This is a genomic window from Paenibacillus thermotolerans, from assembly GCF_028745515.1.
GTDB classification, from domain to species: Bacteria; Bacillota; Bacilli; order Paenibacillales; family YIM-B00363; genus Paenibacillus_AE; species Paenibacillus_AE thermotolerans.
This window is the reverse complement of the sequence record NZ_JAQZSG010000004.1, coordinates 57,672-171,963: the sequence shown is the minus strand read 5'-3', so window position 1 is coordinate 171,963 and position 114,292 is coordinate 57,672. Positions and strand designations below refer to the sequence as shown.

The window sequence follows — 114,292 nt, the reverse complement described above, 5'->3', positions numbered from 1 at the left end:
CATGTGGTCGGCGTCCAGGAAGTCGCACAGCCGGAACATCGCGCCCAGCATCGCCATATTGACGCGGTTTTTCTCCTCGAGCGCAATACCTGTAGCATCGATGACGGCGATCGTTCCGCCGATGAGCTTCAACTTTTCCTTCAACTGTTCCGGGGTACGCGCGGAGTTGACTAATACAGTGCTGTCGGCATAGATGCCGCTGACAACGTTCACGGTCTTCGAAAGATTTTCATGAAAAATGCTTACGATATGAGGCCTTTCGACAGGCGTCGTATCGCGGATTTCCGCGTTCGTATCGCAGAAGCGAATATGCGCCTTAACCGGAGAGCCTTTCTTCTCCGAACCGTAGGACGAAAAGCTCACTCCGTTGAAACCACTTCCAACGACGCCCGATTCTGCCAGCATTTTCCCGGCCAAGTTGGCGCCCAGCCCACCGATCGATTCCAAGCGGATTTCAAAAAAACCGAGCTCGTTCACTTTTGGCAGAACTGCCATAATTCCCTCTCCCTCCTGAAGTCCAAGTGACGCAACGAAATGTAACAGCAATTTGAAAATAGTATAACAGGAAACGATATGGTTGCACACTACTTTTTTCCTTTTTGGGAAAAGAAAAAGCCGAAACGGGCGGCCCGTTAACGGCTTTATCGTAAACAGTCTTTAAAATTAGGTTAATACAGCTTACATGAACAGCCGGATGAGGCCGAGTCCGAGCCCGATCGCAAAGCCGCAAATCGCCCCGTTCACCCGAATCCATTGGATATCCTTGCCGATATGCTCCTCCATCATGTCGATCAGCTCCTCGTTGCTGAGCTTGTCCGCGTTCTCCTTCACGAGCCGCCCGATCGCTCCGTGATTGCGTTCGACCAGCAAGCCGATCTGCTGCTGTATCCATGCGTTCAGCTTATCCATCGTACCGGGAGAAGCCGACAGCTTCTCGAGCGACCGCTCCAGGAAAGGCAGCAGCTTCTCCTCCCTGAAGGAAGGGTCGGACAGCCGCTCGGCCGCCCAAGCCTGCACACGGGTCAAAGCCCCGGCTAGCGCCCGTTCCAGCTCCTCGCTCTCGGCGATCCTTAGCTTGAAAGCCTCGATCTCCTCCATAGCCTTCGGATTATTAGGCAGGTTCTCCATCGTACCCCGAATGGAACGAAGCACATCTTGACGGTACGGATTCGCGTCGAATCTCATGTCTTGAATGGTCGACAGCAAAAACTCCTGAATGATGCCGCCCAGCCGGTCCGGATTCATATACCCGGCAAAAGCGTTGACAGCAAACCCCATGAACCCGCCGAGCTGCACGTTCTCAAGCGCCTTCGCCGCCATAGCCCCCATTCGAATCCGTGTGTCCTCGCGTACGGCAAACCGCTCCGCCTGCGTCAGCACGTAATCGAACGCCGTCTCATCGAGCTTCCTCGACAGTGCGGCCTCGGCCGCCTTGCCGACCAGCGGCGCCGCGTCCAGCTCTCTCACGATGCTCCGCACGGCCGGCGCAAGCGCCCTGGCCGCCGCCTCCGTATCGATTTGCCGAACATACGACTCCGCTGCGGAAACGATCCGCAATACGGTTTCTTCATTCTTTAGCTGTCCGCGAACCGCCTGAACGATCTTTTCCGCGATGCTTACACCCTTCAATTTTTCTATAATACTTTCTTTATTTAGTAGGTTCGTCTGGATTGCGTTCACTAACGCGTTCGTCACTTTTTCCCGATTTTTCGGGAGCAGCGCGGTATGCGGGATCGGCAGCCCGAGCGGATGGCGGAACAAAGCGGTGACGGCGAACCAATCTGCCAGACCGCCGGCCAGACCCGCCTCAAAGCCGCTTTGCAGCAAAATGCCGTAAGGGGTATCCGCGATCGGAAACGTCGCCAAAAATCCGGCGCCCATGACTCCCAATGATATTGTTGCCGTATGTTTAACGCTGCGTTTAGCCATAACAGGTTCCTACTTTCTCGTTCGTTGCGTATGTCCGTATGCTTGCAGTATACAAGACGAAATCAAACGATTTCAAATGTCCCTCACCGGTTCAGTCTTCCCGACGCCCGCGCCCAGGCGGTTTGCAGCCTTCTTCGTTTCATGCCGAGCGTTACGCAAAGCTCTTCGGCGGTCGTTTCCCCCTTGAAATACAGCTCCGCGTCCCATGCCAGCATCATGATCGTATTGTCGATCAAGGCAAGCTCGAAATCGTGCAGCACATCGGCTCGCCCGGCGGGGTATCCTTGAGCCAAAAGCTCGTCCGTATAAACAAGAAGCGCATCTTCGGCAAGCGCATCGTCGCGCACATCCTGCAGCAGAATGGCGATATCTCTCGGGGGCGTCGCCGCATTCGCCCATTCCCAATCGATAAACACGAATCGATTCTCGTCCCCCACAATATTGCGCATATGCGGATCTCCGTGTGTAAGCGCAGGCGGACAACGCAAGCTTTTTTTATACAACGGGTAAAACGATTCCGACATAAACAGTACGTCCCGCCGAAGCCCCCCAATATCGTAAGGCACGCCGCTTTTCTCCAGCGCAAGCAGCCGTTCGGACGTCAAGGCAGGCCACTCCATGCTGAACGGATACGGCTCGACAAAGCCTTCGCTTACCCATCGGGACACATGCGGGGAGGAAGCGGCATGCAGCGCGGCGAGACGGCAGACGATCCGGCGGAGCCACAACCGCCGTCCCTCCGGTTGCGAAGCCAAATAGCTTTCCATTACCGGCTCGCCGGCATACTCCGTCAGCATCGCTTGCGGCTCGTCCTCAAACATCGCGACCGTCACCGGCCCCCACGGCTTCAAAAAATCGCCCAAACGCTTCAGAAGCGGAATTTCGTTCCGGCGGCCTTCCGCCGGCTGCTTATAAATCAAACGCGCAGGACCGGCTCCTCCGTCCGGCGCGACCGTCAGCACATCGGCGGCGAACGGCCCCCTCAATACGGAAATTGCAAAGCCGTCCATTCCGAGCATTCGCAGGCGCGCCGCACAGTGCTCAAGCTGCTCCTTCACCGGCATCCTCACCTTCGATCAAATAAGTCTTATTATAATCCTCCTTCTCGGTTATGGTAAAATGTACGCAAGAATCTGCGGAAAGCCGGCCGGTTCTTTCGATCAAGTTGAGAGGCGTGGCATTTCAGTTGAGCAAAATTTCGTTTGCAAGCTCCCCTTTTAAAATCATTACTGCCGGGTACATATCGTTAAGCTTGTTCTTTGCTTTTCTTTACTGCATTCCCGTATTCCATACCGGAAATCTCACATTTCTCGACGCTTGGTTTTTATCCTCCAGCGCTTTAAGCACGACCGGACTAACGACCGTCACGGTTTCTGACGCGCTGACCGCGGCCGGGAGCTGGATTTTAGTGCTGGAGATGCAAATCGGCGGCATCGGCGTAATGGGCACCATCGGCTTTTATATTTTTCTGATGCAGCGGGAAGCGTCCTTGCCGCAGCTTACGCTCATGGGTTTGGAGCAAAATCAGCGGAGCCTGCGGAACGTAAGGCGTCTTGTCATTTTTATTACGTTGTTCTTCCTCGTATCCGAAACAATAGGAGTTTGTCTGCTGCTGCCCGACATACTCGCTCAAGAGCCTTCCGTTTCCGAGGCGCTCCGGAAGACGATCTTTACTTCGGTTTCCTCGTTTACGCACAGCGGCTTCGATTTATACGGCGGCTCGGTGATACGGTTTGCGGCGAGCCCGCTGTTTTTATCGGCGGTCTCCCTCCTTGTCCTGCTCGGCGGAATCGGTTTTCCGACCGTATGGGAGCTGCTGTTTCTTCGGAAAAAGAAAAAAAGCTTATACACGAAGGTGAATCTGCTCGTTCACGGCGCATTGCTGCTGCTGGGCATCCTTGTATTCGCTCCGCTGGAGTGGGCGAATCCGAACACGCTCGGTCCGCTTTCCGCGACGGACAAGCTCGTTAACAGCCTGTTTCTGTCCGTCGGAGCGCGCAATGCGGGAATTACAAACACCGATATCGCGGCAATGGCGCCCGCGAGCGTCATGATTATGCTGTTTCTCATGTTTATCGGCGGCTCCTCGAGCAGCGCATCCGGAGGCATTCGCACAACAACGTTTGCGATTTTGATTTCCAAAGGCATAAGCGCATTCTCCGGAGGCAAGGACGTCGTCATATTTCGCAAATCGCTGTATGAGGAAGACGTGCAGAAGGCGTATCTCGTATTTTGTTTGATGCTCGGCTTGTTTTTGTCGGCTTGCTTCTTCCTGCTGATCGCAGAGCCTTCGCTGGACCCGATGGCCGTCACGTTTGAAGCGATGTCCGCGCTGACGAACACCGGTTACTCCTTCGGAATCACGGCTGATTTGTCGCCGCATTCAAAGGTGTTTATCGCGCTGCTCATGATCGTCGGCCGCATCGGAATCATTTCGATTATTTACAGTATGGTAAAGCCGCGCAAACGGGCGCTCAATTATTTGAAGGAATCAATCATTGTCGGATAAGGGGGAAACTTGCGTATGATGCGAAAGCAATATTTAGTGATCGGGCTGGGGAAATTCGGGAGCACCGTACTGCAGGAGCTTTACAGCTTGGGACACAACGTCGTCGGCTGCGACCGAAACCCGGCGCTGCTTGAGCCGGTGGAGAAATACGCCCAATATGTCGTCCAAGGGGATGCGACGGACGATGCGGTGCTGGACGAGCTCAATGTGGAAATGTTCGACGCGGTCGTTGTCGCCATGGCGACCAACTTCGAAGCCTCCCTATTTATTACGGCGAAGCTGAAAAAGCGGGGCTGCCGCCATGTCATCGTGAAATCGAACGACCGGTTCCGCGGGGACATTTTATCCGAAATCGTCGGCGCGGACGGCGTCGTCTATCCGGAGGAAGAATCCGGCAGAAGGACGGCCAGACAGCTGGTCATGCCCGGTTTGATGGAGTTCGTGGAGCTTTCGCCGCATTGCAGCGGAATCGAAATTAAAGCGCCGGCCGCCTTCCATCACCGTTCCTTGCAAGAGCTCGATTTGCGAAAAAAGTACGGCGTGACCGTGCTCATCATCAACCGCGAACATCTGCACTACCCGATCGTTTCCCCGATGCCCGCCGAAAAGTTTCAACCCGGCGACTCGTTGTTCATCGTCGGAAAGCCCGACGATCTGGGGAAGTTTCAGTCGCAATACTTCTAATACAAAAAGACCTCGCTTGAGGTCTTTTCTCGTTAAATCGTATTCAGACCGCCGTAATGGGCGGCGTAAGTCAACAAATCTTTCGCGATCGGCAGGACGAACTCGGTCGCCCCCATGTCGAAAATGCCGCTTCGGCTGTGCATGACCGCTTTTTTGGCGTAAATCCGGTAATGATGCTGTCCGATGTCCATGCTCGCAATTTCATTGCCGGAGCTGCGGCTCGACACGAACCGAACCGGCTTTCCGACCGTTTCGTACGGGATGATGCTCACGATATCTTCAAGTTTTATATAGTAATTGACGTGCGGCTTCTGATAAACGAGCTCCTTCGTTGAGACCGAGATGCCGAAATCCTTTTTCTTGTGGGACATTTTCAATTCGCCCTCGAGCGATTTCAGCTGCAGAAAGTCATTGTACAACCGGAAGACTCCTCCCTTCGGGCGGAAACGCGCGCCCTTCCTTAAGAAAGCCATGCACCGAGTGTACCATACATCGCAGCGGCGCTCTACCCGCAGGAGGAAATCGGCGAAACGGAAATTATACCCAATATTGCTTCAGCTGACGTTTTAACGATTCCTTCGACACCAACGGTTTTTGGAACAAATGGGAAGGCACGGAATTGTTGTACTTCGAAATTTTTTTGTTGACCTCCGCCAGTTCGCCGTCCATGCCCGCAGCGATTCCGGAATCGATCAGCTTCTCGAGCTGGATGAGCCGGTCGCGAATTTCATGCTGCAGCTGCAGCCATTGCGGCAGCACGTTCGCGTTCTTGAGCACTCCGTACAACGCATCTCCCGTCTGGATTTCCAGCGGCTTGCCCTTCCCCTTGATGTCGTCCAGCCCGCCGTTCTTCTCGCACTCCGCGAACGCTTCGTCCATCCAATGGTTCAGCTGACGTTCGGTAACAATCGTTCTTGCCGCATCTTCCGCAACGTTTTTGGGAACCTCGGGTCCTCGTCCGTGCCGCATTTCTTTTTCAAATTTTTTTGCATTCGCGAACCGTTCCATTTGTTCTTTCGCCTGCTCGAGCCGCTCCGTCTTATTTTCCATTGAAGAAACACCCCGTTCTTCCGGATTTGTTCTCCCCGCGCACTCCCATATTTTTCTTTATTTATCATATCCAACCGAAGCGATTTCCGGTTGTGACAAACCGGTGAACATTATGGCGATTCGGTGACGACGAACGGGGTAAGACGGCCGTTATAAAACAGATGAAGGCGATGCAGCGCGCGCGTGCAGACGGTATAGAACAGCTTCCGCTCCTCCTCGCGTCCGTACCGATGCTCGCCGGCGTTCCAGACGATGACCGCGTCGAACTCAAGGCCCTTCGCCAAATAAGACGGCAGCGCCACGACGCCCGACTCGAAGCTCTGCGAATCTTTCGTGAGCCGTTTGATCTTGAGCTGAGACGGCAATGCCTGCATCGCTTCGTCGCATTCTGCGGCCGTCTTCGTGATGACGGCGATCGAGCTCATACCTTCCTGCCGGAGCGCTTCGATGAGCTCGGCCGTACGCTGCGCCGTTACTTCCGCACTCTCGGTCCTCTCCCATGCCGGCGCCTCTCCGCTCCGCTCGAACGGCTCGATCTCTCCTCCCCCGGGAATCATGCCTCGGGTAAAGTCTACGATTTCCTTCGTGGAGCGATAGCTTCGAAGCAGGCGGATCGTCGCGGTTTCCTCCGCCGGGAACAACGTTTCGCTCTCCAGATGCCCGCGCTCGACGCCCGAGCCTTGAATTGCCTGGTTGATGTCGCCGAGCGCCGTAAAGCCGGCGTTCGGAAACAGCCTGCGCAAATAAGACCATTGAAGCGGCGAGTAATCCTGCGCTTCGTCGACGACGACGTGGCGAATCCTGTTTCTGCGGGACGCCCCGTGAAACGCCTCCAGCAAATATAACAGCGGTACGGCGTCCTCGTACGGCAGCTTCTCGCCGTCCAGCCTGCGAGGCGTATCCGCGGCGGCGTCCGGCCAATCGGCGGACGGGGTCAGCTTCAGCTCCGCGCATAGCTTTTCGTACGTCCCTTCCCGCTCGAACAGCTGCAGGTACGTGCCTGCAATATCGACGAACCGGAACTGCTTCACGTCTTCGCGAACCGGCTCGTACGCCTTTCTCGCCTTCCGGAGGCTTAACCGCTTCAGCTCGTCTTCGGTGCCCAAATATTGAGGCGCCTTCAGCATTTTGCGGTAAAGCGTCACAGCGGACTTCTTCTCTAGCTCGCCGAGCTCCTCGAGCAGCTTCTCCTGCATGCTCGCCAGCCGAATCGGAATGCGCTTGTTCGCATACTCCTCATAAAACATGCGCGTTAGCCGCTCCGCCCCGATGAGCGTCTTTTCCTTCCGCTTGATCGAAAGAAACCGTACCCCGTCCGTATCCAACGATGCCGCATACCGGTCGAGCACGTCTGCGAAATGCTTCGAAGCTTTCAGACGGATGCCGGCCATCCGCTGCGCGTAATCGTCGTGTTTCTCCGGCGAGTATACGAATTCCAATTGATCGTACGGATGCTCCGGCGGACGAATGCCGCGGAGCCGGCTCCATACGTAATCGAAGAACGTCGTTTGCGGGATCGGCTCTTCCCCGAGCTCCGGGAGCACGCCGGATACGTAATCGTTAAACACGTCGTTCGGCGAAAACAGCACCACCTGCTCCGGCGACCAGTTGTTGCGGTGCCGGTAGAGCAAATAGGCGATTCGCTGGAGAGCCGCCGACGTTTTTCCGCTCCCCGCGGCGCCCTGCACGAACAAATACCGGTGCTGCGTATTACGGATGATTTGGTTTTGCTCCCGCTGAATCGTCGTAACGATCGATTTCATTCTCGGCTCGGTGTTTCGGCCGAGCATCTGCTTCAGCATGTCGTCGCCGATCGTCACGCCGGTGTCGAAGACGGACAGCAGCTTTCCGCCGCGAATGACATATTGCCGCTTCAGCGTAATTTCGCCCTTGATCGTTGCCGCCGGGGCTTCATATTCCGCAGGACCCGGCCCGTAATCGTAGTACATGCTTGCGACAGGGGTACGCCAATCGTACACGACCACTTCGTTCGTATCGTCGTCGATCAGCGACATCGTGCCTATGTAAATGCGAAGCAGTTCCTCCTCTCCGGATTCCCTAAAGTCGAGCCGGCCGAAATACGGCGACGACTTGACCAGCTCCAATCGTTCGGCGCGGCCTTTTGCAAGCCGGTAGCTCGTAGCTTGCTGGGACAATTCCTGAGCTTGCTGGGTTAACTGGGCCGCCGCCTCGAACCAATCGTCCGTATCGTATACGACTTCTTCCCAAAGCTCCTTTTTGCCCGTAACGAGCTGCTCTTTTCTCCCTCCGGCAATTTGCGCGGCTTCTTCGATTTCCTCGTCGATCATCCGAAGCACGTTCCGGAGCTGCTCTTCCTCCTGCTGTCGTTCTTTCGCTTCCAAGCTCACTAGCGCCCGCCTCCCCGTAAAAATGCTTATAGATAAATGCGCTCGTACCGTGTTATATTCTTCCAAAGTTTCGGCTAAACCATTATAATACGAGAAAAAAACTTTCGTGGAGAGGTGCCCTGTTTCATGGCAAACAAATTTTTTCTGATATTGCTCTCAGCCGGCCTGCCGCTGTCGATCGCCGGCAGCTTGCTGCACTGGTCGGAAACGTTGATGTTCCTGATTTACTGTCTTACCATCATAGCATTGGCTTCTTACATGGGGCGCGCGACGGAAAGCTTGGCGATCGTAGCCGGACCGCGGATCGGCGGACTGCTCAACGCCACCTTCGGCAACGCCGTAGAACTGATCATCTCGATCTTTTCTTTGAAAGCAGGATTAGTAGGTGTCGTCCTTGCTTCGTTGACCGGTTCCGTGCTCGGAAACCTTTTGCTTGTGGCGGGACTTTCTTTCTTTATAGGGGGACTAAAGTACAAGCGTCAAGAATTTAATGTGTATGACGCCCGCCATAACTCGGCGCTGCTCATGTTTGCGGTCATCGTCGCCTTCGTCATCCCCGAAGTGTTTTCGTTCAATATGCCGGAGCAGGATACGTTCACCTTAAGCTTAGGCGTTTCCGGCGTACTCATTTTGCTTTATTTAGCCGCACTGTTTTTCAAGCTTGTCACGCACCGGGGCGTCTATGCAACCTCCGATGAGAATGGAAATCACGGCCACGATGAGCAGCCGGAATGGGGACGCGGCTTGTCCATCGCCGTCTTGGCGGCGGCAACGATCGCGGTCGCTTACGTTTCCGAGAATCTGGTGCATACGTTCCACGGCGTAGCCGAACGGTTCGGCTGGAGCGAGCTGTTCATCGGGGTCATCATCGTCGCCATCGTCGGCAACGCGGCGGAGCACGCTTCCGCTATTATTTTCGCGTTTAAAAACAAAATGAACATCGCCGTGGAAATTGCGGTCGGTTCGACCCTGCAAGTCGCGATGTTCGTGGCGCCCGTTCTCGTATTCGTTTCGATGTTTTTCGATACGCGGATGCCGCTCGTCTTCTCGCTGCCGGAGCTCATTGCCATGGCCGCCTCCGTGCTGCTTACGGTTGCGATTTCCAACGACGGGGATACGAACTGGTTCGAGGGCTTGACCCTGCTTGCCGCCTATCTCATTATGGGCATCGGCTTTTATTTGCTGTAGGTTTGAATTTCCTTCGCAAGCTCGCGGTATATGTCCGCCATCTCCTCCAGCTTGAGCCTCACAAGGCCGCTGGAGGAGGGGCCGACAAACTCCCTCACGCCGGGCACATGCTCATCCGGCTGGAACCCCCACCCGCGTCCTTTGTTTCCGGAAAACTGCTCGTACACCCCTTTGCCGATAAAGCATACGATCGCCGGACGATACGTTTCCAGCTTTCGGAGCAGCACCTGACGGCCTGCGCATATTCTTCCCTCGTAATTTCATCCGCCGCGCGGGTCGGCCTCGGAACGATATTGGTAAAGCCGAAGCCTAGCTTCAATAGCTCTGCGCCCTCGTGTGAGGCGTATAGTCTCGGCATGACGCCGGAAAGATGCATCATTTTCCAGAACCGGTTGCTCGGATTGGCGTAATGGTGTCCGGTTTGACTGGAGCGGATGCTCGGATTGTAGCCGACAAACAGCACGGCAAGCCGTTCCCGGATATGATCCGGAATCGGCTGCAGCTCCGCTTCGGTCTCCGATCCTTTTTCCCGTTCGCTCATGCTTCGTCCTCCCGTTTCACGTTCGTACGCTTCCGGCTCCTCAGTTCCTCCATTATCCGCTTGCCGGTCGGCGTCGTAGCAAGACCGCCTTTCGCCGTCTCCCGGTGTTTGTCCGGCATCGCGCTGCCCACCTCGTACATGACCCCGATCACCTCGTCGGACGGAATGACGCTCCGCACGCCGGCGAGCGCCATGTCGGCCGCTGCCAATGCGTTTACCGCCCCCAGTCCGTTGCGCACGATGCACGGAATTTCCACCAAGCCGCCGACCGGATCGCAGATGAGTCCCAGCGTATTTTTCAGCGCCAGCCCGACCGCATGCACCGCCTGCGCCGGAGTGCCGCCGCGCAGCTCCGTCAGCGCTCCGGCCGCCATCCCGATCGCCGAACCGACCTCGGCCTGACAGCCGCCTTCCGCACCGGAAATAAACGAATTGTTGGCAATGACAAAGCCGATGGCGCCTGCGGCAAACAAGCCGTCGGCGAGCCGTTCGTCGTCCCAGCCGAACCGCTCCTGCGAGCTGACGAACACGCCGGGAATAATGCCGCAGCTGCCGGCGGTCGGCGTCGCGACTACCCGTCCCATCGACGCGTTCACCTCGGATACGGCGAGCGCGTACGCCATCGCCTTCGACGCCCAATCGCCGGACGACGGCTCCCCGCGCTTCGCCCACTCCATGACGCGCTGCGCGTCGCCGCCGGTATAGCCGCTTCGGGACGTCGTATCTTCGGTTAATCCCCGGCGAACCGCTTCTTTCATCACGCGATAATACTCCAGCATCGTTGCGCGTTCGGCTTCCGGTGTTTTGCCGGACTCCGCCGACTGTTCCCGCAGCATCAGCTCCGCTATGCTCAAGCCTTCCTTGGCGCACAGCTCCGAAAGCTCCTTCAGCGTCCGAAATCTCATGCTTCTTCCCCCTCTTTGAGCCGGGTCCGGGTCGGGTTCGGGCCTGCCCATTCCTGCTCCCACCGAACCACTCGTACATCGCGAATCCATTTTGCCCCGCACAGCTCATATTCCGCTTCAACGGGGATATCACCGTCAATTTCCAGTACGGTCATCGCTTCCCCGCTCCTGCTCTTGCGGTCGACATCCATATATCCGATATTAATCCCGTGCTTGCTCAATATTCTTGTCACATTCGCCAGAACGCCCGGTCTGTCCTCATGCGTCAGCACGATGACGGGCAGCTCCGAGCCGAATTCGACTTCGAAGCCGTTGACGGATACGATCCGTATATTTCCACCGCCGATGGATGCGCCTATAACCTCCACACCGCCGCTCGCGCCTTTAGCTTCGATTTTCGCCGTGTTGGGATGCTGCGCGGCGCCTTTGCCGATGCGGAATTCAATATCGATGCCGCTGCTTTCGGCTAACGAAAGTGCGTCTTTTATTTTCTCGTCATCCGTCTGCAGCCCCAGCAGACCCCCGGCCAGCGCAAGATCGGTTCCGTGCCCTTCATACGTCTCCGCGAACGAGCCGTATAGCGTTATGACTGCATGCTGCGGCTGCTCCGCAAGCAAAGCCCGCACCGCGTAGCCGATTCTCGCCGCGCCGGCCGTATGCGAGCTCGACGGGCCGAGCATCACCGGGCCGATGATCGAAAACACATTTTTAAACCGCATCGGATCCACCTCGAATGGTTTCAGAGAAGTAAGCGCTTTATAGCCAATATCATCATATATCCGATTAGGCCATCGGTGTCAATGTGCGGAATATTTTCATAGTGTGGATTAGTGGAAAGCATTTTAACAAAAACTCGTTGCATCAATCTTGACAGTTCCAGCATTTGGCGGATAATAGGAGTGTGTAAAAATTTCATACTTGCGGATGATGGTATAGGGAGAGATTGCCGTTTCTTCAGCTTTGCGGACGGCGGCGCCGAAGGAGTAAGCCCTCGAATCGGGTGAATCTCTCAGGCAAAAGGACCTTTATCGGACGCGGCTCTGGAGAGCATTCGCATGTTCGAACAGGGCGGGTCGCCAAAGGAGAAACTTGCGGCAGCTTTCAGTCGGCCGTCGCGAGGTAACTCTCAGGTAAAAGGGACAGAGCTAAGGGGATGTATTGGTAAGCAATACGTGTCTTTAGCTGTGTCCTTTTTTGTGTTCAAATAACGACCACCATTTGTATTTCAGGAAGGAGTACGTAATCGATGCCGGAACTGAAGCGAACCCCCCTCTTCCCGATTTACGCCGAGCATGGCGCCAAGACGATCGATTTCGGCGGCTGGGAGCTGCCGGTGCAGTTCGAAGGGATCATGAAGGAGCATGAAGCGGTGCGGGAGCGCGCCGGATTGTTCGACGTTTCGCATATGGGAGAAGTGCTGATTGAAGGCGAGGATGCCAAAAGGTTCCTGCAACGACTCACTACGAACGATGTGGAGCGGCTTGTGCCGGGTATGGCGCAATATTCGATCATGTGCTACCCGAACGGCGGGACGGTGGACGATCTGCTCGTTTATATGCTTGGCGAAAACCGCTATATGACCGTCATTAACGCAAACAATATCGGCAAAGACCTCGAATGGATGCGAAAGCATGCCGAAGGCTTCGCCGTTACCGTTGCGGATGTGTCGGATGAAACCGCGCTCCTGGCGCTGCAGGGGCCGCATGCCGAGGAGATTTTGCAGTCCGCGACGGAAGTTGATTTGTCCGGGCTGCAGCCGTTTCGGTTTGTCGAAGGCGCGAAGGTGGCGGGTGTCGCGGCGCTGATTTCCCGAACCGGTTATACCGGAGAAGACGGCTTCGAGCTGTACGTTGCCGCCGACAATGCGGCGCCGCTATGGCGGGCGCTGCTGGAAGCCGGTCGGGAGCTCGGACTGTCGCCGGCGGGGCTGGGAGCGCGCGACACGCTCCGTTTCGAGGCGCGTTTGTCGCTCTATGGGCAAGAGCTGTCTCCCGATATCTCCCCGCTTGAGGCGGGCTTGGGTTTTTTCGTGAAGCTGGACAAAGAGGATTTTATCGGCCGCGATGCATTGGCGAAGCAGAAGGAGCAAGGCGTGCCGCGCAAGCTGGTCGGCATCGAAATGATCGACCGCGGCATCCCGCGTTCGCATTACCGGGTTTACGCGGCGGACGGCGACTTGATCGGGGAAGTGACGACGGGCACGCAGTCGCCGACGCTCAAGCTGAATCTCGGGCTCGCGTTAATCGACAGCCGACGTTCGGAGCTTGGCGGCGAGGTGCTCGTCGACGTCCGAGGAAAGCTGCTCCGGGCTAAAATCGTGAAAGCCCCGTTTTACAAGAAGGGACGGAATCACGAAACACGACAGGAGGAACGCAAAGATGGGTAGTACGAGTACGAGCAAAAAACACCGTTACATTCCGATGACGGAGCAGGACGAGAAGGAAATGCTGCAAACTGTCGGAGCCGCGTCCGTCGAGGAGCTGTTCGCCGACATTCCTTCGGAGGTGCGCTTTCGTGGAAGGCTGGAAGTGTCCGAAGCGTTGGACGAAGCGGCGCTGCAGCGCCACATGCGCAGCCTAGCTGCCAAGAACGCCGATGCGGATACTTATGCGAGCTTTCTCGGCGCAGGCTTATACGATCACCAAGTGCCTGTCGTAATCAACCATATTGTCTCGCGCTCCGAGTTTTACACCGCCTATACGCCGTATCAGCCGGAAATTTCGCAGGGCGAGCTGCAAGCCGTCTTCGAATTTCAGTCGTACATTTGCGAGCTGACCGGCATGAAGGTGGCGAACGCGAGCATGTACGACGGAGCAACCGCCTTGGCGGAAGCGGGCGCTTTGGCTGCGGGTGCGACGAAGCGCAGCCGCCTCGTCGTTTCGCGGGCGGTGCATCCCGAAGCGCGGCAAGTGCTCGCCGTCACCGCTCGCGGCCTCGGGCTTACGATCGCCGAGGCTGAAGTAGTCGACGGCGCTACGGATCTGGCGGCGCTTAGCGCGCTGATCGATGAAGGTACCGCCGCCGTCATGGTGCAATATCCGAACTTCTTCGGATGCGTGGAGGACTTGGCGGCGCTTGCTGCTATGGCTCACAGCGCAGGCGCGCTGTTTGTAGTAAGCGCCAATCCGCTGGCGCTCGGGCTGCTTGAGGCGCCGGGCAAGCTCGGCGCGGACATCGTCGTCGGCGACGCGCAGCCGCTGGGCATCTCCCCCGCGTTCGGCGGTCCGACGTGCGGCTTCTTCGCCGTAAGCGAAGCGCACATGCGGCGCATTCCCGGCCGCCTCGTCGGCCAGACGGTCGACCGCGAAGGCAAGCGCGGCTTCGTGCTGACGCTGCAGGCGCGCGAGCAGCATATCCGCCGCGAGAAGGCGACGTCCAACATTTGCTCGAACCAAGCGCTGCTTGCGCTCTGCGCTTCGGTCTACTTGTCGGTTATGGGGCGGCAAGGGTTGAAAGAGGTCGCCAATTTGAACCTGCAGAAAGCCCACTACGCGGCTCGCCGGCTTTCGCAGGTTCCCGGATTGTCGATTGCGTTCCGCTCCCCTTTCTTTAACGAGTTTGCCGTGAAGCTTCCGCAGCGATTGAGCGATGTGGGCGCGGTCAATTCCGAGCTTCTGAAGCGCGGCTTCATCGGCGGATATGACCTCGGCCGCGATTACCCCGAGCTCGCCGGGCACATGCTCGTTGCGGTTACGGAGCGGCGCACGAAGGAAGACATCGACGCATTCGCGTCCGGATTGGAGGCTTTGCTGGCATGAGCGATTCGAATATGATTTTTACGGCCGGCGTTGATGTTGGCCATACCCGTTCCCGCGAGCACGAGCAGGCGCTCATCTTCGAGCTTCATCGTCCCGGACGGGCCGCCTATTCCCTGCCGGAATGCGACGTGCCTGAGGTTGATGCATCGGAGCTGCTTCCGGCTGCCGCACTCCGCAAAGAGGATGCGGCGCTGCCCGAAGTGTACGAGGTGGACGTCATTCGCCATTATACGTCGCTTTCCCGCCGTAACTTCGGCGTCGATAACGGCTTCTATCCGCTCGGCTCCTGTACGATGAAATACAATCCGAAAATTAACGAGGACGTTGCGCGCTACCCGGGCTTCGCCAAGATCCATCCGTACCAAAGCGAGGAATCGATCCAAGGTGCGCTGGAGCTGCTTTATACGCTGCAGAACGATCTTGCGGCCGTCACGGGCATGGATCAGGTGACGCTTCAGCCTGCCGCCGGCGCGCACGGTGAATTTACCGGGCTGATGATTATTCGCGCCTACCACGAAAGCCGCGGCGAGCGGCGCACGAAGGTGATCGTGCCCGATTCCTCGCACGGCACGAACCCGGCAAGCTCGACTGCTGCGGGGTACGTGACGGTTACGATTCCGTCGAACGAGCGCGGCCTGGTGGACCTCGAAGCGCTTCGGGCGGCGGTCGGCCCGGACACGGCGGCGCTCATGCTGACGAATCCGAATACGCTCGGCTTGTTCGAAGAGCAGATCGTAGAGATGGCTCGCATTGTGCACGAGGCCGGCGGCTTGCTCTATTATGACGGCGCCAACTCGAACGCGATCATGGGCATCGCGCGGCCGGGCGACATGGGCTTCGACGTCGTGCATTTGAACCTTCACAAAACGATGAGCACTCCGCACGGCGGCGGCGGCCCCGGTGCCGGACCGGTCGGCGTTAAGTCGAAGCTCATTCCGTTCCTGCCGAAGCCGCTTGTTCGAAAGCGCGAGGACGGCAGCGGCGGCGGGAGTGATAGTGACAGTGACGGTTTGTATTATCTTGACTACGATAATCCGACCTCCATCGGCCGCGTTAAAGCGTTCTACGGCAACTTCGGCATTCTCGTCCGCGCCTATGCGTATATTCGCACCTTAGGCCCCGACGGCTTGCGGCGGGTGTCCGAGTGCGCCGTGCTGAACGCCAATTATATGCTTCGCCGGCTGGCGCCGCACTTCGACGTGCCGTTCGACCGGTTCTGCAAGCACGAATTCGTGCTGTCGGGCAAAAACCTGAAGCCGTACGGCGTGCGTACGCTCGATATGGCGAAGCGGCTGCTCGATTTCGGCTACCATCCGCCGACGATCTACTTTCCGCTCAACGTCGAGGAGTGCATCATGATCGAGCCGACGGAGACGGAGAGCAAGGAAACGCTCGATCAATTCATCGATACGCTCATCCATATCGTAGATGAAGCGAAGACGAATCCGGAGCTTGTGAAGAACGCACCGTATACGACGGTCGTCCGCCGCCTCGACGAAGCGACGGCCGCCCGCAAGCCGGTGCTCAACTGCGCTTGCAGCGTGTAAATGGGAAAACGGTCCGGCTGCCTTTCATTCGTGTAAGGCAATCGGACCGTTATTTACGTTAGCACCAACTTTTGGTGCTAATGCCGGAGCGTCCCTGTCATTCGGTTTGCGATGCCGGAAATAACGGAACAACGTGTCCGCTAAAAACCGCCTTACCCCTAAAAGCTGCGAATTAACGGAACAAGTTGTCCGCTAATCGCCCGAAAACCGCCAATTACCGGCGATTCAAGCGAATTAGCGGACATTCGGTTCCGCTAACGAGCCCTTTTACCCGGTTTCGACAAAATTAGCGGACAACCGGTTCCGTTAGCGCCAAAGCGATTCGCGTCAGTTCCGGAAATGGTAACTGGCGATACCGGCAGCATCAGCAATACCGGAAGCACCGGAAGCGTCGGCGATACCGGAAGCATCAGCAATACCAGAAACATCAGCAGTACCGGAAGCGCCGGAAGCACCGACAGTACAGCCAAAAATCGGTTCGACCTTTGACCTGCCATTCCCATCATCGTAGAAGATCCGTCTTTAAAACATACTTTACAGTTTCATACCTGGTGTGTCTGCATGGACATGAGAGTTTTTGGTCCTTAGTCGGTCGCGCGGCGGTAAAGTGGCAGAGTTAGCAACAAATTTTGGTACTAAGTCGGTCGCGCGGCGGTTACCCCGCGATAACACCAACTATTGGTGCCAATCACTGTTCTTGCGGGTAAGTCTTCTGCAGATACGCTACGGATTGCTTAATTAACGCTTGCAAAACATCGACGTTAATATCTTCAACTTTATTGATGTATACGCATCCTTTTCCTGCCGTGTGTTTCCCGAAATCCTTCAACAAAGCATCGCGCTCCGTGTCGCCAGGCGCAAAATAAAGACTGATTTTCGCCTTTCTGGGCGAAAATCCGACTAACGGCGCATCGCCTTCATGACCGGAATTGTATTTATAATGGTAGGCTCCGAATCCGATAATGCTCGGTCCCCACATCTTAGCTTGATACCCCGTCGCCTCCGTGAAAACATCCAGCAGTTTGTACGCGTCCTCCCGCTTTTTCGGGCTGTCTGCATTTTCAATAAATTCAATAACGCTGCTGTCGGTTTCTTTTGTTTTCAGCTCATACATACGAAAAAACGCCCCTACAACCTAATATTTTCCATCCCCCGATTACGAAAGCCCTTACTCTGATCCGGTCGGAGCCGTCGGAGCCGTCGCTTCCTCCAGCTTCGCCAAGTACGCAAACGCGTGCTCGTTCGTCGGTCCGCACATTTCCGGCGATGCCGCCAAGCTGCTGCAAACAACCGGCCGCTCGGGCTTGCCGAACAGCTTGCACTGATTACTCTCCGTAAGCTGTACGCACCGAACGCCCGCGGGCTTCCCCTCCGGCATACCGGGAATCGGAGACGAAATCGAAACTGCGATGCAGCATGCGGCGCAACCGATTCTACATTCCATTCCGCCGCTCAACGGTCACTAGCATCGGCATCGGTTCCGGAAGTCCAGCCGTTCGACTGCAGCCACCGGGCGCACAAGGCGGTCCATTGGCCGACGCTTGCATCGTCCTCCGCAAGACCGAGTCCGTGCCTGCCCTTCTCAAAGATGTGCAGCTCGAACGGTATGCCGCTTCTGCTCAGCGCTGCCGCAAACATCATGCTGTTCTCCACCGGCACGCCGCTGTCGTCCGCCGTATGCCAAAGAAAAGCCGGCGGCGTATCCTTGTCCACTTGGAGCTCGCACGACAGCAAGTCTCGAAGCGCCTCATCCGGCTGTTCGCCCAGCTGCGCGATCATCGAGCCTTCGTGCAAATAAGGCTCCTGGAACGTTATAACCGGATAGCAAAGTACGGCCAAATTCGGCTTGCTGCCGTGCGCATCGATTGCATCGCCCCCGTCCCCCGCTTGAACGGCCGGCAGCACGGCGGAGCATGCGGCCAGATGCCCGCCTGCGGAAAATCCGAGCACGCCGACACGATCGGGATCGATATTCCACTCGTTCGCCCTCGCCCGGATCGTGCGAATCGCGCGCTGCGCGTCTAATATAGCGTTCGGGTACCCGTAAGGCTTCACCCGATAACGCAGCACGAACGCGGAAATCCCGAGCGAATTGAGCCACTGCGCGATCGGCCTGCCCTCATGCTCCGCGCGGACCCAATATCCGCCGCCCGGGCATACAAGCACGCATGGCGCCGCTCCTTCAGAAGACGAAACCAAATAAGCTTCGATCGCAGGCTGATCCTCCGCCTCCGTCCCCATCGCGTTCGGGGCGCCTTCCGGCCATAGCAAATCGTTCATGTGCAACACCTCTTCCCACAAAAGTTCGCTCTGCATTTAATAGTAAACTTTTTATGGACAGATGTGTAACTTTTTTCCTTGGTCACTAATGTACGGTAAAAGGATACATATTTCCATGAATGCTGAACGAAGCTTGTCCCGTCTCTTCCGAGACGACAATGACCAGCGCGTCGCATCGTTCCGTTAACCCCAATGCCGCTCGGTGTCTTGTTCCCAGCTTTTTCTGACCCGTTACTCTTTGGGACAGCGGCAGTACATTGGTGGCGGACGTAATGATGTTCTGTTGAATCAAAACCGCTCCGTCATGCAGCGGGCTGCCCGGAACAAAGATCGACTCGAGCAGCGAGTGCGTTAGTGAGGCATTAACCGGTATGCCGGGCGTCACGAACGGGTCCAAAGGCTCCGACCTTTGCACCGCTAAGAGCGCCCCATGCCTTCGTTCGGACAAGTTGCGCACGGAGGCCGCAATTTCCGCATATTTTTCCGTAAAGGAAGAAAGGTAACATTTTAAATAGAAAGTAGAAGCCAGCGATTCTACCTCGCCGCATTTTCGCTTTAATTGTTCGAAATCGTTCAAAAGACACGTTTCTTCACGGTCCAGAACGTTCGCAATATGATCAACTTCCTCGCCCAAGCTTTTCAGCTTCTCTTTCAGTTCCTCCTTCAAAGGAGAGAAATCGCAATCGTTCGTTTCCACCTCGTCACGCTCCTGCGTTCGTTATCCTTTCTCCACTGCCAATAATATGCCTCCGAAATTCTCAAACATTCCCTCGAATAGCAGGCGCCGTATGCATGAATAACCGATGTGTCCGCTTCGCATTTTAATACTGTAACCTATTTACGGACTTGGAGGAATTTACATTGCGGAAAAAACTGATCGTCGCTGCCGCGGCGTTTATTTTCCTATTTTTGATCCCATTGACGGCAAAAGCCCAAGTGATTCATGAGGTAGCGCCAGGGGATACATTGACGAACATTGCCAAGCAATACCGCACTTCCGTCGGGAATCTGGCAAAGCTGAACGGACTTAAGCCTGACGCACGGCTGGTTGTCGGCCAAGCCATTGTGATCCAAGGCTCGACCTACATCGTTCAACCGGGAGAATCCGTTTGGGAAATTTCCAACCGCCACTCGCTTACCGAGGAACAAGTCATAAAAGCCAACCGATTGCAAAATGCCGTACTGAGACCGGGACAAAAGCTGACCATTCCGACTCCTCCGAAAAAGGAGGTTTGGACAGGAACAAACTACCTCCCGAAGGATGAAGCCGGAAACCGATGGATGATCAGCAATTACTATAAAACGTTGTCCAGCCTATTTATTTTCGAATACCGCCCTCAATTTGACGGCAGCATTATAGAGCCTGCAGAGAACGAGGCTCATATCATCGCATGGAAAAAAAATCTTGCGCCCTACGCTACAATTACCAATATTGATGAAAAAGGCGGCTTTAATCCCGAACTGGCTCATCGAATCATGTCTAACGGGAACATTCGCGAACAGTTTATCAATAATCTATACCGGATCCTGCACGAGCACGATTACAAAGGCGTGGTCATCGATTTCGAGCAGGTGCGCCCATCCGACCGCAAGCATTTAAACATGTTCTTAAAGCAATTAAGCGAACGTCTGCATCTTCACGGGATGCGGGTCATGATTGCCGTTCCCCCGAAAAGCGGAGACAAGGACCCGTCTTACGCAGCCGGTTATGATTATAAAACAATCGGCAAATATGTCGACCGCATGTTTTTAATGACCTACGATTGGCACTGGCCCGGAGGGCCCTCAGGCCCGATCGCTCCGATTGACCGCGTGCGGGAGACGCTGGATTATGCCGTATCCGTTGTGCCCCGCTCCAAATTGATGCTCGGCATTCCGCAGTACGCTTATGATTGGACCCTTTCAGGCGAGAAAAGGACAGGCACGGCATACTCGACACAGCGGGCTATCGATTTGTATATCAAGCACGAAAGTCCGATCCGGTACGACGAAATCGCCGCGTCCCCTACTTTCCGTTATGTAGACGATAAAGGCTTGCTGCATGAAGTTTGGTTCGAGGATCCCCGCAGCTTGCTCGCCAAATTTCGACTTGTAAAGACATACGGGCTAGTCGGGATGGGCTGTTGGCACCTGGGATTGACGATGCCTCAAACGGAAGAAATGCTGATGGAGGAATTCAAAGTATTTTAGGCTTACCCACGTAACGCAGTCAAACTCCCATGCTTCCGCCGGGAACATGGGAGTTTGTTTTATCTATCGCAGAGACTTCCTATAAAATCCTCCGCCTCACGCAAAAAATACTCCTCCGCTTCCGGCGTATAAGGGGTCGTATTCATTTCATAACCGCCCAGCCCGTCGAGGAACGCTTTTCGCGTAGGAATATACCCGGAATACCCGTTCGAAACTCCGCTGAATAGATTGAAGGCAAACGGCGATATCGAATCCAGCTTTGAAATATAATCGTTAAACATTTCACCCGATACGGATAAAATCAGAGCCGGCCCCAGCGCAATCCCCACCAGCGTAACTTTGCAATGTTCGATATAAAATCCTTCTCTTGCAGGCAAACGGATCGTTCGCATATCGGCACGAAGGCCAGAAACTTCAACCGGCGTTCGTGTGCTCAGCGTTCGAAGGATGTCGCCGGCAAGCACGAGGCTCCCCGTTTTCACTTCGCTGTAAGTATCGTGAGCAGGGCCGTTATCCCCATACAGCGGACATATATCCCCCGAAAATCCTTGAAGAAACAGACAGACGAAATCTTCGCCAACATGCTCCTCCACTTGCGATACGGCCAGCCCGACGATATCCCCGCTGATCCGGCTGACCGGATTGCGAACCGCCGTCGGATGTACGGCATAGTTCGCTACGGCGCCCGCCAATTTCCCGTCCGACGTCTCAAAGATGAGCATCCGCAAGCTTTGATTTACCGGGACGGACCGATCGGCTTTCAGCGCCGGTCTGCGGAAAGCGGATATGCCGCTCTCACCGGCCGCAGCGCTAAGCGTAACGGGAGCCAGCCTCTCCGTTGTCTCCCGGATTGCCTCTTCGATCCGCCTCGTATCCTTCTCGCCGAAACATGCAGGCGCCGTATGCGTATGCGTCGCATTGACCGTTATCGCGTTCGGAGCGGTCCCGCCGGCACGCGCCCACGCTTCCCTTGTCCCCGGGGGGAAGGTAGGAATAAATTCGCGATTCGGTCCGTTGCCGCCTGTCGGATCAGGCACCTGTACGGCCTCTTCGTTCGTAAGGCAGCAATCAATGCTTAAGATCACGCTTCTTGAATGTCCGTCGTCGACGATCAGAATTCTTGCGTATAAATCATCCAACGTATCGGTCGCCGGATCCGCGCTGAACATTTCCGGATCGTACCCTTGCAGGGGCGACCGTTCCTCCGGTGTAATGATTACTTTACCGAAAGCAGCCCTCATGTATCGTCCCTCATTCCATGTGGCTTGCTACTTTTTTAATGGCGTTGATCACATCGTCGCAATCCTCGTCCGTCATATTTTGGTGCAGCGAAACCGCAAGCGCCCGGCTTAACAGCTCCAGGGTGTTCGGACACATATTTTTGGAATATTGGACATTGCCTTTATAGCTTTGGCAGTTCCACGGATTATCCTTGTCGGACGTTCCCCGCTTCTCCAATATATAATCCCAATTGACGTAAATATGGCGGTCCGCAAACCCGTTATTGCGAATGGAGCCGTTCGGTATTCCTTCCGCCGACAGGCGGTCCGAGAACGCTAGCGCGGTTTCGTGATCGGCAACGTAAAACACGAAGCTGTACGAAACGTCCCCCTCGGGATCCGGAATCCGCTGCAGCTGTATGTTGTCCACGGACGAAAGCCCTTCGACAATGCGCCGCTTTATTTTTCTCAGCTTGCCCACCACCTCATCGAGCCGGGTCGATTGCGCCAAGCCGAGAGCCGCTTGAAGCTCGCTCATCCGGTAATTTTCGCCGGGGAACGAATCGATCTTTACGGAGCTTTCCACTCCCCAAAAGCTGACGGCACAATCATGATAGACGCTCGCTCTTGCCTGCAAGTAAGCATTATCCGTAACGACCATTCCGCCTTCGCCGGAGGTGATTACCTTGTATTGCTGGAAGCTGAAGCAGCCCGCCTCTCCGATCGATCCGAGCGGCCTCCCTTTATACGAGCCCCCGTTTGCTTGCGCCACGTCTTCGATGACGATCAGGTTATGCTTTTCGGCAATCGCCATGATTTCATCCATTTGGCAGGGCACGCCTCTCATATGAACCGGGATCACGCATTTCGTGTACGGCGTAATGGCAGCCTCGAAAGCGTGCGGATCCATCGTTAACGTATCGTCAACCTCGACGATGACAGGTACGGCACGGGCGATCAGAACCGCCGCGGCGGTAGCGATGTAAGTGTACGCGGGAATGATGACCTCGTCGCCCGGACCGATCCCGGCCCCGATCAATGCGCAAACGAGGGCGGATGTGCCCGAATTGACGGCCAGCGCATGTTTTGTGCCGGTACGCCCGCGGTAAAGCGCTTCCAATTTTGACGCTTCCGAATCCTCTAATCCGTGCTGATAAAACCGAAACACCCGTTTCTTGTTCAACACATTCAACACGTATTGCTTTTCCAAATCGTCGAACTCCTCCGAACTGATAAACGGCGGTGTCCAAGGCTTTTGACGAACAGGGGTGCCTCCATCTACGGCTAACATATCGTTCACCTCTCCAATCGAATCGGTTTTAAGCAACACAGCGACCAATCAATAAAAAAGAGAGCGCATTACGAATGCCCTCCCCAAGATGTCCGACACAACCATTCTGCGCCTACTTATACATTATATAACGGCACGATTTTCCCGATTACTCGCGAATGACGCCTTTTTTCAAAATGACGTTCGCATACAGCGCCTTCTCGCTGGTAGCTACAATAGCGTACGCCTTACGCGCCCGCTCATAAAAATCAAACCGTTCGATCGTTTCGATCGGATCCGTAATCTCGCTATGTACGCTCAAGATGCGCTTAAAATCCTCCCAAATGACCGGTATCGTCGGGTCGCCGGGAACGACGCTCATTAATGCAACCGGTTTGTCCACATATTGATCGAGCGGGAAAAATCGGAGAACGGCGTCCAGCAGCGGCGGAACGTCGTGGCCGTCGCAGCGGATCAGCCGCTGTGCGTGGCTCGCAGCCGGAAAATTGCCGTCGACGATGACGATCTCGTCTCCGTGCCCCATTTCCATCATCGTTTTGAATAGATCGGGAGACAGAATGGCTGGAATGTGCTTTAGCATCAATACTACACCTCGCCTAGAGAATATATGCTTTGTTCTTACTTCATTGTAAGGCTTTTCTTTTCCTGCAACCATTGAAAATTTTGTTTTTCTTCAACCTACAATTCTCGTCTCTGCATTTTCCGTTTTGAATCGAAACTGTCGCTTTAAACAAATCGCCGTCGATCTCGATATCTACACTTCCTTCGTGCATGTCGATAATCGTTACGGCGGCGCGATTTTCGGTCAATGATTTCAATAAAAGCATTCCAGTCCTCTTCCGACAGCTCCTTGTTTTACTTATTTCCTTATCGTCATCGACGACCAACACACGGTACTGATACATTTCGATTCGCCCCCTTCAGCCATTGTTGTATACTTCCTCTACTAATTCAATTGTTAAAAATAGATTTTTGGGGTTCATCTGCATAAAAGAAAAAAACCACGCGAGTTTACCACGTGATCCATAAGGTGTACGCGCATATTTTTTTTCATCACCTGAATATTACGGCCGGCTGTTTCTGATCACCCGATTGGTAGTTGTCGATCCTCTCACACGATGGCGATGCCCATCTGTAATTTGGGTAAGAACATTGAATCTGTGAAAATGATTCGGACCTCCTCCGAACGGTCCGCTGCCGTTAATCGAAAGCCCTGTCCTGCCAAAATAAATATGTCGGTGTCCGTCGGCTGTCGTTGTGATGGCGCGGAAAATATGAAAATGTGACCTGGCACTAGGCACACGCACAACAATGTCTGACACATTACTGAATAAATGCCGATGTCCTCGTACTAAGGAGGTTACTCCCTCCATGCGATGTCTGATGCGATTGACCATGATGTTAATCCCTCTTTTCGTAATGATTACAGCAGATCGACTATCCGTTTTTACTGACGTTCAAACCCATAGTATGTACTTTCCTTAATACATGCATGGACTAAAAAACTAATTCACGGAAGTGGCAAAGTGATAGCCGACGGTGAGACGGTTGTACGTAATATAAAAAGCCTCGATCGATACGGATCGAGGCATGCCCATTGGCCATTTCCTTCCAATTGCGCTTTTGATTTCTTTAATATTCTCCTTTAATGACAAAAAACGAACCCCGAATTGTTCCAGCCAGCTTAGACTTCTGCCTTGCAAACTTAAACTTCTCAGCTAGCTCCTTCGGTACCTCCATCCCCTCGGAAAGCTTAAAACCGACGGCCCGCTTCTTAGGGTCATCAACCGTGTACAAAACGTTGACCGAAAGACCATCCTCGTAAAAGACGTAGGTCCAATCGATATTTTCCACTTGGAAACGCGACGTTTCTAAAGGTTTGGCAGCAAACTCAATACCGCGTTCTTCTTTCAAAATTCGGTTCACATAATCCAATGTCTCCCGGCTTTCGCTAGCCGGTACGACCGTAAATTCATGCTTGTATTTGGTCATAAAGTAGCGGGCTTCATTCGCACGTAAACCGGCAAGCGCTTCTGCTACAGGTGAAGATTCTAAACCGGTCGTGGACACATTTTTGAAATCAACGACATAGGACATTTCCGTCTCTCCTCGTATGCTTTTATTTTGAAGTGTTGTTTTTTTGCCGAATGCGGTTACTGTTCCAACACCTTTTCAAGCTCGCCGCACCATTTCCCCCACCCGTACTTAGCTCCGTTGAGCGCTTGGGCGTTTGAGATTCCGGTTTGTTCGAGATGAAGGTTCACCTTCCCGTCTCCTAAATCCTGCAGCGTCCAGGTGATCGTGTGCTGCTCTCCGCTGGCCCAAGTATAGGACAACCGGTTGGGTTCTTCTACGACAAGCACCTCGCCTTCGATAATCCCGTTCCAATATTCGGTCGGTTGCGTGCGAAACTGAAAACGATGTCCTACGACGGGCTTAAAATTGTTTTCCATCCCCTCGCCGGTATGAATATTGGCGACCCACTTGGCAAGCTTGCTTGAATCGGTTAGGGCGGACCAAAGCTTCTCAATCGATGTCGTGTACTGAAAATCCAAGGATAATGTTAAACTCATTCTTCTTCCTCCTCTAATAGTTGGTTCAAGCGCAACATATTCGTACTCCAGAACTTGCTGTAGAAAGCCACCCAATCTTGAATTTCTCTGAGCGGAGAGGCGTTTAGTCTATATCGCGTTTCTCTGCCGACTTTTCGGTCAAGGACAAGTCCAGCCTCTTTGAGGATTGTCAAATGCTTGGAAACCGCTGTACGGCCCATTGAAAACTTCGCCGTTAACTCATGAAGCGGCAGCTCCTCTGCCTCTGCCAATAAATGAATCAGTCGGCGCCTGGTCGGGTCTGCAATCGCGTCAAACACATCACGCAACTTGTCGTTCTCGCTCATAGCACCCCCTCCAATACTGTATCTTTCTGAAGCAGAAATCTATTGATGTCATGTATGGCCAGCCTTTACCCTCCCCCTCTTAAAGTCTTCGGCTCTTTGGACGAAGCGCCCACGAGGCAATATTTAACGCGGCATAGAAAAGCGGAAGGATTAGATTAAACCCAGAGTCGCCATAGTCATTAGCAAACGCATGAGAAATAGCTGCACCGGTCATTAGAAAAAAAATACCGGCATGAACCCATTCTTTAAGCCGAGGTAAACCCGGCATGACGAGAGCGACGGCTCCGAGCACTTTCCAAACTCCGAGAATGGTCAGAACGTAAAGCGGATAGCCAAGCTTTGTCACTAACTCGACGTTTCCCCCATACTGCATCAGTTGCCCGATCCCGCTTAACGTAATAGCCGCTGCGAGTAGAAACGTGACGGACCAATAAGCAATCATGATTCCTCGAGGCTTGATTCCTGCTTGCGCGGTGGTTTCCGTACCAATCAATTGACTCAATCATTACTCCCCCCATCATTGTTTCCAAACTTTCCAAATAAGTAATCGTTGATTGGACACCATTTGGTGACACTTTGATTATAGGACACCATTTGGTGTCATGTCAACAACATATTTTAATGTCAATGCTAATTACAGTACTCGTATAATACGGCGAAAAACCGGGGACTTAGGAGTCCCCGGTTTTATTTGTTTGTAGCCGAATATCTCACTTCATTTATTTAGCACATCCCGTAAGCCTGGCCAATGCATCCATAGATCCGTAAGCGGAGCTTTCCAATTGTTTCGGATTTCTGAGTGATAGACACGATAATAACAGGAATAACGTATGAATGGCGACGTATTCGGTCCACCGGCGTGAATCATTTGGTAATGTGATATGACAATGTCTCCTGCCTGCCCGGTGATTTGCACCGGCTCCGGCAGCTGCATATTTATCGGTCGATGCTTCGTTTGAAACGTCTCCTCCTCCAGCAGAATGTCAGGTCCATTCTCCCGGAAATATTGTTCGCAAAGCCGGTGTGAGCCGGGATAAACAATGAAATTACCCATATTCGGTTCCGGTTGATCGCTTAGGAGAATACCGACAAGAGCAGTAAAATTTTCTACAATTCCCTCTTTCAATTTCAGCATGCCGTCGAGATGGGCGCCTGCATAAGGATTCGGCGGGTCTTGGTAGTCCGGAAAGCGAAGAGCAATTTGAGCGCCGTTTATTGGGTAGAAGTTGTTCTCTCCGATTAAAGTGTCGATCAGTGTTTTTGCAGGAGTTTTGTTGAAAAGGTTTGTTATCGCCGGGTGCTTCTCAAGCTCTTGGCAATAGTTCGCTCCTTTATGGCCTTCCGGAATTCCTTTTCCTAGCGAATGATTTACGGCTTTCAACGCTTCTTTGATCATCAACGTCGGTACTACACCGGGTATAACAACGTAACCGCTTTCAAACAGCTGCATCTTTTGATTGTAAGATAACTGCACACCCATTCTCCTCCCCAGTCGATCGATATTCCCAGTATATATCGGGGTTCGACAGATTTCCCTTGCTCTTTTTCTTGCACCAACTACCACTCTCCTTATTATTCAATCAATTCACTAAAAGCTATTTATTACATAAACGTATTTGGAGATTGAAAGTTCCGCTAAATGGGAAATGAAGAAAATGAAACTCCATTAACGCTAATCTACCCGTTCAGTAAAAAAGGATGCACCTTCACCTTTTGTTCGATCTGCAACTAACCCCAAAAAAATGAGTGATTACTCACTTTACACTTCATTGGCGCCATGCTATATTCAGAAATGAGTAATTACTCACTCACAAAAGAATGGAGCGTGTCCCTATGAATGTCCCCATTAGACTGGACCATATCTCCAAATCGTACGGTTCTCAGCCCATACTCCGAGACATCACATTAGACATTCCCGAAGGTCATATTTTCGGGCTGCTCGGCCCTTCCGGCGCCGGAAAAACTACGCTGGTCAAACTTATCGCCGGTATCGAAGCCCCTACTTCCGGCACGGTTCACGTGCTTGGCGAGCGCATGCCGAATTACGGCAACTTGAGCCGAATCGGGTACATGGCGCAGTCCGACGCATTGTATTCGGAGCTTTCCGCCAAGGATAACTTAGACTTCTTCGCAGCGATTTACGGCCTGAGAGGTGCCAAAAAGAAGGAAAGAATCAATGCCTCGCTGGAGCTTGTCGGCCTTGCAACCGATCGCAGCAAGCCCGTGCACAAGTTTTCCGGAGGGATGAAGCGCCGTCTGTCTCTTGCCATCGCCATGCTGCACGAGCCTCCCGTTCTGATCCTTGACGAGCCGACCGTCGGGATCGACCCGGTGCTCCGCCTGCAGATTTGGGAGGAGCTTCACCGCATCAAAGCCAAAGGCACCGCCATCGTCGTCACCACCCATGTGATGGACGAAGCCGACAAGTGCGGCACGCTGGCCATGCTTCGCGACGGATGCTTAATTGCCGCAGGAACGCCGGAAGAGCTGAAGCGCCGGTCCGATGTAGCTACGATTGAGGAAGCGTTTCTTGTCTATGGGAGGGAGCAAGCATGAGAATTCGCGCACTGATGATCCGGATCATCCGGCAATTTCTTCGCGACCGCCGCACGCTCGCATTGATGCTCGTCGCGCCGCTGCTCATCTTGACGCTGATGTCGCTCATTTTTAACGGGGATACGTACGTGCCGAAAATCGGGATCTCCGGCGTTCCGGGACCCGTCGAGAATGCGCTGAAAGAAACGGACGCGGAGGTGGAGAACGTTAACGCCGCGGACGTTGACGCTGCCAAGCTTCTGCTCCAATCGGGCGATTACGATGCGGTACTGCTTTTCGCGGACGAACGGCCGCAATTGGTTTTGGAAGGCAGCGATCCGTCGAAATCGAAATCCGTCATGCTGACGATTCAAACCGCTTTCCAAAAGCTGTTGCCCGCTTCCGCCCAAACGGAGCCGAGCATCACTTATTTATACGGTTCTTCCGATCTCGTCTCGTTCGATTGGTTCGGTCCCGTGCTGATCGGCGTATTCTCGTTCTTTTTCGTTTTCCTGATTGCCGGAATCGCCTTTTTGCGGGAACGCACCGGCGGCACGCTGGAGCGAATCATGGCGTCCCCGATGAAACGTACCGACATGGTGCTCGGCTATGTGTGCGGCTTCGGCATTTTCACGCTGCTCCAGGCCGGATTGATTGCTTGGTTTTCGGTTGATATACTGGGAATGCTGATGGTCGGCTCGTTCGGATACGTGCTGCTCATCACCGCTTTGCTGGCGCTTACCGCGCTTTCGCTTGGCATCCTGCTGTCCGCCTTCGCGGCGAACGAGTTCCAAATGATGCAGTTCATTCCGCTCGTCATCGTGCCGCAAGTATTTTTCTCGGGATTGTTTCCGCTCGAGACGATCGTCTCTTGGCTGCGTGTGCTCTCCTATGCGATGCCTTTAACGTACGGAGCTGACGCGCTGCGGACGGTAATGGTAAAAGGCGGGGGCTGGAGCGACATTGCTGCGGATGTGTATGTGTTGGTCGGCTTTTCGCTCGCCTTTATGCTCTTGAACGTGGCGGCATTGAAGAAATACAGAAGTATGTAAGTGTTGAAGAAGGAGGCGGAACCGATGGCACCGGAACAAAACGAGGAACGCTGGATCGAAGAACTGCTTAAGCTGAGCGATGAACAACCGAAAATGACGGAAAAACAAAATAAAATTTTAATGGCCGCCATCGAGGTGTTTTCCGAAAAAGGCTACTCCGCCTCTTCCACCAGTGAAATCGCTCAGCGAGCAGGCGTCGCGGAAGGAACGATATTCCGGCATTACAAAACGAAGAAGGATCTTCTGTTCTCCATCGTCTCGCCGATCGTCGCCAAATTCATTGCTCCATTCGTGTTCAAAGATTTTTTTAAGGTGCTTAACGCTCCTTACCCGAGCTTTGAACAATTTTTGCGCGCCGTATTTCGAAACCGGGACGAATTTGTTCGTAAAAATTTGTCCGTTATCCGCATCCTATTGCAGGAAATTCCTTTTCACCCCGAGATGAAGGAGCCTTTTAAAGAAATGATCGAGAAGGAAATCATCCCGAAGGTGCAAGGGATTGTGATGCGGTTTCAATCGCAAGGCTTCTTGAGGGGAGATATGCCTCCGCTTTCCGCATTAAGACTGGCCGTGACGACCGTTCTCGGTTTCTTTATCGCCCGTTATATCATCGCTCCCGAGCTTGCATGGGATGATGAAGCGGAGGTCGATCGGACGATCGAATTTATATTGCACGGGCTTGCAGGCCCGAACGAAGGCGGCAGCTCTCAATGAGAGCTGCTGCTTTGCTTAATGCGCTTCAATTCCTTGATTCCAGTTCATTTTTAATGATTTTCAGCATTTCATTCCGGATCACTCCGCTGAAAAAGCCGATGACCGACCAATAAAGCGAAAACTTCATTTTGGCCCCGGTGCTTGTACAATGGATCCGCGTTTCAGTAAACAAATAAACATCTTCTTGTTCCTGATCATAACGAAAATTCCAAACCGCTTTCATATAGTCGGACTTGTCAAATCGTAGAAATTCATCCGGGGCAGCGTTAATAATATTTCCTTTTAGCTTCCAAGGTTGAGCAATGAATCCGAGGACAATTTCACGATCGTTCCGGTCTAACAATATAAACCCGAAGCGCAAAGCATTGTCCAATGTTAACTTCTTCGTCGACAACCCGCGCAAGAAAAACAATAGTTTTATTATCTTGGATTTGCTAAAATCCACTTGATACAGAATGGAATCGTCAGGAATGTTCTTACGATTCAACGGAATCTTATTCGATTTGGCAAAGTCCCAGCTTGGTAAATACCGATCGATAAGCTTCATCGGGTTCAAGTTTTTTTAATCAGTTCCTTGTATTTCTTGGGCGCTCTATTCAAATAAGCCTCACCGATTATTCCGGAAATATCTCCCCATGACGCATCCCGATCGAGTCTCATTCCTACCCAGCCCAAATGTCCGACGTACGCGGGTCTAAAGTAAATTTCCGGCGACGAATCCATTAACAACGATTGCACACCTGCAGGAGCGGAGCACCAGAGCGCAATTTTTCCGTCGCCATGATGATTCACACGATATTGTACAAAAGAAAGTTTGTCATTAATGAAAAATGACGGGGCGCCATGACTCATTCGTTCACTCGTTCCGGGGAAGGAAAGACATAACGATCTGATTTTTTCAAATAGAGACTTGTGATGCTCAGATTCGTTAAAAAGCTGTTCCATATCCATATGATAACCACCCACCCTCTTTTAATCGTTTGGTTGATATGCTCCCAATTCATTTCCAAACGGATCGACAAACTTAATAACCCAACCGAATCCTTCATCTTGATACATTCTTATTAGTGTATTGTTTTCACTCAGTGTTTTATACAATTCATCGATATTATTCGTCAAAAACATAAAAGCCGGCATTGGGAAATCCGCTTCCGAAAGCCAGGATACTCTTGTGTCTTTGCTGCTTTGATGGAGCATTAACACGGGGCCTTCGCTAAACTTCAACCATCCTACGGACATGACCTCCAATCCAAGCACTTTAGAGTACCATTCTGTTGCTTTCTCAATATCACTTACCGGTAATTGAACATGATCGACCTTTTCAATCAATTTGATCATCTAAATATCCCTCCAATAAGTCCTCCATCTTGAACAATGAATGTACCTTCAATCCGATTTCCTCCAGTTTTTTTCTTCCTTCAGGGTTTCTTTCGATCACACATATCACATCTTCAACAATGGCCCCGGCCTCTCTTAAATCCTGAGTGCTTAAAACAACTTGTCCGCCCGTAGTAATTACATCTTCAACGACACAAACTTTCTTGCCCTGAATTGCGGCACCCTCCGCCAGTTTCGCTGTCCCGTATTGTTTCGCTTTTTTTCTAACAAAAGCCGCAGGTAATTTTGATTGTAGCGATAGCGCCGTTACGATTGGTATTCCGCCCATTTCAAGACCCGCTAATACTTCTATTCCTTCAGGAATCAAATGAACAAGCGCCTCGGAAATTTTCTTCAGTAATAATGGATCCGCTTCGAATAAATACTTGTCAAAATACTCGGTTGATACAAGTCCTGATCTTAATGTAAAAGTTCCTTCCAGATGAGCGGCACCATATATTTCTTTTGCCAACGTTCTACTATCCATTAGACATCTCCTTTGTTTGCATTAGAATTCAACATACACCGGTGCTCCGTCAGATCTTAGGCAAGCTTCAATTCGCTCTCTAAAATTGCCCCATGTCACCATCTCTAATGCTCTGTCAATCGAGAAAAATCCGGATTCAAGACTTTCGCTTGTTGGTATTGGGGTTCCGCCAACGTATTTTGCCAGGAATAATGTATTACAAATACTTTTCTCAACGTTCTGAAAGATCCCGCAAAATCTAATGATTTCAATATCAACACCCGATTCTTCTTTCGTTTCCCGAATTGCCGCTTGTGCCGGCGACTCGCCTTCTTCGACTTGTCCTCCCGGCGCCTCCCAGCCTCTTCGCGGTCCTTTAATTAACAAAATTTCATTCCGATCGTTTAAAACAATTGCCGCTGCCGAAACAATATGTTTGGGTGGATTCATATGACGAGCTCCTTTGTAACATCTTAGGTTAAGTACGATGTATCCGACTTTATGCCGCTATTCTTTTATCGTAATAAAATCCTCTTTTATTTCGTCTTTCGGATCCCATATGGACCAAGCGGCTTCTAATAAATTTCCTTCATTATCTCTGAAATAAAAATATTTAGCTTCACCGGCACCTAAAGTATGGAGATCGTCAACCATTATTCCCTTGTCTTTCAGTAATTTATATGTATATTCAATGTCCGGGCAATTCAAAGCCATGATTGGAAAAGGCTTCCCATTCCTCATGATTTCTAATGATTGCTTTTCTTTTGTTTCAATTAGTAATAATGCAATTGAGTTTTTATGAGGATGTTGTAAAACTGCAATAAAAGAACCTCTGTCTTGAAACTTATCCATTAGTTTAAAATCCAAATTATGGGTGTACCATGCAATCGATTCATCCATCCGGGTTGTCGGAACATACACGTAACCAATACGGGAAAATCCAAACTCTTGATTCATAGGACCACTCCTTATACTTGTTCTGTTACTAAATGTCTGTTTCCGCTCGGATCGTGAAACCAAAACTCTTTACCGATGCCAGGGATTGTTCTTACTGACTCTTCTACATAAACTTGCGCTTGATTTAGTTCACAATCATCTCCTTCGTTGATTGTTCATAATTTCTTGTAGTTATTTTTAATTAAGTAATTTGAAATAACTTGCTTGTTTTCATGCCACCATAATATCGGAACTTCTCCAACTTTATGAAAGCCCAGTTTCACGGCCAGCAAATTGGAGGCAGTATTACCGGAATCACAATCCCAATAAGGTATCAAGTTCTGCTGCCTACTATGCTTTATAAATTCCTGACACAACATAAAAGCCAACCCTTGCATCCTATAATCGGGAAGTGTAATAATGTCAGGCTCTATATATCCTCCGCCTACATAGAAAGTGTTACAAGCGCTTACAAAATCACTATTGTTTATAAAACAGTAACCAAATGCTTTTTCTAGATATGTCCTTGAACAATCCCAAAGCAATGAATAAGAACCATCTATTTCATTCACGTATCTCTCATACAACCGGTCATTCATACTCGTAAGTTGGAATTCACTAAAGTGTGGAGCAGGTAGATCAGCAGAAGTAGTAGTGTCACCCAATATATAATGAGTTCTCGATAGCTCCACTACATTATCGTTCAAAGCGGTTTTGATCATATAAAGCCAAGTGTTTGAGGAAAAATACAAATCATAAAAGTTAGCGTGCTGATCAGAATTCGCTAAAAAATCAAACAACGAACGATGAAAAGTTTGGTCTTGTTCATCCCCGAAAACATAGTATTTCCCCCCGCGGCTAGTCACTAATCCAGCAGTCGGGCGGTTTTTATTATTAACAAATATTTTACCCGGTTGATTATGATCAATAATAGAGTGAACAAATACAAAGATAAATTTATGCTCCTTATGAGCAAGAAGAGGCTCTATCTTAAAATACTCGTCTCTTTTTAGTTCTATCATGTTTATCAATCCACTCCCAAAGGTCGCCTAAACTTGCTTTGACCTGTTCCATTTCAAAGCAAACCTTCTACTTGAAATGATATATAATAGACCTCCAAGCATCCAAAAAGGTTCCCAAAATAAAAGACGCCACCATCTAGCATAACTATCGATCTTCAGCTCTAAAATATTCATGATTGATAATAAAATGGTTGTAAAGTTCGCAAGTCCATAAAGGAAAATCAGTATTCCGCCTGCAAAAGCCACAATATAAATCGACTTTATTAAAAATTTATGCTTCCAATTTCTTAACAGGGTCCCTAATAATAAACCGCCAACAATTTTAAAGACTCCCGTTAACCATACGATCGTTATAAAATCGGATTCTCTTGTAATTGCCTTTTGGTATATTTCTCCGCCCAAAGTAGCTGCTCCAATCATTCCCCCGCTTGCCCAATAAAAACTCATGAGCGCAAATAATAACGACCAAATCATTCCGGCATATATAGGCCATGAATATCCCAGGTTTTTCATTTTTTCTCCCTCTTACTCACTTATCGTAATTCAAAAAATTGTGTAATAGTCCTTTACATGTTGATCTTTGAAGACCGGTTTGCTATTTTCAACGGCATCCCGAATTCTTTCAACCGTAAAATTTGTTATTGGTTTAGGTAACTGATCTACGCTAAAAAATCCATACTCATTAATTTCCTTCCCGTCAGGTTGAATGGTTCCTTCATATTGTTTGGATTTAAAAACAAAAATATATCCATTACGATGCGACATGAAATATATTCCTGATAGCTCAATTTCTCCGGCTTGGATCCCTATTTCTTCTTTTAGCTCTCTGCGGGCCGCATCCCACGCTGACTCGCCATTCTCAACAACCCCGCCGGGTAAAGACCAATGTTTTTCTTTATATGTTTGATGAACCAATAAAACCCTCTTTTGATCATCAATGATAAGAATTCCAGCAGCATCATGAGTTCTTTCCATGTCCAAAACCTCCTTAATTGTGCTGCCTACCAATAACTCCTACTCCACATTCTAGGTTTTCATACTCCATTAACGGATCGACTGACCACTCTTTAGCGATTAATAATACATGTTCTTCATCCGGTAATAATGATTCGTCATCTTCAATAGGTGTAAATACTAAATGATGCTCTATTTCTTCAGATGTCAATTCCCCTTTGTCAATTAACATTTCCGCTCTTTCGCCCAAGTAACCGTAAGCCCTTACCAGTTGTCCTTCTACAGCTTTAGCCCATGCATGATACTCTACAACTCTATGAGTACCAAAATAGTATGCTTCTCCATAGTACTCGCTTAGTCTTACAATCTGTTCTATAGGACTTCGATTTGTTGTATCCGATAAATCAGGCATTTTTGAACTCATGACTAGAGTCCACCCATTCATTGGCGGTGAAATAAAGTAAAAACCTTCATAAGCCCCTTTTATTCCTGTCGACCAATTGGCGAATTGGGTATTTGAAAGATTAAAGTACTCTACTATTTCTTGCGTATTTTCTGTCTTTATGGCTATCCACTGGCATTTGTAACCGAATGGTTGCGGCTGATCCGGAGTAGCGTCAAAAGTTAACGCGTGTAATTCATTTGTACTTCCATTTGATTTCGTATCTTGTTGAGAGCTTATTTTATATCTCATTTTATATACAAAAAATAACACTAAAAAAATAGCCGCGACAGCAATCAGATACATAACCGTTTTCATAACTTCCCCCCTGTTCCGTCACTTCGAACTTCCAATCACTTCACTTATAAAATCAGAAATTCTCGAATATTCATAATCGGGCTTCATTAAAAACTCGCTGCCATGTGAGTTTTCTAACCAATTCACTCCAACGGTTTTCACGTTTGCTCTTTTTCCAGCTTCAATATCTGCACTACTATCACCTACAAATATTGTTTCTTCAGGAGAACATCCCAAGATATTCATAGCCTTTATGATGCCTTCAGGATGGGGCTTTGGGAAAGCTACGTCATCACCGGTTATAGATACTTGAAACAACTCACTGGGAAAAAGATGCTTTACTGAAATTTCAAAGCTTCTTCTTGCCTTTCCAGTTACAATTCCAGTCAAGATCCCTTTCTTATGAATCAAATTTATCAATTCGAGGACATCTTTATTTCTGCTTACTAATTTTTCGTGTTCTCTTTCGTAGAAAAAGTAAAAGTCTTCGATCGCTTCATCGATTCGATCTTTACATAATAAATTTTGTTGAATGATTCCGACTTCCGATGGTCCAAACATTGCAATAATATCTTGATTTGATAAAGTTCTATTATCATATTTAGTAAATACCTGTTGAAATGAATAAAAACATACAGGCAGAGTATCTGCTAAAGTTCCGTCAAAGTCGAACAAAATAACTTTATACTTCAATTACATTCACATCCCCGTAGCGTGTTACCTGACGTAAAATATCGTCCCGCTAAACGCTCATCACCTGCTGCAGTTCTCATTCGTATCATCGAAAATCGATTTATAAAGAGATATTTGTATATTCCTTATTTCATCTTCCCTCCATAAGTTCATTTCAACTCGCTTGGTGCGATTCCCACGACAAATAATCACAGCCGCCTTTAGCGATCAGTACGGGCAGATTGAATTTCCTTTCCTTTAACACCGCTCTCGGATCGTAGTTGATCTTGGAAGTTAACGATTGAAGCGTTTGGTTTGCATAGAAGCCCAGACCGCTCAACTCGACCTGTCCCTTGTAACCGGAACAATGTAGGGCAGGTTCCGTCGCCGCATAGACCGCATCAAAGCGCCGGTCCATTTCATAGTCGGAGGCGAAAGATCGGGCAACAACAGGTTGAAACTGCAACAGGCTATAGACAAATAACGATCTCGGATGCAGAAGATGTCGGTACAGTTCCCACTTCTGTGCCGGAGTGAGACGGTTGGTCAAGGCGGTATCGCTGTGATCCTGAGGGTTTATGGCACCCGGAGAAAGAAACCAAAGGCTAGCACGGCCAGGACAATTCTCAACGATTTCATTGGTTGCATCCCTCGAAAAACTAGAGATCACTACTTATTTTTTCGATAGGGAAATATAAATATAAATCTCCATTTGTTTCCGAGGGATTATAGTATTCATGTATTGCCCCAACGATCGAGTAATTATTATTCGGTATGTATTCGTTAATCATGTAAGTGAATTTTTCCTGATATGTGCTTTGATTGCATTTGATAATTGCATACTTGTAGGGGGGGATTACCCACTTAGTCCACCCAGTTGGAGCTGCCGAGTCGTCTAACACCTCACATCCGGCTAAATATTTTCCTTGTTCTCCCCATCGTTCAAAAGATTCGGACATATCGCTCATTGCTCCCCATACCCCAACAATATTCCCATCTTTGTCTGTTTTGGCCAATTCCGTAATCTCATTAAAGTTCCTGTTCGCATCTTGCCACAGCGTTGGAATCCACATTGGTCCGTCAGATGAAGAGCCTTGTCCTAACTTTCCGATGACTGTAAATGATTCTTTTTCTTCAATGTATACGGGCATGACTCACTCTCCTTCAACTCTGAAAATACAATTCCTATTGTTGTACTCTCTTAAAACCTGCTTAACCTGCTTTTTCAGCTATTGTTTTTGTTAACATAAACGAATGCTTGCTTCTTTCCCTCAACAATTGAATCCATAACAAACGTGATCTGTTCGGAATCAAAAAAAATCTTTAGAAATTCTAAATCTCGAGTAATCAGATACATCTATTATTTACTCCATTCACAAGGTGTTTCTATGAACAATAATATTCTTGTATAGTTCTGGTGTAGCATCGTAAAAATACTGCACCAAAGACCTCATTTGCTCCTCAAAGTTGTCACTGTCAGGAGGTCCAATGTTCACTGGAGTGTTATGTCCGTTGTAAACTTCATTAAATAGCGGGATATCACGACTGTATTCTTGTTTTATATAGTTTTTATGCTGGTCGCTCATACCAATTATCAAATCATATTCCTCAAAATAGTCTCTCTTAAATGGAGTTCTGCACCATTCCGTTGTATCTACTCCCATCTCATCCATGATTGCAAAATGCAGATTTGAGTATTTACTAACGTCACTTTCGGCCCTGATTCCAGCGGATGAAATCGAAAAATCGTCTATATGATTCTTTTTTAGAAAATCCTTTAAACAGAATTCAGCAATAATACTTCGTGTAAAATTATCGGTACATAGAAACATGATCTTCAAATCATTCACTCCATCTTCATTTGGATTAAAGTGAAGCTCGCCCTCCTTGGGGATACCCACATTATGGATATATGCTCTGATTATTTATGCATTTTTAGTTTACCTCATTTTGGTAAAATGGAACAAGTGTTTGTTTGTGTTGTTTTACCCTTCTGCTATTACGGTTGGTTGTTTCAACCCGGTCGTTCTTCTCCCGAATACAAATAATCCGAATAAAAAAACACGACCTCATAGGCCGTGTGTGTCAAGTTGTTCGGCGGACCGTTCCTTCACACCTTCCCTCCGTTACGGGAGCGGGCCAGTGTTAGCCCGGCGAGAGCAATGCCGATCAGCCCTATCACTATGGCCACGATGGCCCCGGCTCGCCCGTTACCGGTGCCGAAACCACCCGTGGTGTTGGCCAGATGCAGTCCAGCCAGGACTATGCAAATCAACCCCGCTACCGCGGCCACGATAGCCGCGGCTCGCCCGTTACCGGTACCGAGACGCCTGGCGGAGCGGGCCAGAGAAATTCCGCCGATGACCACGCTGATAAGCCCCACCGCCGCGGCCACGATGGTCTTGAATCGCCCGGGAGTTAATTCATATCCGACATTACCGTTGGTCGCTTCAGCAAAGGTAATTGACGGTACAAGTAAAAGTGAACAAAGGATAAGGAATGAAACCAGGTTCATTTTCAATTTTAATCACTCCTTTTGTTGTTTTTGCGAACTTAAGGGCTCGAAGAGTTCGATCGGATTACCTGCCGGGTCATCCAGTAAGATTTGCTTGCCGCCAAAACCTGTGACAATCTCATTGCGGAAGCGCAGCCCTGCTTTACGCAGGGTCTCGACTAAGCCGTCTAAGTCATCGACCTCGATTTGAATCCGATTCCAGCCGCCGGGTACCGGTTTACGCCCATCCGGCATAGCTTGAGCAGCTCCGCCTGGACCATTCTTGGCATTGACAAGAAGATTCAAGTCACCCCGCTGCAAAACGGCAAAACCGGGCGCAGGATACATCTTGACAATGAAATCAAGATGCTGTGTGTAGAATGCAATTGTCGCATCAACATCGTCGACAATGTAACGTACCTTGATGGCGGCCATTTTTTTCTCCTCCTGAATTCTCTTTTTTGGCTTAATCACCCGCAGATTTTTGCTTTTTTTCTTTTAAGAGGGCATCGGTATTTCGTGCGAGGGACACAGTTCCCATAAACATCGTTAGGGCGAGTACCGGATGAAGAGCAGATAAATATCCAATTCCAGACGGTAATTTGACGCTGACCGCCATCAAAATGAAAATGCCGAGTAAACCGGCACTACGCAGTCGAAGAGCATTCGGCAGCCGAGCGATGAAAGAAATCACGACGATCAGGATCGAAACAACCAAAAGTAATCTGGAAAAGCCCGTATGGCTGGCCCATTGAGCCGAATTCCAAAACAGTGCAAGACCGGCGAGAAACACCTGAATGAAAATGCAAATCGCAAAAATCCTCACCAATGACTTAAATACCAAACGGCTCTAACTACGAACGGTGAAAGATTGGTTGTTTCCTCCGCTCGTTCCCCGACTTCAGGCTTACTGCGGTTTACGGATAGGTTACTCATCTTTGAATCCTCGCTCTCGATAAAATGAAATGTTCCGTTTCGAAGTCAGTGTAAACAATTAATGTCGAGAACTTATGCAGATCTTCTTCTTTTTGTGTGGACTTCTTCAAGAACTTGATTAATGACGGTATAATTTTCGCTAAGGGGTGTATTCTCGCACTGGAAGCTGACTAAACTTGAAAGATGTGATTGGGATGGAACCGAAATTGTTGCTTGTGGAGGACGAACCGGGCTTGCTTGAGGAGATGCAGACCTATCTGCAACGTGAAGGGTTTCGAGTATTGGCAGCCTGTACCGGCAAGGAAGCGCTTACGATTGCCCGGTCTGAACGGCCTGATCTCGTTGTTCTGGATTGGATGCTCCCCGAGAAAAGCGGAATCGACGTATGCCGAGAACTAAGGCAAACCTCTCATTGCGGTATTATTATGGTCACGGCCCGTTCGGAAGAATCGGATAAAATCGTCGGTCTGGAAATCGGTGCGGACGATTATTTGACGAAGCCGTTCAGCTTGCGCGAGCTCACTTCTCGCATCCGAGCTTTACTTCGCCGTTTGCGGGGACCTGAAGACAGGTCGATGTTGTTGGAAAGGGACAACCTGATCATTTCCGAGGCCAAATGTCAGGTTTTCAAGGACGGCCAGGAGATCCAACTGACACCGACTGAATTCAAAATTTTGTACACGTTGGCTGCGCGTCCCGGAATCGTTTTCAGCCGCCTGCAATTATTAAAAGCAGCACTCGAGGACGAATATATGGGATACGAAAGAACGATGGATTCCCATATCCGCAATCTTCGCCGCAAGCTGGAAGACGATCCGGCCAATCCTCGTTATATTCAAACGGTATACGGCTTCGGTTACCGATTCGGTGAACAATCATGACTCCCACGGTACGCCAAAAAATATTTTTCTGCATGGGACTGCTCGTTCTTATTATCGGCGGCGCTCATGCCATAACCAAACAGGCGTACATGGAGTCTTTGTTCGATCAATTTCGTAAGGAAGAAATTAGTGCGTCTTATTTGAACGCACCGCCCGGAGAACAAATCGAGATCTTAAAGACTTACGTTTCGGGTAAGATGCAGGAAATCGGGTTTCTAAATCTAATATTTTTCATAGCAATCGGACTGGTATCCAGTTTATGGATTTCCGGAATGCTGACGATTCCGCTTAAAAAGCTCGTTGCCGCTATCGAACGCGTTGCGCAAGGGGATCTGGATGTGAGCGTTCCTGTACAATCAAAAGACGAATACGGTAAAGTGATCCAGACATTCAACGATATGACGCTTCGCCTTCGGGAAGCTGAGGACGCCCGCAGACGGCTGGTAGCTGATGTCGCTCATGAGCTTCGAACTCCGCTGTCTATCATGCAGCTAAAATTAGAGAATGCTCAACAGACCGGTCAATACGTCCCTCAGGAAATGCTGCTAAGACTCCATGACGAAGTGATCCGCTTAGGCCTGCTTGTGGAAGACCTTCATGTCTTGTCGTTAGCTGAGGCGGGCCGGTTGGCATTGGATTGCAAACCGCTCGATCTGTCGGCAAGACTTGAACAAATCATAGATGATGTGAAAATGGAGGCTGAGGAGAACGGACTGGAAATACGCTTCAATTCGAACACGAGGCCGATAACAGTGATGGCCGACGCGAGACGGATCACGCAGGTGTTCATCAATTTGTTGACGAATGCAATCCGCTACACGCCGGAAGGCGGGAAGATTTCGGTTGTAATGGAAGACAAGGTCCCGGATCGGAATGCTGTGTATACATGTATCTCAGTGATAGACACCGGCATCGGTATTCCAGCCGAAGAGCTGACCCACCTGTTTGATCGTTTTTATCGCGTGGAAAAGGCCCGATCAAGGCACACTGGCGGATCGGGGCTCGGATTATCGATCGCTCATCATTTTGTGAGAGCCCATGGCGGGTTCATCCGCGTCGCGAGTGAGCCTGATCAAGGTACGACATTTACCGTGTATTTGCCTGCGGGTACTGATATGTAAAAAGGCTCATCTCAAGAATAATAGCTAGGAATAGGAAAGGATGGAATGAAAATAAAAAGTTCGGCGCGAAGTGACGGAAGCATGCAAACGAAATACATACTCATACTTAGCGCATGGTTATTATTTACGACCGCTCGAACTGTTCAACGTTGAAAATATTGGGAATAAGGCGAAAATGAGTGACATTACAGTATTCTATGTATCGTCACTCAGTATTTTTTTAATCATTTCTGGCGGACCGAGGAAATCGAATATTCAGCGCAATATTATAGGATTGCATTAGCCTTCTTCGAAATATTTTTCACCTTTATCCTTTACCGACTTCAAGCATTCCCTTACCTGTGCTATATTCTGAAAAACAATGACTCGTTTATCCTTTCCACACTTACGTATCATTTCAAGTATCCCCGGTTTTTTCGTCTTTCGGAAGTTCCAAACCCATTGAATAAAATTCCAATCTAATTTTTCGGGGCAACCTTCATGTAAGTCTGGTCTCGTCTTTCCGTGATATGTAATTCTTCGTTTTATTACCCTGCACGTGGTGATCCAAGGCGACAAGTCAAAAAAAATGATTACATCCGACTTCTTCATTCTTATATCGAGGGTTCTTCCATAATTCCCATCAATAATCCACTCATCCTCTTGGACGAGCTGGTTCAAAAATTGATCCCACTCATCATTTGGAGTGGGCACCCAACCTGGTTTCCAATAATACGCATCTAAATGATAAACCGGTATTTGTAAAACATTTCCCAGTTCTGCAGCAAATGTAGACTTGCCAGAGCCACCCGAGCCAATAATCATGATTCTAGTCAATTGAATACACTCCTGCAGTTAATGTTTTTGTGAAAAACGGACGGACCGACCGTTTTCCGATTATCATGCGAATTTATGTAGCTTCGTAGATTTACCTGTTAATTCACCTTTTTTAATTAACTCTCTAGCCTGTTATTAAATCAATCAGTGTTCTCGTCTCAATTGTTGTCAGTGGATAGCAAAGACCAAGTGCTGTGAACACTTGGCCCTGACAATTGGCTTGGATGGGATTCCCTTCTGAGTATTCAAAAGATGAAAACCCACCTTTGGCGTGTAACCTTGGGGTGGGTTTTTACTTTCTCTTGTAGTTATTCCCGATGTCCCACCCAAGATTCAATTGTACTTCCATTTTATCCTAACTCAGAGGTGCGTACAAGCGTTCTGTTTTTTGTGTTTTTTCAGGGGCTTCGGAGCGACCTCTTGCGGAATGAGGGGGCTGTCTCCTTGTGCTCTCTGTTCGGTGCTCATGCCGCTATTTTTTTATAGTCGCTTTTCATAATTCCTTTTACTAAAGAGGGCCATTTCGGGTTTGCCCCGCAATATTTTTGTGCTACCTTATCTATGCTTGTCAACCCCTTGTCCAAATAGTGCTCCGAAATGATATGTCCGAATTTTTGAACGCTGTCCCCTTTTGTTTCGAAGCTTAAAGCTTTTTTGTACGGATTATCGCCGGTGGCATTCAATCCGAACAAATTGTTTTTGTTCTGGGCAATCCGGCTTTTCCCGTGCCCGCTTTCCAGTTTCATTACGGCAATTGTGAAGTAGGAGTTAATACCGTAATTTTTCTCCACGTCTAATATAGCCTTCTCTAGACCTTCACCTTCGAGGGCAGTGCCTTCAAATAATTTGGCAATATGCTCTTCGGTCAAACCCGAATCCGATTCTACGAAAGACGTCGGTTTTTCCGGTCTAGCGGTTTCACTCCGTTCGGCGGACAAAATCGTTACTGGCTCCTGCCGTTTAACCTGTTGTACCTCTTCATCGATCGACTTTGCGTATTTGCCGTGTACAAACCCGCCCTCCTTAAGTGCGAGCCATCCATTATCGGTTGGGTTTATAACCTCAAGAATGCTGCCTTTTGATACTACATCAAGTATTTTAGACGAGCTGTTCGGTTCCGATCGTACGTTAAGATAGTATGCGGTTACTTCATAGTTGACCGTTACAGCTTCTGCGCGATCGCTTGTTTGCTCCTTTGCTATTTGCATAGGGAGTGATGCCTGTGCCAGTGCCTGCGCCTTGCTCTTAATTCTATGTTCTAATTCTAATTTGGCATGTATTCTATTTGATCTTTTGTAATCTTCAATTCGGTAATTCATATCGTTTTCCACCAATAGGTCGGAAGTTGTTCGGTCATCATTGTCGTTTCCGCGCACCCCATAATCCAAGCCAAGAGTAAAGAGTACCGTAACGCACAGTATGGATGCGATCATGTGAAGTTTTAGCATATTACCCATGTTTACACCTCTTTATTTTGTGTGGATGATTTTGCGTTATCTACTAAATTGTAGGCAGCAAGCATTCTCTTTATTCCACATAGAAGTAGAAGGAGTAAATGTAAAAAGATTGTACAAAATCTTTACTGAGAAGAATGTCACTTTATCGGCGATTTTTTTGATGTTGTATGTCGATCGATTATACTAAGTGTTTGCGATTCGTCAGAGCATGTAAGTTTACGTCAAATTCTTAGAACGCATGGAGCTTCAATGAGGCAAAAACAAAAAAAAGACCTCTGAAAAAGAGGCCTTCTCTGTTACCGCTATGAGTTTCGTTGCAGACAATTCGAGAAGACAATCGTGCTAAAGGCGTCCTCCGCATGCAGCGCGTCACCTACGATGCGCACAACCCGGTTGAAGCCGCATCCGCTCCAAAATCGCAGCGCCGGCCAATTTTTCAGCGCGACCGCCACGCGAGTTTCGCCATATCCGAGCCGCTCCGCCAACACGTTCGCCACGCTGATGACTTCCCGCCCGAACCCTTTGCTTTGCGCGGACGGGTCAATACAGAAAAAACCGATATACATGACCGAGTCGTCCGGATATCCGTGATATACGGACAGCATGCCGATCGGCGTATCGTCCTCCAGCGTACGGACGATCTGGTTTTGCAGCCGTTCCTTGACTCCTCCGGGCGGCAAATCTTCTCCGTTATAGTGTCGCTCTGCAAATAACGGATCCGTCTCCAGTCCATCCCACTTCTCTATATACCGGCTTGCCAAGTACAGCTGCTGAGCAACAGGGATATCCGAAGCCGTCATCTCGTCGATTTTGCACCGTTCGCTCCTCCAACCTTCCGGGAGTCGGCGAATCGTTGGGGGTGTGCGGTCAGTTTGATTCCCGGCTTTCACGCTTATCCTCCTTGACCCAATACTCGCTGCAATCGTCTTCCCGGGCCATGAACCCGTATTCGATCATGTACCGGCGCAGCGTAACGAAATCGGCATGCGCCGTTTTTAAAATTTCATTAACTTCCTTCTCCTTGTATTTTCTCCCCCGCTGGAAACGGCCGAGGATATGCTTGAGCACAATGATTTTACGCTTTTCCTTGGCGGGAATTTCTCGCATAGGCCCTTCCGGCCCGCTCGGAAAAAACGTCCGCAGCACTTTTTCGTTCTCCTCGCTGGTGACCGCATAACGTTCGTCCACCATGGTCGCCGTCCGATGAATCGGCATAAACGTTTCACTCTCCTGTTCCGGTTTGTCCGCCAAAAGCCCCATTAACGCCAAAAACACTTTGGCTTGCTTTTCCTTTTCCCGCAGATGAAATCGGTGATACCGAATCGTCGCCGGCTTGCTGCCTAGCTCCTTCGCCGTATCCGCATCCGTACGGCCGCCGTACGCGGCTTTCAGCACATCGCTTTGCACCTCGGTGAGCCCTGTCCATTTCTTATCGAGCGAGAGCAAATAATGAAACATCGACTTGTGCTCTCGGCGAATGTGGTGCTTCATATAAGCCTCCGCATCGTACCATCGGTCTTCGACCGGGAACACCCTGCCCTTCTCCGCTTGCTCGCCGCACACAATGCATACGAACCCTTCCCCGCCCGGCAGCTCGGCGTAACCTTTCTGCAGCTCGTGAACGGAAACGCCCCAAAACAACTGCTCCAGATCCAATTCGCCCAACTAAAACCAACCCTTCGTAAAACGTTTGTCAATTTACAAACAATTTATCATAATGTTTATATAAATACAATCAATTCAAACGACTATTTTACAAGAAAAATGTTTCGGCGCATTATCGGACAAAGGTTCGGGGCACATCTGTAACGGCAAAAAAAATCCGAGGGCGTTTGCCCTCGGACCAACCGTTCGAATCATGGTTTGTTTTATTGTGCTACAACACTTTGCTCCGTAACGACCTCCGTCTGTACTTCGAGCGTCTCCGGCACGCTTTCGGCGTTCGCATGATCCGGTTTAGCCGCTTCATTCTCAATCGCTTTATCGAGTGCCGCTTGTCCTTCGGTTTCGATCAGCGCCAGCATCTCGTCGATCGTTATCGATTGTTTAACGGCTGACTCCCAATGCTTTGAGATGATCCCGTTGAAGTTATTAAAGAAATCCTGCGGCAGCTCCCGGTACGCAGCGTACATGTCACTCCGCTGGGCACCTTTGCTGTAGAACGCCTCCATATTGATCCCTTCATCGTTGCGGATGTAGTTGGTTCGTACCGGAATGCCTCCAAGCGCCGGCGAGCGTGAAGTAACTCTGGCAACCGCGTCCGAATTAATAAACTTCACAAACTCCCACGCGGCTCGCATGTTCGGCGACTTCGCATTGATGCTAAAAATTTGGTTAAAGCTGAACGAGCCCGAGCTCATCTGCTCATCATAAGCCGGCACGCTTACGACGTCCCATTCCAACTGGAATTTGTCCTTCAGCTGGGTTTTTGCTTCTTTCAGATTGCCCAGCAAATACGAGTCTTGAATTTTCATTGCGGTTCTGCCGCCGATAAACGGGTCGCTGAGCAGATACTCCTCATACGTTTGCGTTTGCACCATGTTATTCGGATCCGGAGTGTAAATGGCTTCGGAGGTCGCAAGCCGCAAAGCTAATTCCGCCGTCTTTTTCCATGAGTCGGTATTCATCGTAAGCCGCTTCGATACCGTATCGATATAGGACAACCCTTGCTCCGTACCTAACTGAAGCAGTCTCCAAGGATCGCTTCCGGGGAAACGGTTAATATCAAGCCCGTATACCCGGGATTTCGCATCCCCGTCCTTCGGGAACCGCTCGGCGAGCTGCAGCACTTGCTCCCATGTCATGCCGTCGGTAGGAAGCGGCACGCCGTGCGTATTAAAGAGCGTTTTGTTATAAAACAAAGCGCTGCTCGAGAAGGTCGGCGCCAAGCCGTACAGCTTGCCGTCTCCCATATTGCGGAGCGCCTCGATTGCCGCAGGCAGCATGCTTTCGATGTCGAATTCGTCCTGCGCGATGACAGGGTCAAGCTCGTACAACAGACCGTCTTTGATAAGTTGTTCAATATCGTATGAGCTCAACATCAGTACATCAGGCTGCTCGGTTTCGATAAATTCCTTCATCGCCTCGCGGGGGTCTTTTCCGGAGCTGTATATACTGTTTGTCGACACGACTTCAATATCGATATTCGGATACTGCATTAAGAACAAGTTGCCGAATTCCCTAAAAAAGCTGTCTTCATTCCAGTAAGTAACCTTGATCGTTGCCTTCTCGTCCTCGCCGAGCACGGGCAGCACCTCATCCTTTTTACCTGCTCCCGAGCATGCGGACACGACGATAAGCGCAGACATCAGCACCAATAACAAAAATGTTTTTCTTCTCCAACCGTGATTCACTTCTCACACCCCTATTAGGAATTTTTACCCAATAGTTAAACGGTTGGCCGCTGGAAAAGGTTTCTTAATTTTCTCTTAAGAAAATTTCGGAACATAGTTTGTTTCTGATTCCGTCTCAATTCCTAAACGAGCAAATGGAACAAGTCCGGATGCTCGCGCAATTCGATGAACGAAATATTGCGGTCGCGCATGCGCGCGATCAAACCGTCGAAATCGCCGCGCCGCTTCAGCTCGATGCCGACCAGCGCCGGTCCGTTTTCTTTGCTGCTGCTCTTCGTATATTGAAACCGGGTAATGTCGTCGTCGGGACCGAGCACGCCGTCTAGAAATTCCCGCAAAGCGCCCGCGCGCTGCGGAAAATTGATGATGAAATAATGCTTCAGCCCTTCATAAATGAGCGATCGCTCCATAATTTCCTGCATTCGGTCGATATCGTTATTTCCGCCGCTAATGATGCATACGACCGTTTTGCCCTTGATTTGGTCGCGATAATGATCCAGCGCCGCTACCGATAGCGCCCCGGCCGGCTCGGCAACGATGGCGTTCTCGTTATACAGCTCTAGAATCGTCGTGCAAACCTTGCCTTCCGGAATCAATACCATATCGTCAAGCAATTCCCGGCAGATGGAGTAGGTAAGCTCCCCGGCCCTCTTCACCGCCGTGCCGTCCACAAAGCGGTCGATCTGCTCAAGAGGAACTACGGAACCTTTGTCGAAAGAGGTGCGCATCGTCGGTGCGCCGGTCGTTTCCACACCGATCATTCGAGTGCTCGGGCTGAGCCGTTTGACATAGGAAGCTACGCCCGCAGCAAGACCGCCCCCGCCGAAGGAGACAAATACATAATCCACAGGTCCGGGCGCCGCGCTCAATATTTCCGGCCCCAGCGTTCCCTGCCCGGCGATTACCGCCGGATGATCGAACGGATGAACGAACGTCATTCCCTCCTGCTCCGCATAAACAAGCGCCTCCGCCAGCGCGTCGTCGAACGTGTCTCCGACAAGCCGGATGTCGACGTTCCGTCCGCCGAACCGTTCCACCTGCGATACTTTCTGCTTCGGCGTCGTCGAGGGCATAAAGATGGCTCCCGGAATGCCGAGCGCCGAGCACGTATAAGCAACGCCTTGCGCATGGTTGCCCGCGCTTGCGCAAACGACGCCTCGGGCCGCCTGCTGCTCCGGCAAGCTTCGAATGAAATTGTATGCGCCGCGTATTTTGAACGACCTGACTACCTGCAGGTCTTCTCTTTTTAAGTAAACATTACACTCGTACCGGTCAGAAAGCACATGGTTGTACTGCAGCGGCGTTTCGACAACTCGTTCTTTGACCCGGTTATGGGCGATAAGAATATCTTCCAGTTTGATTCCCTTATGCTCCGTCATCGACTTCTTCCTCCTGTTTCCCTTCAAAAAAAGGCCCGCCGTCTCCAAAAGAGACGTCAGGCCGACCATTCGCATATTGCAACATAGTATAGGGTTTAATCGCTTTTTTGTCAATCGGAAAGGAGACATAGGAAAGGGAGCACGATCAAACCGTTATTTACGCCAATCCTTATGCGGAACCGGCATGCCGATAATGTCGCGGATGCGTTCCAGCGGCGCCTTCGGCGTGCGGTCGTACGTCAGCAAGCCGTTGATTTCCTGCTCCACGTCGGTCAGCTGCGTATAGCAGAAGCCTTGGACAACGGGCGATTGCACCAGCGGCTCCACCACGTCGCGAAGACGCTTCAGGAAATCCTCTTCGTCCGAGGCGCCGGAGTAGCCCCACCCCTCCTGATCGCTTTTCTTGAACGCGATGCCTCCGAACTCGGATACGATTATCGGCTGGCCCGCATATTCGTGCCCGCCAACGTGAAGCTTCCGGCTCGAGGACGTGCTGGAGTTTGCCTTCTCCACCGTCGAGAACCGGTCCTCCAGCACTTCGCGGCGCCACTCATAATCGTGAATGCAGGTTAAATCGGATTCAACCATTTCCCAACCGTCGTTGGACACGACCGGCCGCGTGGAGTCAAGCGATTTGGTCAGGTGATACATAGCGGAAGCATGGTGCTGCTGCTTCTTGTCGACCATGATGTTCGGCACGCCCCAGCTCTCGTTAATCGGAACCCAAGCGACAATGCAAGGATGGTTCATGTCGCGCTTCATCGCTTCCTGCCATTCGTTCGTAATGCGGCCGACATACTCTTCCGTATACTCGCCGGCATTCGCCATCTCGCCCCACACGAGGAGGCCGAGCTTATCCGCCCAGTACAAGTAACGCGGATCTTCCACCTTCTGGTGCTTGCGCGCCCCGTTAAAGCCCATCGCCTTCGTCAGCTCGACGTCTCGCTTCATGTCGTCGTCGGTCGGGAACGTAAGCACCCCTTCCGGGTGGTAGCCTTGGTCAAGCACAAGCCGCATAAAGTACGGGCGGTTGTTCAAGCATAATTTGCCGTTCTCGATCGAAATTTTCCGCATGCCGAAATAGCTGGTCACGCGGTCCGTTTCCTTGCCGTCGACCGTCACGGTGTATGTAACGTCGTACAAGCTCGGCCGATGCGGCGTCCACCAACGGTCCAATCCGTGGTCGTTGAAATGCTCGATGCGGATCGCACGCGAAAATTCGTTATGCAGTACACGGAACTCATCGTCTGCCACCGGCTCGCCTTCAAAGCTGATCGACACTTTTACGCGAACGTCTTGCTTGCCCATGGCACCCTTCACTTGAAAGCGAATGCCGATTTCTTTCGTATCGATATCGGGCGTATATGTAACCCGTTCCAGGTATGTACTGTCGACGGCTTCCATCCATACCGGCTGCCAAATCCCTGTCGTTCGCGTATACCAAATCGCCCAAGACTTCTCCTTCCAAAACTGCTTGCCGCGCGGAATCGTAACGTCCTGATTGAAATCGTGCGCCCGCACGACGATCGTATTGTCGGCATTCTCGTTCATTAGGGGTGTAGCATCGAAGGAGAAAGGCGTATGGCCGCCTTCGTGCGTGCCCAGCAGCTCTCCGTTTACCCACACGGTTGCAATATAATCGACCGCACCGAAGTGAAGGATGTATCGCTTGCCCTTCATGCCGTCAGGAACGCGCACCGTTCTTTTGTACCAAACAGTATCGCGAAACGTATTTTCGCCGATGCCGCTGAGCGGACTTTGGTATGCGAACGGCACTTGAATGCGGCTTGAGAAAGAACGGTCGCCTGCAAACCAGCGCTCCGCCAAACCGGCGTCGGCATCGTCAAACTCGAACTCCCACTCGCCGTTCAGCGTCATCCAGCTTTCGCGGACGAATTGCGGTCTAGGGTGTTCAGCTCTTGGGATCGATACTGCGGATTCGGTCATGGACAAATCATTCTCCTTTTGTTAATATCAGAGTTAATAAAAATACGATAAAGTTAACATTACACGACCATATTAGTCCACCAGCTACCGTCTGTCAACGGTTTCAATAAAATAGACCGGAGGATGCTTTGTGAAAATTGAAGTCAACGCGGCCAATGCCGGATTGTTATCCGTATTCGGCTCCGAAACGAGAATTCGCATGCTGGAATGGCTGAGCCAAGGTCCGATGAATATACGGGAGATGGCGGAGCGGCTGGAGCTGTCGTCGGCGATCGTGACGAAGCATGTGCAGCAGCTGGAAGCGGCGGGTCTGATCGTATCGGAAAGCATCCCGGGCAAACGCGGCGTGCAGAAGCGGTGCATCCTCGCTGTCGATTCCGTCACATTGGAGTTCAAACCCGAGCCGGCCGCCGTTTCCCGTCACACCGTTTCGGTCCCGATCGGACACTATACCGACTATGACGTGCGTCCTACCTGCGGGCTCGCCTCCGCTGCCAAAATGATCGGCATGAACGACGACCCGCGTTATTTCGCCGATCCGGAGCATATCGACGCATGCCATCTATGGTTCGGGGAAGGGTTTGTGGAGTATACGATTCCGAATTACACGCTGGCCAATCAACAGATCGAAGCGATCGACCTGTCTCTGGAAATATGCTCTGAGGCTCCGGGCTTTAACGAGCATTGGCCTTCGGACATTGCGTTCGATCTGGGCGGCGTACGTCTTGGGGTATGGACGTGCCCTGGGGATTTCGGTTCAACGAGGGGGAATTTAACTCCCGCTTGGTGGAGCCTTGGCACGGAATACGGGCTGCTGAAGACGATCACCGTCGACCAAGCGGGCTCTTGGGTGGACGGCGTCCGCTTGTCCGACGTTACGATCGAGCAGCTGCGCCTTCCGATCGGCAAGCCGATGCGCTTCCGCATAACGGCGCTGCCGACGCCCGGCGGCGGCGGCGTTTCGCTGTTCGGCCGCGGCTTCGGCAATTACGATCAAGATATCGTCGCTTCCATACGGTATAAATAGTGAACCGCCGGCTTTATATAAACGCTCTGTTTATGTCTAGTGTTGATGCACCGGCCGCGGTACGGATTTCGCGGGCCGCAACGGAGCTTTGTTCCGCTGCAGGGGCCGTGGGCCCGTGTTCGCGAGCCGCATCGGAAATTTGTTCCGCTGCAAGTGCCGCGTGGGCCAAGTTTTTTGTACTGTAACGAAACTTAGTTCATTTTCCTGACTGCGGCGCTCAATAAATGGACTTTCTCCATTTGTTCGTCTCCTATTCGAGACAGCGGCACTTAATAAATGGACTTTCCATTTGTTCAACGCCTCTTCGCAATTGCGGCGCTCCAATAAATGGACTTCCTCCATTTGTTCGATTTCTCTTCATAACTGCGGTACTCAATAAATGGACTTTCTCCATTTGTTCAACGCCTCTTCCCTGCTGCGGTACTCAATAAATGGACTTTCTCCATTTGATCGACGCCTATTCCCTACAGCGGCGCTCAATAAATGGACTTTCTCCATTTATTCGACGCCTCTTCCCTACAGCGGTACTCAATAAATGGACTTTCTCCATTTGTTCGACGCCTCTTCCCTGCTGCGGTACTCAATAAATGGACTTTCTCCATTTGATCGACGCCTATTCCCTACAGCGGCGCTCAATAAATGGACTTTCTCCATTTATTCGACGCCTCTTCCCTACAGCGGTACTCAATAAATGGACTTTCTCCATTTGTTCGACGCCTCTTCCCTGCTGCGGTACTCAATAAATGGACTTTCTCCATTTGCTCGAGCTTTTCTGAATCTATTGAACCCCCAAAAAAAGGTGATATATTGAGTGTGTGGGGCAAGAAAAGACCCTGCAGGACGAAATAAGTCCAATGATATGGAGGAAATCAGATGGATTATTCTGAAATTGTTTGCCACGTCTAAGATACGTATATTGCCCATGTGTCAAACTGAACTTATAAAGCAGCATCGAACGGGCATGTTGTCCTTCATGTAATTGGGTTCATTTTCCCAGAAATGTCATGGGGTTGTTATACTAATCACTACGGAAAACGGAATAGTGGCGATCCTACCCCCAAATGCACCAAAAGAATATCCTGCTGCACTCCCAGCTGGACATGCTGAATATGGCGAATCCCCTGAGGGGGCTGCTATCAGGGAGGCATTTGAGGAGACCGGTTTTCATGTCGAAATAACCCAATTGCTGGGTTGGGAATTTATAAGAAAGACATCTTACCCAGGTCCGATGCTAAGCTTTTATTTTGAGGCCGCAACAATCGGTAGGGGTATCAAACAAAGTGAGGAAGGGAAAGCAAAGGTTTACGCAATTGAAGATTTTCCACCGATTTCACCGTCACGCGGCGGCAGCAAAAAAACTTTTGAACTTTACATCAATAAGGTAAAGGTAACTGTCAATCTCGTTCATTACGGGCTTTTCCGGCTTTCGGCAGGTTCACTACATAAACATCGAACGGTTTAATCTCTTTCTCAGCTTCCAAGTCATCGACTTCTTCTTCCGCCTCGATACTCGGGATTCCATCATGGTAAGGAAAGCTTAAAAATTCACGAATGATCGGTTCAATATTTTCAATGACGTTGTACTTGCCTCCGAACGGCAGTTTGGCATGAATATCGGAAATGAGATTAAACCGCAGCCTTGCGGATTGCCATTCGAACCATACGTAGAAAATCATTCCATGGCTGCAGTCACTGCCAGCCGCTTGTTCTATTCTATTTTGCAGTATCTTCTCAAAAATCGATTGCAAATCTTGAACAGCAAACTCTCCTGCTAATTCCTGGCTCATGGAAATCGACCAACAATTGTTGGTTATTTCGTCCTTCAGTTTGTCGACGGCGTTGCCGATGAATATTCGATCTTCAATGATTTCTTCTAACTCTCTTAAAAACTCGATTTTCTTTAAAAAGGGTTCCGCCACGAAAGCAACTCTCCTCTATCCAAACGCTATAAACCGGCAGAGCGAGAACCTTCCACCGCAACATCGGCACCCTCGGACCTGCGCTGATGCAGCCGGATCCCGCCTCCGTACAGCACAATGGAAAGCAGCGTGATCCCCGCCATTACGGTGAACATGACCGGCCCGCCGTATGCGGCCAGCAGCAAGCCCCCGCCCCACGGTCCGATAAATTGCCCGAGCTGGCCGAACTGATTCGCCCCGAAATACGTGCCGCGCAGCATCTCCGGCGCAATCGAGTCGATCAGCGCGCTGCCTGCCGGGTAATTGCTGATTTCCCCAATTGTAAAAACAATCATCGACACAATGAAGGCGGGCAGCGTTTCGGACCATGCGAAGCCGATATTCCCCGCCGCGTAAAATACGGAACCGACGACGATGCCGACGATCGGTCTCCGTTTCTCCAGAAACCGGGTCAGCGGCATCTGCAGCAAAATAACGGTAACTGCGTTAATCGAAAGCAGCCATGCAAACCACGTCACGCCGTCCTTATGAATCGATTCGACATATTGAGACAGCGATACGGTCATTTGCGCGTAGCCGATGGCGACGAAGACGGCTCCCGCAACAAACAGAGCAAGCACTCTGTCCTTCAGCACGACGGACGCCGCCTGCTTCATCGTGACCGGCTCCGAACGCGCGCCTTCGATCGACCGGATACCGAAGCGGGCGAGCAGCACCTGCAGCACAACCGCGTAAAGCAGGAAAAATCCGCCGGTTACGTACCATGAAGCGTTGGAGCCGGAGAGCGCAAACGCCGTGCCGAGCAGCGGCCCGACGGAAACCCCGATATTGGCGGCCCAATACCGCAGCGAAAATACGCGGAACCGCTTCTCCTTCGGAGTTAAATCAGCCATCAGCGCTTGTCCGGTCGGCTCGAAAAACGATTTGCAGCAGCCGTTCAAGACGCTGAGCGCACCGAACGCAAGAACGTTCGAGGTCAGTCCGAAGCCGAAACAAACGACAGCCCACACGTACATGGACGCCAGCATGACGACCCTCCGGCCGAAGCGGTCTGACAAGCCGCCGCCGACCATGCCGGCAACCGTGCCCGCGAGCGGTCCAAGTCCGACGATGAATCCGGCGGTCGCCGGGTCGAGATCGGTCCGCTGCAGAAGGTGTATCGCCAGGAACGGAATGCTCATGGACGAGGCGATCCTCGAGAAAGCCGTGCCGACCAAAATCGTATAAACAATCGGATGATACTGTAGCTTCAATTAACCGCATCCCCCAATACGCTTCCGATAGACTCCCTGCAAATGACCGAAGCGTATTCGTCATACGGCGTTTCGTCCCGGTTGATGATAATGAATTTGTCCCCTTGGTAATATGTCACAAGCGACGCCGCCGGATGGACGGTTAAGGACGTACCTCCCACAATAAGCACATCCGCCTTCGCGATTTGCTCCGCAGCGCCTTCCCATGTCGCCGCATCCAGCGGCTCTTCGTACAGTACAACATCCGGCTTGACGGTGCCGCCGCATGCGGAGCAAACCGGTACCGCATCCTCGGAATCGACGATATAATCCAAATCATAGAACGCGCGGCAGCTCATGCAGTAATTGCGGTGGACGGAGCCGTGAAGCTCGAATACCGTTCGGCTGCCTGCCGCTTGATGGAGACCGTCGATATTTTGCGTAACGACCGCCGACAGCTTGCCTCGCCGCTCCAGCTCCGCCAGCGCCCGATGGGCGGCGTTCGGACGCGCTTCCCGGTATATCATTTTCGACCGATAGAACGTATAGAACGCCTCCGGCTGACGCACAAAGAAGGAACGGGAAAGGATCGTCTCCGGCGGAACCGGCGTACCCGAGCCGCCTGCATAAAGACCCGATGCCGACCGAAAATCGGGAATGCCGCTTTCCGTCGATGTTCCCGCTCCCCCGAAAAATACGATTCGCCGTCCTTGCTCGATGATGCTGCGAATGCGCTCTTTTTCCATTGCCGCCCCTTCTTTCTTAATAAAATGTTCACGCCGAAACTCAACTCAACCTTCTCAGCATACTCCTTCTCCCGGCATCCAAGCAACAGAACCCCGAAAAATAACCACACTACTGGTTGCTATTCGGCTCAAAACGGCGGACGATCATTTATTAGCAACACCTGGAGTTACTATCTCTCGTTTTCTACTTCTGAAACCGAGATTCTCGGGGCATTAGCAACTTACAGTGTGGCTATTCTCCCGCGCAATGCGAAAAACAGCCTGATAGCAACTCATAGTGTTGCTAACATCCCCGACAGCAAGAAAGCGCGGACACAATGGTCCGCGCTTCCAAAAAACCATATTAGTCTTCCAATGTCGATAAGTCGCCGACCGGCAGGCCGAGCTCGCGCGCCTTCAGAACGCGGCGCATAATTTTGCCGGAACGCGTCTTCGGCAGCTTGTCGATCACTTCGATTTCCCGAGGAGCGGCATGCGCGGCCAAACCGGTCTTCACATGCAGCTTCAGCTCCTCCATCAGCTCTTCGCTGTAAGTGTAATCTTCGCGAAGCGAAATGAACGCTTTGATGATTTCGCCGCGCAGCGGATCGGGCTTGCCGATAACTCCCGCTTCGGCTACGGCATGGTGCTCGACGAGCTTGCTTTCCACCTCGAACGGCCCGACGCGCTCGCCCGACGTATTAATGACGTCGTCGACACGGCCTTGGAACCAGAAGTAACCGTCTTCATCCATGTACGCGGAGTCGCCCGATACGTACCAGCCGTCAATCTTGAAATATTCTTGATATTTGGGCTCGTTGTTCCAGATGCGGCGCATCATGGACGGCCAGCCCTTCCGAATCGCCAGGTTGCCGAGGCTGTACGGAGGCAGCTCGTTGCCGTTGTCGTCGATGATCGCGGCTTGGATGCCCGGGAACGGACGACCCATCGAGCCGGGGCGAATGTCCATGCAAGGGAAGTTTACGATCAAGTGACCGCCGGTTTCGGTCATCCACCACGTATCGTGAATGCGCTGCTTATAAACCTTCATGCCCCAGCGAATAACCTCCGGGTTGAGCGGCTCGCCGACGGAAAGAATGTGACGCAGCGACGACAAGTCGTATTTTTCGGCATCGTCATCGCCGGCGGACATCAGCATGCGCAAAGCGGTAGGCGCACTGTACCAAACGGTAACCTTATAGTTCTGAATGGCGGAGTACCAACGATCCGGGGAATACCGTCCGCCGCGGATCAGATTCGTCGCCCCGTTCAGCCAAGGTGCGAAGATACCGTAGGACGTCCCCGTTACCCAGCCCGGATCCGCCGTGCACCAATAAACGTCGTCCTCTTTCAGATCGAGCACCCATTTGCCCGTAATATAATGCTGAATCATCGCTCCATGAACGTGGAGCACGCCCTTCGGCTTGCCCGTCGACCCGGATGTATAGTGAAGAATCATCGGATCTTCAAGATCGAGCCATTCAATATCGAGTTCTTCGGATGCGGATACGAACGCTTTGTGGAAGTCCACTTCCCCCGGTCCCGGATTTCCGTCGGAATCCACCAGAACGACATGCTTCAAATTCGGCAGCTGATCGCGCGGAATGCGCCCTTTCAGCGCCATCGTCGTTACGATGACGGACGCTTCGGCATCGGATAGACGGTCCAAGACAGCGCTTTCCATGAACGCCTCGAACAACGGACCGACGATAGCTCCGATTTTCAGCGCGCCGATAATGCCGGCGTAAATTTCCGGCGTACGCGGCATAAAGAAAAAGACGCGGTCGCCCTTCTTAACCCCCAACGAACGGAGCATGTTGCCGAATTGATTCGACAGCTTGCGCATTTCTTCGAACGTATAGCTCTCGTTGCGGTCGTCACCTGCATAAATAAGCGCCACTTTATCTTTGCGAGACGTTTCCGTATGCTTGTCGATCGCTTCGTAACCCATATTTACTTTGCCGGTCGTATGCCAGCTGAAATTCGGGTAAACGTCTTCCCATTTAAAGTTTTTGTACGTTTCTTCATAAGATTTCATGTTCGAATCCGTTTTCACGCTTGGCAGCACTTCGTGGTTCGCATTCAGTTCGTGCATTGCTCCCGTCTCCTCCCGGAAAATCGAATATATTTTTGTTTTCTAAAGCAAAAAACTGTGAAAACGCTTTATATGGATTATATAAAGCGTTTCACAGTTTTGTAACAAAATCGTTGCGAAATGTTAAATATGTAGAGCGAGTCGTACGAATTGAAGGATAAAAGCTCCGGAATCCCACTCGGCAGCCGGATAAAATATCCAGTCGGTTTACTCCCCGCCTAATCGCTTCAACAGCTCCTTCGCCGCGTCCCGGGAAACCGGAACCTTCATGTCAGACGCGGATTTCATTTTGACATTGTAAGCTCCGTTAAACCATGGGATCAGCTCCGCCACCTCATTCAAATTAATGAGATAGCTGCGATGCGGGCGAAAAAAATCGAAGCTGCTCAGCTTCTCCTCCAATTCCTGAAGCGTTGACTTGCTGGTGAAGCTTTTTCCGTCCTTCGTATGGATGATGACGTTCTTCTCTTCTTTAATAATCGCCAAAATCGAATCGGGACGGACGACCGCAATCGAATCCCCGCCGGGAATGAGCAAATTCCGAATGGCCGATCGATACGGTTTGAGCTGCTTCATTTTCTCTTTCAGCCGCTGCATCGTCGCTTTCCACCGGATCGGATCGTACGGCTTCAGCAAATAATCGGCCGCACCGAGCTCGAACGCGTCCATTGCATACCGGTCCGTAGCCGACGTGATTACGATCATCGGCCCGCCCGCTCTTCCCGCCAGCGCGCGAGCCGCCTGCAGTCCGCTCAAGCCGTGCATCTCCGCTTCAATAAAGACGGCATCCGGGGAAAGCTCTTCTGCGAGCCGCATCAGCTCATCTACATCGCCGGCGGAGGCGCACAGCTCCGCTTCCGATTCCTTCTCCGCTAACCCCCCCAGCGTCTCTGCCGCCTCTCGGTCCTCACCTGAAATCATGATCTTCATATCGTTACACTACATCCTCCCTAACCACCTGCACCGAATCCGCTGCCGGTGAACGGGGATTACTGGTATCGGCGTTCAACTGATTTGCGCTTGCAGCCTGTAACGGCTTCGAAAGTTTTGTCCTGTAAACATATACGATAACGGAAACGATAAGTCCTGCCGCAACGCCGTAAACCAAGTTGAAAAATACCGTCAGCAAAAACGTGACCGCCATGATCCAAGCTTCGGCCGAACGCGTTTTTAATATATGGGCAACATGCTTCCGCTCACTCATATTCCACGCGACGACCATAAGGATCGGCGCCAGCGCGGCCAGCGGAATGGCGGAGGCGATTGGGGCGAACGACACAAGAATAAGCAATACCGTAAGTCCGTGGATGATACCGGAGATCGGCGATTTTCCTCCGGATTTAATGTTGGTGGCCGTACGGGCAATCGCGCCGGTGGCGGGAATGCCTCCGAATAGCGGAGTAATCATGTTCGCGATGCCTTGACCGATCAGCTCGCGGTTGCTGCTGTGCTTCGTGCCGGTCATTTCGTCCGCCACGACGGCCGACAGCAGCGACTCCACTCCGCCGAGCAGCGCGATGGCGAACGCCGGCGCCAGCATCGTACCGATCGTTCCGAGACTTAGGTCAGGCAGCATGAAGCCGGGAAGCCGGTCCGGGATGATGCCGTAGACCGAACCGATCGTCGCAACCTTTCCTTGTAAAAATATCGCGGCGGCGGCGGAGGAAACGGCGAGACCGATTAAAGGAGCCGGAACCTTGGGAAGGAACAGCCGGCAGCCGACGATGCAAGCTAAACAGATGACGGCAATGAGCAGACCGTAACCGTTCATGGAGCTGAAATGCATGATTATTTCGCGCATATTTTCCGTGAAATATTCATGCGACTTGAGCCCCGTCATCCCGAGGAAATTGCCGATTTGCCCCGAAAAAATAATGACCGCGATCCCCGCCGTAAATCCGACGATAACGGGCTTCGGAATCAAGGTAATGAGTTTTCCGGCGCGGCACAAACCGAGCACGAGCAGGATCGCCCCTGCCAGAAAGCCGGCGGTAAGCAGCTTGGCATATCCGTAATGCAGCACGATGGCAAGCAAAATCGGAATAAACGCGCCCGTCGGACCGCCGATTTGGAATCGGGAGCCCCCAAGCAATGAAATCAAAATACCCGCGACAATGACTGTATAAAGCCCGTATTCCGGATCGACACCCGATGCAATAGCAAATGCCATTCCGAGTGGAATGGCAATGATCCCTACTAATATTCCCGAGAGGACGTCCTTGCGCAGCTGCGCTAAATCATAACCTTCATAGCGGCCTTTAAAAAAAGCCTTCATCATGGTCCCTTCTTTTCCGCAGTAGATACGCAAATCATAGTCCTGCGCTCCATGGATGTCAAGGATGAATTCGCTCCGTTAAAAACCGCCGGAAAGCCACTGCCGAAGCGGCTCGTACGCCGCATCCGCATCGTCTTCTCCGAGCTTGTACAGCACCTCGAGCTTGGACTTGTCCCGCTCCATCCGTTTCACCGGAACGAGCGTCGACGGACGGATGACGAAGGCTCGTCCCTCCTTCTCAAGCTCCGCGATCAGTTCCATTGTCTCGTTATACACCCGCTCCCGCCGAATCATCGCGTCCACCAGTCCCGGGTAATGCCGGTAAAGGATGCGGGCAAGCCTTTGCTGCTTAAACGGCTTGATCCGATAGGACGCATCCTTCGTCAGCACGATCACAAGGCGTTCGCAGCCGTCCTCCAGCGCTTTGCGGACCGGAATCGGATCCGAGACGCCTCCGTCATACATCCGCTTCCCGGCGATCTCTACGGAGGGAGCGAAGAACGGCAGCGAACTGGACGCCTTGATTATGGACGAGAACGTCGCCTGATCCTGCCTCCAATGCTCGTTGCCGTAATATTGGGGAAGCCCTGTCAGCGGGTCGGTCGTTCCCATGACGAACGTCTCGCCGGAAGCAAAGAGCGCCTCGTAATCGAGCGGATCCAGCTCGTTCGGAATTCGGTCGAAGATGAGCTCCATCCCGAATACGCTCCCTTTCCTGATCCAATTCGCGAAGCTCAAGTATTCGGGATGGTCGACGAAATCGATCGTCACCCGGCGGTTTCTGCCGCGCTGTCTCGACAAATACGACACCGCATTGCAAGCGCCTGCCGAAACCCCGATGACGTAGGGGAAATAAAGACCCCATTCCATAAATCGTTCGAGCACTCCACCGGTATAAACTCCCCTCATGCCGCCGCCTTCCAGCACTAATCCGGTTTGTTTCATTCCTTATCAGCCCCTATCCCGTGCCGCAATCTGTTTTTCTTTATTGTAGCACACAATTAGGAGCGGTATTGAAACGCCCGCTCGATGCGGGAAACGATCTTGTACATGACGGCCGCAACGGCGGCGATCACGAACAGGCTGCCGATAACAAGCGAGAAATTGAACACTTGAAAGCCGTAAATGATCAAATAGCCGAGGCCTTGCTTGGAAACGAGAAACTCGCCGACGATCGTGCCGATCCAGGCGAGCCCGACGTTCACCTTCAATGTGGAAAGAATGGCCGGCACCGAAGCGGGCATAATGACTCTGCGGAATACGTCCGCTCGGTTGCCCCCGAACAGCCGCACCACCTTCGTATAGTTCGCATCCACTTCTTTAAAATTGGAGTAAATGACGAGCGTCGTTATAATGACCGTAACGGCGAGCGTCATTGCGATAATGGACGATGACGTCGCCCCTAGCCCCACTATAAAAAGCGGCCCAAGCGCCACCTTGGGCATGCTGTTCAGCACGACGATATACGGATCGAACACCCGCGCCAAAAACGGCGACCACCATAGAATCGCAGCCGCCGCAAGCCCGGCGAACGTACCGAGCGCGAAGCCGACGACCGTCTCCAGCACCGTAGCGCCGACATGCGGCAGCAGGCTGCCGTCCAGCAGCTTGCTATATAGAAGCGCTACGATTTTCGATGGATAGCTGAACAGCAGCACGTCGATCCATTTATGTCTGCCGGCCGTTTCCCACAGCGCAAAAAAAGCAACAAACAGGAATAGCTGCGCAGCGACGGCCCATCGGGTAAACCGAATCCGTCCTCTCCGATAATCCGCATACACCTTATCCAGCAGTTCGTTCTCCGATCGGTTCATCGGTCTCACGCGTCACCCTCCCCGCCTTCGAATTCCTTCCATATATCGTGGAATATATTTTGAAAGCCGGGCTTCTCCCTAGCTTGGAACGGAATCGCCTCCCGAATGTGCTCGGGAATATCGATCTCCCGCCGAATCGTTCCCGGATTTTTCGCCATTATGAACACTCTGTCGCTCATGGCGATCGCCTCCGATATGTCGTGCGTCACAAGCACCGCCGTCATGCCGAACGACCGGATCGTCTCCGAGACAAGATCCTCCAGCTTCAGCTTCGTTACGTAATCGAGCGCCGAGAACGGCTCGTCGAGCAGCAAGATGTCCGGCCGCACGGCGAGCGTTCTGACGAGCGCCGCCCGCTGCCGCATGCCGCCGGACAATTGGTGCGGATATCTTCCGGCTGAAGCCTCGAGACCCATCTCGCGCAGCAAAACCATAATATACTCCTCGTTTTCCTTGCTGCGGACTCCCCGAATGTCAAGTCCGATGGCCGCGTTCTCGCGAATCGTTTTCCAAGGAAACAAATAGTCTTGCTGAAGCATGTATCCGACCTTCGGATGAGGCTTCTCTATGGGAGTACCGAGCACGTTCACCTCGCCCTCGGAAGGCATAATCAATCCGGAAATCATCGATAATATCGTAGTTTTGCCGCATCCGCTCGGTCCGACCAGCGAGACGAACTCGCCGGGGCGCACCGCAAGCCGAATGTCCTTAACCGATAGTTCGGCGCCCTTATCGCTGACGTAGGCGTGCGTCACCCGCTTCATTTCGATCGCATATGTCATGCCGCACCCTCCTAATGGACGTAGTATGGAGCGCTTTTCCTAATCGTGCCGCCGGTTTCGCATCGCATTAGTCCGATGCCTTTTTCGCCTTTTCCGCAAAGCTGTTATCCACCAAAATCGAATGCTCGACCCGCTTCTCCAGCTCTCCCGCCTCTACCATAATATCCTGCAGGTTGTTCCATTCCTCTTCATCCACAATTCCGTCGGTTGCGAACGAGCCTTGCGATTTATAACGCTGTACAACCCCTCGAATGACCTCAATGTCGGCGTCGGGGAAAAACTCCTTCACCGCATCGGCAATCGTATTCACGTCGTTCTGTTGAACCCACTGCTGCGCCTTATAAATCGCGTTCGTAAATTTTTGCACCGTGTCGCCGTGCTTGTCGATGAAGCTCTTTTTCGTCATGAAAACGGTATACGGCAGATGGCCGCTCTCCACCCCGAAGCTTGCGAGCACGCGGCCTTTTCCCTCTTTCTCGAAAATGGTCGCCGTCGGCTCGAACAGCTGCACGTAATCGCCCGTTCCGGAAGAAAAGGCCGAAGCGATATTCGCGAAATCGACGTTCTGAATCAAAGTCATGTCGTTATGCGGATCGATGCCGTGCTTCTTCAAGGCGAACTCGCCGGCCATCTGCGGCATGCCGCCTTTGCGCTGACCCAGGAAGGTGGAGCCCTTCAGCTTTTCCCAAGAGAAATTGTCGTCGGGAGCGCGCCCGACCAGGAACGTTCCGTCCGTCTGCGTCAATTGCGCAAAGTTGATGACCGGATCGTCCGAGCCTTGATTGTAGACATAGATGGACGTCTCCGAGCCGACGAGCGCCACATCGATCGCATCCGTCAGCAGCGCGGTCATCGTTTTGTCGCCGCCGGCCGTCGTCGTCAGCTCAACATCGAGTCCTTCATCTTTAAAGAAGCCTTGGCTGATCGCCACATACTGCGGCGCGTAAAATATCGATCTCGTAACTTCCCCGATTCTCACTTTAACGTTCTCACCCGATCCGGAGCCGGATCCGCCCGAGCATGCGGCAAGCAAGAGAAGGATGACGCAAAGCGATAAAACGGAGGTCGCCCTGAGCGGACGTTTCCGCCATGCTGCGTTGTTCATCGTAAATCCCCTCCCAATCGAAAGTCTGTCATGCATTCTATGCGTTCGCCCAGTTTTCGGTGAAAGGATAACAAAAAGCCCGGTCCTTATTCCATAAGGCTCGGGCTTGCGATGAAGTATGCAATTTGTTAAACCGTGAGCGTTTCGCCCGGCTTCAATGCATGGCCGGCAATTCCTATGGCCTCAAGCCGCTTGACGAACGCTTCTCCGTCTTGCCGGATCGGAGGGAACGTATTGTAATGAACGGGGATCACATGCTTCGCGCCGATTAATGAAGCCGCATCCAGCGCATCCTCCGGCCCCATCGTGAAGTAATCGCCGATCGGCAGCGCCGCGACATCGATCGGCACTCTGCGGCCGACGAGCTTCAGATCCGAAAACAGCGCCGTATCCCCAGCATGGTATAACGTCTTGCCGCCCATCGTCAGCACGACGCCTGCGGGCGTGCCGGCATAAATCAACGTGCCGTTCTCTTGAATCGATGAGCTGTGAAGCGCGGGCGTGAATTGCACGCGAATCCCGTTCTCTTCGAACGATCCGCCCAAGTTCATGCCATGGGTTTTCACGCCTTTGCTTTTGCAGTAGCCGGCGAGTTCGACAATCGCGAAGATGGGACAGTCGTTCGCCTTGGCAATATCGATCGCATCCCCGAAATGATCTCCATGTGCATGCGTCAGGATGACCGCATCGACCTTGACTTCGGCCGCCGGCATCGCAGCTGCGGGGTTCCCCGTCAAAAACGGATCAATAATTACGCGTCGTTCTCCTCCTGCGACAAGCATCGCCGAGTGCCCAAGAAACGTAATATTCATCTCCATCTCTCCTCATTCAAGGCTGGTTCCTAAGGGTAAAATACCATACATCGGCCCCTTTTGCCAGAACCTTACATTGAAGAGTGGGCTAGTGCACCTGTCTTGCCTGCAAAAATTCCTCCTCGAACCGCTCCTGCACCGAATCGTTGCTTTTCGCCGGGGCGATGTCGAATTCTTCATATTGGCGGATGACATTGCGAATGCCGTCCAAATCTCCGCCGCGCGAAAGGTCGCCGATTTTGCCTATCACATAATGCGGCATCGATTGCATAGCCAGCGAGAAGCTGTCTTCGGGATCCGATGTGCGCCGATAGTCGAAGTAATACTGTTTGAGCTTCTCAATTAACGTTTCTTCCATTCCGGGTTACCTCCCTTTTCCATTGTTATCGTTTCCGATTGCGAACGCATGTATTCACCGCAACCGGCATGGTATGATAGGGAAAGTATTTTAGCCCCTACGGGATTGATCGGGAGTGTCTTGCCGGTGCGTTATTTTCTTTTAAAAATGTTGTGGTTATCGGCGGCGGTCAGTGCGGGAATTGCGGGAATTGCGGGAATTGCGGGAATTGCGGGCTGCTCGGGCGGTCAAAGCCAAGGCGGCGGCACCGGAAGCGATCGCGTCGAATTGCTGATTTTTGCGGCCGCATCGCTATCCGACAGCTTGGGCGAGATTCAGCCGCTGTTCGAAACGCGTTACCCGAATGTGAAAGTCGTATATAATTTCGCATCATCCGGTACATTACAGCGGCAAATCGAGCAGGGCGCACAGGCTGATGTGTTTATTTCCGCCGGGAGCAACGAAATGGACGCTCTTGTTGAGCGGAAGCTCGTCAGGGAGGAGTCCGTGCAGCGGTTTCTTGGGAACCGGTTGGCCGTCATTGTGCCCGAGGCTTCGGCAGAGCGGCTGGAGCAGTTGGACGAGCTAACGGAGAAGCGATTTGCGACGATCGCGGTCGGCCAGCCGGAGACGGTACCGGCGGGTAAGTACGCGAAGCAGTCGCTTGACTCGGCCGGGCTCTGGAAGCCGCTGTCCAAGAAGCTCGTATTCGGAAAAGATGTCCGCAGCGTGCTGTCCATTGTTGAGACGGGCAATGCGGATGCGGGGTTCGTTTATGTAACGGATGCGCAGCGGAGCGATCGGGTGCGCATCGCCTTTTTGCCGGACGAGAACGGGTATGACGACATCGCGTACCCTGCTTCTGTGTTGGAACATACAGAGCATGCGGCCGAAGCGGGCGCTTTTGTAAATTTTTTGCAAGATGACGAGGCTGTTGGGGTTTTTACTAAAGCGGGTTTTTTGGACCTCCGTTAAAAGGGAGAAATCGTCGTTGTTAACCGATTCATTTTGGATTCCGGTGCGGCTGTCGCTTGAAATTGCCGCCGTATCCGGAACGATTGCATTCATACTCGGCATTGTCGCCGCTTGGGCGTTGGCCAGGCGGAGGTTCCCCGGCAAATCGGCGATCGAAACGGTTTTTCTGCTGCCGCTCGTGCTTCCGCCGACGGTGATCGGCTTTTCCCTGCTTGTGCTGCTCGGCAAGTCGAGCCCCATAGCTCCTCTGCTCGAAGCGATTTGGGGCTCAGGCGTCTTGTTCACCCCGGGGGCGGCCGTTGCGGCTTCCGTATTCATTGCTTTTCCGCTCGTTTATATGACGGTCCGATCGGGCTTTGAGGTCGTAGAGGAGGAGCTGCTGGCGGCCGCCCGGTCAATGGGCGCCTCCCCGTTTCAGACGCTGCGCTATGTGCTGCTTCCGCTTGCCCGCCGGTCGCTGATCGCCGCGTTCGTGCTCGGCTTTGCCCGCAGCTTGGGCGAATTCGGCGCGACGATGATGGTGGCCGGCATCATTCCGGGCCGTACGCAGACGGTTCCTTCCGCTATTTATGTGGCGGTGGAAACCGGCCGGTTCGACCTGGCTTGGGCTTGGTCCGGGGTAATGGCGGTCGTATCGTTCGCGCTGTTATTTGCGGCGGGACGTATTCGCGATTAGCTCCTTCGGGGAGCCTTGGGGGCCTTCGGCCGTTTAGGTTCTTTGGAGCGCTTCCGCAGTCGCCAAGATCGCGGTTGTGAGCGCACGCTTCATCGTGTCGATCGACATGCTCGGAAGCGCCGGCTTTTGCGCCGCCATTACCGGAGTTGCCGGAAAATGAATAAACCCTCCGCGAATCGGCCAGTTGCGCTCTTTTGCGGCGTGGAGCAGCCCGTAGAGCGTATTGTTGCATATGTACGTTCCGGCCGTGTTGCTGACGGAGGCGGGAATTCCTTCCTGCTGCATGCGGCGCACGATCGATTCCACCGGGATTGTGGCGAACAATCCGTCCGGACCTCCCGGCACGATTTTTTCCGCAGTCGGAGCTTGACCGCTGTTGTCCTTCCGCGCCTGCCCGTCTCCTACATCTTTTATGTTGATGCCGATTCTTTCCACCGTTACCGCCGATCTGCCCGCGGCAAGCCCGCAGCATAAGACCGCGTCAGGCTTCGTCTCCTCTATAATCTCGATCAGCTTTTCCACGCATTCGTCGAACACGACGGGCAGCACGGCTGTCACGATTTCCATCTCTTTCAGCGGCTCATTCGCCTCAGTTTTGATGGAGCGGACGAGCTCCTCCGTCGGATTTACGGCATGTTCTCCGAACGGTTCAAACCCCGTTACCAGCATTTTCATTCCGTTCTCTCCTTGTATAAAGAAATACGCTCCCCTTCATAGTAAGGGAGCGTATTTACGCCTGGCAACGGTTATTCCGTACTTTTTTTGCTGATATTGTTGAGACTCGGCGCGTATTCCTTCGCTTTGTTCGGCTGCAGCGTAATCGACTCGTCTCCGAACTCAGCCATGTTTTGCTGCTCGTTGAAGCTTTTGCTCGGTCTTTTACCTCCACGGTCGCGTTCCGTCATGAGGCTCACCTCCCCCGCTCGGTTGGCCCGCAAGCTGTTGTTGGGCGCGTCGGATCAATTCCCTGACCATTTGTCCGCCGATCGCCCCTCCAACCTTGCCTGCATCTTCCGTGGTCAATCCCCCGTTATATCCGGGCTCCAGCGGAACTCCCAGCTTTTGGGCAACGGCGTACTTTACCGTTTCAGGCCGGTTCGGATCGACGGCGTAGCCCTCCCGCCTCATAATGTCCGCCTTCAGCATCGACATACCAAGCCCCGCTTGCGGCACAAGCAGACGGCGGCTTCTTCTCGCCATTCGGATCCCTCCTTCATTAGGTTAAGGATAGTGTTTCCCGCATGGCGGAGAATCATTAGCGGGAGACGGTTACTGCGGAACTTCGTTCCGTTGCACTCTCCCGCACTGCACGTCCGGCCACCTCGAACGGAACTTTATTCCGCTGTAATCTCCAAAACGCCACATTGGCATTTTCGCACTTGGTTCGGCGACACTTCGCGACTACGGCACTCAACAAAGGTACTTTCTCCTCGACTGCGGCACATAACACAGAAAAAAAGGTCCCCGACATATGCCGGAGACCGCTCGATTTACACCTCAAACTCCGTGCCGCGAACAATAGCTCCGGCGCTCTGCTCATGCCCCCCGCCATCATCGGCGGCATAGCCGGCGCCGCTGCGGCGTTTCATAAACGGCCACCAGTTCGCGGAGCCTAACAAACGAACGGCCGCCGCCACAAACAACGGCAAAAATACGAAACAATACAGCATCAATCCGACGAGCAGCACCGTTGCGATTTCCAGCAGCGACAATACGCCGGAAGGATACATCGCCGCGAAGGTGCCGGACAAGATGACAGCCGCAGAAATAATGACGCTTCCCATCTGCTTCATCGCTTGCACGATCGCATCTTTCACGGACAAATGCCCGTTCTCGTTAAACCGGTCCATCAAGAACATGCTGTAGTCTACGCCAAGCGCCATCAGTAGCACGAACCCGAAGAACGGAACCGTCCAGTTCAGACCGGAATACCCGAAGCCGTGAACAAACACGAGCTCGGTAATCGATAGGCTGCTGAAATACGTAAGCAGCAGCGATCCGATCAAGTAAATCGGCATCACCAGCGAACGAAGCAGCACGACAAGGATCAAAAATATTCCCGCGATCATGAACGAAACCGTTCGTTTATAATCGTTCGCCGTAATATTTCCCAAATCGTGGTAGATGCTGCTGACGCCGCCGATGCCGACTCTCGCATCCTTCCACTCGGTGCCGGCAAGCGCGCGTGTTACCGCGTTCTCGACATCGCCGATCGAGTCAAGCGCAGCCTTTGAATACGGATGATTCGACAGTACAACATCAAGCGTCGCTACCTTCCGGTCCTTCGTCATATACGCGTCGAAAGCGACCTGCAAATCCTCGTTCTTTAGCGCTTCCTCCGGAATGTGCCAGCCTGCGAGCGGAGACGCCGTCTCGGCGGCCGCGTTGTCCGCGTATTCAATTGCGGAGCCCAGACCGTCCGAAATTTGCTCAAGCCCGTTCACGCTTTCCGAAAGTCCCGTGTTCAATTGACCCAACTGCGAAATAAGCGAATCAAAGCCTTCCCGAACGGAGCCCTGTCCTTTCTCCAGCTGCTTCAGCCCGTCGTTCATGGCCGGAAGCTTCTGCAGCAGCAGCTTATGGCCGTCCGCAGCCTGCGTCAGACCCTTCTCCAGCTCTCCGATTCCTTGCGCGAGCCGTCCGAGTCCCGCCGCAAGCGCCGCCTGGCCTTTAACCGACTCCGAGAAGCCCGCATTCGCTTGCGCAACGCCGCCGGCAGCCTTCGCCAGCTCCGCGTTCAAGACCGCAAGCGACTGCGACAGCTGCTCCGCCCCGGCAAGCGAGCCGTCAAGCGCGGCAGTCAACGCCGCATACTGCGGGTCATCGGTAAGCTCCGGATGCGACTTACCGAGCCCTACGGCGGACGCTTTCGCCCCCGCAAGCCCTTGCTGCAGTTGCTTAATCCCGGAAAGAATGCCGTCATATCCGGCCGAAAGCTGCTGCAAGCCGGCGCCGACCGCCTCATAAGCGGCGGAAAGCTGTTTCCCGCCGTCGGCGATCCGCTCGGCGCTGACACGCGCCTGCTCGAGCCCGGCTCGCAGCTCCTCCGCTCCCGCGGAACCGTCACGCACGCCGCGCTCCAGCTGATCGATCGCGCCGGTCAATTCGCCGACGACGCTCTGCAGCTGCTTCGTTCCGTCAATCAGCTTGCCTACGCCCGCCGAAGCCTCCTCCAGCTTCGGCTTCGAATCGTCAAGCGCATTCGCCGCCTCCGACAAGCCGCTCGAAATCGTGTCTATGCCGTCGCGGCCTTCGCCTAATCCGCCTGCGAGCGTCCCGAGCTGCGACGACATCTCGAATTCGGCGATCGGCTCGCCGAGCGGACGCGTTGCGCCGCGAACGTGCGCCACCCCAGGCACTGCGCTGACCTCGCGGGAGACGCGCTCGATCATGGCGAGGCCCTCTTCCGTATCAAGCGGCTCGTCGCTTTCAATGATCAGCTTCGTCGGCAGCGATTCACCGGGACCGAACCGGTCCGAAATAATTTGGAAGCCTTTGACGGAATCGTAGCCGTCGCCGATTTCGCTCAAGGAATCGTAGGATAAAGAGCCGTTATAGGAAACAAGCAACGGCACGGAAACAGCCGCGATAATCAAAATCGTTACCAACGGCCGGGAAGCGGAGAACGCGCCGAAGGCGCCCCACAGCCGATTCGGCTTATGCTTTAATTCTCCTTTAGCCGGCCAAAATATGATTTTTCCGAGTACGGACATAAAGAAAGGCACCAGTGTCGACAAAGCCAGCATGAGAACCGAAATCCCCACTGCGACCGCTACCGCCGATTTATACAGCTTAAATTCCGAAAGTCCGATCGCGGCAAACCCGACGAGGCCGGCCAAAGCGCTGAATATGACGGTTTTGCCCGCAGTCCGGTATGTAGCCTTGACCGCTTCGTTCACCGCGCCGCCCTTCGCCAGCTCTTCCTTAAATCGGCTGAGCAGCAATATGCAATAATCCGTCCCGATGCCGAACAACACGGCCACCATAAATATTTGCGTAAAATTCGAGATCGGAAAATCCGCATATTCCGCCAAAAAGGCGACGACCGCACCGCTGGCGGCATAAGACATGCCTACGGTCAGCAGCGGAATAAGAGCGGCGATCGGCGAACGAAAAACGAGCAGGAGCACCGCTAGAATAAATACAACCGTAATCCATTCCGTCTTCTTTAAGCCTTCCTCGGACGAAATGATGACATCCTCGTCAATGAAAGGCGCCCCCGTAAAATAATGAGGAACGTCCGCATCGCCGATCTCCGACTGGAGCTGCTCCCTTACTTCGGCGATTTCTCTATTGCCGGGGTCGACTTCGACGAGCGCAATTTCGGTCGTCCCGTCTTTCGAAAGCATCCGATCCTTCAGCTCGGCGCTGCTCTCTACTGTTGTGAGCGACACGACGCCAAGCTTTTCGGCATTGGCGTCAAGCTTATCATACGCGGCTTTGATCGCTCGGCGGTCGTCCTCAGTCAGCCCTTGCTCGCGGTGAAATACGAGTACCGCGCCGAACGATCCATCGTCACCGTCCGTATGCGCAGCCAATATGTCTTCGCCGATCGTCGACTTGGCGCCGTCCGGAATCGTGATGCCGCCTTTTTCGCGGATCAGCTCCGCCATGCTTGGAGAAGTCAGCAGCAGGGCGGCAATCGCCGCAATCCAGCATACAAATACGACCCAGCGCAATGTAATTAACCGGTCAATCAACAAAGACCCTCCTCTTCTACTTTGCGGATAATTGTAGCCAGCTTCTCATACGTGCGGACAAATTGCTCCATCTCCTCGTCCGGCAGTTCCGAAAGATAAAACTCGGCGAAGGACAAAAATTTCTCCTCCACAGCCAGAAACACTTCGTTCCCGAGCTTCGTCGGCTGCAGCAGCACCAGCCTCCGGTCCCGTTCGTCGCTGACTCTTTCTACGTAGCCCTTCGCTTCCAGCCGGTTCACCATGGCGGTGACCGCTCCGCGGTTCACGTTGCACGCCTCCGCCAGCTCCGAGGAAGGACATCGTCCGCGCCGCACGATGTACTTGAGAGCGTACATCTGATCCACCGTCAAATTATCGCTCCCCGCAAATTGCCCGTAAAACGACGTAACCTTTTGCGATACGAAATCGTAAACCTCATCGTATCTTTTCACCAATTCACGAAGCTTCTCCCGATTCACGCTCTCCCCCCTGTCCCATTTAATTCAACTGTTGAACTGTTCACCTATGGAATTATATCCAAAGCGAGCGTCCGATTGCAATATGCAGACAACAAAAAAACCGCCCTACACATGGGCGGCTTTGCTGTATTTTTCTTTATACTTCGACTCGAGTCCTTTCGAAACGCAATAAAATCCGAGGATTAACAAAACGTATGCGGCAAGCGGAATAAACAGCGTCCACTGATTAATATAGATGCCGAGCTTAGCGGAGCTGATGAGGCCGGCCCACTCCTTCGTGATGCTTGAGTATTCGACCGGGTCGCAGCAAGTGACGCGCGTTCCGCCGATAAATATTCGGAACAGTCCGAGTTGGCCGAACAGCGCCAAGATCAAGATGATCTCATTCACGAATAATATAAGCATGCTTTCCTTCAAATGCGGAAACAGATGCGACCGAACGATCGTCCAGTGTCCTGAACCGATGGAACGGGAAGCAAGCACGAACTGCCGGTTTTTGATCTCAAACGCTTTATCCTTTACGGAGCCAATGACGCTCGGCAAGCCGACCAGAAGAAATACGACGCCCATCAACATTGTCAGCTTAACCGGATCGAGACCCGGATTAAATGTAATGCCGGCTAAAAAAAACCAGACGATGATGAACATCGGAATGCCGCCGAGCAAGCTCCACATTTGCCACCCTTTCTTGCCGCTGCTAGTATATCCGAGCAGCATGCCGATCGTCCCGCCGATCGCCACTCTGGCAAACGCGATGCCGACCGCCGCCAAGATCGTATATTTTGCCCCGTACAGAAGCTGGGTCAATATATCGTAACCGAGCTTGTCGGTTCCGAGCGGATACGAATAGTTGCCGGGTGGAACCGGCGGGGCTATGATGTCGCTGCTGCCGTCCTCCTTCACGACAAACTCGATGGTCGCCTGATCGGTGAGCTCATGGGGTGCGAACATCGGTCCGAAAGCGGCGATTAACAGCATGAACCCGGTAATCATGAGCCCTGCTAACAACGTTTTGTTCATCGGACAACCGCCCTTTCCCATAAGCTCATATACAAACGAATAACAACATAAATCGCGGCGTATATGGCCAGAAGCGTCAGCAAGCAATTCACGACAAGCGGGTACTGATAGTCGCCGAAGTACGAGAACGAGCTGGAAAACAGCAGCGCCGTAACGCCTTTCACATTGTAAAAATATTCCACAATAAACAAGTTGCTCATAATAATCCCGATCAGCTTATGCAAATCGGCTCTAATAAACGGTATAACGTTCGGAAGGGCGTGAAAGAAGTAAATGTAGCCCCGTCCCATCCCCCGCGCTTTCGCATTCGCGATATAATCCTCCGTCAGCGTGAGGCGCATTTGCAGCGCAACGTTGCGTGTTATGAATACGGCGGGAATAATGATCATCGACAAAATCGGCAGCACGATCGCAGGCTGCCCGTCGGATACGTTCGCAACTTTAAACAGGACCATTCCCGTTCGCTGAGCGATGACCACGATGGTGAACTGCAGCAACAGGATCACGATGAAATCGGGCAGCACGCTCGTCAGCTCCAGCAACCGCTTCCACCATTCGCTCTTTGACCAGGAAAACCATATGCCTGTCAGCAGCCCCACCGTTAAGCCGATAATGGCCGCAACAACGACATATAACAGAGAAATGGTCACGTAGCTTCCGATTTGATCCCAGTAGTTGAACTCATTCTTTGTAATAAAAAATCTCCATGATTCCCCTGTAAACAGTCCGGCGACATAAGACACGAACGCACTCCACGCGCTCGAGAAGGCGAGCCCGACTCCGCCCGGAGTCGGAACGACCAATAAGGGCAGCAAGCCGATCATGGCCGCAGTAAAAGCTACAACAGGCACAGATAAAATACGTATGATCCACTTTTGCATCAGGACTTTCCCCTTCACCGTCTGAGATTGCATTTTTCGGTCGATCCTTTTTCGCTAAACCTATTAATAGACGCATCGCTCCGCAAATAAGTTCCCGTTATGACTCCTCTTTTTGAGCGATACAACAATTCTATTTAGACAGAATGTTCTATCATTTTAAATAAGTATAATTTCCTATGTTAAAGGGGTAATCCGATGTTTTCAAGATAAAATTGTGAAAATTGCAAAAAAACGAGCCGTCCCGCGCAAGTTACATTTTGCAGGACAGCCCGATTTTTTTTTATTTATTTTCTTGTTTAATAATAACGGTAGCGTAGCCGGGGAGCGAAAGCCGGCCGTTCTCGTCTAAGACGGCTCCGTCCTTCGTCGCAAAGCGGATCGACTGAAACGTCACCCCGCCGGGAACCTGGGTCAAATCCGCTTCGGCCGCTTCTCCTCCCAGGTTGTGAACGACTAACGAAGCGTCCCCGTCTTCCGTGGCCCGAACGAACGATTCCAGCTTGGCATTGTCTAGCTTGAACTCCACGATTCCGCCCTCGTACAAAGCTCTGTCGCTATTCCGATATCGAATAAGCCGCTTGTAATGGTTCCATATCGATAGGCCGTCCTCCATGAGCGCTTCTGCGGAAATCTCCCCGTCCTTATTAAAGGTAGGAACGAGCCAGCTCGTATTCCCCGCAACCGAACGGTCCTTCGTCCAAGGAAACGGTTCCCGTATGTGCTCATCCGGCTTCATGCCGCTCATGCCGAGCTCTTCGCCGTAATAAAGGTAAGGATTCCCCGGCAAGGTAAGCAGAACCGCAGCAGCCATCTTCGCATGGTCGACGTTGCCGCCGAGCACGCTCATGACGCGGTTTTGGTCGTGATTGGACAAAAATGTCGAATCGGAGAACGTTCCCCCCGAAGCTTCGGCATACAAAGTGTAAATTCGCTCAAGCATAAAAGCCAGATTCGACTTCGACTCCGACTGAACCATCCCGATGATCCGATTGGCGAGATCGAAGTTGAAGGCGGACGTCATCGCATGATCGAAATACGGTGCGACGACGGCCGGCGAATCCCAAACTTCGCCGACCATCACAACGTCAGGCTTGGTCCGCTCCATCTCCTTGCGGAATTGCTGCCACCATTCGATGTTTTTTTCCTTCGTCTTCGGATTGTTTTTATCAGAGGCGACATTGTCGTAAATATGCTTTGCCGCATCGAGACGGAAGCCGTCGGCTCCGAGGTTCAGCCAATGCTTGCCGACGGCAATCAGCTCATTGCGCACATCGGGATTATCCATATTCAAATCCGGCATGCCGTCCCAGAACGGTGCAAGGTAGTACGCCCCGTTCTTCGGGTACCACGCTTTCGCCGCGCCGGTGGCGCTGCTTTCGCCCACGTTGGTGTCTTCGTCCGCCCATACGTACCAGTCGCGCTTCGGGCTGTCCTCGCCTGCTGCGGATTCGGTAAACCAAGGGTGCTGCGAGCTGGTGTGGTTAATTACAAGGTCCATGATGACCTTGATATTGCGTTTATGCGCCTCATCCAGCAGCCGCTTCATATCGTCGATCGTTCCGTAATCCGGATTGATTCCGTAATAATCGGTTACGTCGTATCCATGATAACTCGGCGACGGGTTGACGGGCATGAGCCAGATGCCGTGAATGCCGAGCTCCTTCAAATAATCCAGCTTTTCGGTCACGCCGTTCAAATCGCCGATGCCGTCGCCGTTCGAATCGCGGAACGACCGAACGAAAATTTCATAATATACGTCCGATGGCTGATTAGCCGCCGAAAAAGCGGCATCGGACGGCGACGTTGCCCCCTCCGCCGGTTCCCGGGCCTCCGAATCATCCGCCTTCTGCGGCTGCGTACACCCGGGAAGCAGAAGCGTCAAGCTAAGCAATAACACAAACCAGGTTCGCGCTATTCTCATCCTTTGGTCGCTCCGGCCGTGAGTCCTTGCACGAGCAGCCTTTGCAGACCCATAAACAACAAGGCAACCGGAATCGCCGCAAGCACGGAGCCTGCCGCAAAGAGCGTGAACTCGGTCGAAGAGTAAGAATCGACCATTTCGACAAGACCGACCGCCAGCGTCCATTGATCTCTCGCTTTACTTAGAATGAGCCGGGCAAAAATATAGTCGACCCACGCCCCGGAGAACGTTGTCAGCGCTACGTACGTCATAATCGGACGGGACAGCGGCAGGAAGATGCGGAAAAATATCGTCAGGTGACCGGCGCCGTCAATACGGGCCGATTCCTCCAGCGCCTTAGGAAGCGTGTCGAAATATCCTTTGGCGACGAACATGCCGAGCGCCGCGCCTGCCGAGTAAACGAGAATCAATGCCCAATGCGTGCCGAGCAAATTCAATTGGATCAAAATAATGTACACGGCGATCATCGACATGAAGCCCGGGAACATGCCCAATACAAGAATCGTCGACATAAGCGCTTTGCGCCCGTAAAACCGGTACCGGGAAATCGCATATGCCGTCAGCAGCTGAATGAGCGTGCCGATAAGCATCGAAATTGTAGCCACTTTAATCGTATTGAAATACCACTGAACGAAGCGAAAATCTTTATTCGCCCGGTCCGCGAACAAATCTTTGTAATGCTGCAGCGTGAATTGATCCGGAATAAGCGAAGTGCTGAACAGCGAACTTCCCACCTTGAACGACGACATGACGATCCAAAGCGTCGGATACAGCACCATAATCGTAATGATCGCCAGCAATATATAACTGAGCGTAAGCTTCATTGCGTTGCGGGTTTTATTCATTGCAGCATTTCCTCCTCTTTAAACGACCTTGTGCGGCGGAAATTCCAAATCGAGAACGACGCGATAAAGAGGAAGATCAAAATGCCGACGGCCGATGCGATATTGTACATTTGATTATCGAGCGTCAGCTTATAGAGCCAGGTAACGAGCAAATCGGTCGTGCCGGCAAACGCGAACTCCCCGGTTTTCGGGTCGCCCTTGGTAAGCAAATAAATGACGTTAAAGTTGTTGATGTTGCCCGCAAACTGCATAATAAGCAGCGGCGCCGTGGCGAACAATACATAAGGCAGCGTAATGTTCCGGAACTTCTGGAAGGAGGAAGCGCCGTCCACCTCGGCCGCTTCGTACAAATCTTTCGGGATCGCAGTCAAAATGCCCAGCACAAGCACCATGGAGACCGGGATGCCGAGCCACATATTAACGAATACGATCGTAACCTTCGCCCAGAACGGGTCGTTCAGCCACGGCAAGCCTTGCAGGCCGAGCATCCGAAAATACGTATTGATCGGACCGAGCTGGGAGTTGAACATATTTTTCATAATAAGCAAGGAAATAAACTGCGGAATGGCATACGGCAAAATAAAGATCGTTCGCCACATGCCCTTGAAACGGACGCCTTTTTGCTGAATGAGCATCGCTACGAGAATACCGCCGAAGTAGCAGGTAACCGTCGCTACAACAGCCCAAATGACGGTCCAAAGCAGTACGTTCCAGAACGTATAAGCCCATTGGGAGTATACGAGCAAATTCGAGAACGTTTTGAAGCCGACCCAATCGACCAAGTTTTTCGGAGGAAGATGGTCTTTGTTATAGTTTGTGAACGCAAGCAAAATCATAAAGATGATCGGCATTATAGTAAAGAAAAGAACGCCGAGACCCGGAATCGTTAATAACATATAAGGGAAACTTTTATCTTGGAGGCGGCGAACGGTTTCCCTGAAAGACGGAGCGGGAACGCCGCGCTCTCTTTTCACGCCCGTCACATATGCATCTCTAATGTTCATTACATGGATAAATACAAAAATCAAAAACACGAGCAAAGACGCAATACCGTAAATCATCATGAATATGGAATGGTCGCCTTGGACCATGACCGTCAAGCCTTGCTTATTTTTGGCAAATCCGGATGGGGTATCGCCAAGCGTGATTAAACCTGCGATATTTGCGAACAACGATGTAAACGAGAAATACAAACCCGCGATATAAGTCAGTAAAAACAACAAGCCTTTTCCGTATTGCTTATGGTACAACTGCCCGGCCCCGGTCACAAACAAGGACAGAATCGCCGCGGTTTTGCCGTACGGCTTTCCGCCGGCAAGCTGCGGTCCGGCAGGCGCCTCCCCGGACTGTTGCCCTCCGGGTACAATGCGGTCCGTCATAATCGTTCAACCCCTTTAGAATGCCTTATTCGGAAAACACCCGCCGACCTAGATCGGCGGGTGCAGGTAACGCTCATGATTAATGATGTTTATTATTGCGCTGCCGTTGCGTTCAAATCCTTAAACTGCTTCACCATGTTATCCATCGTTTTCTTCGGATCGGCACCGTCGTTCCACATCGTAGCAAGCGCGGATTCCATCGGAGCCCAGTAATTCGCCATTTCCGGAATCGAAGGCATCGGAACGGAATTCTCGAACTGCTTCAAGAAGCCGGCGCTGATCGGATCGTTCTTGATCAACGGGTCTTCGCCAAGCGTCTTGTCGGCCGGAAGCACGCCCGTCATTTCGTAGTTTTTCTTCTGCCACTCGGCGGAGGAAGCCATTTGCGCGAACAAGCGAGCCGCAATCGGGAACTTCGAGTGTGCGTTGACATAGTAAGCTTTTACGCCGGAGAACGGCTTCATCGGCTGGCCGTTCGGAAGGTTCGGGTAAGGTGCTACACCCAAGTTCGGAACAAGCTGCTTGTAAGTTTCTTTATCCCACGGACCGCTTACGTTCATAGCCAATTGACCTTTTTCAAACAAGCTCTTCTTTACGTCGCCGTTAATGTCGCCCGTTTTGAAAGGAAGAATGTCGCGCAAGCTTTGGAAAAACTTCGCCGCTTCGACGGCGTTGTCGCTGTTCAAGCCGATATCGGACACGTCGGTACCGTTGTTGCCGAATACGTATGCGCCGTATCCGCCGAAGAAGCCGTAGCTCCAATAACCGTTGCCCGCTTCCCACATATATGCGTATTTTTGCTCGTTAACATTGTTGAATGTTTTAGCGAATTCCACGACGCCGTTCCAGTCAGCAGGCACTTCAGGGATCAAATCTTTGTTGTAGTATACTGCCGTCGTTTCAACGGAGTACGGATATCCGTAAAGCATGCCGTCATACGTAACCGCATCGATTGCAGTCTGGTATGCGCTGTCTTTCGTTTGCTGCTCGAACACGTCGTTCGGCAAAATTACGCCTGCCGCTGCGCCGGAGCCCGTGCGGTCATGCACTGCCGCGAACACGTCTGCGCCTACGCCTGCAGGGCCGTCCGTGATCATTTGCGCCATCGATTTATCCGGGCCTACGTCCACCCACTCGACAGGTACGCCGTATTTCTCGGTGAAAGCTTTGCCTACCGCTTCAATGAAAGCTTTCTGGTCTGCGGATTCCCAAATCAACAATTTTGCGCCTTCCTCAGGCACCAAGTCGGTGGAAGCTGCAGTGTCGTCAGCCGGAGCTTCTTGATCCACTGCGGCGGAGTCGTCCGCTCCAGTCGTTTCATCGTTCGTTTTGCTGCCGCATGCTGCGAGCGAGAATGCAAGAACGACTGCCAGAACCATCGCAAACCACGGTTTCATCTTCAACATCGGATTGCTTGACCCTCTTTCTTGATATAATATTTATTTTGGATGAGCTGCAGCCTCCCGGCGCTTGCACTTGCGTTATAACCCGCTATGCAACTCCGGATGAGCCGATCTCTTGTCCACAGGGTAAAATGCGGCGCATTTCAGCACACAATGTGCAAACGATTGTGCAATCATGCGCAAAGCGGCATCCCCAGCGAATATTATCGATATTTCCGCATCGATATGTAAACGCTTTATCGATTTCGCTCGCCCTGATTATAGCGTAAGCGCTCAATCGTTTGCACACATTCCATTGCGCAAAATCTAACGAAAATCACTATAATTCCGGTCAAATTCGTACATTTCCTCACAAATGCTCCTTTTTAAATAATTTTTCACCTTTGCGCAAATTTGCACAAATATTTGCATATTTACAACCCCAAAACAGTGAGTTAACATAAGATTTACAAGTGGAAACGATTGCACAGTTTGTTTATGCAAATGCTATCATTCACCGCATGGAATGCATTTACAGTTCCTTCTTATTAAATAGGAGAGGTTAACTATGGTCGTCACGATCAAAGATGTGGCCAAACGGGCCGGGGTTTCCCCATCCACCGTTTCGCGGGTCATTTCCAATCATCCGAGAATCAGTCAATCGACATCTGAAAAAGTGAAAAAAATTATGGAGGAAATCGGGTATCATCCGAATATGGCGGCTAAAAGCCTAGTATCGAGGACTACGCGTACGATCGCCGTTCTGCTGCCAAGGCCGGCGGACGAGCTGTTCTTGAACCAGTTTTTCTCCGAAGTGATTCGGGGCATCGTTACTCAAGCGACCCGGTCCGGCTACGATTTGCTTATTGCAACCGGTACGACCGAAAGAGAAGAACTGGAGACGATTACAAGGCTTGCAAAAGGCGGACGGGCGGACGGAATATTGCTGTTGTACTCCAGAACGAACGATCCTGCCATTGCGCTGTTGGAGGAATACGATTTTCCTTTTGCGCTGATCGGACGAAATCCGGATTTCGAGGACCTTCTCTCGATCGATAACGATAATGTGCTTGCCGCATATGATGCTACAAGGCATTTAATTATGCAGGGGCATGAACGGATCGGCTTCGTGAGCGGGCCCCGCAACCTGATTGTGTCGCGCGACCGTCTGGACGGTTATTTGAAGGCGATGAAAGAGGCTTCGCTGCCGGTCCAAAGCGAATGGATCGTCGAGGGCGAATTTCTGCAAGAGAGCGGATATCGGGCGATGTCTTTCCTTATGGGGTTACCCGAGCGTCCGACCGGACTCGTTGTGGTGGACGATGTCGTCACCTTCGGCATTCTTCGCGGCCTTGGCGAGCTCGGATATTCCGTTCCGGCGGATATGAGTCTCGTTTCATTCAATAACATCGTATTTTCGGAGCTCGCAACGCCTCCCATCACAAGCATCGACATCGGTATTTATCAGCTCGGTTACACGGCCTCTCAGGAATTGATCCGCATGATCAAAGGCGAAAGCACAACATCGGCGAAACGTCACATTATCCCGCATCGGCTGGTCGTAAGGGAATCGACCGCGCGGATAGCGAAATCATAATGTAAAGCAAGGGAAAAGGCAGAATACCTCGTTTACAGGAACAATATGGCAAAAATCACTCTATGTCCCGCGTTGCAAAAATCATCCACTGCGCTATAATTAAACACATTGTCATCGTGCAAAATACAAATCTGGGGGAATTACACGATGCTGCGGTGGAAACCATTTTTGCAATCGCGGTTTTTCTTATTTACGTTATTTCTTACCATTAAATATTACGGACTGCAGATCCTCGTGTTCGGCAACGCCAATCCTCTGGATTGTTTGGCCGTCGCTCTGCCGTCCTTATTGCTGTTTCTCATTCCGGTCGAGCTCTTGTTCCGCCAAAGAAAGACCGAGGCGTACTTGGTGCTCAATACGCTATTGTCCGTCGGTATGCTGGCCATCATTATTTACTACCGGCAATTCGGAATCGTCGTGACGTATCATGCATTTTTTCAGGCACATCAAGTGCTGGACGTCAGCGACAGTATTCTCGATTTGCTTAAGCCGCTTTATATTCTTTATTTGTTGGATGTCATCCTTTGGCTCGCGCTCGCGCTCTTCAAAGCGAGACCGAAATTTTCGGACTTTCGGGTTTCCCCCGGCATATTATCCGTACTCTTATTGGTTTGCGCCGCAACTTTGGTTTCCTATGCGTATGCGCACGATAACGTGCTGAACGAGCTGAAGCAAGCGGAGCGCATGGGGCTTGTCACTTACGAGGTTCACACCCTTGTAGCAGGAGTTCGCGAGGGAACGATGAAGGCGGCGGCCCGTCCCGTTACTCCCGAGATGGTCCGCGCGGTGAAACATTTGGAGGAGCCGGATGTTCGCCAATTGTTCGGTGCGGCCAAAGGACGAAATCTCATTGTCGTGCAGCTGGAATCGTTCCAAGATTTCCTGGTCGGCCGTGAAATCGACGGCAAGGAGCTCACACCGGCTCTAAACAAGCTGATCGGCGACAGCTACTACTTCCCGAACGTGTTTCAATCCATCAGCCAAGGCAACACGTCGGACGCCGAGTTTATCTCGAACACGTCGTTCTATCCGCCTCCATACAACGGCGCGTCTCAGATGTACGGAACGAAACGCATTCCGAGTCTGCCGCGCATCCTGGAAGGACTCGGCTATACGGCGGTTACGTTCCATACGAACGACGTGAAGTTCTGGAATCGAAATCAATTGTATCCGGCGCTCGGCTTTGACCGTTACTTCGACAAACAGTACTTCGGCGAAGAGGATACGATCGCCTTCGGGGCCTCCGACGAGGTGCTGTACGAGAAGACGATCGAGCAGCTGGAAAAGTATCAGGACGAAGGCCGGCCCTTTTATGCTCAGCTTATTTCGATGAGCTCTCACCATCCGTTCATTCCGCCGGAAGGAAAAGAAATGCTCGCCCTTCCGGAAGGCTGGGAAGGGACGGATTTGGGCAATTACATCAAGATGACCAATTACGCCGACCGCGCGCTCGGCATGTTCATCGAAGAATTGAAGGCCGCGGGAATGTGGGACAATTGCATGCTCGTCGTATACGGAGATCACTTCGGCGTGTCGCCGAATAACTTGACGGACAACGAGCGTATGCTGCTGGAAGCCGAAATCGGCAAAGAATATGACGTGCGCACCGCCCATAATATTCCGTTCATCATTACGATTCCGGGTGTGACCGACGGGGGCGAGAGATTCGAACAGGTCGGCGGGCAAGTCGATTTCATGCCGACGATCGCCAACCTGCTCGGCGTATCGCTCGACAACCACGTCTATTTCGGCCAAGATTTGATCAATTACCCGCATAACGTGCTTGGAAGCCGTTATTACTTGCCGACCGGCTCGTTCATTAACGACGAGATTATGTACATCTCGGGCGAAACGTTCGGCGAAGGCACGGTCATTCCGATTCGCAATCCGGCGGATCCTTCAGTGGCGACCGACCCGATGCTGTATAAAGACGATTTCATCAAAATCGTCAAGCTGCTGCAGCTGAACGATCAATATTTGGATTCGCTGCCGGAACGACACGGCGCGAAATAAATAAAACGGAGGCCGTCCCTTTTTGGGCGGCCTCTGTTTAGTTACATTTTTAGATTGGGGCTCTAATGATTAATCTATAAAGAGCTTTCGAAAATGTATGTTGCCATAGAAATTCAACCGTGCTAAAATTCCGTAAACACCAAAATATTCCTTTCAAAAGCAAAGATGAGAGAGAGTAATTGGACAGCTTCTATTACAGAGAGCTAACTCGGAGTACTTACTCTCGTCCCTTTACGGGGCGGGAGTTTTATTTTTTTGATCGAAATGAATTCGGAGGGTTGCAAATGGAACGTAAAAACACTTTTAATGAAATCGCAAAGGAATATGACAAGTTCAGACCTGACTATCCGGAAAAGCTTTTTACCGATATATTGGAATATTCCGATTTGAGAAAAGATGACTCCATACTTGAAATCGGCTGCGGTACAGGGCAAGCGACAAAAGGTTTTGTTGAGCTTGGGTATAATTACTTTCATTGTATCGAGCTAGGGCAAAACTTGGCGGAATTTACTCGAGAAAAATTCAAGGACAAACCTAATGTTAAAATAATTAATTCCGCGTTTGAAACGTGGCAGTGTGAAAAAAGCGGCTTCGACCTAGCAATATCAGGAACAGCCTTCCATTTCATTCAGCCGCAACATTTCGGCTACCGCAAAGTTTATGATCTGCTTCGCGATCACGGGTCTATTGCGTTTTTTTGGACCGTTCATGTTCCTTCATTTGATGATGTCTTTACTCAAATCCGTGGGATATACAAAAAATATGCTCCTCAGCTCGAGGATTCAAATAAACCGTCCTTGGAGCACATTATTGAGGAGAGGACCGTTTTAACTGTAAAGGATGGTTTGTTTAAGGACCTTGATGTAATACGATACCGCTGGAATGACACATATACGGCAAGTGAGTATATATCACTACTAAACACGAACTCCAGACATAGATTACTTTCCGATGATGTGCGAATAAGATTGTTTGATGAAATCGAAGAAGCAATTGAACGGCAAGGTGGAACTATACTGAAACCGCAAGCTGTCGTATTGTTCCTTGCTAGAAAAAACGCTTTGTCTTTTTAACGGTAAACGACCTTTGAAAACCTGCATAGATCGCTAACGGACAAGGACGCAGTTATTCGGCGTTTTGAAGGGAGTTTGAAGTTTTAACGGACACCACTGCAGTTATTGCCACGAAAAAGCAGGGATAAGCACCAATAATCGCGGTTTAGCGTCTCTGGTGTCCGTTAGCGATATGGCGGGGGGGCAAATTGGCGATATAGCGTCTGTGGCGTCCGTTAGCACCGCAGAGTTTTAGCTAGGAGCAGTGAGGAGCAGTGAGGAGCGATGGAAAATCCGGTCGTATCGCCAATAAAGCACTCAAACGACACCCCTAGGGCTGTCATTAGAGTGCTTTATTCTGACCTTCGAACCGAAACCAAACCGTTATGAGGCCACACCCGAACTTTGAGCTCCGGCTGCCTGCCTGACACCGATCAAGCCGGACGCAGCGTACAACAGGAACATACCGCCGAGGAACAGGAACGCGCTGGGCAAAGCGACATATTGAATGCCTAACCCGCCGATGTAAGGTCCGGCGATGCTGCCGACGCTGAAATGGATCGAGGCGATCATATTCGCCGTCGGCAGCGCCTGCTTCGGCAGCCGGTCGGCGGCATAAGCGAGACCTAGCGAGAAGAACGACCCAACCAGCCCTCCCGCCACCGCGAAGGCGACAAGTATGCCCACGAACGAGCGGCCCGCCAGCGGCACGGACAGGAAGGCAAGCCCTCCGATAACGGCGCAGGTGAGGATAACCGGCTTTCTCCCGATCTTGTCGCTAATCGCACCGAGCGGAAGCTGAAGAATCAGGCTGCCTACCCCCACCGACAGGAGAAGCAAGGAAACCTCCGGCTCGCTGATGCCCATCCTCAGCCCGTAAACCGGAAAGTTGGAATTCAGCGACGCCTCCATGCAGCCATAAAGGAACGCAGGAATCAGCGCAAACCATGCGATCCGGTAAACGGTCGAGGCTTTCGTCTTTTCGGTGTCGACGCCCGAATCCGCTCCGGGCCGGTCAGCGGGAAGCGCTGCAAGGCAAAGCATAGCGAGCAGCATGACCGCGGATATTAAGACGAATGGTACGGCATTGCCGAACGGCAGCAAGTTCAAGCCTAACGGACCGATACTGAAGCCGATTCCGTAGCACATACCGTACAGCGAAATGAACCGCCCTCTCCGTTCCGCGGGGCTGTTCGTTACGATCCATAGCTGCGTCGCGTAGTGAAGCGCACTGTCCCCGATTCCGACCAGCAATCTGAGGACGAACCAAAATGCGACGCTCTCCCATAGCGGAAACGCGGCCGTCGCCGCAGCCGCAAGCAACAGTCCCGCCGCTATGACGGTGCGGTACCCGTAGACGGCGACAGGCTTACGGATAAAAAACATCGTCGCGAACGAACCGATATACATGGCCGTAGAATTCAAACCGTTCATGCTGGCCGGGATTCCGCTTTTCTCGAGCAATACGGTCAACAGCGGAAGCAGCAGCCCTTGATTGAAGCCTGCGACAATACATACAAAAAGCAGTATGGTTACTTTGACGTTGAATGAGTTTTGCCCTGCAGGCTTCATGATTTATACAGTCTCCTTAAGTCGTCCAAAGAATAAAAGGTTCCCCGCCAATTCACGCCCGACCGACGGTGTGCGAGCCATACGGACCTTGCGAGAACGAATGTCAGCAGCAGCGCAGAAATCGGCAGAACGGCCGCCTCTTCCCCACGCTCTTTGTTCATGCGGCGCACGCAAAGCACATATACGGCGACAATCAGGGCGCAAACGGCGAAAAGCACCGCCAATGCCGCCCCTCTTGCGAACGAAAGCATCAAAAAAGGTCCGGCGAACAGCAGCAATTGGCCGCACATCGCCGCTGCAGCTAATGCGAGCCGGTACCCGAAGCCGGAATATAAATTTTTTTCCAGTCCACGGGCGGCGGCGCGAAGCGACGTGTACCATTCCACAGCGATCCGGTGCGTGCCCGCGGCGAGCCGCTGTTTAAAGCCGCGCCGCTTCACCAGTACTCCAAGCCGGAGATCGTCATCCGGCCGCATCGCTAACGCGGCGTGAGTCCCTATCGTTTCGTAAGCGGATCGCCGCAGTAGATTAAAGGCGCCGATTCCCATGCCGGAGCTTCTATTACGGTCGTCATTCGCCCGCCAAGGCGACAGCAGCATAAATAAGCTGAACAGAAAGTAATGAACGAACGCCCGCAGCCAGAACGATTTGGAAACCAGCTTCGGAGAAAGCGTGACGTGATCGGCTCCTTCCGAAAGCGCATATGCGACGCTGTCCCGGACCGCATCCGGATGAAACCGGACATCCGCGTCGGTAAACAGCAGGAACGAGCCTCTGGAGTGCAAATAGCCTTGATATAACGCGTGATTTTTGCCGAGCCAGCCGTCGGGCAAGCTCGTAATATGAATCACCTTCAACGGTATGCGTGAATGCTCCTTGCCCGCAGACCATGACTTGAGCTCGTCAAGCCTCGCCCCCGTCGCATCGCCGGAACGGTCGTTCACGGCGATAATTTCCATTCGCGGATACGACTGCTGCAGCAAGTGACGCACCGTTTCGCCGATCGTCTCCTGTTCCTCCTTCGCCGCAATAATGACGGAAACGAGCGGAGGCTTTTCCGGCAAAGAGACGCCTTTCGGCAAATCGGGAACGGACTGCAATCCTTTATAGGTACGCAGGAAAACAGCGGTCCATAGCGCTGCCAATATTGCCGAAACTATGATCATTGCGTACCCTCCTTGCATCACAGTAGAACGACAATCATTATATACGGCTTGGCCGCCGGGCACAACAAAAAGAACAAAGAGCGAGGACCCGCCGCTGCCTGTCCTCACCCTTTGCCCGGCTATGATATAGTATAAAGAAAGCATAAATTGCCATAAAGGAGTTTTGCCGTCATGGATTCCATACCTTCTGTAGAACAACACCGAAAAGAAGCGCCGTCCCAAGTCAGATGCATGGTCGTTACCGTTTCCGACACCCGCACCCCGGAAACCGATAAAAGCGGCGCGCTAATGAAGCAGCTGCTGGAGGAGGCGGGCTATTCGGTCGTTCGCTATTCAATCGTCAAAGACGAATACGATCAAATCCGCGAGCTCGTTCATGAAGCGGCGGCAGACCCCGAAGTCGAAGCGCTGCTGCTCAACGGCGGCACCGGCATTGCGCCGCGGGATACGACCTATGAAGCGGTCAGGGATTCGCTCGACAAGGAGATGCCCGGCTTCGGCGAAATATTCCGCTACTTAAGCTTCGCGGAGGATATCGGCCCGGCCGCGATTCTCAGCCGCGCGACCGCGGGCGTAGTCGGGCATACCGCCGTATTTTCCACCCCCGGCTCCACAGGGGCCGTAAAGCTTGCAATGACGAGAATCGTCGTCCCCGAGCTGAGACACGTCATGCGGGAAATTTACAAGAAATAACCGTATCCGTTACGCATTACGTTCTGCGCCGATTCAAGTGAATATAGGTGGAGGCGAGCGCAAGCACGAGAACGAGTCCTTTGACGATATCGAAGGCGTAGTACGGCAGCTTCATCATCGTTAAGCCGTTCAAGAGCACCCCGATAAGCACCGCCCCGAAGAACGTGCCGATCATATTGGGCTTGCCGGCGCCGAATACCGAGAAGCCGACGAACACGGCGGCGACCGCTTCCATGAGAAGCGGCGCCCCGGCGTCCACCTGACCGGTGCCAACGCGGGAAGCGAACAATATGCCGGCGAAGCCAGCGCACGCTCCCGACAGCACGTATGCCGCAAGACGGACGCGATTGACGGAAATGCCCGACAGGCGGGCGGCTTCCCGGTTGCCCCCCGTCATATAAAATTGACGTCCCCAGCGCGTATACTGCAAAAAAATATGCGCGAATATGACAGCCAGCAGCATTAAGAGCACCATAACCGGAACGCCGAACAGCTCGCCTTGCCCGATCCATAGAAACGAAGGATCGAACACGCCCGGTGCTTTCTCGCCGCTTGGGAACTGCATGTTGTTATAAATTGAGTAGCCCGCCGTATACGTTCGCTGCACCCCCGAGAAAATGTACATCACCGCAAGCGTCGCAAGCAGATCGGGAATTTTCCAGCGAATAATGAGGAACGAGTTGATGAGTCCGATGCCGACGGCGATCAGGATCGGAACGACCAGCACGACGATAAGGGGCTGCTGATACCACACCATCAGGCTGGCGGAAACGACCGTCGACAACGATACGGCGGAGCCGACCGATAGGTCGAAGCCGTTGACGATTTGCGAGAACGTAACTCCGATCGCAACGAACGTTACGATTGCGATCGACCGCAATATATCGGTCAGATTGCCCGCTTTGAAAAAGTGCTCCTGGGTAACCCCGAACACCGCAATGACCGCAAATATGAGCGCGACCGTGCCGTATTTAAATGAAACGTCCAGTAGCTTGTCCTTCATGACGATTGCTCCTCCCCTGCGCTTGCGTAAAACAGTATGTTTTCTTCGGTAGCTTCGCCCCGCTGAAGCTCTTTCACGAGCTTTCCGTCACACATGACGTAAATTCGATCCGCCAGCCCCAGCACTTCGGGAATTTCCGCGGACAAATAAACGATTCCTTTGCCCGCCCCCGCAAGCGATCCGATCAGCCGGAATATGTCGCTCTTGGCGCCGATATCGACGCCCTTCGTCGGCTCGTCGAAAATAAACACGTCCGCATTTGTCGGAAGCCACTTGCCCACCGCCACCTTCTGCTGGTTGCCGCCGCTGAGCAGCTTTACCGATTGGTTTATCGACGGGGTCTTGATTCCGACCTTTTCCACCATTTCGCCGGCATGCATTCTCTCCTTCGCTGCCGACTGAAAGCCGAAGCGCGAAAACAGGCTCATTACGGATGCCGTCAAATTGTGCTGAATGCTCTCTTCGATAAAGATGCCTTGTTTTCTCCGCTCCTCGGGTACGAGCACGATCCCCGCCCTTACCGCCTCGCGCGGCTCTTGGAAGCGTACCTCCGCGCCCCGCAGCAGCATCGAGCCGGAATCGAGCTTGTCCGCTCCGAACAACGCCCTCGAAAGCTCCGTCTTGCCCGCGCCGACCAACCCGACAATTCCGACGATTTCCCCTCTTTTTACGGAGAAATCCGCATCCTTCACCTTCGTGCCGCTACCGATATGCCGCACCTCGAGGATCGTCTCCCCGACTGCAGTCTCCGCCTTCGGGAACTCTTCCTCCAGCGATTTGCCCAGCATGTCGCGAATGACCCGGGGAATCGACGTTTCCGCCACAGCATGCGTGGATACGTTCGTTCCGTCCCGCATGACGGTAATCCGATCGCACAGGGAGAACACTTCCGGAAGGCGGTGGGTAATGAATATGCACCCGACGCCGGCGGCGCGCAATTGCCGCATAATCGCAAACAGACGGGACGATTCCTCCGAGCTGAGCGGCGCGGTCGGCTCGTCGAAGATGACGTATTTGGCTTTTTGGGCAAGCGCCCTCGCGATCAGAACGATCTGCTTGTGGGCAATCGGCAGCTCTTCGATTTTCACCGAAGGCGAGACCGTGCTCCCCAGCCTCTTCAACAGCTCCGCCGCTTCTTGCTGCAGCTTGCCCCAGCGTATCCAGCGAATTTCTCCGCGGGCGATACGGTCCATCCAGATGTTCTCGGCCACGCTTAGGCCGCCGACAAGGGCGGTGTCGACCTCTTGGTACACGCAGTGAATGCCCGCCATTGCCGCATCAAGCGGCGAATCGATGGCGGCTTCGCGCCCGTCGATCTCAATCGAGCCGCTGTCAAGCGTATACGCGCCGGACATAATTTTCATCAGCGTGCTCTTGCCCGCGCCGTTAGCGCCGAGCAGCGCGTGAATTTCCCCCGGCTTCGCTTCGAACGAAACCCGCTTCAGTGCGCGGACTCCCGGAAACGACTTCTCAATATTTTTCATGAGCAAACTCACTTGCCTTCATTCCTCCCCCGGAAGCAGCAATCCCCACCGGGCTTTCCGTCCAGTGGGGTTCGTCAACACGGTCAAACGATTTCGCCGCTTCTTATTCCAGCTCTTTCATCCAGTCCGTCAAGCCTTGCTCGCTGCTTCCCCAGCCTTCTACGTATTGGCTGAGCTCCGTTGTGGATATTTGCTGCTCCGGCAAGTCTTCGCGGTGCACGAATACCGGCTCGAGCACGACCGTATCCGGCGTTTCGTCGCCGTGAAGCTTCTGGTACAAGTAACGTGCGTGCACGCGTCCGATATCCTTCGGATCAACTGCGGCGGACGCTACCCAAGGCGAATTCGGATCTTGAATCATTTGCAGATCTTCATCGCTCATGTCGATGCCGTATACTTTAATTTCCGTCCGTCCTGCTTGTTGGATCGCGCGGGTCGCTCCTTTCGCGAATTCATCCCATGCGGCCCAAACGGCCGTAATGTCGCCCTTGTTCGGGTACTGCTTCAAGATCGCTTCCATTTGGGATTGAGTATCGAGCGCCGGGTTGTTCGCATTGCCGAACGCCGCGATCTCTTTCATGTCGGGATACTTTTCCATGAACGCTTGGTATGCGGTTTGGCGGCGTTCCATCGGTGCGAAGCCCGCGACCCAAACTTTAACGATCGTACCTTTGCCGCCGGCATCCTGTGCAAGCCGCTCCAGCGTCATTTCCGCCAGTTTCACGTCCGCCTGCTGTACGACCGTTACGCCCGGTACGGCCAGATCGACATCGAACGCTACAACCGGAATGCCTGCGTCAAGCGCTTTTTTCACACCCGCTTCCAATGCACCGGCTTGTCCATGGTCGATCAGGATGCCGTCGAACGCTTGATTCACCGCCGCGTCCAGGTTGCTCGCCATTTTGCCCAAATCGTTATCGGAGGCGAATACGGTTACTTCCCCGCCGAATTTCTTCACTTGCTCCGTAACGCCGTCAATATATTGCTGTGAGAACGTACCCGTATTGAACTGCATAACGAGCGCTATTTTTTTGCCCGACAAATCGTTCGCCTGATCCGCACCCGCGCCTCCGCCTGCCGCATTCGTTTCGTTGCTTGCCGTCTTTGCGCCGCAGCCTGCGATCAGCGCCGCCACAAGGACAATCAGCAGCAATGTAACCCATGGTCCTCTCCTAATGCCTTTCATTGCTTGGTTTCCCCTCTCTATGTATTGTACCCGTCTATTCCTAGTTGTTTACTAGGCTTTAGGTTCATTAGATGATATAATAGCACCGTCTTTTTTAAGCGTCAATGCTTTAATGTCAAAAAGTTTTATCTAGTTAACGCACCGCAAAAAGCCCCTTCGCAGCCGTCGCGGGGAGCTCTTAACGTTTTGCAGGTTTTCGGCAGGTTTTCCGCACTGGTTCCCCAGCTATGAGCCGGTCATTTCGCCGCCGTTGATATGAAGCGTCTGTCCCGTCACATAGCTGGAATCGTCGGAAGCTAAATACACATAAGCCGGTGCGATTTCGTATGGCTGCGCCGCTCTTCGCATCGGGACGCTCGTGCCGAACGTTCTAACCTCCTGCGCAGGGAAGGTGGCGACCGTCAGCGGCGTCCACACCGGACCCGGGGCGACCGCGTTCACCCGGATGCCCGCATCGGCAAGCTGCAGCGCCAAAGTACGCGTAAATGAGACGACCGCACCTTTGGTCGCGGAATAATCGAGCAGCTCCTTGTTTCCTCTGTAAGCGACGACGGATGCCGTATTAATGATCGTGCTCCCGCGTTTCATATAGGGGACGGCGGCACGGGCGAAATAAATAAAGGAGAAAATGTTCGTCCGGAACGTATCCTCGATTTGCTCGTCCGACAGCGTCAAGATCGACGGCTGATACGGCTGGTAAGCGGCGTTATTCACCAAAATATCGACGGAGCCGAACGTATACAGCGTCTTGTTTACGGCATCATCCGCGACCGACGAGCTGCGGACGTCCCCGGGAATGAGAAGACATCTGCCCCCGAGCTGTTCGATCCGTTTTTTTGTTTCTTCGGCATCGACATGCTCATTCAAATAAACGACGGCTACGTTCGCTCCTTCTTTCGCGTACGAATACGCGACGGCCCGCCCGATCCCTGAGTCGCCGCCCGTAATGATCGCCGTCTTGCCGTACAGCTTCCCCGCAGGACGATAGTACGGATTTTCGGCGATCGGCCGCGGAGCCATATACGCCTCGATGCCCGGCTGCCCCCGCTGATGCTGCGGCGGGAAGGCGATAGGCTTTTCTTTGCATTCCGTTTCCTTGCCAATATACGCATAGACCGGATACATAGCGTCCTCCTGTGTTAGTGCCTAATAGGCATATATCACACTATATTCACGGGCAAAAGGTTCGGTTCGTACGCTTTAGGCCGGGGGCGAATGAAACGATAGCCGATGGAAACATTATGAATGACAAAACTTTCAAGGAGGATTCGGTTCATGTTTGTGTTCCTAATGAAGCTGGTCATTACGCCGATCGGATTATGGCTTTGCGATCAAATGCTCAGGGATGTCCATTACCCGTATGCCACTTCCATCGTCTTGGCCGGTCTGCTGCTTGCCGTCGTCGGCTATGCGCTGGAATGGCTTATGCTGCGCCGCGGCACGCTTTGGCTGACGACCGTAGCAGACTGGGCGCTCTCCGCCGCCTTTATTTATGCAAGCCAATATGTCATTGCCGGAGCATACGCCTCCGTGACGGGAGCGCTGCTGTCCGGAGGAATTTTGGCGATCGTCGAATACTTCATGCATCGGTATGAAATCAGCAGCGGGGCGCTGGCTACGCAAAAATAAAGCCGCCTTTCCAAATTAGAAAGGCGGCCCTTTGTGACCGATCAGTCTGGCGATCACGCCGATTTGTCCCGCGTGATGCGCTTCGTGCGCAAATACATGGTGAAACGCCCAGCGCCGCGTCGGCGGAGACGGCGGCTTCCATCCGTCCGGAAACTCCGGAACTTCGATCGGCTCGTCTCCTTCTGCGGCGCTCATGCTTGCAAGAAGCCGATCGGTATGTGCGCGGATCTCCTTGTACGCCCCCAGCAGCGCTCCCGGGTTGTCCGGTATGTCGGCGAGGCGGCGGCTCCCTTGCAGCGCGATCTCGTTGATCCACCCGTCCTCGCTCTCGGCAATATGCCGGATCACCCAAGCGATCGAATTCGGATAGTCCGGATGAACGGCAAACCAAGCGTCCTCCGGCAGCGACCGCAAATACGGAATCAACACTTTACGAGTATCGTTGCGATACGGGAAGTAATCGATCGGCCTCATCGTTCTTATTTCCCCGGCGCTCTTACATATTCCCGAAACGTATACAAATATGGATTCCTCAAATCGGTTTCGCCCGGAGTTTCCCATGCGATCCGCCACTCCTCCGGGTTCCATTCCGGAAAATACGCGTCGCCTTCGAACGTATGATGCAGCTGTGTAAGCAGCATGCGCCTGGCCTTCGGGAGGCATTCCTCAAACACCTTCCCGCCGCCGATGACGTCGATCGGTCCTTCCCCGGCCAACTCGAACGCTTCCTCCAGACTGCCTGCTTTCAAACAGCCTTTCGGAGCAAAGTCGCCGCGCGACGACAATACGATGTTTTTTCGCCCCGGCAGCGGTCTGCTCCCCATCGATTCGAACGTTTTCCGTCCCATGACGATCGTATGGCCCATCGTTTTCGATTTGAAAAATTTCATATCGGATGGCAGCCGCCATATCAAGCCGTTGCCGCGGCCGATTACCCGGTGTTCGTCAATGGCGGCAACTAACGTCACCCTGTCCCAAACCGATTCGTTCATGCGCCCACCGCCTTACACAGCCACAGGCGCCGCGATCCGCGGATGAAATTGATAGCCGACCACTTCAAAATCTTCGTATTTGTAATCAAAAATGGATTCGGGGCGGCGGTGAATGACAAGCTTAGGCAGCGGATAAGGCTCCCGGGTCAATTGAAGCTTTACCTGCTCCATATGGTTGGAGTAAATATGTACGTCTCCTCCGGACCAAATGAGCTCACCGACCTCCAAATCGCATTGCTGCGCAATCATATGCGTTAACAGCGCGTAGCTCGCAATATTAAACGGCAGGCCGAGGAACGTGTCCACGCTTCGCATCGTAAACATGCAAGAGAGGCGGCCGTCCGCCACATAAAATTGATAGACGAAGTGGCACGGAGGCAGCGCCATTCGGTCGACCTCCGCCACGTTCCAAGCGGTTACCAAGTGTCTCCGCGAATCCGGATTCCGCTTGATCGACTCGACCACCTTCGCCACCTGATCGATCGTCGACCCGTCGCCAGCCGGCCAGGAACGCCACTGAGAGCCGTAGACCGCCCCCAAATCGCCGTTCTCATCCGCCCACTCGTCCCAAATCGATACGCCGTTCTCCTTTAAATAGCGGATGTTCGTGTCTCCGCTAAGGAACCAAAGCAGCTCGTGAATGATCGATTTCAGGTGCACCTTCTTCGTTGTAACGAGCGGAAAGCCTTCCGACAGATCAAACCGCAGCTGGCGCCCGAACACGGAACGGGTCCCGGTGCCCGTCCGGTCGGACTTGTCCACGCCGTGCTCGAGCACATCCTTAAGCAAGTCCAAATACGACTTCATGATTTTTCCTCCATCCGCCTGTTAACTTTTATCATCATAAAAGAAATGCGATGCGGTAATCTTTTCGTCCAGCTCCATGAGCCCGTAGGAATACCGCGCTTGCCGACGCTTGTCCGTCGGCGACCCGGGGTTGAACAGCAGCACCCCGTCGATCCATTCGTAATGCGGCACGTGCGAGTGCCCGAACACGATTGCATCGACCTTCTCGTCCCGAAACGCATGAAACGCCTTCCATTCCGTAGAACGGCCCGGCCCGTCATGCCCGTGCACCACACCGATGCGGCGTCCGCCAAGCTCGACGACCTTCCGCCAGCCGAACCTGCGGATGATGTCCGTCCCGTCGTTGTTGCCCGCAACCGCTTCGACAGGCGCGATCTCCTCCAGCATGGCGACAACGGACGGGTCGGTGAAATCGCCGGCATGAACAATCAGGTCGACGCCTTGAAGGCCGTCAACCAGCGCCTTGGGCAGCGCTCTCGCGCGCGACAGCATATGCGTATCCGATACGACGCCCACGCGAATCGGACCGGCTTTCATTAGTCCAGCACCGCGTGAATGTGCTTCTTCGTGACGGACCAGTGGGAAGCGGCCCAATATTTCGCTTTATCCTTCACGAAGATGATTTGCGGAGACTCGTGCTTTACCCCGAGGTCTTGGGCAATTTCATTCGACACCGGACGAGATTCGATCACTTTCACCATCACGAAGTCGACATTCTCCTTCGGATTTCCCGCCAAATAGTCCTCAAACTCCTCTAAAGCCGCTGCGCTGACCGGACACGTCGTGCTGTGCTTCAGTACAAGCACCGGCTTGTCCCCCGACGCCTCGAGCGCTTCCTTCCATTGCTCCAATGTGGTGATTTCTCTGTATTGTGCCATATCCGTCATTCTCCCTTCTCGTATATGTACCCTAGGATTTAAAAGGTCCGCTGCGGCAGCGAATATGCCGGCAGCGGCACCATGCGACGATCCATTCGAAATCAACGTACTTTTTCATTGTAGTCCAAATCGATACTTCCTTTCAATCAAAAGGATTCGTCCGGTCGTGCCTCGAATACGGAAATATTTGTTCCATACGCGTGACGGCCGGTTCTTCCGTTTGCTCCGAAGACTGCGGATGTTGCAGTTCCTCAGGCTGCGCGTCTTGGGACGCTTCTTGCACGGCAGCATCGTTCGGCCTGCGCGGCACGACCATTCTGAGCTTAAAATTGATTAAGAGCAGCACCGTTAAGAAGGCGGCCGCATTGGCAGGCAGAAACCATTCCTGCCCGAGCTGGAACGACAGCAGCTCCGCCGCCGTAACTCCAGCTAATAAATACACAATGCCTCTCGTCATGTTCAAGCTCCCCCGCTTCCGGCGAGCAGCCGCAGCTCTTGCTTCACGCACTCCGCCAAGGCGGCATGGCCGTCTCCGTTCGGGTGGAAGCCGTCATCGGAAATATACTCCTCTTCCCGGTCGACAAACTTCGGGTACACTCGGGCAACGCGGACATACGGCTCATAGGCGGCGGCGCATCGCTGAATGCAGCGATTGAGGAAACGAATCCAAAGCACCGCATCGTCAAACATCGGCAGCGGATTGTAAACGTCCACAACGATGATTTGGCAGCCTCTTTCCTTCGGCCGGTTCAGCGCAACAAGCTCCTCAAGCAATTCGCGGTACGACTGCTCGAAGGCCCGCATCGGCGGCTTCATGGAGGTAAGGACTCCTTCCATGTACATCTTTTTAGCTGCTTGAATAATGTCGTTTCCCCCGGCGGTGAGCGTAATCAAGTCGGCTAAGCGCAGCCGTTCGCGCAGGCTGTGATCCGCCTGAACCTTCTCCAGAAGCTCCTTCGTGGTTGCTCCGACCGTTCCATGCAGATGGAACGCAATATTCGCGCGGCGCGCTTCCTGCAGCTGCCGGTAAACCAGGTATGCGAAGCCTTGCCGTTCGTCGGCTCCGGTGCCGAACGTCAAAGAATCCCCGAGCGCGGTATATACATAAGGTGCGGTCGTCATCGGAACATTCCCCCCAAGCCCAGAACTTTCTTCATAGTATTCAAATCCGGTAAAAATGGGCTTGGTCCGCGAAAAAATTTTTGTTCCTCCGTCCTTGCCGTTGCGTCTTACTCCCGTTTGTTCCTTCCCCGCACGCACATTTTGACTAACTCTGCTGCACTGCTTCCCACGCGCATCATTTTGGTAAAAGTATGTTTACATTGTGTTGCCCGTATTCCATAATTTCGCCGAAATCCCGCCAACTTCAACCGTTCTGGATAAAGTGTGCTCATAAACGGCATTGCAGACGACGCATGATGAACATCCGTTTGCCAAAACGCACGACCGCAAAAGAAAATACACTGCAATCATGACCAAACCGCAACAACTTATAGACAATCCTTTTCCATAATGAAGGCGTGAGTTACATCAAAATAAACCGCAACAAAAAAAGCCCGGAAAAACGAGCGACAGGCTCCTCCCGGGCAAATTACTACAATATTTTTTCGCCGAACAACGAGCCCATCAGCTCGACCGCCACGATGGCGGTATGGTTCATGCTGTCGAGGATCGGGTTCACCTCAACGAACTCCGCGCTGATGACGCAGCGCGCCTCCGCCAGCAGCTCCATCGCCAGATGCCCTTCTCGGTACGTTATCCCGCCGATGACAGGCGTTCCGACGCCGGGGGCGTCCTCCGGATCCAAGCCGTCCAAATCGAGGCTGAGATGGACGCCGTCCGTGCCGTTCGTCACGATGTCGATCGTTTCCTCCATCACCTGCGTCATCCCGAGACGGTCGATATCGTGCATCGTGAACACTTTGACCCCGAGCTCGCGAATGAGCTTCCGCTCCCCTTCGTCGAGCGATCTGGCGCCGATAATGACCGCTTTGCTCGGATCGATCTTGTTGCCGGCGCCTCCGATTCCGACGAGCTTCTCGTCGCCGATCCCGAGCGCTACCGCCAGCGACATGCCGTGGATGTTGCCGGAGGGCGTCGTTTCCGCCGTGTTCATATCGGCATGCGAGTCGAACCAAATGACGCCGATCGATTTTTTGTGCCGCAGCATGCCGGCGATCGTGCCGAGGGCGATGCTGTGATCTCCGCCGATGACGAGCGGGAACCGGCCCTGGGACACGGCGTCCGCCACATGATTGTGAAGCTCGTCGCACACTCTCGATATTTCATCCAAATATTTTAACGTCGTGCCGCGTTCGCCGTACGTTTTGGGCCTGCGGACCACAAGATCGCCTTCATCGTGCACCGTGTACCCGAGACGCTCCAGCCTCGCCTGCATGCCGGCGCAGCGAATGGCGCTCGGCCCCATATCGACGCCGCGCCGGTCCGCGCCCAAATCGATCGGAACCCCGATCACGGATATATCCCGAATGATGGTAGGATGCATGATTTCATTCACCGCCTGTGAAGTTCATGTAGTTCGTAAGATTCTACTTGCGGAACAATCCTTTCAGAACGAAGAGAACATTCGCCGGCCTCTCCGCCAATCTTCGAGTAAAATACGGATACCACATTTCGCCGAAGGGAGTATACACTCGAACGCGGTAACCTTCCCCGGCAAGCCGTAGCTGGAGCGACGTCGATATGCCGAACAGCATCTGAAACTCGAATCGGTCCCGCGATATGCCGCGCTCCTTCGCAAAAGCAATCACCTTCGCGATGATCGCTTCATCGTGGGTTGCGACCGCCGTATACGCGCCCTGCAGCATATGCTTCTCCACAAGGCTTACATAATTCGCATCGACATCGGCTTTGTTCGGGAAAGCCACTTCCTTCGGCTCCTTATATGCGCCTTTCACGATCCGCAAATTGGCCCCGAGAGCGCCTAGACGCTCCCGATCCTCTTGCGTCCGATAAAGATACGATTGCAAGACGAGGCCGACGCGCTCCTTGCCGTACTGCTGAAGCAGCCGCACGAACAGAACGATCGTCACCTGTGTCACCGGAGAGTCCTCCATGTCGATTCGCACGAAATTGTTCGTCCGCTCGGCTTCATCCAATATGCGCTTCATCTGCTCCAGGCAAAATTCCGGATCGATCGCAAGGCCCAGCTGTGTCAGTTTAACCGAAAGATTGGAATGTAATCCATGCTTGCGGATCGCGCTCAGCACTTCGATCGCTTTGTCCGCGGCCGCGGCGGCAAGCCGCCTGTCGGAAACGCTTTCTCCCAAATAATCAAGCGTCGCCATCAGCCCTTGCTCGTTCAAGCCGCGCACGACGCGGATCGTCTCTTCAAGCTGCTCCGCCGCGACGAACCGGGCGACGCCGATTTTCATGCCGTACTTTTGGAAAAATCCGCTGACCGCGGGGTTGCCCGCCACGGTCAGCACCGCACTTCTCATAAATGAGTCGAAGCCCATTGGAGTGAACGCTCCCTTTTTCCCCTATTATCGATTTACAGCTTTTCAGAGCTTAGCTTCAGCTGCGTAAACTGCATCAAATAGTCCGGGCCGCCCGCTTTCGAATCGGTGCCCGACATATTGAAGCCGCCGAACGGATGGACGCCGACGAGCGCCCCGGTGCATTTGCGGTTAAAGTACAAGTTACCGACGTGGAACTCCTCGCGCGCCTTCTCGATATGCATCCGGTTGCGCGTGTACACCGAGCCGGTCAAGCCGTATTCGGTATTGTTGGCAATCTCAAGCGCATGCTCGAAGCTGTCGGCCTTCGTAAAGGCGAGAACCGGCCCGAATATTTCTTCTTGCATGATCCGGGCGTGCGGATCGACATCCGCGAAAATCGTCGGCTCGATGTAAAACCCGACGTCCGCCATCGGTGCGTTGCCTCCAGCCGCGAGACGGCCTTCTCCTTTGCCGATCTCGATATATTCGAGTATTTTTTTGTAAGCCGACTCGTCGACGACGGGACCGGTGATATTGCCCGGATCGGCCACATCGCCCACCTTCAGCTCTTTGGTAAGCTCCACCGCCCGATGCAGCACTTGCTCGTATACGTCTTTATGGATGATGGCGCGGGAGCATGCCGAGCATTTCTGCCCGGAGAAGCCGAAGGCGGACGCCACGATGCCGCGCGCCGCTTCCTCGAGATCCGCGTCCTTGTCGACGATGATGGAATCTTTCCCGCCCATCTCTCCGATATACCGCTTCAGCCACATTTGGCCGTCGCTCACCTTGGCCGACAGTTCGTGGATTCTGAGTCCTACGTCGCGGGAGCCGGTAAAGGCGATAAAACGGGTCAGCTTATGCTGTACGAGGAAATCGCCGATTTCCGCCCCGCTGCCCGGAACAAAGTTGACGACGCCGGCCGGCAGCCCCGCATCCTCCAATATTTCAAAAAATTTATAAGCGATGACCGGCGTCGTGCTGGCCGGCTTTAAAATTACCGTATTGCCTGCAACGACGGAAGCCGTCGTCATGCCGACCATGATCGCAAGCGGAAAGTTCCACGGCGGGATGACGATCCCGACGCCGAGCGGAATGTATTCGAGACGGTTGTCTTCTCCGGGATACGGCACCAGCAAATCGTTGGACCGCTTCGCCATACTGATCATTTGCCGTCCGTAGTATTCCATAAAGTCGATCGCTTCCGCCGAATCGGCGTCTGCTTCCGCACGGGATTTGCCGGCCTCGAGCATCAGCCAGGCGCTGAACTCGTGCTTGCGTCTGCGAAGTATGGCTGCCGTCTTAAACAGCAAGCCCGCACGCGCTTCCGGCGGAAATTTGGACCACGTCTTATACGCGTCGTATGCGGTTTGCATCGCTTTCTCCGCCATCCCCCGGTCAGCCTTGCTGATATGGCCGACAATTTCCGCTTTGCGCGACGGATTGATCGATTTCGATTTTTGCTCCGTCATGATGCGTTCTCCGCCGATGACCAGCGGAATCTCAAGGCCAATCTCTCCCCGCACCTTCGCGAGGGCGGCCTCGAACGTCTCCGTTTCCTTCGGGTCGGAAAAATTGCTGAAAGGCTCAGGCTTGTAAGGTACCATTGTCATAATCAAGTCAACTCCCTTAAAATTTATTGACTCTCGAGTACGCGCCGAACTTGCTCCAGCGCCCAATCGAGCTCATCTCTCGTCACGATTAACGGAGGGGCAAAGCGAATCACATGGTCGTGCGTTTCTTTGCACAGCAGACCGAGCTTCATCAGCGCCTCGCAATAAGGACGGGCCGAGCCTTTCATCTCCAAAGCGATCAGCAAGCCCCTGCCCCTCGCTTCGACAATGTCCGGATGCGATATCGCTTGAAGACGCTGTAAAAAATAATCCCCAAGCTCCAGCGACCGCGCAACGAGCCCTTCTTCCTCCATAACCTCGAGCGAAGCGACCGCAACCGCGCACGCGAGCGGATTCCCGCCGAAGGTGGAGCCGTGGGAGCCGGGCTCGAACACGCCGAGAATGCTTTCATCCGCGGCGATCGCCGAAACCGGAAGCACGCCGCCGCCGAGCGCCTTGCCCATAATGTACACATCCGGCACGACGTCCTCCCAGTCGCAGGCAAACCGTTTCCCCGTACGCCCGAAGCCGGTTTGAATTTCGTCCGCCATCAGCAAGACGTTCTTTTCCCGGCAAAGCTCGGAGACGGCTTTCAAATATCCTTCGGGCGGAATGACGATGCCCGCTTCTCCTTGAATCGGCTCGAGCAGGATCGCCGCCGTATTCGGCGTCACCGCCTCGCGCATCGCATCGATATCCCCGTAAGGCACGATGCGAAAGCCTGGCGTAAACGGGCCGAATCCTCGCCGGTACTCCTCGTCGGAAGAGAACGAGGTAATCGTTACCGTCCGGCCGTGAAAATTGCCGGAGCATACGATGATTTCCGCTTGATCCTGCGGCACCTTCTTCACATCGTAAGCCCAGCGGCGAGCCGTCTTGACGGCGGTTTCGACCGCTTCCGCACCGGTGTTCATCGGCAGCGCCATCGACTTGCCGGTAACAGACGCCAGTTTCTCGTAAAACCGGGCCATCGGCGCATTATAGAACGCTCGGGAAGTAAGCGTAACCTTGTCGGCTTGCTCCTTGAGCGCCGCAATGATTTTCGGGTGGCGGTGCCCCTGATTCAGTGCCGAATAACCGCTAAGCATGTCCATATACTTATTGCCTTCCGGGTCGTACACCCAGACTCCTTCGGCCCGATCGATCACGACCGGGATCGGATGGTAGTTGTGAGCGCCGAGCCGCTCGGTAACATCGATAATTTGCTTTGAAATGTTCAAGGGAACTCTCCTCTTTCGCAAGCATTCTTTTACCATATGTTACGCCAATACCTAGAAGTTGAACCACATCGAAAATTAGACGCTAAAAAAAAGTAAGCCTATAGACGGGGAAATGCCGCGAAAGCGCTTTCGTCTTATTATGTATTATAGTCCCGCCCGCAAGCAATAGGTTCACATGACGCATAAGCTAGCGGGCGGGTAACGATATCGTTTCCGAATCGGGTAAGACGATGTTCTATTCGTTGCGGACGATCGTATCGACGGTCGTGCGGTCGCAGCTCGTAACGAGCTTGACGAGAAGCTCCCTGGCCGCCTCATAATCGTCCGTATGGATGATGGCGGCCGCCGTATGAATGTATCGTGCCGGAATGCCGACAACGGCTGTCGGAACGCCTTTGCCGTGCAGATGCACGCGGCCGGCGTCCGTTCCGCCGCCCGGCGAGACGAAGTATTGATACGGAATCTTATGAGTTTCCGCCGTATCGCGGACGAACTCGACCATCAGGCGGTGCGTAATCATCGACCGGTCGAACAAGCGAAGCAGCGCGCCTTTGCCGAGCTGTCCGAACGCCGATTTATCGCCGGTGGCGTCGTTAGCGGGAGATGCGTCAAGTACGAAAGCAATATCGGGATTGATGAGCTGGGATGCGGTTTCGGCGCCGCGCAGCCCCATCTCCTCCTGTACGGTCGCTCCCGAATACACGACGTTCGGATGCGCTTGCCCTTGCAGCTCGCGAAGCAGCTCGATCGCAAGACCTACACCGTACCGGTTATCCCATGCCTTCGCCATAATTTTTTTCGGATTTGCCAGCGGCGTGAACGGGCATACAGGAACGATCGGCTGACCGGGCACGATGCCGATTGCTTCCGCATCCTCGCGGTCATCGGCTCCGATGTCGATAAACATATGGCCGATTTCCGTAGGCTTGCTCTTCGCAGCTTCATCCAGCAAGTGCGGCGGCGTCGAGCCGATCACACCGAAGACGGGTCCGTTCTTCGTCATAATCTGCATGCGCTGCGCCAGCAGCACTTGGTTATGCCATCCGCCCAGCGGTGCGAACTTAATCATTCCCTTGTCGGTAATGCTTGTGACCATAAAGCCCACTTCGTCCATATGCCCGGCCACCATAACGACCGGACCGGCCGGATCGCCGCGCTTGACACCGAATATACTGCCGATTCGGTCTTGAATGATCTCTTCGGACACCGGCTCAAGCTGGGAGCGCACGAATTTGCGCACAAGGTGCTCGAAGCCTGGGGCTCCTTGCAGTTCGGTTAATGTTCGGAATAATGACAGCGTATCTTCGTTTACCATTTGCGCTTCCCCCTAAGGTACGTCGCCGTTATTTTGACGGGTCGACATCTTCAAACAGCTTCTCGACGGATTTTCGGTCAAACTCGCCTTTCCGCTTGAACTCCAGCAGCTTTTCCTTCAATCGATTGGCGTAAGCTTCATCCTCATCCCCTTCAAGCACAGGCGCCGGATCGAACCATACGTACCCGCCGTCCGGCCCGTTGCGAAGATAAGGCACGGTCCACACGTCCGGGTAGCGAAACGGCTGCTCGTTAAATAAGATGCCCAGCACATCGTCCGATTCCAGCGGCAGCAAATAGTGAAAAAGCTCCTCCGCTCCGCCCGCCGCAATATTTCGGTGGATGTAGCTGTACTGAAGAAAATGCTCGCCCGTCGGATTGTCTTTGACAATGGCATAGCGCTCCGTTTCGGACTGTTCCAATATACGAACCTCCGAAAGCCGCTGTTCGAGCAGCTCGCCTGAAACCAGGGTCTGATTCCGCAATGACGTCATAGGTTCACCTGACTTTATAATAGTTCCACCTTAAAACCGCAACCATTATACCATAATCCTCCGATTTTAAGAAAAAAAAGCAAGACCGCGAGGTCATGCTTTTTCCAAGTAGTTTTCGGTTTTCGTCTTTCCTTTCAGCTCTTCGATATAAGGCTGAGCCTTTTGGCTTTTTTGCTGTTCGAACAGCGTTTCGCGAATTTCTTCTTTTTTCTCTTCAAGCGTGGCGGTGTGCGCGGGCTTTTTGTCCGTCACTTTAATAATGTGGTAGCCGTACGTCGTTTTCACGATATCGCTGAGCTGGCCTAAAGGGGTGTCGAACGCCGCTTTCTCAAACTCCGGCATCATTTGGCCCTTGCCGAAATAATCGAGATCGCCGCCATTTGCCGCGCTGACCGTATCCTTCGACTTCTCTTTAGCCAGCTTCGCGAAGTCCGCGCCTTCCTTCAGCTGCTTCAAGATCTCCTCGGCTTCTTCCTTCGTATCGACGAGAATGTGCGAAGCGCGAACTTGCTCCGGCGTCGAGAACGATTCTTTATTATCCTCGTAATACTTTTTGATATCTTCGTCCGTAATTTTAATTTGCGGCTCGAGCAGCTTGGTGAGCTCCACTTCCGTAACAAGCTCCTGCTTCAGCTGTTCCTCCGTTAAACCGGCGGCCGCAAGCTGCTGATTGAAAATTTCGTCCGATGGAAAATTCTTTTTAATTTTGCCCAGTGCATCGTTCAAGTCTTCGTCCGTGACTGTAATGTTTTCTTTCTTCGCCTCGTTCTTGATAAGCCGCTGCTCGATCATCGAATCGACGACCTGCGCGCCGCCTTGCTTCACCATCTGATCGTAAAGCTCCTGCGCCGTAATCGTCTCGTTGCCGACCTTCGCGACCGCTTCATTGCCGACCGCCGCGCCGCCGGCTCCGGTGCCGTTATTGTTTTGTACGAAGGCATAAACCGCAAATCCAACGGCCGTTACGCCAAAAAGAACCCATGGTACAACCTTGTTCATCTTTATTTCCCCCGTTGTTCGTTGATCGTCTTTTTTTACCGCAAGCCTAATGGTCGCATATTAGAACCAGTTTGTCCACTTTTTTGCAGTTCGTATTCATCGCCCGCAAGAAAAGCGAAAGCAACTATGATATAATCCGAGCATCGGAATTACAACTTATAGAGCATGAACTGCAGCAACCGAAAGGATGGATTTATCGTATGAAAGACACCGTGATGCGCCGGATCGACGAAATCGCCCCTCGTGTAAAACAAATCGCAGCGGCGATCGGCAACAAGCCGGAGCTCGGTTACGAGGAATTTTACGCTTATGAAACGTTAACCGCCGTGCTGAAGGAATTCGGCTTCCAAGTGCAAGAGCGGGTACTCGACATTCCAACCGCCTTCGTCGCGACGTACGACTCCGGCAAGCCCGGTCCCGTCGTCGCTTTATTAGCCGAATATGACGCGCTGCCGGAGCTCGGACATGCATGCGGGCACCATCTCATTTGCACGATGAGCGTTGCGGCGGCAACCGGCCTCGCTTCCGTCATCGGCGAATTCGGCGGCTCCGTCCGGGTGTACGGCACGCCGGCGGAAGAAACGGCCGGCGCCAAAGTGCCGATGGCCGAGGCGGGCATGTTCCGCGACGTCGAATTCGCCATGATGGCGCACCCGTTATATGCGTTCGAACGGTCCGGCACATCGCTGGCGATGGACGCGCTGCGCTTCGAGTTCAAGGGCAAGCCAGCGCACGCCGCCGCGAATCCGCACGAAGGCATCAACGCGCTGGATGCGGTGCTGATGCTGTTTAACAGCATTAACGCCATGCGCCAGCAATGCGAGAGCCACACGCGAATTCACGGGGTCATTACCGAAGGCGGCAAAGCGGCAAACATTATTCCGGATTACGCCCGCGCCGACTTCTATGTACGGTCCGCGAGACGCGCATATACGAACGTGCTTACCGAGCGCGTGAAAAAATGCGCCGAAGGCGCCGCGCTGCAAACGGGCTGCGAGCTCACGATCTCGAACTACGAATTTTCGTATGACGAGCTGCGCACGAACGAGACGCTATCCGGCATATTCACAAAAAATTTGGTCGAAATGGGCGTAGACGAATCCGAAATTCAAGATTGCCAAGATCTCGGCTCCGTCGACTTAGGCAACGTTTCGCTGCAGTGTCCGGCTATTCATCCGTATGTGAAGGTGGTCGATGAGAAGCATTCCTTGCATACCCGGGAATTCCGCGACCTTGCAATGAAGGATCGAGCGTTCGAAGGCATGGTGTTCGGCGCAAAGGCGCTGGCCGGAACCGCGTACGACGTCCTCAGCGACAAGGCGCTGCTGCGGGCCGTGCGCGAAGAATTCGAGCGCAATGTCCTTGGCAAATAAAAAAGCGAAAACTTAAGCTCCGGCAGACGAAACCGTTTCACTCGCAGATGACGATATGCTGCCTGCGAAACCGGCGGCGGAATCCGGGGCTTCTTCTTTGGTCCGGGCATCGAGCTGCCGTATAATTCCCGCGAATATGCCGATGCCCGCTCCTCCGACCGCTAATACGACAATTCCCATCGACCAGGAAGGAGCGATCGCGCCGAGCGAGACGGCGAGCGTGCCGATCATCATCGAGCCGGTACCGGAAAGACTGCCAATTGCCATATAAGCGCCGCGCGCATCGTCCGGCGCGATCGACCCTTGGTAAGCCATCCGGATCGGCACATTGACGATCTCGCCCCATGTAGCCAGCGCCATTGCGAGAATGAGCAGCCACGGCTCGTTGCTGTACATCTGGTATGCGTAACCGACGACGTAGAGCGCCATTCCGGCGAACAGCGTTTGCTTTTCCTTGAAGCGGCGCATCGCCGCCACGGCGAACATCGAAAACAGAACGACGAACAGCGTATTTTCCGTACGAAGCACTCCGAGCATCCGTACGCCGTCAATCGAGATTGACAGCTCTCCCCAAGAAAACAAAGAACGAACACCCATCTCATCCGCCAATCGTACGCCGACGTAGTTGGATAGATGAAATTCGGATGAGAGGATGAGCAGGTTGGAGAGCATGAACAGCATGAATACCCGGTCTCGCAGCACGCGCCCATAGCTTTGCAGCACCGCCCCGAACCCGGAGGCCGGAGCCGCAGCGCCTTCCGCCCCGCCCTCTCGATTCGGGAAATACGTTTCTCCGATTTTCCATACGGTCACGGCAGCCGATACGACAGACATGACCGCAAGCACGATCAGCAAACCGGTTAAATGGGAATCGAACCAGTACGCCCCAAGCATGCCGCCCAGCGCGATCGCCAAATTGTTCGACCAATAAAAATAAGAGTACATGAACTTTCTTTCGTCCGGCTTTGTAATATCCAGCATCATGCCGTCGGAGGACGGGCCGAACAGCCCCCATCCGATATTGACGCCCAGCGCGGCGGCGAGCGTCAGCCAAGGAGAATCGAGCCAGTGCGATGTCGACAGCGCCATAATGGCGTATGACGACAACCATACCAGTTCTCCCGCCACCATCAGCTTCTTTCTTCCGATCCTGTCGGACCAGTAGCCTGATAGAAAGCTTGTAACAAATCCGAGGACGACTCCGCCCGTTAACGCGATCCCCGCGATGCCTGCGCCTAATTCTCTGGCAAAATAAATGGCCATATACGGAATGACCATGTTAAATATCAGCGACCCGAAAAAGTTGAGCGCGATCCGGATCCTTATGTTCGGGTGAAAATCACGAAATTTCATAGAACGGCTTGGTTCCCCCATTTTGTCTTTGTTTGATTTGATTTCTCGGTTCGGGCGCCGCAAAAAAGCCCTTTATCCATAACGATAAAAGGCTTTCGAAGGTTGCATTGCAAAGTAAATAAACCGGCTTATGTAAAATAATCTTTCGCAAGCTCGCGCAGCTCGGCCGCGCACCGCTGCCCGAACGGCGTGTTCATCGCTTCGCAGGCTTCCGTTTCCTTAGCGAGCGCTTCGCGAAGCGACGAAGTATAGTCCGGAGCCGTTTCCCCGTCCCATGGCTTCAGCAGCCCGACAGGAACATTCGCCACCTCGCGGTAAGCGAGCGCCCTTCGCTGATGAAAGAAAGGCACGTCCGCCTGCATCGGATGGTGAAGATCGCCCTGCGTCGGATGCTTCAGAACGGCAAGCGTCCGCACCTTCGCCCGATGGCCGTCGACGCTTACAAGCTCGCCGACATACATTCCGCTTTTATACGGCGCAACGACCAGCTGTCCCGCTTCCCATAACGTGTTGTCCATGGCTTCCTCCTTACGCCCTACGCCTTACGCGTTAAGCTCCCGCTCGATCGCTTCGCGGAGCACCCTGTCCTCCGGCGCGATTTGGCTGGAATAACGTCCCTTCACTTGCCCGTCCTTGCCGATGAGAAACTTCTCGAAGTTCCATTTCACATCGCCGGTTTCCGGGGCGTTCGCCGTTAAAAACCGGTATACCTCGTGGTTGTCTTCGCCGAGCACCTTCACCTTGTCGAACAAGTCGAACGTCACGCCGTAATTGACGGAACAAAACCGCTCAATTTCTTTGATCGTTCCCGGCTCCTGCGCGCCGAAATCGTTCGACGGGAAGGCGGCGATCCGAAACCCGCGATCCTTATACTCGCGGTACAGTTGCTCCAGTCCCGCATATTGGGGCGTAAACCCGCACTGAGAAGCCACGTTCACGACAAGCAGCACGTTGCCCTTGTACTCGCTTAAGCCCCGTTCATTCCCTTTCGCGTCCTTCGCTTGCAAATCATAAAAACCGTTCGACATTTGGTTCGCCTCCTAATAAGATATGACAAGTCCGCCTTCTCCCGCATACGTTCCGATCACCGGACCCATTTCGGAAATGACGGCTTCTTGAAACGCATATTTGCCCAAGATCGTTTGCAGCAATTCCTTCGCGCGGTCTTCGCAATTGCTGTGGGCAATCGCCAAAACCCGCTTTTCTACGCTGTCCTTCACCTCGTCGATCATGTCGACGATCCGTTTCACCGCATTTTGGGTGCCGCGAACCTTTTCAAACACTTGGATCGTCCCTTCCGGGCTGGCCCTCATCACGAGCTTGATGTTCAGGATCGAAGCAACGGCGCCGCGAACCCGGTCGAGCCGCCCGCCTTTGATAACATTCTCCAGCGTATCGAGCGTGAAATACGTCTTTGTTTCCTCGATGGTGTGCTTCAGGAATTGAACGATATCCGAATGCGGAAGTCCTTCCTTCACCAGCTTGGCGGCCCGATATGCAAGCATGCCGAGCCCCGACGAGGCGGTTCTGGAATCCAGCACTTCAATCGGTCCCGCATTCGGATTTTCGGCGAGAAACAGCTCGCGGGCCAGCACCGCATGATCGAACGTGCTGCTTAAACCCGAGGACAAGCTGAGGACGATCATCGATTCGCCGGGAGGCACGCTTCGGTACGCCTCCATAAAAGCGTGCGGAGACGGGGAGGATGTTTTCGGCAATTCCGCCGACTCCTTCATCTTCTTATAAAAATCGCGCTTCTCCATCTCCGATGTAAAGGTGTCGTTCCCGATTTGAACGCCTAACGGCACAATCTTGATGTTCCAATCGGCGCGCAGCTGCTCCGGAAGGTCGGCGCCGCCGTCCGAAATGATATGGATGGCCATAAAAGCTCACTTACTTTCGATATATGATGGTTGCCGCCAATTATAGCAATCGTTCGCGTATTTTAGCCAGCAAAAAATCGGCAGAAGTCATGCGGTACAGCTTTTCCTTCACTCTTTTTCCTTCCGCGAAAGCAAGGCAAGGGACGCTCTCGATCCTCCACTCCTTCGTGAGGGCGGGCAAATAATTAATATCGCTTTTATAGACGGCTGCGCCGGGTTCGATCGCTAATGCGACCGACAGCATCTTCTCTCCCACCTTGCACGTACCGCACCAAGGGGTATAAATGTATACGGCAAACGGCGCGGCGTCTCTCCAAAGCATCTCGAGCAGCTCCCGCTCGGTTCGCTCCTGTATGGACGGGATCGGCATTGCGGAAGCCTCTACGATAAGTAAGCGAGAAGCAGCGTAAACGTATGATGCAGCGCGTCGACGTGCGTCCGCTCCATGCCGTGCGAGGCGTGTACGCCCGGGCCGACCAGCGCCGCACGGATATTGTGTCCGCCGCGCAGCGCCGCCGACGCGTCGGAGCCGTAGCTCGGATATATGTCGACCGCGTAAGACAAACCGTGCTCCTTGGCAAGCTCGATCAGTCTTGTCGTCATGTGCCAGTCGTAAGGGCCGGTGGAGTCCTTCGCGCAGATCGATACGTCCCGTTCCGTGCAATTCAAGTCGTCCCCCATGGCGCCCATATCGACGGCGATCATCTCCTCGACTCCGTCCGGAATATAGGAGGAGCCGTGTCCGATCTCTTCGTAGTTGGAAACGAGCAGCTTTACGGTCCGCCGCGGCTTGCTTTTCGTCCGCGCATAATGCTCCAGCAGCGACAGCAGCACGGCCACGGACGCTTTATCGTCCAAGTGGCGCGATTTAATAAAGCCGTTCGGAAGCAGCACGGGCCGCGCATCGAACGAGATCGCGTCTCCCGCGGAAATGCCGAGCGCCTCCACATCCTCCTTGGAACGCACGGGCTCGTCAAGGCGAATCTCGTAGTTTCCTTCGTCTCTCTTGAACTCGCGCGCATCCTCGTACACATGAACCGAAGGCTTCGTCGTCAGAATCGTGCCGGAATACGTTTGTCCGCCGCGCGTATGAATGAGGCAGTACTCGTTCTCGATCGACTGCATCATAAATCCGCCGACGCGCGTAAACCGCAGCGTACCCGCGCTCTTAATCGAGCGCACCATCGCGCCGAGCGTATCGATATGCGCGGAAAGCAGCGTTGCGGATCCCTCTTCCGCTCCCTGCACCGTAATGACGCCGCCGCCCTTGGCTGTATTTTGTACCGTAAAGCCGAACTTCGCCGATTCCTGCTCCACAAGCCGCATCGCAAGATGCGTATAGCCGGTCGGGCTCGGACAGCGCAGCAGACGTTCGAGCACGTCCAAGGCATATGCTTCGTTCATTCGTAATGGTTCGTTCATAGGACCGCTCTCCTCATGAATCCGTAATATCATTCGTTCGATTTGACGGACACGTTCCAGCCCGAGTCCGCCAGCTCGATTTCCTCGACGCCGATTTCGCTTTTGAACAAATTGTCATATGCGGTTACTTTGAGCCTTTGGGATTTATCGATCGCGTAGGTGATCGTAATCCGGCTGACGTCATGCGTCCCCGGATGCGGCCGAATGTTCATGCGCCATACGATCGGCCTTCCCCATTTTTGCAGCGGCTCGTATTTGTCGGCGCCTTGCCGCTTCACCATCGGAGCGATCTCGATTTTGGTTTGGTTCGGCTTCATCGTGGCGATCCGCTTCGTCTTTCGAATCGGATAAATGTCCGTCGCCGCGATGACCTCGATCGTTTCCCTCCCGGCATGGTTGTAAATACCGATCGACGTATTGACGACGTCGCCCACCAGCCATTCCGCTTCGCTGCGGGTATATCTTGCGTTTCCCCGGGCGATGCGCGTCTGCAGATGCTCCTCGTCCCACACGATTCTTGCGTTCGGATACAGCTCCTCCAGCACATCGGGAACGAACGGAACGAGACTGCTGCCGCCAGACAGCAGCACGGCGCCGATATCTTTGCGCCCTAGCCGGGTTAACGCCGCGAATTGATCGTTCAGCCGCTTGATGCCGTCCATCATGATCTGACGCGGCTTCTCCGTAATCCGGAAAAAGTCTTCCGCCGTAACGGTGACGCCGGCAATCCCTTCATCAACGCCCGGCATCAGCGGAGGGATGTCCAGAGTGACTTCGGACTCGCGGGAAAGCTTGCGCTTGACGGCTTCCGCCGTCGACTTGAGATGATGGTAGAACGTATACTTCGGATGCGTCTTCAGCTTGTGCAGCCGTTCCGGATCCTCGAACAGCTCCAGCGCAATCGATTCGCACACCGGATTGCCTTGCGACTTGCCGATTTCGACGAACCGCTTCACCAAGCAATCGTCGAGATCGTCCCCGCCGAGGTCAAGACCCAGCTTGGCGATCACCTTCCCGTGATAGCGGTTGCTGTCGTCTTCTTCAGGGTCCAAATACGGATGATACACGACGGCCGGCCTGTGGTCCTGCGTTTCTTCCTTATCCATAACGGCCATATCGAGCGTGCCGCCGCCGAAATCGAATACGAGCGCATACTTCGCCGGAATGAGCCGGCAATCCCACAGCACCGACACCGGTTCGTCCAGAAACCATATTTGGGACGGCTCCAAGCCGAGCCGTTCGGCGGCCGCTTCCATCATCGATTTCCGGCGTTCGTCGTAGTTGACCGGAAGCGATAACGCAAGTCTTTCGATCCGCTCCGGGTGCTCGATGCCCGCCCGCCGCAGCAGCTCCCTTAAAAATATCGCAATCAGCTCCACGATGCCGTAACGCTCTCCGTCAATCGTCATTGCGAAATCCGGCGACCTTCGGAGCTCGGTCTTCAGCGACAGGACCGACCGCTCGCGCAGCTTGCCGAGCGCCGCCGATTGGTGGCCGATCAGCCATTCGCCCTCCGTCCCCATGGACAAAATCGTGCGAATGAGATACGGCTCCTCCCCTTCGTCCAGCCGCTTCATCTCCACGCGTCCGGTCATCGGATCGAGCACCGCCACAGAGCTGTTGGTCGTACCGAAATCAATGCCCACATACAGCATATCCGACAAAGCGCATCCCCCTCGCTATAAATTTTTAAGATCGTCTAAAAGACTGCGCACCTGCTTTTGGTCCGCCCACTCCGCTCTTACAAGCACCCGGGCGAGCAGATCGCCGCTTTCCGCATCCACGGCGCCCGGACGAACGATTCGATACTGCATTCCCTTGTCCGACAGCGGCGTATCCGTTTCAAACTGAACCCAATCGCCGCTGCGCTTCAGCCATTCCTCCACGGCCGCATGCTGCTCCTTCGGGTCCTCTTTCGTGCCGAGCCAGCGAAATTTCAACAGCCGCGTAAACGGAAAATCGCCTTCGCCGCCGCGAAATTTCCGCCAGTCGTTCTCGTGCCGCTGCAGCCAGCCGTTCACGGCCGCGCGCTTATCGCTTGCAAGAACGCCCGCCAGCTGCGTAAGCTGACGCTCGCTTTGCTCCGTAAGCTTGAAGCTGCCCTGCTCAAGCCATTCGTAGAACAGCTGGAGCAGATGCTTTCTCGCGGACGCTTGCCGGATGCCGTCTCCGCGAAACAGCGGCGACAGCGTTTGCGGCGGAACCTCGAACATCGGCAGCGCCTCGGGCAGCGCCTTCGTTCCATGAACGAAGGAGTAGAACGCTTCTTTATCATGTTTAGCCAAATAAGCGTAAAACGAAACGATCAGCTCTTGGTCGACGCCTCGGCGGATGCCTTCGGCGAACAGCCGGCAAAGCTTGCGGATAATGTCTTCCGGCGTGACCGCCGCTTCCCCGGTTTGGCTGCGCAGCAGCCGCTGCTGCAAGCTTTCCGGATCGAGGCAAAACACCCACGCCAAACGGTCGAATTCGGTCTCCGGCGCCGCCTGCGCAAAAAGGGCGGCGAAGGTGTCCCAATGGGTTAGCAGCACGCCCTCCCGAAGCAGCTTCCTTCGTTCGGGGGCGGGCAATGCCGACCGGATGAGCAGCGAAAACAGCCCGGAATGGCTATCTTTTGCTTGCTCAAACAACGCCTCTTCCATTCCGGACGCCTGAAAGACGGCGGAGATGACCGATTGAGCCAGCTCCGGTTCCCGATCGTGCACATCCGCGGCCAATTTCAGCGCAAAGCGCTGACGGCCAGCCGGATCGATTGCGCTTCGGGTCATTTCGCTTTTGCTGATGAACGAAGCCAGCCAGCCGGAGAACAGCTGCGCCTCTCCGCGGTTAGCCGACAGCCATCCCCCTATGCCGGACACATCCCCGCTTTCCGCCCAAGCCATCCATTGATCGGCGGCGACAGCGCCGGGCGGGAGCAGCAAGCTGTCGCAAATTGCCGCAGTTCGTTCATACGGGCGCGGGATACCGCGGTGAACGATATATTGGAGCATGCGGTCCTTTAGGAATGCGCCGCGAAGCAGCTTGGACGGCGCTTCCTTCTTCCGCCGTTCGTACCGCAGTTCCACCGATTTGAGCTCCGCCTTCAAATCTTCTTCGAAGCTTTCTTCGCCCCATTGTTCTTCAATCCCGCGTTTCTCTTCCTTGCATTCCTTATCGAGCTTCGCGAGCTCCGCTTGTAACGCCTTCTTGTATGCCCCATGACGCTCGAGATTATATTTTATTTCGCTTTGAAGCCTCTCTACCCCTGCTTCCCAACGCTCTTTGCCGTAAAATTGCGCGAGATCGTTAGACGCGGTCCGAAGCAAAGTAAGACGGGCATGGTCGAGCGGAACGCCGAAGATGAGCTCATACCCGAGGTCATACTGAACAAAGTCGGCGATTCCCGTCAAGCTTCCCTTCTCGACTCCCGCGGTCCGCTCGCCTTCCCAGCCGAGCCAAAACTCGCTTGACTCTTCTTCGGACATGATCAGCCACTCAAGCAAGTAATACGGATTCGTCTCTTGGCGCACCGCGGTCA

120 protein-coding genes, 1 pseudogene and 1 riboswitch (2 of these 122 only partly in view) are annotated in these 114,292 nt (G+C 52.8%); of the genes and pseudogenes, 22 read left to right on the top strand and 99 right to left on the bottom strand.

Translation table 11 applies throughout. The features are described 5' to 3' along the window. The 3 genes from PT964_RS05700 to PT964_RS05690 all read right to left on the bottom strand — a co-directional run. Positions 1-495, bottom strand: the beginning of a protein-coding gene (locus PT964_RS05700) for a 2-oxoacid:acceptor oxidoreductase family protein (protein WP_274362362.1). Its footprint begins 516 nt before the window's first position; 495 of the gene's 1,011 nt are visible here — the first part of the coding sequence; it begins with the start codon at positions 493-495; its stop codon lies off the left edge, out of view. 183 nt (positions 496-678) lie between these two features. After that, complete coding sequence (locus tag PT964_RS05695) at positions 679-1,929, bottom strand: DUF445 domain-containing protein (protein WP_274362361.1); 1,251 nt, start codon at positions 1,927-1,929, stop codon at positions 679-681. Between the two features lie 83 nt (positions 1,930-2,012). After that, positions 2,013-2,987, bottom strand: a complete 975-nt coding sequence (locus tag PT964_RS05690) for a phosphotransferase (RefSeq protein WP_274362360.1) — start codon at positions 2,985-2,987, stop codon at positions 2,013-2,015. Positions 2,988-3,115: 128 nt separating this feature from the next. Here PT964_RS05690 and PT964_RS05685 point away from each other — a divergent pair, with 128 nt between their 5' ends. Both PT964_RS05685 and PT964_RS05680 read left to right on the top strand, forming a co-directional pair. After that, positions 3,116-4,438 carry a potassium transporter TrkG gene (locus PT964_RS05685; RefSeq protein ID WP_274362359.1) on the top strand — a complete coding sequence of 441 codons (1,323 nt, stop codon included), beginning with the start codon at positions 3,116-3,118 and terminating at the stop codon, positions 4,436-4,438. 15 nt (positions 4,439-4,453) lie between these two features. Next, on the top strand, positions 4,454-5,122 hold the full coding sequence (locus tag PT964_RS05680) for a potassium channel family protein (protein WP_274362358.1): 669 nt from the start codon (positions 4,454-4,456) through the stop codon (positions 5,120-5,122). A gap of 32 nt (positions 5,123-5,154) precedes the next feature. Here PT964_RS05680 and PT964_RS05675 read toward each other — a convergent pair whose 3' ends face one another. The 3 genes from PT964_RS05675 to helD form a co-directional block, all read right to left on the bottom strand. Next, a complete protein-coding gene (locus PT964_RS05675) occupies positions 5,155-5,541 on the bottom strand; it encodes a hypothetical protein (protein ID WP_274362357.1) in 387 nt (128 codons plus the stop codon). Between the two features lie 118 nt (positions 5,542-5,659). Then, positions 5,660-6,172 carry a DnaJ family domain-containing protein gene (locus PT964_RS05670; protein WP_274362356.1) on the bottom strand — a complete coding sequence of 171 codons (513 nt, stop codon included), beginning with the start codon at positions 6,170-6,172 and terminating at the stop codon, positions 5,660-5,662. 110 nt (positions 6,173-6,282) lie between these two features. Further along, positions 6,283-8,541 carry an RNA polymerase recycling motor HelD gene (gene helD, locus PT964_RS05665; protein WP_274362355.1) on the bottom strand — a complete coding sequence of 753 codons (2,259 nt, stop codon included), beginning with the start codon at positions 8,539-8,541 and terminating at the stop codon, positions 6,283-6,285. A gap of 126 nt (positions 8,542-8,667) precedes the next feature. Between helD and cax the strand changes: the two genes are divergently transcribed. Further along, a complete protein-coding gene (gene cax, locus PT964_RS05660) occupies positions 8,668-9,729 on the top strand; it encodes a calcium/proton exchanger (protein WP_274362354.1) in 1,062 nt (353 codons plus the stop codon). Here cax and PT964_RS05655 read toward each other — a convergent pair. The 3 genes and pseudogenes from PT964_RS05655 to sdaAB all read right to left on the bottom strand — a co-directional run bounded on the left by PT964_RS05655 (position 9,717) and on the right by sdaAB (position 11,894). Beyond that, a pseudogene (locus PT964_RS05655) lies at positions 9,717-10,231 on the bottom strand (mismatch-specific DNA-glycosylase). The gene cax and the pseudogene PT964_RS05655 overlap by 13 nt on opposite strands. A gap of 35 nt (positions 10,232-10,266) precedes the next feature. Further along, entirely contained in the window at positions 10,267-11,175 is a 909-nt protein-coding gene (sdaAA, locus tag PT964_RS05650; RefSeq protein ID WP_274362353.1) for an L-serine ammonia-lyase, iron-sulfur-dependent, subunit alpha, read from the bottom strand. Beyond that, on the bottom strand, positions 11,172-11,894 hold the full coding sequence (sdaAB, locus tag PT964_RS05645; RefSeq protein WP_274362352.1) for an L-serine ammonia-lyase, iron-sulfur-dependent subunit beta: 723 nt from the start codon (positions 11,892-11,894) through the stop codon (positions 11,172-11,174). The genes sdaAA and sdaAB overlap by 4 nt, the downstream gene beginning before the upstream one ends. A 205-nt stretch (positions 11,895-12,099) precedes the next feature. Continuing rightward, a riboswitch (glycine riboswitch) is annotated at positions 12,100-12,210 on the top strand. 211 nt (positions 12,211-12,421) lie between these two features. Here sdaAB and gcvT point away from each other — a divergent pair. From gcvT to gcvPB, 3 genes are read left to right on the top strand one after another with little or no spacing between them, the layout of a single operon-like run. Continuing rightward, on the top strand, positions 12,422-13,561 hold the full coding sequence (gene gcvT / locus PT964_RS05640; protein WP_274362351.1) for a glycine cleavage system aminomethyltransferase GcvT: 1,140 nt from the start codon (positions 12,422-12,424) through the stop codon (positions 13,559-13,561). Further along, positions 13,554-14,933 (top strand): aminomethyl-transferring glycine dehydrogenase subunit GcvPA, encoded by a 1,380-nt coding sequence (gene gcvPA / locus PT964_RS05635; protein ID WP_274362350.1) that lies wholly within the window; start codon positions 13,554-13,556, stop codon positions 14,931-14,933. Before gcvT ends, gcvPA begins: the two co-directional genes overlap by 8 nt. An 11-nt stretch (positions 14,934-14,944) precedes the next feature. Further along, positions 14,945-16,480 carry an aminomethyl-transferring glycine dehydrogenase subunit GcvPB gene (gcvPB, locus tag PT964_RS05630; RefSeq protein WP_274362410.1) on the top strand — a complete coding sequence of 512 codons (1,536 nt, stop codon included), beginning with the start codon at positions 14,945-14,947 and terminating at the stop codon, positions 16,478-16,480. Positions 16,481-16,734: 254 nt separating this feature from the next. Here gcvPB and PT964_RS05625 read toward each other — a convergent pair whose 3' ends face one another. From PT964_RS05625 to cdaS, 5 genes are all read right to left on the bottom strand, one after another. Beyond that, the gene (locus PT964_RS05625; protein ID WP_274362349.1) at positions 16,735-16,986 is read right to left on the bottom strand and encodes a hypothetical protein; all 252 of its coding nucleotides are present in this window, start codon (positions 16,984-16,986) and stop codon (positions 16,735-16,737) included. 182 nt (positions 16,987-17,168) lie between these two features. Continuing rightward, positions 17,169-17,594, bottom strand: a complete 426-nt coding sequence (locus tag PT964_RS05620) for a DUF1801 domain-containing protein (RefSeq protein WP_274362348.1) — start codon at positions 17,592-17,594, stop codon at positions 17,169-17,171. A gap of 54 nt (positions 17,595-17,648) precedes the next feature. Further along, positions 17,649-17,924, bottom strand: a complete 276-nt coding sequence (locus tag PT964_RS05615; RefSeq protein WP_274362347.1) for a YkgJ family cysteine cluster protein — start codon at positions 17,922-17,924, stop codon at positions 17,649-17,651. Between the two features lie 8 nt (positions 17,925-17,932). Next, entirely contained in the window at positions 17,933-18,760 is an 828-nt protein-coding gene (locus PT964_RS05610; protein ID WP_274362346.1) for an alpha/beta hydrolase, read from the bottom strand. An 85-nt stretch (positions 18,761-18,845) separates the two neighbouring features. Then, a complete protein-coding gene (gene cdaS, locus PT964_RS05605; protein WP_274362345.1) occupies positions 18,846-19,457 on the bottom strand; it encodes a sporulation-specific diadenylate cyclase CdaS in 612 nt (203 codons plus the stop codon). 164 nt (positions 19,458-19,621) lie between these two features. On the opposite strand from cdaS, the gene PT964_RS05600 reads away from it, so the two are divergent. Beyond that, positions 19,622-20,950, top strand: coding sequence for a glycoside hydrolase family 18 protein (locus PT964_RS05600; protein WP_274362344.1), 1,329 nt, complete (start codon positions 19,622-19,624; stop codon positions 20,948-20,950). A 59-nt stretch (positions 20,951-21,009) separates the two neighbouring features. Here PT964_RS05600 and PT964_RS05595 read toward each other — a convergent pair whose 3' ends face one another. From PT964_RS05595 to PT964_RS05555, 10 genes are all read right to left on the bottom strand, one after another. After that, positions 21,010-22,191: a hypothetical protein gene (locus tag PT964_RS05595; protein ID WP_274362343.1), complete on the bottom strand. Its 1,182-nt coding sequence runs from the start codon at positions 22,189-22,191 to the stop codon at positions 21,010-21,012. A 10-nt stretch (positions 22,192-22,201) separates the two neighbouring features. Beyond that, entirely contained in the window at positions 22,202-23,461 is a 1,260-nt protein-coding gene (locus PT964_RS05590) for a DegT/DnrJ/EryC1/StrS family aminotransferase (protein ID WP_274362342.1), read from the bottom strand. 148 nt (positions 23,462-23,609) lie between these two features. After that, complete coding sequence (locus PT964_RS05585) at positions 23,610-24,041, bottom strand: RbsD/FucU family protein (protein WP_274362341.1); 432 nt, start codon at positions 24,039-24,041, stop codon at positions 23,610-23,612. A gap of 43 nt (positions 24,042-24,084) precedes the next feature. Beyond that, a complete protein-coding gene (locus PT964_RS05580; protein ID WP_274362340.1) occupies positions 24,085-24,366 on the bottom strand; it encodes a hypothetical protein in 282 nt (93 codons plus the stop codon). A gap of 159 nt (positions 24,367-24,525) precedes the next feature. Beyond that, complete coding sequence (locus PT964_RS26490; RefSeq protein WP_425262680.1) at positions 24,526-24,882, bottom strand: YmaF family protein; 357 nt, start codon at positions 24,880-24,882, stop codon at positions 24,526-24,528. Between the two features lie 211 nt (positions 24,883-25,093). Next, complete coding sequence (locus tag PT964_RS05575) at positions 25,094-25,558, bottom strand: phage tail protein (protein WP_274362339.1); 465 nt, start codon at positions 25,556-25,558, stop codon at positions 25,094-25,096. 56 nt (positions 25,559-25,614) lie between these two features. Then, positions 25,615-26,034 carry an SRPBCC family protein gene (locus tag PT964_RS05570; protein ID WP_274362338.1) on the bottom strand — a complete coding sequence of 140 codons (420 nt, stop codon included), beginning with the start codon at positions 26,032-26,034 and terminating at the stop codon, positions 25,615-25,617. After that, positions 26,031-26,360, bottom strand: coding sequence for an ArsR/SmtB family transcription factor (locus tag PT964_RS05565; protein WP_274362337.1), 330 nt, complete (start codon positions 26,358-26,360; stop codon positions 26,031-26,033). Before PT964_RS05565 ends, PT964_RS05570 begins: the two co-directional genes overlap by 4 nt. 79 nt (positions 26,361-26,439) lie before the next feature. After that, positions 26,440-26,802: a DoxX family protein gene (locus tag PT964_RS05560; RefSeq protein WP_425262679.1), complete on the bottom strand. Its 363-nt coding sequence runs from the start codon at positions 26,800-26,802 to the stop codon at positions 26,440-26,442. 273 nt (positions 26,803-27,075) lie between these two features. Then, the gene (locus tag PT964_RS05555; protein ID WP_274362335.1) at positions 27,076-27,834 is read right to left on the bottom strand and encodes a phytanoyl-CoA dioxygenase family protein; all 759 of its coding nucleotides are present in this window, start codon (positions 27,832-27,834) and stop codon (positions 27,076-27,078) included. A gap of 359 nt (positions 27,835-28,193) precedes the next feature. On the opposite strand from PT964_RS05555, the gene PT964_RS05550 reads away from it, so the two are divergent. Genes PT964_RS05550 through PT964_RS05540 form a run of 3 tightly spaced genes read left to right on the top strand, consistent with a single transcriptional unit; the run spans position 28,194 to position 30,661 of the window. Continuing rightward, entirely contained in the window at positions 28,194-28,916 is a 723-nt protein-coding gene (locus tag PT964_RS05550) for an ABC transporter ATP-binding protein (protein WP_274362334.1), read from the top strand. After that, positions 28,913-29,947 (top strand): ABC transporter permease, encoded by a 1,035-nt coding sequence (locus tag PT964_RS05545; protein WP_274362333.1) that lies wholly within the window; start codon positions 28,913-28,915, stop codon positions 29,945-29,947. The genes PT964_RS05550 and PT964_RS05545 overlap by 4 nt, the downstream gene beginning before the upstream one ends. Positions 29,948-29,971: 24 nt before the next feature. Next, positions 29,972-30,661 carry a TetR/AcrR family transcriptional regulator gene (locus PT964_RS05540; RefSeq protein WP_274362332.1) on the top strand — a complete coding sequence of 230 codons (690 nt, stop codon included), beginning with the start codon at positions 29,972-29,974 and terminating at the stop codon, positions 30,659-30,661. Positions 30,662-30,686: 25 nt separating this feature from the next. On the opposite strand, the gene PT964_RS05535 is transcribed toward PT964_RS05540, so the two are convergent. The 17 genes from PT964_RS05535 to PT964_RS05455 all read right to left on the bottom strand — a co-directional run bounded on the left by PT964_RS05535 (position 30,687) and on the right by PT964_RS05455 (position 40,147). Beyond that, a complete protein-coding gene (locus tag PT964_RS05535; protein ID WP_274362331.1) occupies positions 30,687-31,217 on the bottom strand; it encodes a hypothetical protein in 531 nt (176 codons plus the stop codon). Continuing rightward, positions 31,214-31,612, bottom strand: a complete 399-nt coding sequence (locus PT964_RS05530; protein ID WP_274362330.1) for an MmcQ/YjbR family DNA-binding protein — start codon at positions 31,610-31,612, stop codon at positions 31,214-31,216. The genes PT964_RS05535 and PT964_RS05530 overlap by 4 nt, the downstream gene beginning before the upstream one ends. Positions 31,613-31,633: 21 nt before the next feature. Then, the gene (locus tag PT964_RS05525; RefSeq protein ID WP_274362329.1) at positions 31,634-31,999 is read right to left on the bottom strand and encodes a VOC family protein; all 366 of its coding nucleotides are present in this window, start codon (positions 31,997-31,999) and stop codon (positions 31,634-31,636) included. Further along, a complete protein-coding gene (pyrE, locus tag PT964_RS05520) occupies positions 31,983-32,525 on the bottom strand; it encodes an orotate phosphoribosyltransferase (protein WP_274362328.1) in 543 nt (180 codons plus the stop codon). The genes PT964_RS05525 and pyrE overlap by 17 nt, the downstream gene beginning before the upstream one ends. Before the next feature lie 21 nt (positions 32,526-32,546). Then, the gene (locus PT964_RS05515; protein WP_274362327.1) at positions 32,547-32,954 is read right to left on the bottom strand and encodes an NUDIX hydrolase; all 408 of its coding nucleotides are present in this window, start codon (positions 32,952-32,954) and stop codon (positions 32,547-32,549) included. Between the two features lie 57 nt (positions 32,955-33,011). Further along, the gene (locus PT964_RS05510; RefSeq protein ID WP_274362326.1) at positions 33,012-33,461 is read right to left on the bottom strand and encodes a VOC family protein; all 450 of its coding nucleotides are present in this window, start codon (positions 33,459-33,461) and stop codon (positions 33,012-33,014) included. Between the two features lie 155 nt (positions 33,462-33,616). Beyond that, on the bottom strand, positions 33,617-34,462 hold the full coding sequence (locus PT964_RS05505; RefSeq protein ID WP_274362325.1) for a GNAT family N-acetyltransferase: 846 nt from the start codon (positions 34,460-34,462) through the stop codon (positions 33,617-33,619). Positions 34,463-34,489: 27 nt separating this feature from the next. Beyond that, the gene (locus PT964_RS05500) at positions 34,490-34,975 is read right to left on the bottom strand and encodes a DUF3995 domain-containing protein (protein ID WP_274362324.1); all 486 of its coding nucleotides are present in this window, start codon (positions 34,973-34,975) and stop codon (positions 34,490-34,492) included. 30 nt (positions 34,976-35,005) lie between these two features. Then, positions 35,006-35,437 (bottom strand): NUDIX domain-containing protein, encoded by a 432-nt coding sequence (locus PT964_RS05495; protein WP_274362323.1) that lies wholly within the window; start codon positions 35,435-35,437, stop codon positions 35,006-35,008. A 13-nt stretch (positions 35,438-35,450) separates the two neighbouring features. Beyond that, on the bottom strand, positions 35,451-36,176 hold the full coding sequence (locus PT964_RS05490) for a hypothetical protein (RefSeq protein ID WP_274362322.1): 726 nt from the start codon (positions 36,174-36,176) through the stop codon (positions 35,451-35,453). Between the two features lie 18 nt (positions 36,177-36,194). Further along, positions 36,195-36,848 (bottom strand): HAD family hydrolase, encoded by a 654-nt coding sequence (locus PT964_RS05485; RefSeq protein ID WP_274362321.1) that lies wholly within the window; start codon positions 36,846-36,848, stop codon positions 36,195-36,197. Positions 36,849-37,002: 154 nt separating this feature from the next. Next, positions 37,003-37,377 (bottom strand): hypothetical protein, encoded by a 375-nt coding sequence (locus tag PT964_RS05480; RefSeq protein ID WP_274362320.1) that lies wholly within the window; start codon positions 37,375-37,377, stop codon positions 37,003-37,005. 109 nt (positions 37,378-37,486) lie between these two features. Next, on the bottom strand, positions 37,487-37,978 hold the full coding sequence (locus tag PT964_RS05475) for a GyrI-like domain-containing protein (protein WP_274362319.1): 492 nt from the start codon (positions 37,976-37,978) through the stop codon (positions 37,487-37,489). A gap of 222 nt (positions 37,979-38,200) precedes the next feature. Beyond that, positions 38,201-38,659 carry an arsenate reductase/protein-tyrosine-phosphatase family protein gene (locus PT964_RS05470; protein WP_274362409.1) on the bottom strand — a complete coding sequence of 153 codons (459 nt, stop codon included), beginning with the start codon at positions 38,657-38,659 and terminating at the stop codon, positions 38,201-38,203. A 278-nt stretch (positions 38,660-38,937) separates the two neighbouring features. After that, entirely contained in the window at positions 38,938-39,342 is a 405-nt protein-coding gene (locus PT964_RS05465; RefSeq protein ID WP_274362408.1) for a DUF6223 family protein, read from the bottom strand. A gap of 12 nt (positions 39,343-39,354) precedes the next feature. Further along, on the bottom strand, positions 39,355-39,756 hold the full coding sequence (locus tag PT964_RS05460) for a VOC family protein (RefSeq protein ID WP_274362318.1): 402 nt from the start codon (positions 39,754-39,756) through the stop codon (positions 39,355-39,357). A 31-nt stretch (positions 39,757-39,787) separates the two neighbouring features. Next, the gene (locus tag PT964_RS05455; protein WP_274362407.1) at positions 39,788-40,147 is read right to left on the bottom strand and encodes a DUF6220 domain-containing protein; all 360 of its coding nucleotides are present in this window, start codon (positions 40,145-40,147) and stop codon (positions 39,788-39,790) included. Positions 40,148-40,451: 304 nt separating this feature from the next. Here PT964_RS05455 and PT964_RS05450 point away from each other — a divergent pair, with 304 nt between their 5' ends. Both PT964_RS05450 and PT964_RS05445 read left to right on the top strand, forming a co-directional pair. Next, on the top strand, positions 40,452-41,138 hold the full coding sequence (locus PT964_RS05450) for a response regulator transcription factor (RefSeq protein ID WP_274362317.1): 687 nt from the start codon (positions 40,452-40,454) through the stop codon (positions 41,136-41,138). Then, positions 41,135-42,259, top strand: coding sequence for a sensor histidine kinase (locus tag PT964_RS05445; protein ID WP_274362316.1), 1,125 nt, complete (start codon positions 41,135-41,137; stop codon positions 42,257-42,259). Before PT964_RS05450 ends, PT964_RS05445 begins: the two co-directional genes overlap by 4 nt. 279 nt (positions 42,260-42,538) lie before the next feature. Here PT964_RS05445 and PT964_RS05440 read toward each other — a convergent pair whose 3' ends face one another. The 7 genes from PT964_RS05440 to PT964_RS05410 form a co-directional block, all read right to left on the bottom strand. Beyond that, positions 42,539-43,075, bottom strand: coding sequence for a DNA topology modulation protein (locus PT964_RS05440; RefSeq protein WP_274362315.1), 537 nt, complete (start codon positions 43,073-43,075; stop codon positions 42,539-42,541). Positions 43,076-43,539: 464 nt separating this feature from the next. After that, positions 43,540-44,532, bottom strand: coding sequence for a glucosaminidase domain-containing protein (locus PT964_RS05435; RefSeq protein WP_274362314.1), 993 nt, complete (start codon positions 44,530-44,532; stop codon positions 43,540-43,542). Between the two features lie 302 nt (positions 44,533-44,834). Next, positions 44,835-45,422 (bottom strand): GNAT family N-acetyltransferase, encoded by a 588-nt coding sequence (locus PT964_RS05430; protein ID WP_274362313.1) that lies wholly within the window; start codon positions 45,420-45,422, stop codon positions 44,835-44,837. Beyond that, positions 45,400-46,197 (bottom strand): DUF2087 domain-containing protein, encoded by a 798-nt coding sequence (locus tag PT964_RS05425; RefSeq protein ID WP_274362312.1) that lies wholly within the window; start codon positions 46,195-46,197, stop codon positions 45,400-45,402. The genes PT964_RS05430 and PT964_RS05425 overlap by 23 nt, the downstream gene beginning before the upstream one ends. 203 nt (positions 46,198-46,400) lie before the next feature. Then, on the bottom strand, positions 46,401-47,885 hold the full coding sequence (locus tag PT964_RS05420; protein WP_274362311.1) for an ABC transporter substrate-binding protein: 1,485 nt from the start codon (positions 47,883-47,885) through the stop codon (positions 46,401-46,403). A 122-nt stretch (positions 47,886-48,007) separates the two neighbouring features. Further along, on the bottom strand, positions 48,008-49,264 hold the full coding sequence (gene ilvA / locus PT964_RS05415; protein WP_274362310.1) for a threonine ammonia-lyase IlvA: 1,257 nt from the start codon (positions 49,262-49,264) through the stop codon (positions 48,008-48,010). Positions 49,265-49,417: 153 nt separating this feature from the next. Next, positions 49,418-51,211 (bottom strand): glycoside hydrolase family 2 protein, encoded by a 1,794-nt coding sequence (locus PT964_RS05410; RefSeq protein ID WP_274362309.1) that lies wholly within the window; start codon positions 51,209-51,211, stop codon positions 49,418-49,420. A gap of 130 nt (positions 51,212-51,341) precedes the next feature. Between PT964_RS05410 and PT964_RS05405 the strand changes: the two genes are divergently transcribed. Together PT964_RS05405 and PT964_RS05400 are read left to right on the top strand one after the other, a co-directional pair. After that, positions 51,342-52,238 (top strand): ArsR/SmtB family transcription factor, encoded by an 897-nt coding sequence (locus tag PT964_RS05405; protein ID WP_274362308.1) that lies wholly within the window; start codon positions 51,342-51,344, stop codon positions 52,236-52,238. A gap of 979 nt (positions 52,239-53,217) precedes the next feature. After that, positions 53,218-53,700 carry an NUDIX hydrolase gene (locus tag PT964_RS05400; protein WP_274362307.1) on the top strand — a complete coding sequence of 161 codons (483 nt, stop codon included), beginning with the start codon at positions 53,218-53,220 and terminating at the stop codon, positions 53,698-53,700. Here PT964_RS05400 and PT964_RS05395 read toward each other — a convergent pair. The 12 genes from PT964_RS05395 to PT964_RS05340 all read right to left on the bottom strand — a co-directional run bounded on the left by PT964_RS05395 (position 53,633) and on the right by PT964_RS05340 (position 65,355). Then, a complete protein-coding gene (locus PT964_RS05395) occupies positions 53,633-54,157 on the bottom strand; it encodes a hypothetical protein (RefSeq protein WP_274362306.1) in 525 nt (174 codons plus the stop codon). The genes PT964_RS05400 and PT964_RS05395 overlap by 68 nt on opposite strands. A gap of 26 nt (positions 54,158-54,183) precedes the next feature. Continuing rightward, positions 54,184-55,410 carry an MDR family MFS transporter gene (locus tag PT964_RS05390; protein ID WP_274362305.1) on the bottom strand — a complete coding sequence of 409 codons (1,227 nt, stop codon included), beginning with the start codon at positions 55,408-55,410 and terminating at the stop codon, positions 54,184-54,186. After that, positions 55,407-56,135 (bottom strand): NAD-dependent protein deacylase, encoded by a 729-nt coding sequence (locus PT964_RS05385; RefSeq protein ID WP_274362304.1) that lies wholly within the window; start codon positions 56,133-56,135, stop codon positions 55,407-55,409. Before PT964_RS05385 ends, PT964_RS05390 begins: the two co-directional genes overlap by 4 nt. A 343-nt stretch (positions 56,136-56,478) precedes the next feature. Further along, complete coding sequence (gene acsA, locus PT964_RS05380) at positions 56,479-58,209, bottom strand: acetate--CoA ligase (protein WP_274362303.1); 1,731 nt, start codon at positions 58,207-58,209, stop codon at positions 56,479-56,481. Between the two features lie 207 nt (positions 58,210-58,416). Beyond that, positions 58,417-59,139 (bottom strand): LytR/AlgR family response regulator transcription factor, encoded by a 723-nt coding sequence (locus tag PT964_RS05375; protein WP_274362302.1) that lies wholly within the window; start codon positions 59,137-59,139, stop codon positions 58,417-58,419. A 4-nt stretch (positions 59,140-59,143) separates the two neighbouring features. Continuing rightward, positions 59,144-60,484 carry a SulP family inorganic anion transporter gene (locus PT964_RS05370; protein ID WP_337995008.1) on the bottom strand — a complete coding sequence of 447 codons (1,341 nt, stop codon included), beginning with the start codon at positions 60,482-60,484 and terminating at the stop codon, positions 59,144-59,146. 78 nt (positions 60,485-60,562) lie between these two features. Then, a complete protein-coding gene (locus PT964_RS05365; protein ID WP_274362301.1) occupies positions 60,563-61,429 on the bottom strand; it encodes a patatin-like phospholipase family protein in 867 nt (288 codons plus the stop codon). A 56-nt stretch (positions 61,430-61,485) separates the two neighbouring features. Beyond that, entirely contained in the window at positions 61,486-62,298 is an 813-nt protein-coding gene (locus PT964_RS05360; RefSeq protein WP_274362406.1) for an ABC transporter permease, read from the bottom strand. Positions 62,299-62,303: 5 nt separating this feature from the next. Continuing rightward, entirely contained in the window at positions 62,304-63,080 is a 777-nt protein-coding gene (locus PT964_RS05355; RefSeq protein WP_274362300.1) for an ABC transporter ATP-binding protein, read from the bottom strand. A 67-nt stretch (positions 63,081-63,147) separates the two neighbouring features. Then, positions 63,148-64,185 carry an ABC transporter substrate-binding protein gene (locus PT964_RS05350; protein WP_274362299.1) on the bottom strand — a complete coding sequence of 346 codons (1,038 nt, stop codon included), beginning with the start codon at positions 64,183-64,185 and terminating at the stop codon, positions 63,148-63,150. 128 nt (positions 64,186-64,313) lie between these two features. Further along, entirely contained in the window at positions 64,314-64,997 is a 684-nt protein-coding gene (locus PT964_RS05345; protein ID WP_274362298.1) for a metal-dependent hydrolase, read from the bottom strand. An 88-nt stretch (positions 64,998-65,085) separates the two neighbouring features. Beyond that, positions 65,086-65,355, bottom strand: coding sequence for a hypothetical protein (locus PT964_RS05340; protein ID WP_274362297.1), 270 nt, complete (start codon positions 65,353-65,355; stop codon positions 65,086-65,088). A gap of 126 nt (positions 65,356-65,481) precedes the next feature. Here PT964_RS05340 and modA point away from each other — a divergent pair, with 126 nt between their 5' ends. Next, on the top strand, positions 65,482-66,309 hold the full coding sequence (gene modA / locus PT964_RS05335; RefSeq protein ID WP_274362296.1) for a molybdate ABC transporter substrate-binding protein: 828 nt from the start codon (positions 65,482-65,484) through the stop codon (positions 66,307-66,309). A 16-nt stretch (positions 66,310-66,325) separates the two neighbouring features. Next, positions 66,326-66,985 carry a molybdate ABC transporter permease subunit gene (modB, locus tag PT964_RS05330; protein WP_274362295.1) on the top strand — a complete coding sequence of 220 codons (660 nt, stop codon included), beginning with the start codon at positions 66,326-66,328 and terminating at the stop codon, positions 66,983-66,985. A gap of 33 nt (positions 66,986-67,018) precedes the next feature. Here modB and pcp read toward each other — a convergent pair whose 3' ends face one another. The 11 genes from pcp to PT964_RS05275 form a co-directional block, all read right to left on the bottom strand. Then, positions 67,019-67,660 carry a pyroglutamyl-peptidase I gene (pcp, locus tag PT964_RS05325; protein WP_274362294.1) on the bottom strand — a complete coding sequence of 214 codons (642 nt, stop codon included), beginning with the start codon at positions 67,658-67,660 and terminating at the stop codon, positions 67,019-67,021. Between the two features lie 71 nt (positions 67,661-67,731). After that, positions 67,732-67,890, bottom strand: coding sequence for a hypothetical protein (locus tag PT964_RS05320; RefSeq protein ID WP_274362293.1), 159 nt, complete (start codon positions 67,888-67,890; stop codon positions 67,732-67,734). Further along, positions 67,865-68,185 carry an alpha/beta-type small acid-soluble spore protein gene (locus tag PT964_RS05315; RefSeq protein ID WP_274362292.1) on the bottom strand — a complete coding sequence of 107 codons (321 nt, stop codon included), beginning with the start codon at positions 68,183-68,185 and terminating at the stop codon, positions 67,865-67,867. The genes PT964_RS05320 and PT964_RS05315 overlap by 26 nt, the downstream gene beginning before the upstream one ends. A gap of 290 nt (positions 68,186-68,475) precedes the next feature. After that, positions 68,476-71,685 carry an MMPL family transporter gene (locus PT964_RS05310; RefSeq protein WP_337995007.1) on the bottom strand — a complete coding sequence of 1,070 codons (3,210 nt, stop codon included), beginning with the start codon at positions 71,683-71,685 and terminating at the stop codon, positions 68,476-68,478. After that, positions 71,682-72,143: a MarR family winged helix-turn-helix transcriptional regulator gene (locus PT964_RS05305; protein WP_274362291.1), complete on the bottom strand. Its 462-nt coding sequence runs from the start codon at positions 72,141-72,143 to the stop codon at positions 71,682-71,684. The genes PT964_RS05310 and PT964_RS05305 overlap by 4 nt, the downstream gene beginning before the upstream one ends. Before the next feature lie 105 nt (positions 72,144-72,248). Then, positions 72,249-73,163 (bottom strand): ABC transporter permease, encoded by a 915-nt coding sequence (locus PT964_RS05300; protein ID WP_274362290.1) that lies wholly within the window; start codon positions 73,161-73,163, stop codon positions 72,249-72,251. Beyond that, complete coding sequence (locus tag PT964_RS05295) at positions 73,160-74,044, bottom strand: ABC transporter permease subunit (protein ID WP_274362289.1); 885 nt, start codon at positions 74,042-74,044, stop codon at positions 73,160-73,162. Before PT964_RS05295 ends, PT964_RS05300 begins: the two co-directional genes overlap by 4 nt. A gap of 280 nt (positions 74,045-74,324) precedes the next feature. Then, positions 74,325-75,965, bottom strand: coding sequence for an alpha-amylase family glycosyl hydrolase (locus tag PT964_RS05290; protein ID WP_274362288.1), 1,641 nt, complete (start codon positions 75,963-75,965; stop codon positions 74,325-74,327). After that, positions 75,962-76,810 (bottom strand): sugar ABC transporter permease, encoded by an 849-nt coding sequence (locus PT964_RS05285; RefSeq protein WP_274362287.1) that lies wholly within the window; start codon positions 76,808-76,810, stop codon positions 75,962-75,964. Before PT964_RS05285 ends, PT964_RS05290 begins: the two co-directional genes overlap by 4 nt. Further along, positions 76,807-78,189 (bottom strand): carbohydrate ABC transporter permease, encoded by a 1,383-nt coding sequence (locus tag PT964_RS05280; protein WP_274362286.1) that lies wholly within the window; start codon positions 78,187-78,189, stop codon positions 76,807-76,809. Before PT964_RS05280 ends, PT964_RS05285 begins: the two co-directional genes overlap by 4 nt. Positions 78,190-78,281: 92 nt before the next feature. Beyond that, positions 78,282-79,595 carry a maltose ABC transporter substrate-binding protein gene (locus PT964_RS05275; protein WP_274362285.1) on the bottom strand — a complete coding sequence of 438 codons (1,314 nt, stop codon included), beginning with the start codon at positions 79,593-79,595 and terminating at the stop codon, positions 78,282-78,284. Positions 79,596-80,139: 544 nt separating this feature from the next. Here PT964_RS05275 and PT964_RS05270 point away from each other — a divergent pair. The 3 genes from PT964_RS05270 to PT964_RS05260 all read left to right on the top strand — a co-directional run bounded on the left by PT964_RS05270 (position 80,140) and on the right by PT964_RS05260 (position 84,254). Further along, a complete protein-coding gene (locus PT964_RS05270; RefSeq protein ID WP_274362284.1) occupies positions 80,140-81,168 on the top strand; it encodes a LacI family DNA-binding transcriptional regulator in 1,029 nt (342 codons plus the stop codon). 147 nt (positions 81,169-81,315) lie between these two features. Then, positions 81,316-83,181 carry an LTA synthase family protein gene (locus tag PT964_RS05265; RefSeq protein ID WP_274362283.1) on the top strand — a complete coding sequence of 622 codons (1,866 nt, stop codon included), beginning with the start codon at positions 81,316-81,318 and terminating at the stop codon, positions 83,179-83,181. A gap of 284 nt (positions 83,182-83,465) precedes the next feature. Continuing rightward, positions 83,466-84,254, top strand: a complete 789-nt coding sequence (locus PT964_RS05260; protein ID WP_274362282.1) for a class I SAM-dependent methyltransferase — start codon at positions 83,466-83,468, stop codon at positions 84,252-84,254. A gap of 363 nt (positions 84,255-84,617) precedes the next feature. On the opposite strand, the gene PT964_RS05255 is transcribed toward PT964_RS05260, so the two are convergent. Both PT964_RS05255 and PT964_RS05250 read right to left on the bottom strand, forming a co-directional pair. After that, positions 84,618-85,805, bottom strand: a complete 1,188-nt coding sequence (locus tag PT964_RS05255; protein WP_274362281.1) for an MFS transporter — start codon at positions 85,803-85,805, stop codon at positions 84,618-84,620. Then, positions 85,802-86,971, bottom strand: coding sequence for a glycosyltransferase family 2 protein (locus PT964_RS05250; protein ID WP_274362280.1), 1,170 nt, complete (start codon positions 86,969-86,971; stop codon positions 85,802-85,804). Before PT964_RS05250 ends, PT964_RS05255 begins: the two co-directional genes overlap by 4 nt. Positions 86,972-87,142: 171 nt before the next feature. Here PT964_RS05250 and PT964_RS05245 point away from each other — a divergent pair, with 171 nt between their 5' ends. Further along, positions 87,143-87,664, top strand: coding sequence for a MogA/MoaB family molybdenum cofactor biosynthesis protein (locus PT964_RS05245; RefSeq protein ID WP_274362279.1), 522 nt, complete (start codon positions 87,143-87,145; stop codon positions 87,662-87,664). 16 nt (positions 87,665-87,680) lie between these two features. Here PT964_RS05245 and PT964_RS05240 read toward each other — a convergent pair whose 3' ends face one another. The 4 genes from PT964_RS05240 to PT964_RS05225 all read right to left on the bottom strand — a co-directional run bounded on the left by PT964_RS05240 (position 87,681) and on the right by PT964_RS05225 (position 92,462). Continuing rightward, positions 87,681-88,667 (bottom strand): ABC transporter permease, encoded by a 987-nt coding sequence (locus tag PT964_RS05240; RefSeq protein ID WP_274362278.1) that lies wholly within the window; start codon positions 88,665-88,667, stop codon positions 87,681-87,683. Further along, entirely contained in the window at positions 88,664-90,151 is a 1,488-nt protein-coding gene (locus tag PT964_RS05235; protein WP_274362404.1) for a sugar ABC transporter ATP-binding protein, read from the bottom strand. The genes PT964_RS05240 and PT964_RS05235 overlap by 4 nt, the downstream gene beginning before the upstream one ends. A gap of 103 nt (positions 90,152-90,254) precedes the next feature. Continuing rightward, a complete protein-coding gene (locus tag PT964_RS05230; protein WP_274362277.1) occupies positions 90,255-91,337 on the bottom strand; it encodes a sugar ABC transporter substrate-binding protein in 1,083 nt (360 codons plus the stop codon). Between the two features lie 225 nt (positions 91,338-91,562). Beyond that, a complete protein-coding gene (locus PT964_RS05225; protein WP_274362276.1) occupies positions 91,563-92,462 on the bottom strand; it encodes an SDR family oxidoreductase in 900 nt (299 codons plus the stop codon). Between the two features lie 150 nt (positions 92,463-92,612). On the opposite strand from PT964_RS05225, the gene PT964_RS05220 reads away from it, so the two are divergent. Continuing rightward, positions 92,613-92,966 carry a DUF2512 family protein gene (locus PT964_RS05220; RefSeq protein ID WP_274362275.1) on the top strand — a complete coding sequence of 118 codons (354 nt, stop codon included), beginning with the start codon at positions 92,613-92,615 and terminating at the stop codon, positions 92,964-92,966. Between the two features lie 15 nt (positions 92,967-92,981). Here the strand turns inward: PT964_RS05220 and PT964_RS05215 are convergent, their stop codons facing one another. The 14 genes from PT964_RS05215 to PT964_RS05150 form a co-directional block, all read right to left on the bottom strand. Beyond that, positions 92,982-93,440 carry a DinB family protein gene (locus tag PT964_RS05215; protein WP_274362274.1) on the bottom strand — a complete coding sequence of 153 codons (459 nt, stop codon included), beginning with the start codon at positions 93,438-93,440 and terminating at the stop codon, positions 92,982-92,984. Positions 93,441-93,445: 5 nt separating this feature from the next. Further along, positions 93,446-93,958, bottom strand: a complete 513-nt coding sequence (locus tag PT964_RS05210; RefSeq protein WP_274362273.1) for a dihydrofolate reductase — start codon at positions 93,956-93,958, stop codon at positions 93,446-93,448. Between the two features lie 12 nt (positions 93,959-93,970). Beyond that, entirely contained in the window at positions 93,971-94,765 is a 795-nt protein-coding gene (thyA, locus tag PT964_RS05205) for a thymidylate synthase (protein ID WP_274362272.1), read from the bottom strand. A 21-nt stretch (positions 94,766-94,786) separates the two neighbouring features. Next, positions 94,787-95,287: a metallophosphoesterase family protein gene (locus PT964_RS05200; RefSeq protein ID WP_274362403.1), complete on the bottom strand. Its 501-nt coding sequence runs from the start codon at positions 95,285-95,287 to the stop codon at positions 94,787-94,789. A 14-nt stretch (positions 95,288-95,301) separates the two neighbouring features. After that, positions 95,302-95,643 carry a bacillithiol system redox-active protein YtxJ gene (ytxJ, locus tag PT964_RS05195; protein WP_274362271.1) on the bottom strand — a complete coding sequence of 114 codons (342 nt, stop codon included), beginning with the start codon at positions 95,641-95,643 and terminating at the stop codon, positions 95,302-95,304. Between the two features lie 142 nt (positions 95,644-95,785). Next, positions 95,786-96,100 carry a hypothetical protein gene (locus PT964_RS05190; RefSeq protein WP_274362270.1) on the bottom strand — a complete coding sequence of 105 codons (315 nt, stop codon included), beginning with the start codon at positions 96,098-96,100 and terminating at the stop codon, positions 95,786-95,788. A 2-nt stretch (positions 96,101-96,102) separates the two neighbouring features. Continuing rightward, the gene (locus tag PT964_RS05185; RefSeq protein WP_274362269.1) at positions 96,103-96,765 is read right to left on the bottom strand and encodes an SGNH/GDSL hydrolase family protein; all 663 of its coding nucleotides are present in this window, start codon (positions 96,763-96,765) and stop codon (positions 96,103-96,105) included. Positions 96,766-97,237: 472 nt separating this feature from the next. Beyond that, positions 97,238-98,137 carry an arginase gene (rocF, locus tag PT964_RS05180; protein ID WP_274362402.1) on the bottom strand — a complete coding sequence of 300 codons (900 nt, stop codon included), beginning with the start codon at positions 98,135-98,137 and terminating at the stop codon, positions 97,238-97,240. A 55-nt stretch (positions 98,138-98,192) separates the two neighbouring features. Continuing rightward, positions 98,193-99,122, bottom strand: a complete 930-nt coding sequence (locus PT964_RS05175) for a proline dehydrogenase family protein (RefSeq protein ID WP_274362268.1) — start codon at positions 99,120-99,122, stop codon at positions 98,193-98,195. 35 nt (positions 99,123-99,157) lie between these two features. Beyond that, positions 99,158-100,711, bottom strand: coding sequence for an L-glutamate gamma-semialdehyde dehydrogenase (pruA, locus tag PT964_RS05170; RefSeq protein WP_274362401.1), 1,554 nt, complete (start codon positions 100,709-100,711; stop codon positions 99,158-99,160). 29 nt (positions 100,712-100,740) lie between these two features. Continuing rightward, positions 100,741-101,937, bottom strand: a complete 1,197-nt coding sequence (locus PT964_RS05165; RefSeq protein ID WP_274362267.1) for an ornithine--oxo-acid transaminase — start codon at positions 101,935-101,937, stop codon at positions 100,741-100,743. 235 nt (positions 101,938-102,172) lie between these two features. Next, positions 102,173-103,252 (bottom strand): M42 family metallopeptidase, encoded by a 1,080-nt coding sequence (locus tag PT964_RS05160; RefSeq protein WP_274362266.1) that lies wholly within the window; start codon positions 103,250-103,252, stop codon positions 102,173-102,175. 28 nt (positions 103,253-103,280) lie between these two features. Further along, positions 103,281-103,745, bottom strand: coding sequence for a hypothetical protein (locus tag PT964_RS05155; RefSeq protein WP_425262674.1), 465 nt, complete (start codon positions 103,743-103,745; stop codon positions 103,281-103,283). Between the two features lie 93 nt (positions 103,746-103,838). Continuing rightward, positions 103,839-104,744 carry a peptidylprolyl isomerase gene (locus PT964_RS05150; protein WP_274362264.1) on the bottom strand — a complete coding sequence of 302 codons (906 nt, stop codon included), beginning with the start codon at positions 104,742-104,744 and terminating at the stop codon, positions 103,839-103,841. Between the two features lie 200 nt (positions 104,745-104,944). On the opposite strand from PT964_RS05150, the gene PT964_RS05145 reads away from it, so the two are divergent. Further along, on the top strand, positions 104,945-106,117 hold the full coding sequence (locus PT964_RS05145) for a M20 family metallopeptidase (RefSeq protein ID WP_274362263.1): 1,173 nt from the start codon (positions 104,945-104,947) through the stop codon (positions 106,115-106,117). 12 nt (positions 106,118-106,129) lie between these two features. Here PT964_RS05145 and PT964_RS05140 read toward each other — a convergent pair whose 3' ends face one another. From PT964_RS05140 to PT964_RS05105, 8 genes are all read right to left on the bottom strand, one after another. Next, positions 106,130-107,470 carry an MDR family MFS transporter gene (locus PT964_RS05140; protein ID WP_274362262.1) on the bottom strand — a complete coding sequence of 447 codons (1,341 nt, stop codon included), beginning with the start codon at positions 107,468-107,470 and terminating at the stop codon, positions 106,130-106,132. A gap of 128 nt (positions 107,471-107,598) precedes the next feature. Beyond that, complete coding sequence (gene kapB, locus PT964_RS05135) at positions 107,599-107,988, bottom strand: kinase-associated lipoprotein KapB (protein ID WP_274362261.1); 390 nt, start codon at positions 107,986-107,988, stop codon at positions 107,599-107,601. Between the two features lie 24 nt (positions 107,989-108,012). Next, positions 108,013-108,498: a glutathione peroxidase gene (locus PT964_RS05130; protein ID WP_274362260.1), complete on the bottom strand. Its 486-nt coding sequence runs from the start codon at positions 108,496-108,498 to the stop codon at positions 108,013-108,015. 12 nt (positions 108,499-108,510) lie between these two features. Further along, positions 108,511-109,353: a DegV family protein gene (locus tag PT964_RS05125; RefSeq protein WP_274362259.1), complete on the bottom strand. Its 843-nt coding sequence runs from the start codon at positions 109,351-109,353 to the stop codon at positions 108,511-108,513. Between the two features lie 40 nt (positions 109,354-109,393). After that, positions 109,394-109,723 (bottom strand): thioredoxin family protein, encoded by a 330-nt coding sequence (locus PT964_RS05120; protein ID WP_274362258.1) that lies wholly within the window; start codon positions 109,721-109,723, stop codon positions 109,394-109,396. Between the two features lie 11 nt (positions 109,724-109,734). Continuing rightward, complete coding sequence (locus tag PT964_RS05115) at positions 109,735-110,775, bottom strand: M42 family metallopeptidase (protein ID WP_274362257.1); 1,041 nt, start codon at positions 110,773-110,775, stop codon at positions 109,735-109,737. Between the two features lie 29 nt (positions 110,776-110,804). Further along, positions 110,805-112,430: an Hsp70 family protein gene (locus PT964_RS05110; protein ID WP_274362400.1), complete on the bottom strand. Its 1,626-nt coding sequence runs from the start codon at positions 112,428-112,430 to the stop codon at positions 110,805-110,807. A gap of 24 nt (positions 112,431-112,454) precedes the next feature. Continuing rightward, positions 112,455-114,292, bottom strand: the 3' portion of a protein-coding gene (locus PT964_RS05105) for a hypothetical protein (RefSeq protein ID WP_274362256.1). The gene runs 73 nt beyond the window's last position; 1,838 of the gene's 1,911 nt are visible here — the last part of the coding sequence; the start codon falls outside the window, past its right edge; the stop codon is at positions 112,455-112,457.

What these genes read in the sequence shown, in the direction of transcription:
- PT964_RS05215 (WP_274362274.1), bottom strand. Translation starts at nt 93,440, where the DNA reads ATGAGGCCGATCGATTACTTCCCGTATCGCAACGATACTCGTAAAGTG.
- PT964_RS05115 (WP_274362257.1), bottom strand. Translation starts at nt 110,775, where the DNA reads ATGAACGAACCATTACGAATGAACGAAGCATATGCCTTGGACGTGCTC.
- PT964_RS05545 (WP_274362333.1), top strand. Translation starts at nt 28,913, where the DNA reads ATGAGAATTCGCGCACTGATGATCCGGATCATCCGGCAATTTCTTCGC.
- PT964_RS05350 (WP_274362299.1), bottom strand. Translation starts at nt 64,185, where the DNA reads ATGAACAACGCAGCATGGCGGAAACGTCCGCTCAGGGCGACCTCCGTT.
- PT964_RS05595 (WP_274362343.1), bottom strand. Translation starts at nt 22,191, where the DNA reads ATGAGGGCTGCTTTCGGTAAAGTAATCATTACACCGGAGGAACGGTCG.
- PT964_RS05160 (WP_274362266.1), bottom strand. Translation starts at nt 103,252, where the DNA reads ATGGTAAACGAAGATACGCTGTCATTATTCCGAACATTAACCGAACTG.
- PT964_RS05285 (WP_274362287.1), bottom strand. Translation starts at nt 76,810, where the DNA reads ATGAATAAAACCCGCAACGCAATGAAGCTTACGCTCAGTTATATATTG.
- PT964_RS05575 (WP_274362339.1), bottom strand. Translation starts at nt 25,558, where the DNA reads ATGTCCTATGTCGTTGATTTCAAAAATGTGTCCACGACCGGTTTAGAA.
- PT964_RS05460 (WP_274362318.1), bottom strand. Translation starts at nt 39,756, where the DNA reads ATGGCCGCCATCAAGGTACGTTACATTGTCGACGATGTTGATGCGACA.
- PT964_RS05695 (WP_274362361.1), bottom strand. Translation starts at nt 1,929, where the DNA reads ATGGCTAAACGCAGCGTTAAACATACGGCAACAATATCATTGGGAGTC.
- thyA (WP_274362272.1), bottom strand. Translation starts at nt 94,765, where the DNA reads ATGAAGTCGTATTTGGACTTGCTTAAGGATGTGCTCGAGCACGGCGTG.
- PT964_RS05490 (WP_274362322.1), bottom strand. Translation starts at nt 36,176, where the DNA reads ATGAAAACGGTTATGTATCTGATTGCTGTCGCGGCTATTTTTTTAGTG.
- PT964_RS05375 (WP_274362302.1), bottom strand. Translation starts at nt 59,139, where the DNA reads ATGAAGATCATGATTTCAGGTGAGGACCGAGAGGCGGCAGAGACGCTG.
- PT964_RS05270 (WP_274362284.1), top strand. Translation starts at nt 80,140, where the DNA reads ATGGTCGTCACGATCAAAGATGTGGCCAAACGGGCCGGGGTTTCCCCA.
- PT964_RS05580 (WP_274362340.1), bottom strand. Translation starts at nt 24,366, where the DNA reads ATGTATCAGTACCGTGTGTTGGTCGTCGATGACGATAAGGAAATAAGT.
- acsA (WP_274362303.1), bottom strand. Translation starts at nt 58,209, where the DNA reads ATGCACGAACTGAATGCGAACCACGAAGTGCTGCCAAGCGTGAAAACG.
- PT964_RS05475 (WP_274362319.1), bottom strand. Translation starts at nt 37,978, where the DNA reads ATGCCCGTATACATTGAAGAAAAAGAATCATTTACAGTCATCGGAAAG.
- PT964_RS05230 (WP_274362277.1), bottom strand. Translation starts at nt 91,337, where the DNA reads ATGAAAGGCATTAGGAGAGGACCATGGGTTACATTGCTGCTGATTGTC.
- PT964_RS05560 (WP_425262679.1), bottom strand. Translation starts at nt 26,802, where the DNA reads ATGATTGCTTATTGGTCCGTCACGTTTCTACTCGCAGCGGCTATTACG.
- PT964_RS05365 (WP_274362301.1), bottom strand. Translation starts at nt 61,429, where the DNA reads ATGAAACAAACCGGATTAGTGCTGGAAGGCGGCGGCATGAGGGGAGTT.
- PT964_RS05670 (WP_274362356.1), bottom strand. Translation starts at nt 6,172, where the DNA reads ATGGAAAATAAGACGGAGCGGCTCGAGCAGGCGAAAGAACAAATGGAA.
- PT964_RS05240 (WP_274362278.1), bottom strand. Translation starts at nt 88,667, where the DNA reads ATGAAGGACAAGCTACTGGACGTTTCATTTAAATACGGCACGGTCGCG.
- PT964_RS05550 (WP_274362334.1), top strand. Translation starts at nt 28,194, where the DNA reads ATGAATGTCCCCATTAGACTGGACCATATCTCCAAATCGTACGGTTCT.
- PT964_RS05590 (WP_274362342.1), bottom strand. Translation starts at nt 23,461, where the DNA reads ATGTTAGCCGTAGATGGAGGCACCCCTGTTCGTCAAAAGCCTTGGACA.
- PT964_RS05620 (WP_274362348.1), bottom strand. Translation starts at nt 17,594, where the DNA reads ATGTATGAGCTGAAAACAAAAGAAACCGACAGCAGCGTTATTGAATTT.
- PT964_RS05500 (WP_274362324.1), bottom strand. Translation starts at nt 34,975, where the DNA reads ATGAAAAACCTGGGATATTCATGGCCTATATATGCCGGAATGATTTGG.
- PT964_RS05505 (WP_274362325.1), bottom strand. Translation starts at nt 34,462, where the DNA reads ATGATAGAACTAAAAAGAGACGAGTATTTTAAGATAGAGCCTCTTCTT.
- PT964_RS05495 (WP_274362323.1), bottom strand. Translation starts at nt 35,437, where the DNA reads ATGGAAAGAACTCATGATGCTGCTGGAATTCTTATCATTGATGATCAA.
- PT964_RS05140 (WP_274362262.1), bottom strand. Translation starts at nt 107,470, where the DNA reads ATGAAATTTCGTGATTTTCACCCGAACATAAGGATCCGGATCGCGCTC.
- PT964_RS05345 (WP_274362298.1), bottom strand. Translation starts at nt 64,997, where the DNA reads ATGAATATTACGTTTCTTGGGCACTCGGCGATGCTTGTCGCAGGAGGA.
- PT964_RS05275 (WP_274362285.1), bottom strand. Translation starts at nt 79,595, where the DNA reads ATGTTGAAGATGAAACCGTGGTTTGCGATGGTTCTGGCAGTCGTTCTT.
- PT964_RS05260 (WP_274362282.1), top strand. Translation starts at nt 83,466, where the DNA reads ATGGAACGTAAAAACACTTTTAATGAAATCGCAAAGGAATATGACAAG.
- PT964_RS05250 (WP_274362280.1), bottom strand. Translation starts at nt 86,971, where the DNA reads ATGATCATAGTTTCGGCAATATTGGCAGCGCTATGGACCGCTGTTTTC.
- ilvA (WP_274362310.1), bottom strand. Translation starts at nt 49,264, where the DNA reads ATGACGGAGCATAAGGGAATCAAACTGGAAGATATTCTTATCGCCCAT.
- PT964_RS05225 (WP_274362276.1), bottom strand. Translation starts at nt 92,462, where the DNA reads ATGTATCCGGTCTATGCGTATATTGGCAAGGAAACGGAATGCAAAGAA.
- PT964_RS05680 (WP_274362358.1), top strand. Translation starts at nt 4,454, where the DNA reads ATGATGCGAAAGCAATATTTAGTGATCGGGCTGGGGAAATTCGGGAGC.
- pruA (WP_274362401.1), bottom strand. Translation starts at nt 100,711, where the DNA reads ATGGTACCTTACAAGCCTGAGCCTTTCAGCAATTTTTCCGACCCGAAG.
- PT964_RS05175 (WP_274362268.1), bottom strand. Translation starts at nt 99,122, where the DNA reads ATGGGCTTCGACTCATTTATGAGAAGTGCGGTGCTGACCGTGGCGGGC.
- PT964_RS05385 (WP_274362304.1), bottom strand. Translation starts at nt 56,135, where the DNA reads ATGGAAAAAGAGCGCATTCGCAGCATCATCGAGCAAGGACGGCGAATC.
- gcvT (WP_274362351.1), top strand. Translation starts at nt 12,422, where the DNA reads ATGCCGGAACTGAAGCGAACCCCCCTCTTCCCGATTTACGCCGAGCAT.
- PT964_RS05585 (WP_274362341.1), bottom strand. Translation starts at nt 24,041, where the DNA reads ATGCTAAAGCACATTCCAGCCATTCTGTCTCCCGATCTATTCAAAACG.
- PT964_RS05235 (WP_274362404.1), bottom strand. Translation starts at nt 90,151, where the DNA reads ATGAAAAATATTGAGAAGTCGTTTCCGGGAGTCCGCGCACTGAAGCGG.
- PT964_RS05280 (WP_274362286.1), bottom strand. Translation starts at nt 78,189, where the DNA reads ATGACGGACCGCATTGTACCCGGAGGGCAACAGTCCGGGGAGGCGCCT.
- PT964_RS05450 (WP_274362317.1), top strand. Translation starts at nt 40,452, where the DNA reads ATGGAACCGAAATTGTTGCTTGTGGAGGACGAACCGGGCTTGCTTGAG.
- PT964_RS05515 (WP_274362327.1), bottom strand. Translation starts at nt 32,954, where the DNA reads ATGAATCCACCCAAACATATTGTTTCGGCAGCGGCAATTGTTTTAAAC.
- pyrE (WP_274362328.1), bottom strand. Translation starts at nt 32,525, where the DNA reads ATGGATAGTAGAACGTTGGCAAAAGAAATATATGGTGCCGCTCATCTG.
- PT964_RS05295 (WP_274362289.1), bottom strand. Translation starts at nt 74,044, where the DNA reads ATGCAAAAGTGGATCATACGTATTTTATCTGTGCCTGTTGTAGCTTTT.
- PT964_RS05615 (WP_274362347.1), bottom strand. Translation starts at nt 17,924, where the DNA reads ATGGAATGTAGAATCGGTTGCGCCGCATGCTGCATCGCAGTTTCGATT.
- PT964_RS05190 (WP_274362270.1), bottom strand. Translation starts at nt 96,100, where the DNA reads ATGACGAGAGGCATTGTGTATTTATTAGCTGGAGTTACGGCGGCGGAG.
- PT964_RS05220 (WP_274362275.1), top strand. Translation starts at nt 92,613, where the DNA reads ATGTTTGTGTTCCTAATGAAGCTGGTCATTACGCCGATCGGATTATGG.
- PT964_RS05255 (WP_274362281.1), bottom strand. Translation starts at nt 85,805, where the DNA reads ATGAAGCCTGCAGGGCAAAACTCATTCAACGTCAAAGTAACCATACTG.
- PT964_RS05540 (WP_274362332.1), top strand. Translation starts at nt 29,972, where the DNA reads ATGGCACCGGAACAAAACGAGGAACGCTGGATCGAAGAACTGCTTAAG.
- PT964_RS05625 (WP_274362349.1), bottom strand. Translation starts at nt 16,986, where the DNA reads ATGATGGGAATGGCAGGTCAAAGGTCGAACCGATTTTTGGCTGTACTG.
- PT964_RS05370 (WP_337995008.1), bottom strand. Translation starts at nt 60,484, where the DNA reads ATGAAGGCTTTTTTTAAAGGCCGCTATGAAGGTTATGATTTAGCGCAG.
- PT964_RS05355 (WP_274362300.1), bottom strand. Translation starts at nt 63,080, where the DNA reads ATGACATATGCGATCGAAATGAAGCGGGTGACGCACGCCTACGTCAGC.
- PT964_RS05315 (WP_274362292.1), bottom strand. Translation starts at nt 68,185, where the DNA reads ATGGCGAGAAGAAGCCGCCGTCTGCTTGTGCCGCAAGCGGGGCTTGGT.
- PT964_RS05150 (WP_274362264.1), bottom strand. Translation starts at nt 104,744, where the DNA reads ATGAACAAGGTTGTACCATGGGTTCTTTTTGGCGTAACGGCCGTTGGA.
- PT964_RS05130 (WP_274362260.1), bottom strand. Translation starts at nt 108,498, where the DNA reads ATGTCGAACGGTTTTTATGATTTGCAAGCGAAGGACGCGAAAGGGAAT.
- PT964_RS05145 (WP_274362263.1), top strand. Translation starts at nt 104,945, where the DNA reads ATGAAAGACACCGTGATGCGCCGGATCGACGAAATCGCCCCTCGTGTA.
- gcvPA (WP_274362350.1), top strand. Translation starts at nt 13,554, where the DNA reads ATGGGTAGTACGAGTACGAGCAAAAAACACCGTTACATTCCGATGACG.
- PT964_RS05360 (WP_274362406.1), bottom strand. Translation starts at nt 62,298, where the DNA reads ATGAACCGATCGGAGAACGAACTGCTGGATAAGGTGTATGCGGATTAT.
- PT964_RS05340 (WP_274362297.1), bottom strand. Translation starts at nt 65,355, where the DNA reads ATGGAAGAAACGTTAATTGAGAAGCTCAAACAGTATTACTTCGACTAT.
- PT964_RS05570 (WP_274362338.1), bottom strand. Translation starts at nt 26,034, where the DNA reads ATGAGTTTAACATTATCCTTGGATTTTCAGTACACGACATCGATTGAG.
- PT964_RS05435 (WP_274362314.1), bottom strand. Translation starts at nt 44,532, where the DNA reads ATGGGTAATATGCTAAAACTTCACATGATCGCATCCATACTGTGCGTT.
- PT964_RS05245 (WP_274362279.1), top strand. Translation starts at nt 87,143, where the DNA reads ATGGATTCCATACCTTCTGTAGAACAACACCGAAAAGAAGCGCCGTCC.
- PT964_RS05530 (WP_274362330.1), bottom strand. Translation starts at nt 31,612, where the DNA reads ATGGATATGGAACAGCTTTTTAACGAATCTGAGCATCACAAGTCTCTA.
- PT964_RS05185 (WP_274362269.1), bottom strand. Translation starts at nt 96,765, where the DNA reads ATGACGACCGCACCTTATGTATATACCGCGCTCGGGGATTCTTTGACG.
- kapB (WP_274362261.1), bottom strand. Translation starts at nt 107,988, where the DNA reads ATGGACAACACGTTATGGGAAGCGGGACAGCTGGTCGTTGCGCCGTAT.
- PT964_RS05410 (WP_274362309.1), bottom strand. Translation starts at nt 51,211, where the DNA reads ATGACCGAATCCGCAGTATCGATCCCAAGAGCTGAACACCCTAGACCG.
- PT964_RS05290 (WP_274362288.1), bottom strand. Translation starts at nt 75,965, where the DNA reads ATGAGAATAGCGCGAACCTGGTTTGTGTTATTGCTTAGCTTGACGCTT.
- gcvPB (WP_274362410.1), top strand. Translation starts at nt 14,945, where the DNA reads ATGATTTTTACGGCCGGCGTTGATGTTGGCCATACCCGTTCCCGCGAG.
- PT964_RS05210 (WP_274362273.1), bottom strand. Translation starts at nt 93,958, where the DNA reads ATGAACGAATCGGTTTGGGACAGGGTGACGTTAGTTGCCGCCATTGAC.
- PT964_RS05120 (WP_274362258.1), bottom strand. Translation starts at nt 109,723, where the DNA reads ATGCCGATCCCGTCCATACAGGAGCGAACCGAGCGGGAGCTGCTCGAG.
- sdaAB (WP_274362352.1), bottom strand. Translation starts at nt 11,894, where the DNA reads ATGCGGTTTAAAAATGTGTTTTCGATCATCGGCCCGGTGATGCTCGGC.
- PT964_RS05300 (WP_274362290.1), bottom strand. Translation starts at nt 73,163, where the DNA reads ATGAACAAAACGTTGTTAGCAGGGCTCATGATTACCGGGTTCATGCTG.
- PT964_RS05525 (WP_274362329.1), bottom strand. Translation starts at nt 31,999, where the DNA reads ATGATCAAATTGATTGAAAAGGTCGATCATGTTCAATTACCGGTAAGT.
- PT964_RS05565 (WP_274362337.1), bottom strand. Translation starts at nt 26,360, where the DNA reads ATGAGCGAGAACGACAAGTTGCGTGATGTGTTTGACGCGATTGCAGAC.
- PT964_RS05265 (WP_274362283.1), top strand. Translation starts at nt 81,316, where the DNA reads ATGCTGCGGTGGAAACCATTTTTGCAATCGCGGTTTTTCTTATTTACG.
- PT964_RS05125 (WP_274362259.1), bottom strand. Translation starts at nt 109,353, where the DNA reads ATGGCCATCCATATCATTTCGGACGGCGGCGCCGACCTTCCGGAGCAG.
- PT964_RS05610 (WP_274362346.1), bottom strand. Translation starts at nt 18,760, where the DNA reads ATGAACGATTTGCTATGGCCGGAAGGCGCCCCGAACGCGATGGGGACG.
- PT964_RS05470 (WP_274362409.1), bottom strand. Translation starts at nt 38,659, where the DNA reads ATGTTTCTATGTACCGATAATTTTACACGAAGTATTATTGCTGAATTC.
- PT964_RS05465 (WP_274362408.1), bottom strand. Translation starts at nt 39,342, where the DNA reads ATGAACCTGGTTTCATTCCTTATCCTTTGTTCACTTTTACTTGTACCG.
- PT964_RS05110 (WP_274362400.1), bottom strand. Translation starts at nt 112,430, where the DNA reads ATGCTGTATGTGGGCATTGATTTCGGTACGACCAACAGCTCTGTGGCG.
- PT964_RS05320 (WP_274362293.1), bottom strand. Translation starts at nt 67,890, where the DNA reads ATGACGGAACGCGACCGTGGAGGTAAAAGACCGAGCAAAAGCTTCAAC.
- PT964_RS05445 (WP_274362316.1), top strand. Translation starts at nt 41,135, where the DNA reads ATGACTCCCACGGTACGCCAAAAAATATTTTTCTGCATGGGACTGCTC.
- ytxJ (WP_274362271.1), bottom strand. Translation starts at nt 95,643, where the DNA reads ATGGCACAATACAGAGAAATCACCACATTGGAGCAATGGAAGGAAGCG.
- PT964_RS05510 (WP_274362326.1), bottom strand. Translation starts at nt 33,461, where the DNA reads ATGAATCAAGAGTTTGGATTTTCCCGTATTGGTTACGTGTATGTTCCG.
- PT964_RS05155 (WP_425262674.1), bottom strand. Translation starts at nt 103,745, where the DNA reads ATGACGTCATTGCGGAATCAGACCCTGGTTTCAGGCGAGCTGCTCGAA.
- pcp (WP_274362294.1), bottom strand. Translation starts at nt 67,660, where the DNA reads ATGAAAATGCTGGTAACGGGGTTTGAACCGTTCGGAGAACATGCCGTA.
- sdaAA (WP_274362353.1), bottom strand. Translation starts at nt 11,175, where the DNA reads ATGAGATTTCGGACGCTGAAGGAGCTTTCGGAGCTGTGCGCCAAGGAA.
- cax (WP_274362354.1), top strand. Translation starts at nt 8,668, where the DNA reads ATGGCAAACAAATTTTTTCTGATATTGCTCTCAGCCGGCCTGCCGCTG.